This window comes from Streptomyces sp. NBC_00354, from assembly GCF_036106915.1.
Classification (GTDB): Bacteria; Actinomycetota; Actinomycetes; order Streptomycetales; family Streptomycetaceae; genus Streptomyces.
The window spans coordinates 8,398,304-8,510,204 of sequence record NZ_CP107983.1 but is presented as its reverse complement, the minus strand read 5'-3'; the positions used below and the strand labels follow the sequence as shown (position 1 = coordinate 8,510,204).

General features: G+C 70.4%; 105 protein-coding genes, 1 tRNA gene and 10 pseudogenes (2 of these 116 cut by a window edge). 47 read left to right on the top strand and 69 right to left on the bottom strand.

The annotated features are described in order from the left end of the window. A protein-coding gene (locus OHT74_RS39300; RefSeq protein ID WP_266671771.1) for a TetR/AcrR family transcriptional regulator crosses the window boundary here: on the bottom strand, positions 1–239 show its 5' portion. It extends 355 nt beyond the left edge of the window; 239 of the gene's 594 nt are visible here — the first part of the coding sequence; it begins with the start codon at positions 237–239; the stop codon falls past the left edge of the window. Positions 240–879: 640 nt separating this feature from the next. On the opposite strand from OHT74_RS39300, the gene OHT74_RS39295 reads away from it, so the two are divergent. Then, positions 880–1,305: a hypothetical protein gene (locus tag OHT74_RS39295; protein ID WP_328623021.1), complete on the top strand. Its 426-nt coding sequence runs from the start codon at positions 880–882 to the stop codon at positions 1,303–1,305. Between the two features lie 339 nt (positions 1,306–1,644). Here the strand turns inward: OHT74_RS39295 and OHT74_RS39290 are convergent, their stop codons facing one another. Then, on the bottom strand, positions 1,645–2,232 hold the full coding sequence (locus OHT74_RS39290) for a hypothetical protein (protein WP_328623020.1): 588 nt from the start codon (positions 2,230–2,232) through the stop codon (positions 1,645–1,647). Between the two features lie 208 nt (positions 2,233–2,440). On the opposite strand from OHT74_RS39290, the gene OHT74_RS39285 reads away from it, so the two are divergent. Then, positions 2,441–2,845, top strand: coding sequence for a hypothetical protein (locus tag OHT74_RS39285; RefSeq protein WP_328623019.1), 405 nt, complete (start codon positions 2,441–2,443; stop codon positions 2,843–2,845). A gap of 604 nt (positions 2,846–3,449) precedes the next feature. Here the strand turns inward: OHT74_RS39285 and OHT74_RS39280 are convergent. Beyond that, positions 3,450–4,019 (bottom strand): hypothetical protein, encoded by a 570-nt coding sequence (locus OHT74_RS39280; protein WP_328623018.1) that lies wholly within the window; start codon positions 4,017–4,019, stop codon positions 3,450–3,452. Between the two features lie 368 nt (positions 4,020–4,387). Between OHT74_RS39280 and OHT74_RS39275 the strand changes: the two genes are divergently transcribed. Further along, the gene (locus tag OHT74_RS39275) at positions 4,388–7,144 is read left to right on the top strand and encodes an IPT/TIG domain-containing protein (protein ID WP_328623017.1); all 2,757 of its coding nucleotides are present in this window, start codon (positions 4,388–4,390) and stop codon (positions 7,142–7,144) included. On the opposite strand, the gene OHT74_RS42300 is transcribed toward OHT74_RS39275, so the two are convergent. The 10 genes from OHT74_RS42300 to OHT74_RS39230 form a co-directional block, all read right to left on the bottom strand. Then, positions 7,075–7,689, bottom strand: coding sequence for a serine hydrolase (locus OHT74_RS42300; RefSeq protein ID WP_443047652.1), 615 nt, complete (start codon positions 7,687–7,689; stop codon positions 7,075–7,077). The two genes, OHT74_RS39275 and OHT74_RS42300, sit on opposite strands and share 70 nt — an antisense overlap. A gap of 379 nt (positions 7,690–8,068) precedes the next feature. Beyond that, positions 8,069–9,706, bottom strand: a complete 1,638-nt coding sequence (locus tag OHT74_RS39270) for a flavin monoamine oxidase family protein (RefSeq protein WP_328623016.1) — start codon at positions 9,704–9,706, stop codon at positions 8,069–8,071. 15 nt (positions 9,707–9,721) lie between these two features. Further along, the gene (locus OHT74_RS39265) at positions 9,722–11,254 is read right to left on the bottom strand and encodes an APC family permease (protein WP_328623015.1); all 1,533 of its coding nucleotides are present in this window, start codon (positions 11,252–11,254) and stop codon (positions 9,722–9,724) included. 431 nt (positions 11,255–11,685) lie between these two features. Then, positions 11,686–12,108, bottom strand: a complete 423-nt coding sequence (locus tag OHT74_RS39260; protein WP_328623014.1) for an alpha/beta fold hydrolase — start codon at positions 12,106–12,108, stop codon at positions 11,686–11,688. Between the two features lie 116 nt (positions 12,109–12,224). Further along, entirely contained in the window at positions 12,225–13,076 is an 852-nt protein-coding gene (locus OHT74_RS39255) for an ATP-binding cassette domain-containing protein (RefSeq protein WP_328623013.1), read from the bottom strand. Further along, complete coding sequence (locus OHT74_RS39250; protein ID WP_328623012.1) at positions 13,073–14,134, bottom strand: ABC transporter ATP-binding protein; 1,062 nt, start codon at positions 14,132–14,134, stop codon at positions 13,073–13,075. Before OHT74_RS39250 ends, OHT74_RS39255 begins: the two co-directional genes overlap by 4 nt. Next, on the bottom strand, positions 14,134–15,042 hold the full coding sequence (locus OHT74_RS39245) for an ABC transporter permease (protein WP_328623011.1): 909 nt from the start codon (positions 15,040–15,042) through the stop codon (positions 14,134–14,136). The genes OHT74_RS39250 and OHT74_RS39245 overlap by 1 nt, the downstream gene beginning before the upstream one ends. After that, positions 15,039–16,013: an ABC transporter permease gene (locus OHT74_RS39240; RefSeq protein WP_328623010.1), complete on the bottom strand. Its 975-nt coding sequence runs from the start codon at positions 16,011–16,013 to the stop codon at positions 15,039–15,041. The genes OHT74_RS39245 and OHT74_RS39240 overlap by 4 nt, the downstream gene beginning before the upstream one ends. After that, complete coding sequence (locus tag OHT74_RS39235) at positions 16,013–17,674, bottom strand: ABC transporter substrate-binding protein (RefSeq protein WP_328623009.1); 1,662 nt, start codon at positions 17,672–17,674, stop codon at positions 16,013–16,015. The genes OHT74_RS39240 and OHT74_RS39235 overlap by 1 nt, the downstream gene beginning before the upstream one ends. A gap of 48 nt (positions 17,675–17,722) precedes the next feature. Continuing rightward, positions 17,723–19,441: an amidohydrolase gene (locus tag OHT74_RS39230; protein ID WP_328623008.1), complete on the bottom strand. Its 1,719-nt coding sequence runs from the start codon at positions 19,439–19,441 to the stop codon at positions 17,723–17,725. Positions 19,442–19,569: 128 nt separating this feature from the next. Here OHT74_RS39230 and OHT74_RS39225 point away from each other — a divergent pair, with 128 nt between their 5' ends. From OHT74_RS39225 to OHT74_RS39210, 4 genes and pseudogenes are all read left to right on the top strand, one after another. Beyond that, positions 19,570–20,265: a TetR/AcrR family transcriptional regulator gene (locus tag OHT74_RS39225; RefSeq protein ID WP_266671741.1), complete on the top strand. Its 696-nt coding sequence runs from the start codon at positions 19,570–19,572 to the stop codon at positions 20,263–20,265. A 305-nt stretch (positions 20,266–20,570) separates the two neighbouring features. Then, positions 20,571–22,295 (top strand): flavin monoamine oxidase family protein, encoded by a 1,725-nt coding sequence (locus tag OHT74_RS39220; protein ID WP_328623007.1) that lies wholly within the window; start codon positions 20,571–20,573, stop codon positions 22,293–22,295. 190 nt (positions 22,296–22,485) lie between these two features. Next, a pseudogene (locus tag OHT74_RS39215) lies at positions 22,486–23,558 on the top strand (glycosyltransferase). 4 nt (positions 23,559–23,562) lie between these two features. Next, positions 23,563–24,372, top strand: coding sequence for a hypothetical protein (locus OHT74_RS39210; protein WP_328623006.1), 810 nt, complete (start codon positions 23,563–23,565; stop codon positions 24,370–24,372). 276 nt (positions 24,373–24,648) lie between these two features. Here the strand turns inward: OHT74_RS39210 and OHT74_RS39205 are convergent, their stop codons facing one another. The 4 genes and pseudogenes from OHT74_RS39205 to OHT74_RS39190 all read right to left on the bottom strand — a co-directional run bounded on the left by OHT74_RS39205 (position 24,649) and on the right by OHT74_RS39190 (position 28,592). After that, on the bottom strand, positions 24,649–25,920 hold the full coding sequence (locus tag OHT74_RS39205; RefSeq protein ID WP_328623005.1) for an IS256 family transposase: 1,272 nt from the start codon (positions 25,918–25,920) through the stop codon (positions 24,649–24,651). 186 nt (positions 25,921–26,106) lie between these two features. Beyond that, entirely contained in the window at positions 26,107–26,586 is a 480-nt protein-coding gene (locus tag OHT74_RS39200) for a hypothetical protein (protein ID WP_328623004.1), read from the bottom strand. A gap of 44 nt (positions 26,587–26,630) precedes the next feature. Then, positions 26,631–27,947 (bottom strand): annotated as a pseudogene (locus OHT74_RS39195) (DNRLRE domain-containing protein); the annotation flags it as partial. Between the two features lie 360 nt (positions 27,948–28,307). Next, positions 28,308–28,592: a hypothetical protein gene (locus tag OHT74_RS39190; protein WP_266671737.1), complete on the bottom strand. Its 285-nt coding sequence runs from the start codon at positions 28,590–28,592 to the stop codon at positions 28,308–28,310. Between the two features lie 180 nt (positions 28,593–28,772). On the opposite strand from OHT74_RS39190, the gene OHT74_RS39185 reads away from it, so the two are divergent. Then, positions 28,773–31,469: a tetratricopeptide repeat protein gene (locus OHT74_RS39185; protein ID WP_328623003.1), complete on the top strand. Its 2,697-nt coding sequence runs from the start codon at positions 28,773–28,775 to the stop codon at positions 31,467–31,469. 121 nt (positions 31,470–31,590) lie between these two features. On the opposite strand, the gene OHT74_RS39180 is transcribed toward OHT74_RS39185, so the two are convergent. Genes OHT74_RS39180 through OHT74_RS39175 form a run of 3 tightly spaced genes read right to left on the bottom strand, consistent with a single transcriptional unit; the run spans position 31,591 to position 34,797 of the window. Then, the gene (locus OHT74_RS39180) at positions 31,591–32,025 is read right to left on the bottom strand and encodes an NUDIX domain-containing protein (RefSeq protein WP_422070988.1); all 435 of its coding nucleotides are present in this window, start codon (positions 32,023–32,025) and stop codon (positions 31,591–31,593) included. Further along, positions 31,907–32,428 carry a DUF6545 domain-containing protein gene (locus tag OHT74_RS42295; protein WP_422070983.1) on the bottom strand — a complete coding sequence of 174 codons (522 nt, stop codon included), beginning with the start codon at positions 32,426–32,428 and terminating at the stop codon, positions 31,907–31,909. The genes OHT74_RS39180 and OHT74_RS42295 overlap by 119 nt, the downstream gene beginning before the upstream one ends. Before the next feature lie 35 nt (positions 32,429–32,463). Continuing rightward, positions 32,464–34,797 carry an Orn/Lys/Arg decarboxylase N-terminal domain-containing protein gene (locus OHT74_RS39175; protein ID WP_328623001.1) on the bottom strand — a complete coding sequence of 778 codons (2,334 nt, stop codon included), beginning with the start codon at positions 34,795–34,797 and terminating at the stop codon, positions 32,464–32,466. A 393-nt stretch (positions 34,798–35,190) separates the two neighbouring features. Between OHT74_RS39175 and OHT74_RS39170 the strand changes: the two genes are divergently transcribed. Beyond that, positions 35,191–35,264, top strand: a tRNA-Met gene (locus tag OHT74_RS39170). Between the two features lie 109 nt (positions 35,265–35,373). On the opposite strand, the pseudogene OHT74_RS39165 reads toward OHT74_RS39170, so the two are convergent. The 3 genes and pseudogenes from OHT74_RS39165 to OHT74_RS39155 all read right to left on the bottom strand — a co-directional run. Further along, positions 35,374–35,904, bottom strand: a pseudogene (locus OHT74_RS39165) (GNAT family N-acetyltransferase); the annotation flags it as partial. A 25-nt stretch (positions 35,905–35,929) separates the two neighbouring features. Next, positions 35,930–36,256, bottom strand: a pseudogene (locus OHT74_RS39160) (GNAT family N-acetyltransferase); the annotation flags it as partial. Between the two features lie 173 nt (positions 36,257–36,429). Then, a complete protein-coding gene (locus tag OHT74_RS39155) occupies positions 36,430–36,609 on the bottom strand; it encodes a CsbD family protein (RefSeq protein WP_266671727.1) in 180 nt (59 codons plus the stop codon). A 301-nt stretch (positions 36,610–36,910) separates the two neighbouring features. Here OHT74_RS39155 and OHT74_RS39150 point away from each other — a divergent pair, with 301 nt between their 5' ends. Next, the gene (locus OHT74_RS39150; protein ID WP_328623000.1) at positions 36,911–39,340 is read left to right on the top strand and encodes a SpoIIE family protein phosphatase; all 2,430 of its coding nucleotides are present in this window, start codon (positions 36,911–36,913) and stop codon (positions 39,338–39,340) included. 172 nt (positions 39,341–39,512) lie between these two features. After that, positions 39,513–39,875, top strand: coding sequence for an STAS domain-containing protein (locus OHT74_RS39145; RefSeq protein WP_266671723.1), 363 nt, complete (start codon positions 39,513–39,515; stop codon positions 39,873–39,875). Positions 39,876–39,899: 24 nt separating this feature from the next. Here OHT74_RS39145 and OHT74_RS39140 read toward each other — a convergent pair whose 3' ends face one another. The 3 genes from OHT74_RS39140 to OHT74_RS39130 all read right to left on the bottom strand — a co-directional run bounded on the left by OHT74_RS39140 (position 39,900) and on the right by OHT74_RS39130 (position 41,273). Further along, on the bottom strand, positions 39,900–40,385 hold the full coding sequence (locus OHT74_RS39140) for a DUF6328 family protein (protein WP_328622999.1): 486 nt from the start codon (positions 40,383–40,385) through the stop codon (positions 39,900–39,902). Between the two features lie 195 nt (positions 40,386–40,580). Further along, complete coding sequence (locus tag OHT74_RS39135) at positions 40,581–40,955, bottom strand: PRC-barrel domain containing protein (RefSeq protein ID WP_266671719.1); 375 nt, start codon at positions 40,953–40,955, stop codon at positions 40,581–40,583. A 162-nt stretch (positions 40,956–41,117) separates the two neighbouring features. Then, positions 41,118–41,273 (bottom strand): DUF6131 family protein, encoded by a 156-nt coding sequence (locus OHT74_RS39130; protein WP_266671718.1) that lies wholly within the window; start codon positions 41,271–41,273, stop codon positions 41,118–41,120. Between the two features lie 166 nt (positions 41,274–41,439). Between OHT74_RS39130 and OHT74_RS39125 the strand changes: the two genes are divergently transcribed. Next, positions 41,440–42,102, top strand: coding sequence for a DUF4230 domain-containing protein (locus OHT74_RS39125; RefSeq protein WP_328622998.1), 663 nt, complete (start codon positions 41,440–41,442; stop codon positions 42,100–42,102). A gap of 161 nt (positions 42,103–42,263) precedes the next feature. Here the strand turns inward: OHT74_RS39125 and OHT74_RS39120 are convergent, their stop codons facing one another. Further along, a complete protein-coding gene (locus OHT74_RS39120) occupies positions 42,264–42,779 on the bottom strand; it encodes an RICIN domain-containing protein (RefSeq protein ID WP_328622997.1) in 516 nt (171 codons plus the stop codon). 287 nt (positions 42,780–43,066) lie between these two features. On the opposite strand from OHT74_RS39120, the gene OHT74_RS39115 reads away from it, so the two are divergent. Further along, positions 43,067–44,107, top strand: coding sequence for a vWA domain-containing protein (locus OHT74_RS39115; RefSeq protein ID WP_328622996.1), 1,041 nt, complete (start codon positions 43,067–43,069; stop codon positions 44,105–44,107). A gap of 132 nt (positions 44,108–44,239) precedes the next feature. Here the strand turns inward: OHT74_RS39115 and OHT74_RS39110 are convergent, their stop codons facing one another. Then, positions 44,240–45,583 (bottom strand): lipase family protein, encoded by a 1,344-nt coding sequence (locus OHT74_RS39110; protein WP_328622995.1) that lies wholly within the window; start codon positions 45,581–45,583, stop codon positions 44,240–44,242. Positions 45,584–45,826: 243 nt separating this feature from the next. Between OHT74_RS39110 and OHT74_RS39105 the strand changes: the two genes are divergently transcribed. The 3 genes from OHT74_RS39105 (at position 45,827) to OHT74_RS39095 (ending at position 48,748) form a co-directional block, all read left to right on the top strand. Next, complete coding sequence (locus OHT74_RS39105; RefSeq protein WP_328622994.1) at positions 45,827–47,101, top strand: PucR family transcriptional regulator; 1,275 nt, start codon at positions 45,827–45,829, stop codon at positions 47,099–47,101. 85 nt (positions 47,102–47,186) lie between these two features. Then, positions 47,187–47,711 (top strand): VOC family protein, encoded by a 525-nt coding sequence (locus OHT74_RS39100; RefSeq protein ID WP_328622993.1) that lies wholly within the window; start codon positions 47,187–47,189, stop codon positions 47,709–47,711. 110 nt (positions 47,712–47,821) lie between these two features. After that, positions 47,822–48,748, top strand: a complete 927-nt coding sequence (locus tag OHT74_RS39095) for a phosphotransferase family protein (RefSeq protein ID WP_328622992.1) — start codon at positions 47,822–47,824, stop codon at positions 48,746–48,748. 109 nt (positions 48,749–48,857) lie between these two features. Here the strand turns inward: OHT74_RS39095 and OHT74_RS39090 are convergent, their stop codons facing one another. From OHT74_RS39090 to OHT74_RS39015, 16 genes are all read right to left on the bottom strand, one after another. Next, entirely contained in the window at positions 48,858–49,409 is a 552-nt protein-coding gene (locus OHT74_RS39090; RefSeq protein ID WP_328622991.1) for a hypothetical protein, read from the bottom strand. 281 nt (positions 49,410–49,690) lie between these two features. Beyond that, a complete protein-coding gene (locus OHT74_RS39085; RefSeq protein WP_328622990.1) occupies positions 49,691–50,095 on the bottom strand; it encodes a hypothetical protein in 405 nt (134 codons plus the stop codon). A gap of 552 nt (positions 50,096–50,647) precedes the next feature. Continuing rightward, positions 50,648–51,307 carry a hypothetical protein gene (locus OHT74_RS39080; protein WP_328623509.1) on the bottom strand — a complete coding sequence of 220 codons (660 nt, stop codon included), beginning with the start codon at positions 51,305–51,307 and terminating at the stop codon, positions 50,648–50,650. Between the two features lie 388 nt (positions 51,308–51,695). Beyond that, positions 51,696–53,921, bottom strand: a complete 2,226-nt coding sequence (locus OHT74_RS39075) for a sulfatase-like hydrolase/transferase (RefSeq protein WP_328622989.1) — start codon at positions 53,919–53,921, stop codon at positions 51,696–51,698. A gap of 76 nt (positions 53,922–53,997) precedes the next feature. Next, complete coding sequence (locus tag OHT74_RS39070; protein WP_328622988.1) at positions 53,998–55,140, bottom strand: LLM class flavin-dependent oxidoreductase; 1,143 nt, start codon at positions 55,138–55,140, stop codon at positions 53,998–54,000. An 11-nt stretch (positions 55,141–55,151) separates the two neighbouring features. Next, entirely contained in the window at positions 55,152–56,222 is a 1,071-nt protein-coding gene (locus OHT74_RS39065) for an LLM class flavin-dependent oxidoreductase (RefSeq protein WP_266671694.1), read from the bottom strand. Continuing rightward, a complete protein-coding gene (locus tag OHT74_RS39060; RefSeq protein ID WP_328622987.1) occupies positions 56,219–57,598 on the bottom strand; it encodes an NtaA/DmoA family FMN-dependent monooxygenase in 1,380 nt (459 codons plus the stop codon). The genes OHT74_RS39065 and OHT74_RS39060 overlap by 4 nt, the downstream gene beginning before the upstream one ends. A gap of 23 nt (positions 57,599–57,621) precedes the next feature. Then, positions 57,622–58,854 carry an LLM class flavin-dependent oxidoreductase gene (locus OHT74_RS39055; RefSeq protein WP_328622986.1) on the bottom strand — a complete coding sequence of 411 codons (1,233 nt, stop codon included), beginning with the start codon at positions 58,852–58,854 and terminating at the stop codon, positions 57,622–57,624. A gap of 152 nt (positions 58,855–59,006) precedes the next feature. Continuing rightward, complete coding sequence (locus tag OHT74_RS39050; protein WP_328622985.1) at positions 59,007–59,810, bottom strand: GNAT family N-acetyltransferase; 804 nt, start codon at positions 59,808–59,810, stop codon at positions 59,007–59,009. A gap of 43 nt (positions 59,811–59,853) precedes the next feature. Continuing rightward, on the bottom strand, positions 59,854–60,870 hold the full coding sequence (locus OHT74_RS39045) for a transporter substrate-binding domain-containing protein (protein WP_328622984.1): 1,017 nt from the start codon (positions 60,868–60,870) through the stop codon (positions 59,854–59,856). Positions 60,871–60,923: 53 nt separating this feature from the next. Beyond that, a complete protein-coding gene (locus OHT74_RS39040; protein WP_266671684.1) occupies positions 60,924–61,700 on the bottom strand; it encodes an amino acid ABC transporter ATP-binding protein in 777 nt (258 codons plus the stop codon). Next, positions 61,697–62,701, bottom strand: coding sequence for an amino acid ABC transporter permease (locus OHT74_RS39035; protein WP_443047649.1), 1,005 nt, complete (start codon positions 62,699–62,701; stop codon positions 61,697–61,699). The genes OHT74_RS39040 and OHT74_RS39035 overlap by 4 nt, the downstream gene beginning before the upstream one ends. Positions 62,702–62,860: 159 nt before the next feature. Beyond that, positions 62,861–63,970, bottom strand: coding sequence for an aryl-sulfate sulfotransferase (locus tag OHT74_RS39030; protein ID WP_266671680.1), 1,110 nt, complete (start codon positions 63,968–63,970; stop codon positions 62,861–62,863). Positions 63,971–63,994: 24 nt separating this feature from the next. Further along, the gene (locus OHT74_RS39025; RefSeq protein WP_328622982.1) at positions 63,995–64,990 is read right to left on the bottom strand and encodes an ABC transporter substrate-binding protein; all 996 of its coding nucleotides are present in this window, start codon (positions 64,988–64,990) and stop codon (positions 63,995–63,997) included. Between the two features lie 52 nt (positions 64,991–65,042). Continuing rightward, positions 65,043–65,759 carry an ABC transporter ATP-binding protein gene (locus OHT74_RS39020; protein WP_328622981.1) on the bottom strand — a complete coding sequence of 239 codons (717 nt, stop codon included), beginning with the start codon at positions 65,757–65,759 and terminating at the stop codon, positions 65,043–65,045. Then, the gene (locus OHT74_RS39015) at positions 65,756–66,535 is read right to left on the bottom strand and encodes an ABC transporter permease (protein WP_328622980.1); all 780 of its coding nucleotides are present in this window, start codon (positions 66,533–66,535) and stop codon (positions 65,756–65,758) included. The genes OHT74_RS39020 and OHT74_RS39015 overlap by 4 nt, the downstream gene beginning before the upstream one ends. Before the next feature lie 136 nt (positions 66,536–66,671). On the opposite strand from OHT74_RS39015, the gene OHT74_RS39010 reads away from it, so the two are divergent. Beyond that, entirely contained in the window at positions 66,672–67,241 is a 570-nt protein-coding gene (locus OHT74_RS39010) for a helix-turn-helix domain-containing protein (protein WP_328622979.1), read from the top strand. Positions 67,242–67,291: 50 nt separating this feature from the next. On the opposite strand, the gene OHT74_RS39005 is transcribed toward OHT74_RS39010, so the two are convergent. Continuing rightward, positions 67,292–67,978 carry a winged helix-turn-helix domain-containing protein gene (locus tag OHT74_RS39005; RefSeq protein ID WP_443047761.1) on the bottom strand — a complete coding sequence of 229 codons (687 nt, stop codon included), beginning with the start codon at positions 67,976–67,978 and terminating at the stop codon, positions 67,292–67,294. Between the two features lie 521 nt (positions 67,979–68,499). Here OHT74_RS39005 and OHT74_RS39000 point away from each other — a divergent pair. The 8 genes from OHT74_RS39000 to OHT74_RS38965 all read left to right on the top strand — a co-directional run bounded on the left by OHT74_RS39000 (position 68,500) and on the right by OHT74_RS38965 (position 76,469). Then, positions 68,500–69,762, top strand: coding sequence for an acyl-CoA dehydrogenase (locus tag OHT74_RS39000; protein WP_328622978.1), 1,263 nt, complete (start codon positions 68,500–68,502; stop codon positions 69,760–69,762). A 129-nt stretch (positions 69,763–69,891) separates the two neighbouring features. Next, positions 69,892–70,350: an RrF2 family transcriptional regulator gene (locus tag OHT74_RS38995; protein WP_328622977.1), complete on the top strand. Its 459-nt coding sequence runs from the start codon at positions 69,892–69,894 to the stop codon at positions 70,348–70,350. Positions 70,351–70,486: 136 nt separating this feature from the next. Then, entirely contained in the window at positions 70,487–70,585 is a 99-nt protein-coding gene (locus OHT74_RS38990) for a putative leader peptide (RefSeq protein ID WP_323139641.1), read from the top strand. Between the two features lie 256 nt (positions 70,586–70,841). After that, positions 70,842–71,951 carry an ABC transporter substrate-binding protein gene (locus OHT74_RS38985; protein ID WP_328622976.1) on the top strand — a complete coding sequence of 370 codons (1,110 nt, stop codon included), beginning with the start codon at positions 70,842–70,844 and terminating at the stop codon, positions 71,949–71,951. A gap of 34 nt (positions 71,952–71,985) precedes the next feature. Continuing rightward, positions 71,986–72,777 carry an ABC transporter ATP-binding protein gene (locus tag OHT74_RS38980; RefSeq protein WP_328622975.1) on the top strand — a complete coding sequence of 264 codons (792 nt, stop codon included), beginning with the start codon at positions 71,986–71,988 and terminating at the stop codon, positions 72,775–72,777. Then, on the top strand, positions 72,764–73,666 hold the full coding sequence (locus tag OHT74_RS38975) for an ABC transporter permease (RefSeq protein WP_328622974.1): 903 nt from the start codon (positions 72,764–72,766) through the stop codon (positions 73,664–73,666). Before OHT74_RS38980 ends, OHT74_RS38975 begins: the two co-directional genes overlap by 14 nt. Before the next feature lie 401 nt (positions 73,667–74,067). Next, positions 74,068–75,471 carry a sulfatase family protein gene (locus tag OHT74_RS38970; RefSeq protein ID WP_328622973.1) on the top strand — a complete coding sequence of 468 codons (1,404 nt, stop codon included), beginning with the start codon at positions 74,068–74,070 and terminating at the stop codon, positions 75,469–75,471. A 71-nt stretch (positions 75,472–75,542) separates the two neighbouring features. Beyond that, entirely contained in the window at positions 75,543–76,469 is a 927-nt protein-coding gene (locus OHT74_RS38965; protein WP_328622972.1) for a formylglycine-generating enzyme family protein, read from the top strand. A 93-nt stretch (positions 76,470–76,562) separates the two neighbouring features. Here OHT74_RS38965 and rpsN read toward each other — a convergent pair whose 3' ends face one another. Both rpsN and OHT74_RS38955 read right to left on the bottom strand, forming a co-directional pair. Continuing rightward, on the bottom strand, positions 76,563–76,868 hold the full coding sequence (gene rpsN / locus OHT74_RS38960) for a 30S ribosomal protein S14 (protein WP_328622971.1): 306 nt from the start codon (positions 76,866–76,868) through the stop codon (positions 76,563–76,565). After that, positions 76,868–77,020: pseudogene (locus OHT74_RS38955) on the bottom strand (bL28 family ribosomal protein); the annotation flags it as partial. The pseudogene OHT74_RS38955 and the gene rpsN, both read right to left, overlap by 1 nt. Here OHT74_RS38955 and OHT74_RS38950 point away from each other — a divergent pair. From OHT74_RS38950 to OHT74_RS38935, 4 genes and pseudogenes are all read left to right on the top strand, one after another. Next, positions 77,016–77,450, top strand: a pseudogene (locus tag OHT74_RS38950) (GTP-binding protein); the annotation flags it as partial. The pseudogenes OHT74_RS38955 and OHT74_RS38950 overlap by 5 nt on opposite strands. A gap of 34 nt (positions 77,451–77,484) precedes the next feature. Further along, positions 77,485–77,721: a 30S ribosomal protein S18 gene (rpsR, locus tag OHT74_RS38945; RefSeq protein WP_328622970.1), complete on the top strand. Its 237-nt coding sequence runs from the start codon at positions 77,485–77,487 to the stop codon at positions 77,719–77,721. Positions 77,722–77,843: 122 nt separating this feature from the next. Further along, entirely contained in the window at positions 77,844–78,014 is a 171-nt protein-coding gene (gene rpmF, locus OHT74_RS38940; protein ID WP_328622969.1) for a 50S ribosomal protein L32, read from the top strand. Positions 78,015–78,039: 25 nt separating this feature from the next. Further along, positions 78,040–79,195, top strand: a pseudogene (locus tag OHT74_RS38935) (GTP-binding protein). Between the two features lie 178 nt (positions 79,196–79,373). On the opposite strand, the gene OHT74_RS38930 reads toward OHT74_RS38935, so the two are convergent. Beyond that, positions 79,374–80,012 (bottom strand): ATP-binding cassette domain-containing protein, encoded by a 639-nt coding sequence (locus OHT74_RS38930; protein ID WP_443047648.1) that lies wholly within the window; start codon positions 80,010–80,012, stop codon positions 79,374–79,376. Between the two features lie 499 nt (positions 80,013–80,511). On the opposite strand from OHT74_RS38930, the gene OHT74_RS38925 reads away from it, so the two are divergent. The 3 genes from OHT74_RS38925 (at position 80,512) to OHT74_RS38910 (ending at position 82,778) form a co-directional block, all read left to right on the top strand. Then, positions 80,512–80,946 carry a hypothetical protein gene (locus OHT74_RS38925; RefSeq protein ID WP_266671643.1) on the top strand — a complete coding sequence of 145 codons (435 nt, stop codon included), beginning with the start codon at positions 80,512–80,514 and terminating at the stop codon, positions 80,944–80,946. Positions 80,947–81,145: 199 nt separating this feature from the next. Continuing rightward, positions 81,146–81,595 carry a YceI family protein gene (locus OHT74_RS38920; protein ID WP_328622968.1) on the top strand — a complete coding sequence of 150 codons (450 nt, stop codon included), beginning with the start codon at positions 81,146–81,148 and terminating at the stop codon, positions 81,593–81,595. A gap of 640 nt (positions 81,596–82,235) precedes the next feature. Then, a complete protein-coding gene (locus OHT74_RS38910) occupies positions 82,236–82,778 on the top strand; it encodes a phosphate-starvation-inducible PsiE family protein (protein ID WP_266671639.1) in 543 nt (180 codons plus the stop codon). Here the strand turns inward: OHT74_RS38910 and OHT74_RS38905 are convergent. From OHT74_RS38905 to OHT74_RS38865, 9 genes are all read right to left on the bottom strand, one after another. Then, positions 82,752–84,929: an FUSC family protein gene (locus OHT74_RS38905; protein ID WP_328622967.1), complete on the bottom strand. Its 2,178-nt coding sequence runs from the start codon at positions 84,927–84,929 to the stop codon at positions 82,752–82,754. The two genes, OHT74_RS38910 and OHT74_RS38905, sit on opposite strands and share 27 nt — an antisense overlap. Before the next feature lie 306 nt (positions 84,930–85,235). Then, positions 85,236–86,969 (bottom strand): FAD-dependent oxidoreductase, encoded by a 1,734-nt coding sequence (locus OHT74_RS38900; protein WP_328622966.1) that lies wholly within the window; start codon positions 86,967–86,969, stop codon positions 85,236–85,238. 106 nt (positions 86,970–87,075) lie between these two features. After that, positions 87,076–87,534: a thioredoxin gene (trxA, locus tag OHT74_RS38895; RefSeq protein WP_266671635.1), complete on the bottom strand. Its 459-nt coding sequence runs from the start codon at positions 87,532–87,534 to the stop codon at positions 87,076–87,078. After that, complete coding sequence (clpB, locus tag OHT74_RS38890) at positions 87,531–90,170, bottom strand: ATP-dependent chaperone ClpB (protein WP_328622965.1); 2,640 nt, start codon at positions 90,168–90,170, stop codon at positions 87,531–87,533. The genes trxA (OHT74_RS38895) and clpB overlap by 4 nt, the downstream gene beginning before the upstream one ends. Then, the gene (locus tag OHT74_RS38885; RefSeq protein ID WP_266671631.1) at positions 90,161–90,568 is read right to left on the bottom strand and encodes a chaperone modulator CbpM; all 408 of its coding nucleotides are present in this window, start codon (positions 90,566–90,568) and stop codon (positions 90,161–90,163) included. The genes clpB and OHT74_RS38885 overlap by 10 nt, the downstream gene beginning before the upstream one ends. After that, positions 90,565–91,518: a J domain-containing protein gene (locus OHT74_RS38880; protein WP_328622964.1), complete on the bottom strand. Its 954-nt coding sequence runs from the start codon at positions 91,516–91,518 to the stop codon at positions 90,565–90,567. Before OHT74_RS38880 ends, OHT74_RS38885 begins: the two co-directional genes overlap by 4 nt. 6 nt (positions 91,519–91,524) lie before the next feature. Next, positions 91,525–92,142 (bottom strand): nucleotide exchange factor GrpE, encoded by a 618-nt coding sequence (locus OHT74_RS38875; RefSeq protein ID WP_328622963.1) that lies wholly within the window; start codon positions 92,140–92,142, stop codon positions 91,525–91,527. A 9-nt stretch (positions 92,143–92,151) separates the two neighbouring features. Continuing rightward, positions 92,152–94,044, bottom strand: coding sequence for a molecular chaperone DnaK (gene dnaK, locus OHT74_RS38870; protein WP_328622962.1), 1,893 nt, complete (start codon positions 94,042–94,044; stop codon positions 92,152–92,154). A gap of 52 nt (positions 94,045–94,096) precedes the next feature. Next, on the bottom strand, positions 94,097–94,291 hold the full coding sequence (locus OHT74_RS38865) for a hypothetical protein (RefSeq protein ID WP_328622961.1): 195 nt from the start codon (positions 94,289–94,291) through the stop codon (positions 94,097–94,099). Between the two features lie 215 nt (positions 94,292–94,506). Here OHT74_RS38865 and OHT74_RS38860 point away from each other — a divergent pair, with 215 nt between their 5' ends. The 4 genes from OHT74_RS38860 (at position 94,507) to OHT74_RS38845 (ending at position 98,376) form a co-directional block, all read left to right on the top strand. Beyond that, positions 94,507–96,288: a PucR family transcriptional regulator gene (locus tag OHT74_RS38860; protein WP_443047647.1), complete on the top strand. Its 1,782-nt coding sequence runs from the start codon at positions 94,507–94,509 to the stop codon at positions 96,286–96,288. A gap of 299 nt (positions 96,289–96,587) precedes the next feature. Further along, positions 96,588–96,719, top strand: a complete 132-nt coding sequence (locus tag OHT74_RS38855) for a hypothetical protein (protein ID WP_328622959.1) — start codon at positions 96,588–96,590, stop codon at positions 96,717–96,719. Between the two features lie 74 nt (positions 96,720–96,793). Next, entirely contained in the window at positions 96,794–97,429 is a 636-nt protein-coding gene (locus OHT74_RS38850; protein WP_243339124.1) for a VOC family protein, read from the top strand. 117 nt (positions 97,430–97,546) lie between these two features. After that, positions 97,547–98,376 (top strand): IS5 family transposase gene (locus tag OHT74_RS38845; protein ID WP_328623482.1). Its coding sequence is split into 2 segments (ribosomal slippage): positions 97,547–97,859 and positions 97,859–98,376, totalling 831 coding nucleotides; the frame shifts between segments, so codons are not numbered across the junction. A gap of 138 nt (positions 98,377–98,514) precedes the next feature. Here OHT74_RS38845 and OHT74_RS38840 read toward each other — a convergent pair. Beyond that, on the bottom strand, positions 98,515–99,183 hold the full coding sequence (locus OHT74_RS38840; RefSeq protein ID WP_328622958.1) for an HSP18 transcriptional regulator: 669 nt from the start codon (positions 99,181–99,183) through the stop codon (positions 98,515–98,517). A gap of 129 nt (positions 99,184–99,312) precedes the next feature. On the opposite strand from OHT74_RS38840, the gene OHT74_RS38835 reads away from it, so the two are divergent. From OHT74_RS38835 to OHT74_RS38820, 4 genes and pseudogenes are all read left to right on the top strand, one after another. Beyond that, on the top strand, positions 99,313–99,747 hold the full coding sequence (locus tag OHT74_RS38835) for an Hsp20/alpha crystallin family protein (RefSeq protein ID WP_328618868.1): 435 nt from the start codon (positions 99,313–99,315) through the stop codon (positions 99,745–99,747). 98 nt (positions 99,748–99,845) lie between these two features. Beyond that, a complete protein-coding gene (locus OHT74_RS38830) occupies positions 99,846–100,241 on the top strand; it encodes a DUF2267 domain-containing protein (protein WP_328622957.1) in 396 nt (131 codons plus the stop codon). 56 nt (positions 100,242–100,297) lie between these two features. Then, complete coding sequence (locus OHT74_RS38825) at positions 100,298–100,741, top strand: DUF2267 domain-containing protein (protein WP_328622956.1); 444 nt, start codon at positions 100,298–100,300, stop codon at positions 100,739–100,741. Positions 100,742–100,885: 144 nt separating this feature from the next. Further along, a pseudogene (locus OHT74_RS38820) lies at positions 100,886–101,947 on the top strand (IS256 family transposase). 406 nt (positions 101,948–102,353) lie between these two features. Here the strand turns inward: OHT74_RS38820 and OHT74_RS38815 are convergent. After that, a complete protein-coding gene (locus OHT74_RS38815; protein ID WP_328622954.1) occupies positions 102,354–102,713 on the bottom strand; it encodes a nuclear transport factor 2 family protein in 360 nt (119 codons plus the stop codon). Positions 102,714–102,738: 25 nt separating this feature from the next. Further along, the gene (locus tag OHT74_RS38810; RefSeq protein WP_328622953.1) at positions 102,739–103,524 is read right to left on the bottom strand and encodes an SDR family oxidoreductase; all 786 of its coding nucleotides are present in this window, start codon (positions 103,522–103,524) and stop codon (positions 102,739–102,741) included. Between the two features lie 99 nt (positions 103,525–103,623). Here OHT74_RS38810 and OHT74_RS38805 point away from each other — a divergent pair, with 99 nt between their 5' ends. Beyond that, the gene (locus OHT74_RS38805; protein ID WP_266671603.1) at positions 103,624–104,139 is read left to right on the top strand and encodes a winged helix-turn-helix transcriptional regulator; all 516 of its coding nucleotides are present in this window, start codon (positions 103,624–103,626) and stop codon (positions 104,137–104,139) included. 519 nt (positions 104,140–104,658) lie between these two features. Here the strand turns inward: OHT74_RS38805 and OHT74_RS38800 are convergent. The 4 genes and pseudogenes from OHT74_RS38800 to OHT74_RS38785 form a co-directional block, all read right to left on the bottom strand. After that, positions 104,659–105,123, bottom strand: a complete 465-nt coding sequence (locus tag OHT74_RS38800; protein WP_328622952.1) for an SAM-dependent methyltransferase — start codon at positions 105,121–105,123, stop codon at positions 104,659–104,661. Between the two features lie 116 nt (positions 105,124–105,239). After that, the gene (locus tag OHT74_RS38795; RefSeq protein ID WP_328622951.1) at positions 105,240–105,668 is read right to left on the bottom strand and encodes an NUDIX hydrolase; all 429 of its coding nucleotides are present in this window, start codon (positions 105,666–105,668) and stop codon (positions 105,240–105,242) included. Further along, positions 105,661–106,212, bottom strand: a complete 552-nt coding sequence (locus tag OHT74_RS38790) for a flavoprotein (RefSeq protein ID WP_328622950.1) — start codon at positions 106,210–106,212, stop codon at positions 105,661–105,663. The genes OHT74_RS38795 and OHT74_RS38790 overlap by 8 nt, the downstream gene beginning before the upstream one ends. Positions 106,213–106,216: 4 nt before the next feature. Continuing rightward, positions 106,217–106,362 (bottom strand): annotated as a pseudogene (locus OHT74_RS38785) (helix-turn-helix domain-containing protein); the annotation flags it as partial. A gap of 270 nt (positions 106,363–106,632) precedes the next feature. On the opposite strand from OHT74_RS38785, the gene OHT74_RS38780 reads away from it, so the two are divergent. Both OHT74_RS38780 and OHT74_RS38775 read left to right on the top strand, forming a co-directional pair. Continuing rightward, positions 106,633–106,755, top strand: coding sequence for a hypothetical protein (locus OHT74_RS38780; RefSeq protein WP_328623508.1), 123 nt, complete (start codon positions 106,633–106,635; stop codon positions 106,753–106,755). Further along, positions 106,752–106,967 carry a heavy-metal-associated domain-containing protein gene (locus OHT74_RS38775; protein WP_328622949.1) on the top strand — a complete coding sequence of 72 codons (216 nt, stop codon included), beginning with the start codon at positions 106,752–106,754 and terminating at the stop codon, positions 106,965–106,967. Before OHT74_RS38780 ends, OHT74_RS38775 begins: the two co-directional genes overlap by 4 nt. A 68-nt stretch (positions 106,968–107,035) precedes the next feature. Here the strand turns inward: OHT74_RS38775 and OHT74_RS38770 are convergent, their stop codons facing one another. After that, positions 107,036–107,419, bottom strand: a complete 384-nt coding sequence (locus OHT74_RS38770; RefSeq protein WP_328622948.1) for a hypothetical protein — start codon at positions 107,417–107,419, stop codon at positions 107,036–107,038. Positions 107,420–107,760: 341 nt separating this feature from the next. On the opposite strand from OHT74_RS38770, the gene OHT74_RS38765 reads away from it, so the two are divergent. Continuing rightward, complete coding sequence (locus tag OHT74_RS38765; RefSeq protein WP_266671596.1) at positions 107,761–108,039, top strand: hypothetical protein; 279 nt, start codon at positions 107,761–107,763, stop codon at positions 108,037–108,039. A 175-nt stretch (positions 108,040–108,214) separates the two neighbouring features. On the opposite strand, the gene trxA (OHT74_RS38760) is transcribed toward OHT74_RS38765, so the two are convergent. From trxA (OHT74_RS38760) to OHT74_RS38745, 4 genes are read right to left on the bottom strand one after another with little or no spacing between them, the layout of a single operon-like run. Next, positions 108,215–108,541 (bottom strand): thioredoxin, encoded by a 327-nt coding sequence (gene trxA / locus OHT74_RS38760; protein ID WP_328622947.1) that lies wholly within the window; start codon positions 108,539–108,541, stop codon positions 108,215–108,217. Between the two features lie 27 nt (positions 108,542–108,568). Next, on the bottom strand, positions 108,569–109,534 hold the full coding sequence (trxB, locus tag OHT74_RS38755) for a thioredoxin-disulfide reductase (RefSeq protein WP_328622946.1): 966 nt from the start codon (positions 109,532–109,534) through the stop codon (positions 108,569–108,571). Between the two features lie 6 nt (positions 109,535–109,540). After that, entirely contained in the window at positions 109,541–109,960 is a 420-nt protein-coding gene (locus OHT74_RS38750; RefSeq protein WP_266671592.1) for an arsenate reductase ArsC, read from the bottom strand. 50 nt (positions 109,961–110,010) lie between these two features. Then, the gene (locus OHT74_RS38745) at positions 110,011–110,643 is read right to left on the bottom strand and encodes an arsenate reductase/protein-tyrosine-phosphatase family protein (RefSeq protein WP_328622945.1); all 633 of its coding nucleotides are present in this window, start codon (positions 110,641–110,643) and stop codon (positions 110,011–110,013) included. 73 nt (positions 110,644–110,716) lie between these two features. Between OHT74_RS38745 and OHT74_RS38740 the strand changes: the two genes are divergently transcribed. The 3 genes and pseudogenes from OHT74_RS38740 to OHT74_RS38730 all read left to right on the top strand — a co-directional run. Further along, complete coding sequence (locus OHT74_RS38740) at positions 110,717–111,031, top strand: ArsR/SmtB family transcription factor (protein ID WP_328622944.1); 315 nt, start codon at positions 110,717–110,719, stop codon at positions 111,029–111,031. Positions 111,032–111,063: 32 nt separating this feature from the next. Beyond that, positions 111,064–111,861, top strand: coding sequence for an MIP/aquaporin family protein (locus OHT74_RS38735; protein WP_328622943.1), 798 nt, complete (start codon positions 111,064–111,066; stop codon positions 111,859–111,861). Then, a pseudogene (locus OHT74_RS38730) lies at positions 111,858–111,901 on the top strand (FAD-dependent oxidoreductase) (its annotated part continues 760 nt past the right edge of the window); the annotation flags it as partial. The gene OHT74_RS38735 and the pseudogene OHT74_RS38730, both read left to right, overlap by 4 nt.

Genomic DNA, 111,901 nt, shown 5'->3' with positions numbered 1-111,901 from the left:
TCCTTGCCCGCCCGCCCAGAGGTCGCCTCCGCGATACGGATGGTCTTCTCGTCCGCAGCCAACAGCGCGATCCGGCCGCGCAGATCCTCCAGGCCTCGGACATGCGAGTAGAGGCTCGCGTCCTTCACGCCCAGCCGCCGCGCCAACTGCGACATGGTCACCTGGTCGAGCCCGACCTCGTCCGCCAGCTCGGCGCCCGCGATCGTCACACGCGCCGCCGTCAGCCCTGCCCGCGCCATGCACCCTCCCCAAACCTAGGACTCTTAGTTTTAACCTAGAGGCCCTAGGAATGCCAAATGAGAGGCGTCACGGGTGTACCCGGCTGCCCGCAGTACCGCCCCGACGTCGCCATCTGAGTGCAGGAGTGACCGGTGAGCAGCAGGGTGGGGAGTGAGCCCGGGCTTGCGCGTGATCATCCATCCGTCGGACGCCCAGGGCGGGCGCCGCGTCTCTGCGACGGCGAGATCCTCGACCGCGCCCTGGGCTCTGGGCTCTGGCTCTGGCTCTGGGCTCTGGCGCTCTTCTGAAGTTCCTGCGGCGGGCCGGCTTGGACGCGGACGATGTCAGGCTCAACGATGCGCTGCTATCGCCCTTCGGCGCCGGCGAGGAGCACCTTCCGGGGATCGAGCACGCATGTATGGCCGCCGCCAAGCCCGTGCGCACCGCACACGGGGCCGCGACGGACCGACCGCCTATCAAGATCGGCTCGTGGCGTCAAGCCACGTGTTCGAGTGGCGTGACGCCCGCTGCCCCGCAGGGTTTATTTGGAGTACGCCCTCACCGGGGAAACCCACCGGAGAACAGCAGGCCGAAGAATTTCCCCGGCCTATTCCGCGGGGCGGCTCACAAACCCTTATTCATGCCGAATGGAGAATTCCCATGTTCGAGCGTTTCCCGACCCGTCGTATCGTTCTGGCCGGAGCTTCCCTGGCACTGGTCGGCGGCGGCATCGCCCTCCCCGCGACCGCCATGGCCGCACCCACCGCCGCCCCGCAGCAGGCCGTCAGCCTCCTCCAGGACGACAGCGCCGACGGAATCGGCACCGGCGGCGACGCCAACGCCGAGAACACCACGGTCGGCGGTACCGCCACCGGCGGCAACGCCAGCAGCGGCGTCGGCAACTGCGAGGGCGGATGCGACATCAAGACCGGCAACGCCACCGGCGGCAACGCCAGCGCCGACGCCGTCAACACCGGCGACGCCACCGCCGTGGGCGGCGACGGCACCGGCACCGGCGGCCAGGTCAACAAGCAGACCATCAAGGACCAGCTCAAGGACGAACTCAAGGCCAAGCTCGGCAAGTGAGAACCGGACAACTCCCACAGCTCCCCGGGAACACGTCCTGGGGAGCCGCCCAACACAGCAAACGCCGGAGAGGCCCGCAGCCTCTCCGGCGTCCGCATGCGCTGGCGAGGCGTCAGGCCTGATCTGGGCAGGGACTCCGGGAGGGCCACGCATGCCTCGAGGGCACGCGCGCCCAGCCTTCGCCGGCACAGGACGGCAGACAGGCGACGAGCCCGCGCTGCACGCTAACCGATGAAAGACCTGGTCACGGGGCGTGAAAGCGGCGACTTCGAGTTCCCCGGCTACGGCCGGTTACGAAGGCATGCTGCGTAGGCCACGAGGGCTCCCCTCTGGGGGGGTTCACCCTTCCTCGTCCCTGACCTCCAACGCTTGTTGCGCCAGGCCGACGAACGTGATGTAGGTGCCCCGGAAATCCCGGTACGCAGCGTCGTAGTCGAGTCTCCGCTCGGGAGTGTCGTCGCCGATGAGCGCCTTCAGCAGCGGCTGCAGGCGTCGCGCCATCTGCCGCACCTGCTCCGCCGCGGCGGAAACCTCGGCAGGACCGTCGAGCCGAACCTCATGGGTTGCCTTGTTCATGTTTCCGATGGCCGGGCCGATGCCCTCATACATCCGCGTCAGGAGCCGGTCCTTGGTCTCGCGGTCACGCGCGGCGTCGACGTCGTCGATCTGCCAGGTGACCTCGTTGAATGCGTGCGCGCAGTCCATCATCTCCCGGTAGGTGGATCGACGCCGGTCGCGCTGTTCACGAAGGGCCTGCGCCGTCGTGGTTGTTCGTGCTTGGGCCAGCGCCGCGCGGGAGGTCGCCCGGGCGGTTATGTAGCTGGCTCCGAGCGCGGTCAGCGCAGTGAGAATGCCGACCCACAGTCCGCTATTCGCCATGATCGAGGAGTCTGCCACCCGGAATGCCGTTTGCGACAGCCCGCGCATCGATCAGTGACCGTGACGTCCGTCCTCTATCCGCTGCACGCTGTAGCTGATCGTTGAACATCCGTTTCGTACGTGACGGCACCAGCCGCATACCCGGAGCCTCGCACCCGGCCCCGCCCAGCCCCTGCCCGAGCCACCTCGCCGCGAGGCGCCGCGCTCACCGACGTCCCGCTCAACGCGCGACACAGGCGGAGAATGAGGAACTGTGATGACAGTCCTGGTGGTCGGCGTACCGGAAGGCGAGGAACTGGAGCGGCTGAGGTCGCGGATCCAGCGCAACCCCCACTTCCAGGTCATCTCCCACGCCCACACGCCCGACGTCGCCCTCGCGCACGCCCGGGTCCTGCTCCCCGACATCACCGTGCTCACCCTGGCCGGAGGCTTCCGCGACGACCCGGCCGCATTCGGCATCTTCCACGGCGTACGCGCCCTGGACCCGCCGAGCGGGGTCGTACTCCGCACCAGAGCCGACGCGGCCCCCGGCGACCTCGACGGCTTTACTGTCGAGGGGGCCGTCCACATCGTCCGCGCGGGCGACGAGGAAGGACTGATGCGCGCCCTGCGCACCATCGGCCTGCGCCGGGCAACCTGCGACCCGGACGAAATGCCCTGACCGTCAGCCCGCCCCTGCAGATCCGCGCGCCACTGGATGACTGGCTCTGTAGGCGGGTTTCGGGGCCAAACGTTCTTGCCGGGAAACCCACTCGAATGGCGCCGGTGCGTACGAAGACCACTCGCCAGGGTTGATCTCACCTCGGCCGCTTCTCCGCGCCCGGCTCCCACCCTCGAGTAGAGCGTGAGTCCGCCATACCCACCAGCAAACTCGGCGACATCGCCGTCGGCCGCTACAACTGCCTCCCCAAGGACACCTCCAAGGTCCCCTACAACGCACCCGAGACGATCAACTACGACAGGCTGCCCTTCGTCGCGGCATGGCTCGGCATCTTTCCGCCTGACTCGTTCGATCCCGCGTGGGATCTGGCCATCACCCGAGACGAAACCGAGCAGGTCACGGACAGTTCGGGAGGCTCGACACCAGGTTGTGCGCCGGCCTCTACACGGGCTGCGGGCAGCTCCCACCTCCACGAGGTGGGAGCTGCCCGTTCCCTCGACTGCCAGCATGCCGGACATGCAGGGGGCGTCATGCCGGGCAGCAGCAGCCGTTGCCGGGCAGGCGTTGGATAGGGGGTGGGATGTTGCAGGGGCCTGCTGTTGGTTCAGGGGCGGACCTTGCGGACGTGGTCGGCCGAGAGATGGAGCTCGTAGGGCAGGCAGCAGTCGGAGCAGAGGGTCGCGACGAGGGCTCCGCAGGCGCACAGCTGGTTCATTCCGCCGTCGGGGGTCGCTCCGCAGCAGGCGGGAGAGGCGTGCTCAAGCCGCAGGCCGCGGGCGTCGTCCGGGTTGATGACGATGTTGCCTCGCGGGCCCTGCGACACCAACGGCTTTCCGTCCACGTTCCAGTGGCCTCCGTGGCGTGGCATCACCGGCCCGGGCACCTGGGCGACGACCAAGGGTGCACCGTAGGGTTCCGTTTCGATCGCATAGCAGCCTGACGGCACGGTCGCCGGTGAGGGACCCGGCTCATCGGCGTCCCACCATGCGTAGTACGGAGCTTCGGGAACGGCGGGCAGCCTGGTCAGTGGCCCCGTCAGGGCGGCGCCGCACGTCGCGCACACGAACATCACCGCTTCGGCCTCTGCAGCCCCGTCGGTGGTGCCGGTGGGCGGGGCAGCCTGCCCGTGCTCCGGCTTGCTTCCGTCTTCTTCCTGGTCTCGCTGATCGTGCATGCGCTGACCGTACGCGGCACACGCACCGCACCGGCCACCACCTCTGCGAGGGCAGTGCACGAGTCAAGCGATCAGGTGGTGCTGCAACTTGGCGACTACGCCTACGCAACAAACGCACAGGCGTGAGCAGCCAATTCACCCGGAAAGGTCCTCGAGCGCTCACTCCGCGACTGGCTTTAGGCCAGGAGAGGGAAGTGTCGGCACGGCACCCCGCGAGCCGTGACGGGTGGCGGCTCCTTCCGATAGACACCGCCCGTGATCAACAGCTACCGCAGAACAGCTGTCGCCCGCTGCCGACGCGCGGGTGGGACCGGACTTCCGAACGAGGCTGAAGGGGGGAGCCCATGTCGATGCGACGGCCTCTCCGAATGAACCGACGAGTGATGCGCGCGGCGCGCGGCTGGCCGCGTGCGCTCCTGCTCGCACTCACCGTGACGCTCACGGCGGCCGCGCCGGCCGGAGCGGCGCTCGCCGAGCCGCGGCCCAGTACCCCGCCCTCGGCCAGTGTCCCCTCGCCTTCGGGGGGCGAGGGGACACTGGCCCGGGCGGAGGTGAAGCAGCACGTGGACGTGAGCGCGCTGCCTCGGCCCAAGCGCACCGCCGAGCCGCGGATGCGGCCCTACCTCGCCCCTCCGAAGCGGCAGGCGCCCGTAGGGCCGATGCAGCAGCCGAGCCTGCCGGTCACCACTGCGCAGCTGACTCCGAAGGGCGCGACGGCGCCGAAGGCGGCGCCTTCCTCGGCCGTGGTGGAGCGGCTGAAGGCCTTCTCCACGCTCGGGAACGGCGACAGCATCGCTCCCTCCGACACCAATCTCGCGGTCGGGCCCACCTACATCGTCCAGTTCGTGAACCGCTCCGGCCAGATCTACGACAAGGCCGGCAACGCGGTGGGCTCGCGCTTCGACCTGGGCGCCTTCTTCGGGTTCGCGACGGGCACGGGCGGGGATCCGCGGGTGCACTACGACGCGGGCTCCGGCCGGTTCTTCGCCTCGTACGAGGGGATCTTGGCCAACGGAGACGAGGTCGACGTCGCGGTCAGCGACAGCTCCGACCCCCGCGGACACTGGACCGTGTACAACATCGGAAGCAACAGTTCCAACGTTCAGCAGGACCGGCCGCTGCTCGGGTACAGCAACGACAAGGTCACGCTGAGCTGGAACAACTTCGACCTCGCAGCCGACCCCGAAGTGTTCCTGGGCGCGGTGAACGTGGTCGTCAACAAGGCGGACCTGCTGGCCGGCGGCACGATCAGCTTCACGACGTTCGCCCAGGACACCAGCCTGGACGACGCCGTCCCGGCCACCTCGCTGTCGGGGATCAACGATCAGCTCTCGATGAAGCACGAAGGCACAGACGTGCTGGTGACCACGATCACCGGTGTGCCCGGCGTCAGTGCGGTCAACCGCACCCTGAACACCATCGCCATCGGAACCGCGCCCCCACCACCGACGTGTGGCGGCGAAAGGGGATGCGCAGCTCAGCCGCCCGGGGGCGACGCCACTATCGCGACGAACGAAGACCGGATGCTCTCCGTCGCCTGGCAGAACAACCACCTGTGGGGCGTCTTCAACGTCAGCTGCACCCCTCTCGGCGACACCGCGGTCCACAACTGCCAGCGTTACATCCAGATCGCGACCGGCGGCGGCCAGAGCCTGGCGACCAACCTCAATCTCGGCCTCGTGGGCGGAGACATCTACTACGGCTCGTTGGCTCTGAACGACGAGGACGACCTGTTCTCGGGCTTCACCGCGTCCTCGACCACGATGTTCCCCACCGCCGTCGCGATCGGAGTGCCGGGCGGCAACTTCCCGGCGACCACGTTCGGCGACTTCTACGCCGCGGGCACGCAGGCCTACGCATGCCGCTGCAACGGCGACAGCCGCTGGGGCGACTACTCGGGCACCGCCCGCGACCCGAGCAACCCCAAGGACGTCTGGACGGTCCAGCAGATCGGAGCAACCGGCAACACCGGGGTCTTCGGCGGCGACTGGGGCACCGCGATGGACCGCGTCACGCTGTCCCCGCCCACCGTCACCAGCGTCACCCCGAACCACGCACCCGAACTCGCCCAGTGCGTGAACACCGTGACCGTGCGCGGCACGGAGTTCCCGACGAGCGGCACCACCGTCAGCTTCGGGTCAGTGGCCGCCACGAACGTGAGCGTGAGCGGGCCGGAGGAACTGACCGCGCAGGTGCCGCCGCAGGCACGGGGCACGGTGGACGTCACCGTGACCACCCCCAACGGCACCAGCCCGATCACCGCCGCCGACCAGTTCACCTACGATCCGGACACGACCGCACCGACCGTCTCCGCGAGCGTCTCCCCCGCACCGAACGGCGCGGGCTGGAACACCACCAGCCCGGCCACCGTCAACATCAGCGCCAGTGAGGGGGCCTGCGCCTCCGGCGTCCAGAAGATCACCTACAGTGCGACCGGTGCCCAGCCGATCGCATCCACCATCGTTTCAGGCGCCAGTGCTGCCGTCCCGATCACGGTGAACGGCGTGACCACGGTGACGTACACCGCCACCGACAACGCCGGCAACACCTCCGCGCCGCAGACGATCACCGTGCGGCTCGACACGGTGGCGCCGTCGATCACCATCGTCCGACCGGTGGCCGGAACGTACCTGTACCGCCAGGCGGTCACCGCCTCGTACTCGTGCACGGACGCCACCTCCGGAGTGGCGAGCTGCGTCGGTACGGTGCCCAACGGCAGCGCGGTCAACACCTCGACGCTCGGCTCGCACACGTTCACGGTGAATGCGAAGGACGTCGCCACGAACCCGTCCACCAAGAGCGTCACCTACACGGTGGCGTACCGGATCTGCCTGCTCTACGACCCGGCCCGGCCGGTCCGCCTGCTCGGCCAGGTCGTGCTCAGCCTGCGGATCTGTGACGCCAACGGCAACAACCTCTCCAGCTCGAACATCACGCTGACGGCCGTCCGGGTCACCGGTCCGGTCACCAGGCCGGTCACGGGCCGGTTCGCCTACAACCCCGTGTTCGCCAGCTACGGCCTCCCCGTCAGCACGAACGGGCTGCCCAACGGCAACTACAACCTCGAATTCACCATCAGCGGAGCTGACACCACCACCCACGTGGCACCCTTCACCCTGCGCTGACACCAACAACCCATCGAAGGGTGCCGGCCCGGCCCCGACCCCGGGGCCGGGCCGGCACGCGACAGGGCGAGACGTTCTGCGGCGAGCTCACCGTCTTCACCGTGAGACCGAGTTGTCGGCCCAGCGGACGAATTCCCCAGGGGTGGTTTGGACGGAGCCGTCTCCGTACTGCTTCCAGGGGGAGGAATTGGGAGTGAAGGAGCCGTCCTTCGCGTCGTATGACTTTGCGCCTTGCCGGGAACGTCCGTTGCCGGGGACAAAGCCATGCGCAGGTGCAGTGGGGTGAAGAATTCCTGTTGGAGGAAGGTCGGGAACGGCTTGCCGGTGACCCTCTCGACGACATGCGCCAGGAGGACGTAGTTGGAGTTGGAGTAGGAGAAACGCTTGCCTGGCGGATCTTCCAGCTGTGAGGCGAGGATGGCTGCGATCGCTTCCTTCTGGCCGGCCGGATCCGTCAGCTCGATGCCCTTGGCCTCCAGCAGATCCTGGTAGTCGGTGATACCGCTAGAGAAGCGGGCCTGCCTCCAGTGCGTGTCGTATCGCACCCTCCTGCCGAACAGTTCTACCGGCGTCTGGGCGCCGAGCCGGTGGGGAAGGTGCCTCCTTCACCGCCGAAGGTGACCTGGGAAGCCCGGAACTGCGCTTTGCCATCGTTGACCGCAACGCCGAACACGCGGACGTCACAGCCACTGGTTGATCACGGCGATGAGGACGGCGGCCTCGCAGCGGATCGCGGGTTTGCCGAACCGGGCGCCGTGGAGAAGCGGGTGCTGCTCCAGAAGCTGGAACAGCACCCGACCGCAGCGGTGGGCCGGCCTCGCCCAGTCGCAGGGGAACGCGGTGGACAGGCCCAGCGCCCCCAGCGCCCCCAGCGCCCCCAGCGCCCAGCACCCACACCACGGGCGCCCCCGGGCAGGTCATAGGTCAGGTCAGGGCGGCGATCACTTCCTTCGCCGCCCGCTCCCCCTCGGTCGCCCCGCCTTCCATGAAGCCCTGGAAGTCGTAGCTGCAGTGCTCGCCACCGATGTGGATCCGGCCCTGCGCGGTGCCCTCGTACTTGGCGTACTTGTGCAGGTAGCCCGTCGGCCAGTACGAGTACGCGCCGAGCGAGTACGGGTTGCGGTGCCAGGCGGACAGCTGCGCCCGACCGGTCCAGGCCGCCTTGGTGCCGGGGAAGAAGGCGTCGATCCCGGTGAGCATCCGGTCCGCGAGGGCGCGTACGTAGGCGTCGGAATCACTGGCGAAGGGGCTGCCGGGGGTGAGCGAGCCGGCCAGGCTGCCACCGCCGTACTGGAGGAGGATGCCCCCGTTGCCCGGCTGAACCTTGGTGGTGTCCCAGGTCTGCTGGACATCGGTGTCGGTGAAACAGTCACCCGCGGAAACCCCCGGCCAGGGGCCGGTGCCGCGCCAGGGGCGGCTGGTGAACTGCATGTTGAGCTTGGTGCAGTAGCCCATGCGGGCGTCCCGCAGGAGGTTCTGCATCAACGGGTCGAAGCCGGCCGCGGTGATGTCGATCCGTTGGAGGATCGGCAGCGGCAGGCACAGGATGGTGTGATCGGCCACGACCGTGCGGGTGGCGCCCGCGTCGTTGAAGGTCAGCGTCTGCGTGCCGTCGGCCGAGACGCGCACGGCAACCAGCTCGCGGCCCATGACAAGCGATCCGGCGGGCAGGGCCTGGGCCATGGCGTTCGGCAGCTGGTCGTTGCCGCCGGTGATGTGGTAGCGCTCGTTGGACAGGCCCCAGACGTTGAAGTTGCCCGGGTTGGGCTGGTAGCCCATCAGCAGGACGAGCGCCAAGGCCGACTGCTGATCGGTGTCGGCCCCGTACTCGACGTTGTACGCCACGTCGATGAAGCGGCCGAGCTGCGATCCGTGCCCGCCGGGGATCCGGGTCTCGATCCACTCGTACAGGGTCATGTTGTCGAGCGCGGTCCCAGCCGGGGTCGAGGAGTTCCAGGAGACTTCGCCGGCCGCCTGCAGGTCCCGGTGCAGCGCCTGGTAGACAGCCTTGAAGTCCTCGTCGGCCTGGGTGCGCGGATAGTAGACCCCGTTGAACCGGAGGATTTCCTCGGCGCCGTTCGGCCCGCCGCCGAGGAAGTCCTCGACGGGCAGATTGAAGCGGCGGCACAGTTCCAGGACCTTCTTGTGGCTGGTGTCGATCAGCTCGCCGCCGATCTCGGAGGTCTGCCCGTACGCCCACAGGGAGCGCTGGCTCCACATCCGGCCTCCCACACGGCTCGGATTGGCTTCGTAGAGCGTGCAGGCGACGCCGGCGTCCTTGAGGGTGAGGGCGGCGGTCAGCCCCGAGATCCCGGCTCCCACGACGGCCACGCGGGCAGCTGTGACGGGCTTCTTCTCGGGCAGGGCCTCCACAGCGTGGGCGCTCGCGGAGGCGCCCGCCGCCGAGGCGAGGGCGGCGCCGAGTCCGAGGGCGGCGGCCCGGCCGAGGAGCTGGCGGCGGGTGGAGCCGCGGACCTCGGCGACGGGCAGGCCGAGCCGGCGGGCGGCGGCGTGTTCGGCGGCGAGCCGACGGAGCTCGTGCATCAGTGGCGTACGGGCCATGGTTGTGGCTCCTCGTCAGATGTTCGCGGCGGAGGCGGTGGGGCTGTCGGTGAGCCCGTCGGTGCGTTCGGCCGCGTCCTCCAGGACGACGCGGCCGATGATCGTGTAGCGCTCGGGGGCCTTGTGCTTGAGCCACAGGCCGAGTCCGAGGCCGCCGAAGAAGACGACACCGACGATCCACGGGATCAGCGTGAAGAAGAACGAGTCGGCGGCCAGCCCGGCCGCCGTCCGCATGTTGACCAGGAGCAGGACGACCACGGCGGCCATCGCGATCCCGCCGGCCAGCGGAGCCGTGAAGGTACGGAACCAGTGCCGGTCCTCGGGGTGGTTCTTGCGGAAGTAGCCGATCACGGCGAAGGAGCACAGGGTCTGGACGATGAGGATCGCCATCGTGCCGAGGATCGCGAGCAGCGTGTACAGGTGGATGTACGGGTCCTGTCCGGTCAGCCAGAACAGTGCGACCAGGCCGGTGGCGATGGCCGTCTGCACCATGGAGGAGACGTACGGGGACCCGTGCTTGGCGTGTGTACGGCCGAGTCCCGGGTGCAGGAAGCCCTCGCGGCCGATGGCGTAGAGGTAGCGGGCGGCGCACTGGTGGAAGGCCATGCCGCAGGCGAAGGAGCCGGTGAGCAGCAGCCACTGGAAGGCGTCCACGGCCCACCCGCCGATGAAGGTCCGGGTGGGCGCGAAGAACAGGTCGAGCGGGCTGGCCGAGGCGGAGAGCTCCACCGACTCGGCCAGGCCGTTACCCGCGATGGTCATCCAGGAGACGTAGATGTAGAAGAGGCCGACGCCGATGACCGAGATCAGGGTGGCCTTGGGGATGACCCGCTTCGGGTCGCGGGACTCCTCCCCGTACATGGCGGTGGATTCGAAGCCGACCCAGGACCAGAACGCGAAGAAGAGTCCGAGTCCGGCGGAGGTGCCGGTGAAGGCGTTCTTCGGGTTCACGGGCTCGAGGGGGATCCCGTCCGGGCCGCCGCCCGCGACCAGTACGCAGGTGGCGACGGCGAACAGCACGGCGATCTCGGCGACGAGCATCACCCCCAGCGCCTTGGCGGTGAGGTTGATGTCGAAATGCGCGAGGATGGCAGTGACCGCCAGCATGGCGGCTGCGTAGACGATCCAGGGCAGGTCGATGCCGAGTTGGTCGTGGACGGTGGTCTTGGCGAAGTAGGAGAAGACTCCGACGATCGACGCCTCGAAGACGATGTAGGCGAGGACCGCGAGCATGCCGGAGGCCATGCCGGCGATCCGGCCGAGGCCGTGTGAGATGTACCCGTAGAAGGCGCCGGCCGCGGTGATCCGCTTTGCCATGGCGACGTAGCCGACGGCGAAGACGGTCAGCACGGCGGTCGCGAAAAGGTAGCCGGCGGGGGCGCCGGTCCCGTTGCCGAAGCCCACGGCGATGGGGAGGTTCCCGGTCATCGCGGTGATGGGGGCGGCGGTGGCGACGGCCATGAAGACGACGCCCACCAGGCCCACCGAATTGGCTTTGAGCCGCTGCACCTGGGGTGCGCCGCCGCCCGTGCCGGTATCCGTGCCCATAGCTCCTCGTTCCTGTTGTGAGGGCGCTCACTCTCACCCCGCGTGACGTACGCCACAATCGACAGGCGGGCCGATAATTTCCTTGCGGATACGACGAGTTGTCGAGTCGAACGGGAAGAGAGCGATCTCCGTAACCCCCCGGTGATGCAGAGGAAAAGAGTCCGGCCGCGTCCGGCACGTATCGATCACACGCGTCGTCGATGCCGACGAGGACCTCGGCTGCCACCACGGCCGGGCTGGACCCGGGGCGGTTCGATGGGGCGGCATGGGCGACGAAGCGGAGATTCAGGCGGCGGCGCGGACGCAGCTGGGGGCCATCGGTGGGAGGCGGAGCGGATCCGGGCGTCGGTGTGGTCCTGCAGCGTCGTTCTGGTGGCGCGGCGACCCCATCGGGTCATCCCTGTCTCCGACGTCACCGGCCCGGGCTCGCGCTACCGGACAAGCGCGTGCCCACGGGGGTCGGCGGTCATCTCGCGCAGGTAGCCGTCGATCGCGGCGCACGTCGCTTCCGGCTGTTCCAGCTGTGGCAGATGGCCCGCCTCGGAGATGACCTGGAGGCGGCCACGCCCGAAGGCTTCGGCGTACGCGGCGCCATAGGCGGGCGTGACGATGCGGTCGCTCTCACCCCAGAGCAGGAGCGCGGGAACGTCGACACGCCGCAGACGGCGGAGCAGCTTCGGGTCGTGCATGTAGGGGTCACCGGCGAGGACCCGCAGCGTGGCCATGTTGTCACGCTGTACGGCGACTTGCCCGGCGGGGAGCGTCTCGGGGTCACGGTAGAAGCGGGCGTCATAGGTGGCTGTCGGGATCGTTCCGGCCGTCCCATATCCTGCGGACCGGACGTACAGATGCACTCTCAGTCATGATCGCCATGCTGACGGCGAACCCGGCCCCGGCGGCACAACCTGCCCTCCGGTCAGTCAAGTTGGCGTCGTCGGTTCTCGGGGAAGGCGGCGCCGGGCGGCCGGTGTCACGAGGTCGCCGTCACGAGGTCGAGCCCGCGTCGGCGGCGGCTGATGGAGTCGGGATCCCAGCCCGGATGCGGGACGGACGCCAGCAGCAGCCGGGTGTAGGGGTGGCGGGGCTTGGTGAGGAGTTCCGCCACGGGCCGGTGCTCCATCGTCCGGCCCCGGTACATGACCAGCGCCTCGTCACAGACGTACCGGACGACCGCCAGGTCATGGCTGACGAAGACCAGGCCGATGCCGGTGTCGCGGCGGATGTCCGCGAGCAGGTTGAGCACCTGCGCCTGGACCGAGACGTCGAGGGCGGAGACGGCCTCGTCGAGCACCAGTACGGCCGGTTCGACGGCCAGCGCCCGCGCGATGGCCGCACGCTGGCGCTGCCCGCCCGACAGGTGGCGGGGCAGCGCCGCCGCCTCGCGGTCACCGAGGCCGACCTGTGCCAGCAGCTCCCTGACCCGGGCGGCCCGCGCCGTACGGTCGTGGGATCCGTGCAGCCGCAGCACCCCGTCCAGGGTCGCGCCGATGCCGATGCGGGCGTCGAGCGACAGGTACGGGTCCTGGAAGACGATCTGGACGGCCTTGGCCCGGGCCAGCCGGGCAGCCTTCCCCCGTGCGGCCCTCGCCAACGGCCGGCCCTGCACGAGGATCTCCCCCGCGTCGGGGGCCTCCAGGCCGACCAGCATCCGGGCGGTGGTGGTCTTGCCGGAACCCGACTCCCCGACGATGCCGAGCGCCCCGCCCGGCGGTAGGGAGAACGACAGGCCGTCGACCGCTACGACCTCGGTCCCCCCGGTCCGGTACGTCTTGCGCAGGCCGTTCGCCCGGAGCAGCGCCGGGATCGGCTCGGTGGTGGTCAACGGTCCTCCTCGTCCGGAGCGCCGGTGCGGGCCGGAGCCGGGATCGTCGCGGTCGTCGCCGCCGTGTCGGTGTGTGTGCCGGAGAGCTCGCCGGTGAGTTCGTCCGCGCGGTGGCAGGCGACTTCGCCCGGGCCGTGCGGCCTCAGGGGCGGCGGCGACTGGTCGCAGCGACCGGGCTCGGCGAAGCGGCAGCGCGGTGCGAAGGCGCAGCCGGGTGCGGACTCCATGAGGCCCATCGGGGCTCCGGGGATGGGGACGAGGCGGCCGTCCGGTCCCGCCGGGCCGCTCAGGGGCGGGGACGAGCCGAGCAGGCCGGCGGTGTAGGGGTGCGCCGGGGTGGCGAACAGGTCGGCCACGGGGGCCGTCTCGACGATCCGCCCCGCGTACATCACGTAGATCCGGTCGCTGGTGGCGGCCGCGAGTTCGACGTCGTGCGTGATCAGGAGCATGCCGAGGCCCCGCTCTCTCTGGAGCCGCCCGAGGATGGCCATGGTCTCGGCCTGGGTGCCGACGTCGAGTGCGGTGGTGGGTTCGTCGCACAGGAGCAGCCGGGGCTCGGTGGTGAGGGCCGCGGCGATCACGACGCGCTGGAGCATGCCTCCGGAGAGCTCGTGCGGGTACTGGTCCAGGTGCCGGGCGGGATCGGGGAGGCCGACGGCGGTGAGCAGTTCGACGGCCCGGGCGTTCGCCCGGGCCGTCGGCCAGCCCTGACCGATCCGCAGCGATTCGGTCAGGAAGTCACCGACGCGGCGTACCGGGTTGATGGCCGCCCTGGGGTCCTGGAAGATCATCGCGGCCTTGGCGGTCCGTACCTCGTGCAGGCCGGCCTCGTCGGCGCCGACGAGGTCTATGCCGTCGACCCGGACCCGGCCACGGGTCACGCACCCCGGGGGGAACAGCCCGAGGGCGGCGCGGGCGGTGACCGACTTCCCGGAGCCGGACTCGCCGACCAGGGCGACGACCTCGCCGGCTGCGACGGTCAGGGTGATGCCGTCGAGGACCGGGCGGGCCGTCGAGGGCAGCGCGATGTGCAGGTCCTCGTACTCGAGCAGTGCCATCAGGAGTCCCTCCCGGCGAGCCGGTCGCCGAGGGTCTCCCCGACGACGTTGAAGGCGACGACCACCAGGACGACCGCGACGGCCGGCACGATCGCGGACAGCGGCTGTCCCTGCAGGACGGCAGTCTGCCCCTGATTGATCATGGCACCCCAGTCGGGTGTCGGCGGCTGGACGCCCAGCCCCAGGAACGACAGGGCGGCGAGGTCGAGGAGGGCGTAGCCGAAGTTCACGGTCGACTGGGCGAGCAGGGTGGGGGCGATGTTGGGCAGCAGCGCGCGGACCGCGACGAACACTGCGGAATGCCCCTGCACCCGGTAGGCGGCGATGTAGGGCCGGGCCATCTCCTGAACCGCCAGACCCCGTACGACGCGTGCGGTGTACGGCATGTACGCGACGGCCATCGCGATGACCGGCGCCGTCATCCCCTTGCCGAAGAGGGCCACCGCGAGGATCGCCAGCAGCAGCGCGGGGAAGGCAAAGAGGATGTCGAGCACGCGCCCGAGCAGGGTGTCGATCCACCCGCCGCGCCAGGCGGTGAACAGGCCGACGGCGATGCCCGCCGCGGTGGAGAAGAGCACGACGGCGAGGGGCCCGGCGAGGCTGGACCGGGTGCCGACGATCAGCGCCGAGAAGGTGTCGTGGCCGCCCTGGTCGGTCCCCAGCCAGTGCTGGGCGCCCGGCCCCACGAGGGTGTCGCCGAGCGAGCCGAAGGTCGGGTCGTACGGGGCCAGCCAGGGGCCGAACAGGGAGAGCAGCAGGAACAGGGACAGGAGCAGCATGCAGCTCGCGTGCAGCGGACCGCCGCCGAGTCTCCGGATCCGGGTGAACGTCGCGCGGAGCATCCCGCCGGGGGGCGCGGCCGCGGCGCCTGCCGGGGTGGCCGCCGGGGGTGGGGTCCGTAGGCTCATCGCGCACTCCCCCGGGCCGCGACCCGCGGATCGATCAGCGGATGCACCAGGTCCACCAGGGCGTTGACCACGACGAACGCGCCGACGACGAGCAGCACGATGGCCTGCACGACCTGGAAGTCCATCTGGTCCACCGACTGCACCAGCAGCGAACCGACCCCGGCCATGCCGAAGGCGGTCTCCACGATCGCCGTGCTCACCAGCATCCCCGAGACCAGTAGTGCGGAGACCGTCACGATCGGGCCCAGCGCGTTGCGCAGCACGTGCCGCCTGATCACCGTCCGCCGGGGCGTTCCCCGGCCGAGTGCGACCTCGACGTGCTCACGGCGCAGTTCGTCCAGCATCGCCGACCGGGTCACCCGGGTCACCAGCGCCATGAAGGTCACCGACAGGGCCACTGCCGGGAGCACGACGTGGTGGAGCCGGTCGAGCAGGCCGGTGCCGTTGCCGATGGTCGGGAACCAGCCGAGTCGCACGCCCAGCACCGACCGGAGCAGGAGGGCGGCGACGAAGGCGGGGGCGGCGGCGCCCACCGTCACGAGCAGCATCAGGGACCGGTCGGTGCGCGTGCCACGGCGCAGCGCTCCGAGGATGCCCGCCCCGACCCCCACGGCGACGATCATCAGGGCCGATACGCCGACCAGCAGCAGGGAGGCGGGCAGGCGCGACCAGATGACCGAGCTGACGTCCTGGTGGAAGAGGTAGGAGCGGCCGAAGTCGCCGTGCAGGACGCCGTCGAGCCACTTCCCGTACCGGACCAGGAACGGCTCGTCGAAGCCGTACTGGTGCCGGATCGCGGCGAGTTCCTGCGGGCTCGGGCTGCGGCCCTTGACCAGGAAGGCGGCCGGGTCGCCGGGGACGAGGAAGAGCGAGGAGAACACCAGGAAGGAGGTGACGAGCAAGGTCGCCGCCATGGCGGCCAGCCGGCGCAGCACCCGGCCGGCCCGGGCCAGTGCCGGTGCGGGCGTCATCACTTCGCTCCGATCTCGGCGGCCCACGGGTAGTAGAGGTAGGCGATCGAGGGTTGGACGCCGGTGATCCGCTTGCCCATGAAGACGCTGACGGGCTGCGTGTACAGGGGCAGCCACGGCAGTTCGCGCAGTGCCGTCCGCTGGGCCTCGGCGTTGGCCGCGGCGTGTTCGGCGGGATCGTGGGCCGCGACGGCCTTGTCGATGGCGGCGTCGAAGGCCGGGTCGGACCAGTTGCCGTAGTTGCTGAAGGAGCCCGTCTGGAGCGAGCCGTACACGTCCAGCGGGTCGGTGATCGACGTGTACCAGAAGGTGAGGAACAGGTCGATGCCCTCGCGTGCGGCCGGGTCGGTGAAGAGGGTCGTGTACTTCTCGGCGGAGAGGGAATCGATCTGCGGCTTGAGGCCGATGGCCGTGGCGGCCTGGGCGACGGCCTGGGTGATGATCGTCGTCTGGGAGTCCAGCGGGCTGGTCGCGATCACGATCTTCTGGCCGTTCACTCCGGCCTCGGCGGCGAGCGCCTTGGCCTTCGCCGGGTCGTACGGGTACGTCGGTACGTCCTTGAGGATGCCCTCGCGTGCGGCGGCGGGGGCGTCGTTCCACAGGTTGTCGGTGGTCAGCGAATGGGCGACCTCTCCGACTCCGCCCGCTCCGGCCTTGACGATGCCCTTGCGGTCGATGGCCATGAGCAGTGCCTGGCGGACCCGGGCGTCGCCGAGGGGGCCCTTGAGGTTGCTCACCACCTCGTCGACGACCGTGGTGCTGCGCCCGAAGTAGAGCGTTCCGGCCTCGGTGGCACCCAGCTGCTTGTAGGCGTTCGGCGGGACCATCCAGCCGCCGTCGACCTCGCCGCTGCGGAAGGCGTTGACGCGGGTGGTGGGGTCGGCCAGGAAGATGAACTTGGCCCGGCCGGACTTGGCCTTGAGGTCGGCGTTCCAGTAGCCGTCGAACCGCTTGAGGCTGAGGGACTGGCCGGAGGTCCAGGACTCGAAGGAGAACGGGCCGGTGCAGTTCACGCCGGTCTGCGGATTGCCGTAGTCCTTGCCGGCCTTGGCCAGCGTGGCGGCGGATTCCACGGTGCCGGGGCCGGCGGCGAGGTACTTGTTGAACGTGGAGTCCGGCTTCGCCAGGGTGACGGTGACCTCCAGCGGACCGGTGCGCTCGACCGCCTGGACGTTGCGGAAGGGGTACGCCCACACGCTGGCGGTCGCGGGGTCGAGATTGCGGCGCAAGGAGGCGACGACGTCGTCCGCGGTGAGTTCCGTGCCGTCGTGGAAGCGCACGCCCGGGCGGATCTGGTACACCCAGGTGGTGGGCGTGGGATTGCTGTACGAGGCCGCGAGGTTCGGCGAGGTGGTCAGGTCGGGGTTCCAGCGCAGCAGGCTCTCGCAGACGTTGGCGAGGATCTGGTTGGGCGGGAAGTCGAAGGAGTGCGCGTAGTCGATGGTGGTCGGCTCGGCGTAGACGGACCAGGTGAAGGAGTCCAGGTCGCCCGAGGCGGCGGGCGTCCTGTCCGTGAGCCGGTATCCGCTGTCGGTGTCGTCGGGCCGGTGTGCGGGGCCGCCGCACGCGCTCGTGACGAACACGGCGGCCGCGGCGAGGGCGGCCGCCGCGGTGTGGCGGAGCCGTCGGGGCCGGCGCGGGCTCGGTCGGGCTGAGGGCATCTGGTGCCTCCGAGAGGGGTGAGCGGGGGGAGGAGGAGGTCCGTCGGTTCAGAGCGAGGCGGCGTAGACGAGTTCGCCGTCGAGGTAGGTCCGCAGCACCCGGGTCTCGGCGATCTCCTCGCTGGGGTGCGCGAAGGGATCCCGGTCGAGGACGACGAGGTCGGCGTACTTGCCCACCTCGACGGTGCCGGTGACCCGGTCGAGGTGGTTCACCCAGGCGCTGCCGGCGGTGTAGGCGGTCAGGGCCTGGGACAGGGTCAGGGCCTGCTCGGGGAAGAAGGGAGGGCAGGACTCGCGGGTCCCGGTCGCGTTCGGCGCCTCGTCGGGTACGGCGCGGTTGACGGCGACGTGGATGCCCCAGAGCGGGTTGGGGCTGCTGACCGACCAGTCGCTGCCCGCGACGAGGCGGGCGCCGGCGCGTTGGAGATCCCCGAACGGGTATTGGAGGGCCGCTCGTTCCGGCCCCAGGAAGGGGATGGTCAGCTCGTCCATCTGCGGTTCGTGCGCGGCCCACAGCGCCTGGATGTTCGCGGCCGCTCCGAGTCGCGCGAAGCGCCCGATGTCATCGGGGTGGACGACCTGGAGGTGGGCGAGGTGGTGCCGGTTGTCGTTGGTGCCGTTGACGGCACGCGCTGCCTCCAGCGCGTCGAGTACCTCTCGTACGGCGCGGTCGCCGAGCGCGTGGAAGTGGAGCTGGAAGCCCGAGCGGTCGAGGCGGGCGACCGCTTCGGTGAGCAGCTCCGGGTCGATGAAACTGAGCCCGGAGTTCCCGGTGGCGCAGCCGCAGCCGTCGAGGTAGGGCTCCAGCATTCCGGCGGTGAAGTTCTCGGCGATGCCGTCCTGCATGATCTTCACGGAAGTGGCGTGGAAGCGGCCCACGCGGCCGGTGCGGCGCCGCTCCTCCAGCTCGGGGATCTGCTCCAGTCCGCGCTCGCGGTCCCACCACAGCGCGCCGACGACACGCGCCCGCAGGGAACCTTCGCTCGCGGCGCGCAGGTAGACGCCGAAATTGTCGGGGTTGCCGGGGAAGGCGCCGATCATGGCGTCCTGCCAGCTGGTCACACCGAGGCTGAACAGGTGCTCCTGTGCGGCCAGCAGGCCGGCGAGCGCCTCGTCCGGCGTCGCGATGGGCACGTGCCGGGCGACCAGATCCACGGCGCCCTCCTGGAGCGTGCCCGCCGGGGTGCCGTCCGCCTCCCGCTCGATCCGGCCGTCGGCCGGATCCGGGGTGCCGCGGTCCACGCCCGCGAGCCGCAGGGCGTGGGTGTTGACCCAGGCTCCGTGACCGTCCCGATTGGTGAGCATGACCGGCCGGTCCGGGACCACCGCGTCGAGCATGCCGCGGGTGGGCGTGCCGCGGGGGAAGAGGTCCATGGACCATCCGCCGCCGCGGATCCACGCCGCATCCGGATGCTCCTTGGCGTACGCGGCCACGACGGCCAGGTAGCCCTCGATGGTGTGCTCCTCGGACAGGTCGCAGCCGAGCATCAGGACGCCGGCCACCGCGGGGTGGACGTGGGCGTCCTGGAAGCCGGGGACGAGCAGCCCGCCCGCCAGGTCCACGACCTCGGTGGACTCGTCGGCGAGCGAGCGGACGGCGGCCTCGTCGGCGACGGCGAGGATCCGGCCGCCTCCGACGGCCACGGCGGCGTCGACGGGTCCGGCACCGGCCCCGCTCCCCCCAACGCTGCCGGTGCCGGTGAAGACCCGTCCTCCCACGAAAACGGTGTCGGCCCGCTGCACGATCGGCTCCTTGCTGACGGCCATCGACGCACCCCTCCCCATCGGCGGGCGGACCCGCTCGGCTTGTTGTTGAGGAGGAGTGAACGGGAGCGCAACATTGTTGTCAACGGTGTTGCGCTGCCTCCGTTCCACATCGTTACACTGGCCGCACCATGCCGAAGTCATCCGACACATCCGCCCGGACCAAGCGCGCGGGAAGCCAGCTCACGCCCGACGCCATCATCGAGGCGAGCCTGCGCATCGCGGCTCGCGGCAGCGCGGACGCCTTCACCGTCCGACGCCTCGGCGAGGAGCTCGGCGCCGACCCCACAGCGATCTACCGGCACTTCCGCGACAAGGACGAGCTGCTGCTCTCCGTCGCCGACCGCACGCTCGGCGAGGTGGTCGACAGCATCCCCGAGGGCCTCGACTGGAAAGGGCGGCTGCGGGCGCTCGCCGACGCCTCCCTGGAGGTCGCGCTGCGCTATCCGGTGGTCGGCTCGACCATGGCCAGCCGCACCACCCGCCGGCCCAACGAGTTCCGCGTCGTCGAGCTCATCATCGGAGCCGTCAGGGAGGCCGGGCTCGACGGCGCCGAGGCGGCCGTCCACTACCGCATGGTGGGTGACTCGCTGCTCGCCTACGTGGGCCAGCGCGCCGCCTACCTGCTGTTCGACCCGGACATCCGGGAGGCCGACGAGTCTTCGTGGAGCCGGGAGTACCGGCTGGTCGACGCCGAGGGATTCCCGAACATCACCCGACTGAGCACGGAGCTGGCCGAGGTGACGGACGAGCAGATCTTCGCGGCCAGGGTCGAGGCGCTGATCACTGCCATCGAGAAGCGGGTCGAAACGCTGCGCGGCGCGTAGGCGCGTAGGCGCGTGCCCCTCAGGCCTCTCAGGGGCGGGTCGGGGTCGGGGCGCCGTTGCGCCTTTGCCCTCGCCCTGCCTTACGGTTCGCGCGCAGCCGTGGGCGCAACACTGTTGACAACCATGTTGCGCCAGCGGTTCACTCCCCTTCACCCGGAGACCGCCGGACACGGCCGCGGTCGTCACGCCCCCTGCCGCCCGTGCCGAACCCGCCTGCTCCCAGGGGCCGTTGCGCGGTTCGGTGCCTCGGCGCGGCGTGGCCCGGCACTGCACGGCCCGCAGACGAGAGGGATCACATGCGTCGCATGCGCCACCCGCACCAGGAACCTGCACACCCGCCCGCGCCACCGTCACCGTCCCCGTCCCCGTTCCCGTCACCGACCCCGTCCGCACAGCGCTCCGGCATCCCCGCCCCGCTGCGCACCGCCTTCGCCACGTACGCCGAAGCGCGCCGGCGCGGCATGCCGGTCGCCGAGGTCGCGGGCGAGGCCGCCGAGCGCGCACGCAGGAGGCGCGCCCGCAGCGCGGAGGAGGAAGCCGACCGTACGGTGAGCCGCCGGGCGGTCCTCGGCAGCGCCGCCGCACTGGCCACCGGTGCCGCCCTCCCCGGCACGCTCATGGCCCCGGGCCGGGCCGTGGCCGCCGCGGGGCCGCGCATCGTCATCGTCGGCGCCGGTCTCGCCGGACTGCGCTGCGCACACCGACTGTGGACCCAGGGAATCCCGGTCGCATCCACCGTGTACGAAGCCGACACCACCCACATCGGCGGTCGCTGCCGGTCCCTGCGCGGATTCTTCGCGGGCGGCGCGGTCCACGAACACGGCGGGGCCTTCATCAGCTCGTCCGACACGGCGATCCTGAGTCTCGCCCGGAGCCTCGGCCTCAAGAAGGAGCACGCGAACGGCGGCGCGCTGGACTCGGGCGACTACACCGCCTGGATCGACGACACCTCGTACTCCGGGATCCAGCAGCAGGACGACTGGATCGCCACCGCGTACGACGCCTTCCGGACCTCCTACGCGGCAGCGGGCACCCCGCGCTACAACAGCTCCACGCCGGAGGCGCGCCGGCTCGACCAACTGTCCTGCCTGGACTACCTCGACGAGATCGGCCTGCCCCCCGGATCCCGGCTCGGCCAGCTGATCCAGTCCCTCCAGCTCCAGTCCGGCGGCGAACCGGCCGAGGCCTCCGCACTGTCGATGATCGGCTTCCTCGGAGGCTCCGCCATCTTCGCCGGCGGCGGGTTCGACGAGAAGTACCATCTCGTCGGCGGCAACGACCAGCTCGTGAGCGGCATGGCGGCCGAACTCCCGGCCGGCACGGTCCGGCAGGGCTACGAACTCGTCGCCCTGCGCCAGAACACGGACTGCACGTACACGTGCACCTTCGACCACGCCGGCACCACGGTCTCCGTACGCGCCGACCACGTGGTGCTGGCCCTGCCGTTCAGCACCCTACGGCGGGTGGACCTCTCCCGGGCGAACCTGTCCCCCCGCAAGCTGACCGCGATCCGCGAACAGGGGATGGGCCACAACGCGAAGCTCGTCACAGAGCACTCCGCGAAGACCTGGCCGGCACTCGGCTTCAACGGGATCACCAACACCGGCCCGCTGGGCTACCAGACGGCCTGGGACGGCTCCGTCGCCCTGGGCGCGGGCGGATCACCGGCGCTCCTGGTCGCCTTCCCCGGCGGGAACACGGCCCGCACCGCCCTCACCGGCACCGTGCACGGCCCGGCGCCCGCAGCCGACGTGCAGTGGTTCCACGCCCAGCTCGAGCACCTGTACCCCGGCACCACCGCCACCCATACGGGCAGGGCGTACGAGGACCGCTGGTCGCTCAGTCCGTGGCACCTCGGCGCGTACCACTACTACAAGAAGGGCCAGTACACCTCCATCGCGGGCTACGAAGGGGTCCAGGAAGGCCGCATCCACTTCGCGGGCGAACACACCGACGTCGACGACTCCACCCTGAACGCGGCGGTCGCCTCCGGCGACCGCACCGCGACGGAGATCCGCGCCCAGATCTGACCCCGTCAACCCGGGGCCGAAAGGAACCCGCCGCCGGCCGTCCACCGGGGACGCCCAACGGGAAAGGCAAGGAGTTCCACTCCTCGCCACTCTCAACCTATAGCGCACCGGGGGGCTTGCGGCAAGACCCTGGGTGTACCGCAGAATCGGCGGCTCGAAGCCAGAACCTGCAGAAACGGGAGGTTGCGACGTGCGTGTGTTGTTGTCCGGCTGGGGATCGCGAGGGGACGTCGAACCGCTGGCGGGGCTGGCGGTCGCGTTGCGCGAACTCGGTGCGGAAGTGCGGGTGTGCGCGCCCCCCGACGAGGAGTTCGCGGCGCTGCTGGCGCGTGTCGGCGTGCCGCTGGTGCCGCTCGGCCCGACGGTGCACTCGGTGGTCGCCGGAACGAGGCCACCGACGGCACAGGACGCGTTCCGGCTCGCCCCCGAGCTGGTCGCCGCGCGGTTCGACTCGCTCACCGCGGCCGCCGAGGGCTGTGACGCTCTGCTGGCAACCGGTCTGATGCCGGCCGGCGCACGGGACGTGGCCGAGAAACTGGGCATCCGCTGCCGCCGGTGGACAACGTCCGTGACTACGTCTTGACCGACCGGCCGTGGCTGGCGGCGGACGCGACGCTGTGTCCGTCGCAGGGCATGACGGACCTCGACGTCGTGCAGACCGGGGCGTGGATCCTGCCCGACGACCGTCCGCTCCCGGAAGGGCTGGAGGCGTTCCTGGAAGCGGGGGCGCCACCGGTGTACGTGGGCTTCGGCAGCATGGCCGCGCATGCCCCGAAGGACATATCCCGGACGGCCATCGAAGCGAGCCGTGCGCAAGGCCGCCGCATACTGCTCGCCCGCGGCTGGGCGGACCTGGCCGCGATCGACGACGCCGATGACTGCTTCGTCGTCGGCGAGGTCAACCAGCAGGAGCTGTTCCGCCGGGTGGCCGTCGTCGTGCATCACGGCGGTGCGGGCACCACGACGACGGCGGCCCGTGCCGGCGTGCCCCAAGTGGTGATCCCCCGGATCGCGGACCAGCCGTACTGGGCCGCCCGGGTGGCCGCGCTGGGCATCGGCGCGGCTCACGACGGCTCGACGCCGACGGTCGACTCCCTGTCCACCGCGCTCACTACGGCCCTGACCCCCGGGATCCGGGCGCGGGCCAGGACCGTGGCCGGCACGATCGGCACCGACGGGGCAACGGTGGCCGCGAAACTGCTGTTCGACGCAGTCAGCCAGGGGCCCGGTCCGGCATTGCGTGAAGCAGACGTCATAGGGTGACGAGATGCCCGTACGCGCCGACCGGAACGCCCTGGACCTGCTCGATGCCCATCTGGAGGCTCTCGGGGACGGAGCAGACCTCCCGCTCCCACGAGGTCTGGCCAAGCCCGCCGACGGCGCATCGGAAGAGCTCGTCCGCTGGGCCCTCGACCGGCTCCGGCACATCCCCCGCGAGCCGAAGGACACGTTCGGCCTGCGCGTCGGTGGCCTGCTGAGGGAGGTCCGCACCCGCCGGTGTCCCTGGAACGCGGCGGCCTTGCGCCTGCTCGACGACGTCTACACCTTCGCGGCCACCGGTCCCCGCCGGCACGAGGACTGGGCGCACGATGTTCTGGCCGTGCTTCACCGGTCGGTCCACGACCCCCGTGGCTGGGTCAGCCTGGACTGGGACCGCCGCAACGACGCCCGGCCCCTCGGGTCCGCCTACCCGTTCGACCCACCGGCCGCATCGGATCTCCCCGGCCGTTTGTACCCCCTCGAAGCGGAGGCGGCCGTCGGCGCACTCGCCGTCATGGCCGAGGAGTGGCAGTCCGAACCCGCTCCCGTCCGCACCCGCCCGGACCGTGCCGCCGTGGTGGCGGACGCCCGGACCCTGCTCTCCAGGTTCGGCTCCATTGCCGGCTACTGGACCAACGCGACGGCCGCCGCTTCGGACCTGGCCGTGGACTTCCTCGCAGCGGGCCTCCAGGGCACCCGCTCCCACACCTTCATCACCTCGGAGTACGTCAAGGGCCTCGACTTGCTCGAGGACCTGGGACTGATCGCGGTCACCGACGACGAGGTCGGCGTCTTCTGGTCGTTCGGTGCGTACTGACCACGATCCGCCCACGCGCTGCCACCGGCACTCACCTTCGCATGCGGGTGTCGCCGGAAACGGGTTCGGGCCCGGCAGGGTATGGCCCCCGCCGGGCCCGAACTGCATCGCGACAGCCCGAGGCTAGCGCTTCCTCCGCAGGAACCGGCTCAGAGGTCCGGACTCGCGGCGCTCGTGTCTCGTGCTCCACTCGTCCCAGTAGCCGAATACCTCCCTCTCCCGGTGTTCGGCTTCGGCTCCCGGGCGTGTCAGCGATCTTGTGTAAGTCGGCTGATTTCATTGGATGCTGAGCCGGTCCTCGAAGAAGAGTGAGAACTGGTTCAGTGCCTCTTTCCAGTGTGCGGCGACGTGGTTCGCGTCGCGCGCTTTGGGGTTGATCTGTTCGCGGACCGCGAGGTAGAGAACCTTCAACGCGGCCTGCTCCGAGGGGAAGTGGCCGCGGTTGCGGGTGGCTTTGCGGAGGCGGGCGTTCATGGACTCGACCATGTTCGTGGAGTAGACCACCGTCCTTATGGCCGGCGGAAACGCCGGGTAAGGTGTGAACTCCGGCCAGGCCGACCGCCAGGTCCGCACGATCGCCGGGTAGCGTTCGCCCAGCTCAGAGGCCTCAAACACGTCAAGGGCCTGTTCGGCGGCCTGCTCGGTGGGGGCCGTGTAGATGGCCTTCAGGGACGGCACCAGTTTCGGGTGGTCCCGCACAGACGACAGCCTGAGCGAGGCTCTGGTCAGGTGGATCACGCACGTTTGGACGGTGGCCTTGGGCCAGGTCGCCGTGACCGCGTCGGGCAGGCCCTTCAACCCGTCGCAGACGACGATGCAGACGTCCTCGATGCCCCGGTTCCGCAGCTCCGACAGGACTGCCATCCAGGTGGTGGCGCCTTCGCCCTCGGCTCCGACCCACAGACCGAGGACGTCCTTGCGACCGTCCATGTCCACGCCGACGGCCAGATAGACGGGCTTCGAGGTCACTGAACCGGACCGGATCTTCACCCACAAAGCGTCGATGTAGATGATCGGCCAGACCGCATCCAGGGGCCGGTTCTGCCAGGTCACGAGCTCGTCGATCACGGCATCGGTGACCTTGCTGATCAGATCGGGACTGACCTCGACCCCGTAGATCTGCGCGAGGTGGGAGCGGATGTCCCGCACGCTCATCCCGCGGGCGTAGAGCGAGAGGATCCGGTCATTGAACCCCGCCAGCCGGCGGGCGTTCTTCGGGACCAGACGCGGTTCGAACTCGCCGTTGCGGTCCCTGGGCACCGCCAAAGTGACCGCGCCGGCATCGGTCAGGACCGTCTTGGATGACGTTCCGTTGCGCGAGTTCCCCGACCCGTGACCTGCGGAATCTCCACGCTCGTAGCCGAGATGTTCACTCATCTCGGCTTCCAGAGCACGCTCCAGAACAGCCTTGGTGACCTCCGTCAGCAGCCCGCCCTCACCCAGCAGGGCCGCCCCGGAGGCATCAGCCTTGTCCAGCAACCGCTGGACGACCTCATCGACCGTCTTGTCGCCGGCCACGGACGCGGCCGCTTCGTCTTTGTCCGCCATGACTCGTCCGATCCGCCCGGCCCAAGGGCCCGAGGCCGAGCCCCGGGCCAGGCTGTCACATCACGGACTTACACGATCTTTCTGACACGCTCCGGCTCCCTCGAGCCAGGCGACCGCCATGGACTCCACGACCGCCGCCACGCCCACCTCTTCGGAGCTCGGTGAGTGATGTGGAAGTTGAAGTAGTCATGCCTGCCCTTCTGGGAGTACTCCAGGTTCGACGACCAACTCTTGCCCTTCCTCCAGGGGGTCCAGCACGGTCGGGGCGACCGCGGTGTCGACCGGCAGCTGCAAGGTGATGTCGCCGTGCAGGTTGGCCAGCTGGAGTACGGTCTCGCCGGTCTTGGTGGTGGTGGCACCGAGGTTGCCGTCGAGGCCGTCGACGTTGCGCGTCAGTACCCCGGTGGCGGTGTCCTCGACGATCCAGCGTGGGCTGTCCGCGTCGGAGTCGTAGTGGTTGAGCTTGGACGCGGTCTGCGTCCAGGTGCCGGCGTTGTTGCTCTCGGTGGTCCAGGAACGGAACCGCTGGTTGGAGTCCAGGGCCCAGGTCTGGCGCCGGGTGCCCGCAGTCTGCTGCCGGACGAGGTCGGTGGCGTAGTACGCCAGCGTCGAGCCGGGCAGGGCGGTGGTGCGGCCGAAGGCGTCGTAGGTGTAGCCGGCGTTCACGAGCCGGTCGGCGCTGTCGTAGGTGTTGCTGGTGGTCGTGGCGCCCGTGGTGGTGCAGTCGGCGTTGGCCGCCGCCGTGGCGGTCGCGAGCGTCTTGCGGTTGGTGTTCTTGTCGAATGCTTGATGTTGTTCTCGTCGGTGGACCGCAGGCCCATGCTGGAGAACGCCCACTTGTTGTTGGCCCACTGCTGGACCAGGCTGGTGACGTCCGTGTTGACCCAGCCGTCGGGGGCCGAGGTGCAGGCCTGGTTGCCCCTGGTCTGGGTGGACGTGGCGTACTTGGTCACCATCGCCGGCTGGTTCGTCCAGCGCGAGGCGGTGGTGGGGCCATGGGCCGTCCACACCTCCCAGGGCTGTGCGGAGCAGTCGGTGTTGCCCGAATGGAAGTTCCAGAGAGACAGCTGAGCACTGGAGATGCGGGCGTCCGCGACCGGAGCGGAGTTCCAGGTGTTGAAGGAGCGGGCAGTGCGGAAGGTGCCGTCGCTGTTCTTCGTGCCCGGGTTTCCGAAGTCGAGCTCGGTGTCGTTGGACCAGTCGACGGTCTCGCCCTGCTGGACGTACGTGTCGAAGAGATTGCCGAGTGCCGAGGTCGAGGGGTCGACGGTGACGGGGTACTTCGTCTCGGGGGTCGCGAGGAACGCGGCGTCCGGGGTGACGACCAGGTCCACCCCGTCCTTGGTCTTGACGACCTTCAGGCCGACCGCCGCCCGGCGAGTGTGCTCGCCCGAGGCGGGATCGGTGCTCGCGTCCCACATCACGGGGGCGGGCATCGTGGCCGTCTGCTGCGACTTCTTGTCGGTGAAGACGACACTGCCGTCCGCCTGCTCCTCGACCTTCAGGCCCTTGGTCTTGAGCGGCAGCGTGTACGAGAAGCCCGCATCAGGCCTCGCCTTGACCTCGACGAACTGCTCGAAACCGGTACGGGTCGCCTCGGCGCCCGTGCCCAGTGTCACGAGATCGGTGGCGGGGGCCGACTGCGAAGCCTTCAGGGAGGCCGCCTTCGTGCCGGTCTTCCCGGAAAGGCGCAGGCCCCGCGGATGTGACTTCGAGGCGACGGAACCATCGGTGGCCGCGGCCAGGTCGACGTCCACGTCCCGCCACTGGTCCGTGGCCGGGTCCTTGAACCGGATCGGACCCGCCGCCACCTCCGTGGTCAGCGAGCCGTCCTTGTTCACCCAGGTCGTCGCCGTCTCCGAACGCTCCGACAGCGCCTCTACGCGGTGCCCCTACAAACGGGCGGCCACCCGGGCCGACGGGACGTCCGCCGCGGACTGCGCGGTGTTCTTGCCCTGCTGGGCAGGGCCAGCGGTCACGGGCGCGGCGACGGCGGCTTCGGCTCCGTAGAGCATCGAGAGGGACATGACGAGGGCCAGGCCGGTTGCGGTGGCGCGCAGTCCACCAGGGGCTCTGAACCGTGAAGGGGCATGCCGCATCGGCCCGCCCGGATATATCCGGTAACGCAAGATCCCCCCAGGGGACTCCGATTCGACCGCCATGCATGGTTCAGGCGGTCACCGGCATGAAATTAACCCTCACGTCAAGACTGGAAATGAGGATGAAGCGGGCCTTGACTGGACTGAGTTATTCCGGCTTTTGGAGAATTCGCGCCTCGGTCACCGACTGTTTGATCCCTTTCGGGACGGTCCGGCGGTGCGCTTCTGCTGTATCGCCGCTTGGACGGCTCACCTCGGCGACATACCAGGATGCGGCACGAGCCGGTGTCAGGGGACGAAGATGCTGCGGTTGCCGTTCGGGTGGTAGGTCTCGCCCGGGTGGATCCGCCAGTCGACCTGACCCGTGCAGTCGTAGCCGGACCAGACTTCGATGACCGAGTCGGTGTAGTTGGAGACCACGGGTGGGACGAAGTCGCCCAGCGGGAAGCAGCCGCTGGGCGAGTGGTGGGCCGCGCCGTCGATGATCAGCATGCCGTGGGCCGCGCTCGCGGAACTCGGCACGGCGAGGACCAGTGCCGATGCCGCCACGCAGGCTGCAAGTACCGTCTTCATGCGACGTAAGGTATGCGAGCGAGTACGCCGAGTCACGCAGGGCCCCGACCGTGGCCAGGAGTTCCATGAGGGGCTCCTTAGTCGCGCGCGTGGGCCGGCTGTCTCGATTCATTCCCTCCGCAGCTCACGGGCGGCTGATTCATGCCATCATCCGCTCCACATTGACTCCGGGGGGACAGGGTGTCGGTCCAGGCGCAGACCCGTCGCAAGCGGCTCCTGCTCGGGAGCGCCACGGCGCTCGCGGCCGTCGGGGGCATGACCGGGGACCTGATCTTCACCGAGCTGAAGGACGAGTGGGCGCTCGGCGCCTTCGGGGGCGCCGCCGCGGTCGTGGCCGGCCTGACCGCGTTCCTGTACCGCCACTCGGCGGACGACCTGGCCGTATCGGTACGGGCCGGGCTGGAAGAGCCCCACCAACTCCCCCCGGAAAAATTACTGGTGGGGCGGGAAGCGCTCAGCAGCAGCCTCATCGAGCGGCTCCGGGACGTGCCGGCCCCGACGAGCGGCACACTGCCCGCGAACCCGTCCGCCGGGCAGTGTGCCGTGACCGTCGTCCACGGCGCGGCCGGCACGGGGAAGACGGCCCTAGCCCTGCACGCGGCGCACCGCGTCAAGGAGCACTACCCCGACGGCCAGTTGTACGTCGACCTGAGAGGCGGCACCGCCACGCCGCGCGACAGCAGGGAGGTCCTGGAGCGATTCCTCCGCAACCTGGGGACGGCTCAGGAGGACATCCCCCGCAGCGTCGACGACCGCGCCACCCGCTTCCGCAGCCTCACGAACGCCATGCGCCTGCTGATCGTGCTCGACAACGCGCACAGCACGGAACAGATCCAGCCGCTTCTGCCCGTGGGGGCCGGCTGCTCGGCACTCGTGACGAGCAGGAGGAACCTGTCGGCGGGAAACATCACCAGGCGCCACCCGCTGAAGGTGGAACTCCCCGCCGAGGACCAGGCGTTGGAGATCCTCAGCGCCTACGCGGGCCGGGAACGCGTCGCCGCGGAACCCGCCGCGGCCCTGGACATCGTGCAGTTCTGCGACCGGCTTCCGCTGGCGCTGCGCATCGTCGGAGGGAAGATCGGCACACGGGAGGACCTGACGCTTCGACGGATGCGAGCGCGACTCGTGGACGAACAGGCGCGGCTGCAGGAGCTGGTCTTCGAGGACGACAGCCTCCACGCATGTCTCTCCCTCATCCACCGGGACCTGCCGGACAGCGCACGGCAGGCGTTCGGGCTCATGTCCTCCCTGCCCGTGGGCAGGCTGACCGACTGGCACGTCGGGCGGAGCCTGCCGAGTCCGGCGATGGCGGGAGGGGTTTGCGACGAACTCGTCGGCGTAGGGCTGATGGAGGCCCGCAGGAGCCCCGACGACGCCGAGCCCTCCTACGGCCTCCACGACCTGGTGCGCGTCTTCGCCCGTGAGCAGTACAAAAGCCTGCCCCCGGATGAGCGCCGCAGTGCGGAGCAGCGGCTGGTCGGCGCCTACCGGGAAGCGGTCGTCTACCTGGCGGCGGGCCGGGCTCCGGAACTCGGCACCGGAGCACCCGACGAGCGGCCGGGAGACCTGGAGCGCGAGACGGCCGGATCCTGGGTGGCGGCGGAGAGCGAACGCATCCAGTGGGCGATCACCCGCGCCCGTCGCCTGGGCATGGAGCCGGAGGGAGCGGAGATCGCCGAGGGCCTGACGTACTTCCTCGACGATGTGAACCTGACCCAGGACTCCGCCCGGTGGCTCTTCGACCAGGGTGCCGAGCAGCGGACCAGGGTGGTCCGGAGCCTGCGTCGCGGCCGCGCGCTGGTCGCCCTGGGGAACCAGCTGCCCGACGCGGCCCTGGAGCTGTTCCTGCCGGGCGGATCCCCGGATCCCGTCGTCACGTTGACGGCACGAGACCGGATGGTCGTCGCGCGCGCCCACGCGGCCAAGAGCGACTATCCGGCAGCCCTGGACCACATGACCAGGGCCGTGGGGGAACTGCGCGCGGAGAACGACCTGTGGCACGTCCAGGCGTCTCTGGAGAAGCTGGGCGAGTTCCAGCGGTGGCGCGGACAGCCCGAGAAGGCGGAGGAGAGCCAGCGGGAGGCACTGCGGCTGGCAGAGGGGTTCGGGGACAGGCGGGCACAGGCGCGCCTTCGGCGCACCCTGGCCGAGACGCTCGGATACCTGCGCAGGCCCGAGGAAGCCGCGCCGCTCCTGGAACAGGCGATCCGCGACTTCGGCGTCCTGAACGACAGGGTCTGGGAAGCCCGGAGCCAGTACGCGCTGGGCAAGATCTACCGGCTGCTCGCCCGCCGCCAGGACGCGCTGGAGGCGTACGAACAGGCCGAGGACATCCTGGGCCCCATGGGCGAGCGGCAGTGGATCGGCCGCATCGACAACGCGCGGATCCGCGTGTACGCCGGCATGGAACGGTTCGACGACGCCTGGTCCTCGGCGCAGGCGGCCCTCGGCTTGTTCCGGCAGCTCGGGGACGATATGTGGTACGCCCACACCCAGCGGGACGTCGGCCTGCTGCACCTGAGGCAGGGCCGCCCGGACGAGGCACTGGCACCCCTCACCGAGGCGATCGAGGTGACCCGGCGGGCCGGTGACGCGTACGCGGAGGCCATGGCCAGGCACCTGCGAGGTGTCGCCCATCGCGAACTGGGGCAGCCGGCCCGAGCGCGCAGCGACCTGGAGGCGGCACTGGCCATCTACCAGGGTGGGGCGTACGACTGGAACCGGGCGGTGGTCCTCCACGACCTGATCCGGGCACTGCGCGCCGACGGCGCGTCCGATGAGGCCGACCGCATGGAGTCTTCGGCGATCGCGACCAACCCGGCTTTCGTCCGGATGCCCGGCCGGGACGGTGCCCGGGCCATCCCGGACGAGGACTGACTGCCGCGGCCCCCGCCAGAACCGGCCCGGGCTCGTCGCCACGGCCAGATGCGTGCGTGTGCGATGTCCGCATTGAGGGATACCGCCCGCCCTGCGGCCTGACAGTGCGTGGAGCGCGCGCCTACAGGGCGAGTTCGAGGTAGGCGGCGCGCTTGTTCTCACGTGCCGCGAGAGCCTCGCGCCATATGGCGAGTGCGAAGGGCGGAATCATGCTGGGAGATATGTCTTCGGGCCGACAGAAACGGATCTCACCGATCTCCGATTCCTGGAGAGTGATGGCCTGCTGCTGCTCCGGGCTCAGCTGGGGACCGTCGAATACGTAGAAGACATGCGAGCCTTCCGCCCTGGTCACCCAAGCGATCACGAGGAGATCGCCGATCTCGAGGTCCAGACCGATTTCCTCACGGACCTCACGGCGCGCTGCCGCGGTGGGAAGCTCACCCTCCTCCAAGTGGCCGCCGGGCAGGTTCCACCGCTCCTTGTAGACCGGGTTGACGATGAGCACCCTGCCCCGCTCGTCCCTGACGATGGCAGCGGCGGATGCAGTGGCCCTCACGCGGCCGACGGGTGTGGTCATGAATGACTCCTGTAATGGCGGGAATGGCAAAATCGGGTCGCCGAGCGGACGTGTGGGAATCCTCCGGCACTGACCGCGCGATCGCGGGATCTGCTCGCGTGTACGCAGCGCAGACGTGGAGCAGCCACAACACCTCCTCGGCGAAGAAGTCCTCTCCAGCAGGGGGAAACCCTGCCGGTACGCCCGGCTCGCGGACCTGAGCCCGCGTGTTCAGGCATGCAGCCATGATCCAGTACGCCTGCGCGGCGGCCTCACGTCCTGGCCCGGGCCCGTACGCCCGCGGCGCGGGTCGACCCCGGCGTGTCGGGATGCTCGGGAGGCCTGCGCGTCCCCCTAGGGCACGTGTCGCCGAAGCCCAGTGCCTCCCCCTCTCCCGCGGCACGGGTGAGGGGGAGGTCTGCCGGCGGGTCCTGCCCGTCAGGCGTCAGGCCTCAGGCGTACGCACTCGATCCGGTAGTCGCCGTTCTCCGGGTCGATCGTGACCCCGTGGGCCTCGCTGTGGAAGCCGGGGAAGGCGCGGTCGAAGGCCTCCAGCGCGCCCAGGTAGCGCAGCAGCGGACCGTCGGGGGCGCCGACGGACTCCCCGGGCATCAGCACCGGGATACCCGGCGGCGTCACCGTGACCATCGCGGCCGCGACCCGCCCCGCGGCCTCGGCCAGCCGCAGGCGCTGCGTACCGCCCCGGATCAGCTGCTGGTAGCAACGCCGGGGCGGCGCGACGGGTTCCGGCAGCTGCTGGAAGGCCGTGTCGAGCGCAGTGATCAGATCGGCGCGGGTGAGGTGTTCATGCATCTCCTGGCACAGCCGGCCCAGGGTGGTGCCGGCGTACCGGCGCGGGAACTGCTCGACCAGACCCGGCAGGACCCGGTCGAGCGGCGCGTCCGCGTCGTACAGGGCCTTGAAGTCCATGAGGGCGTCCATCAGGGTGCCCCACTTGCCCTTGGTGATGCCCATGGAGAAGAGGACGAGCGTGGTGTAGCTGTCGGTCTTCTCCACGACGATGCCGCGGCCCGCCAGGTACGCGGTGAGGATCCGTGCGGGGATCCCCCAGGGCGAGGTCTCGCCGGTGGCCGTCACGCCGGGACAGGTCAGGGTCACCTTGACCGGGTCCAGCATGCAGTAGCCCTCGCTGAGGCCGGCGAACCCGTGCCAGTCGGCGCCGGGTTCGAGGTGCCAGCAGCCTGCCTCGCGGCTCAGCAGCGCCGGCGGGGCGTCGGCGAACGGGATGCGCTCGCCGGTGGCCGGGTCGGTGACGCTGTCGGGCTGCCACACGCCGAAGAACCAGCCGGGCCGGTCGCCCGCGGCGGCGATCCGGCGGCCGGTACGGACGACGGCCTGGCGGAAGCGGATCGCTTCGGTGATCGCCTCGTCGATCAGCCACTGGCCCTGCGCGCCGTCCATCATGGCGGTGGCCACGTCCAGGGAGGCGATCGCCGGATAGAGCGCCGAGGTGGTGCCGTGCATCATGAACGCCTCGTTGAACCGTTCGTGTTCGACGGGGGCGCGGGGAGCCGACTTGACGTGGACCATGGCGCACTGCGAGAGCGCGGCCAGCAGTTTGTGGGTGGACTGCGTGGAGAAGACGGTGGGTCGCTCGGGCCCCTCGAACGTGTCGGGGCCCACGGCCATTCCGTAGCGCCCGGCGTACAAGGGGTGGAAGCGCGCGTAGGCGAACCACGCCTCGTCGAAATGCAGGCGGGGGGTGCTGGGGGCGAAGGCCCGGGCCGCCGCGACGGTGTCGTAGCACAGGCCGTCGTACGTGGAGTTGGTGAGGACCGCGTACTGGGCTTCGGGCGACACCGCGCCCGCTGCGAGGGGGTTGCCCGCGATCCGGGCGGCGACCGCCGCCGCGTCGGTCTCGGCCGGGGGCAGCGGGCCGGCCAGGCCGTAGCCGTTGCGCGTGGGTACGAGGTAGACGGGGCGGGCACCGGAGATCACCAGGCCGTGCAGCACGGACTTGTGGCAGTTGCGGTCCACCAGCGCGATCTCGTCGGAGGTCACGCTGTAGTGCCCCACCATGCGGTCGGCCGTGGAGTCGCCGTGCAGGACGAAGTACGTACGGTCGGCGCCGAAGACGCGGGCGGCGTTGCGCTCCGCCTCACCAATCGGGCCGCTGTGCTCGAAGAGCGATCCCAGCTCGCCGACCGAGATCGACAGGTCGCTGCGGAAGAGACGCTCGCCGTAGTAGTCGAAGAAGGCGCGTCCCGCCGGGGACTTCAGGAACGCGACGCCGCCCGCGTGCGCGGGGGTGTGCCAGGAGTACTCGTGTGCGTCGTCGAAACGGCGCAGGGCCTTGAAGAACGGCGGCAGGACGTCCGTATGGTACGCGCGGGCGGCCGTGGTCACACGGCCGGCGATGAAGGCGGGCGTGTCCTCGAGGGGCCAGATGTAGCCGACCACCGCCTCGGAGACCCACAGGGGCAGGCGTTCGAGGTCCTGGTCGGACTCGTCGGCCATGAGGAGGAAGACGGGCAGGTCCTTGAAGCGGCGTGCGATGTCACGCAGTACGTCGGCGCCACCACCCTCCTCGGTGGCCCCGCGCCGACCGCGCGGAAGGTCCCATGCGACGACGGCGGCCGCGAGTCCCGCCTCCGTGTAGAGGGTGGCACGGGCGTCACCGGCGCTGGCGGCCCACCGCGTCTCCAGCCCCTTGTTCTCGATCTCCTTGGCGATCCTTCGCAGTTGCTCGGAACTCGCGCCGCCGCCCAAAGGGTCCTCCCGCAGGGCCAGCAGGACCGTGCCGTTCGCCATGACGTCCGCCTTCGTTTGATGGAGGTGGGGGTGGCGTCGTGGTGCCGCCGTGCAGACGGACCGCCAACCTGCGGCACAGTCTTCCGGCGGCCGCGGAAGATCGGCGATCTTCGACAACTGCTTCACTCGCACGAAGCACGGTGGGGCACGAAATTGCGAAGAACTACGAAATTCGCCCGTCATGGTGTTGCTCGCGCGATCGGACGAGGTGGAGCTGCTCGGCCCGTCCCCGGTGCCGGGGCAGGGAAGCCGTGCCGTGATCGCCCCGCGGCGGCCCTCGACCTGCGGCGGCGGCCGCTGCTGCCGGGGGCGCCAGAACACCCGGCCTGGCAGCTCCCCGAGAGATAACCGGTCGAACACGGCCGGGGGGTGCCGTAGAGTGGAGTTCACCGACGCGGGGTGGAGCAGCTCGGTAGCTCGCTGGGCTCATAACCCAGAGGTCGCAGGTTCAAATCCTGTCCCCGCTACTGCTCAGAAGGGCCCGGATCCTGAAATGGATCCGGGCCCTTCTGCCATGTGGGTCACGGGGCCGTCGGGCCCCTGATGCCGACTTCGGCCCCGGTCTTGCCAGATTGGCGCCGCGTAGCACCGGAGGCCCACCCTCTGCTCCGGGCTCCACTGCTGTTCGACCGTGGCCAGCAGTTCCCAGCCGAGCCGCTCGTACAAGGCTGCCGCCGCAGCATCGGATGCCACCACGTCGAGCACCGGATGCACACCGCGATCCCGTGCCTCTGCGACAGCCTGCGCCATCAGCAGTGCGCCGATCCCACGGCCGCGGGCCGACGGGGCGACGAACAGCCGGCTGACCACAGCGGTCGCATCGTGACCCACCCCTGCGCGAGCGCTCCACAGCCCGGGCGCCACGTCTCCCGCGTCACTCCGGGACAGGCCGACATGACCGGCAATGCGGCCGTTCAGTTCCGCCACCCACGAAACAATGAGCGCCGGCGGCGTGAGCCATGCGTGTGGGGCGTCAGGCCAGTTCACCGGATAGCCGTCGCGCTCATGGACCTCTGCCAACACCCGCACACAGTCACCGAGATCGCGATCAGTACGATATCGGACACTTCGGGACGCACTTTCGCCTGCCACGCTGTCGCTCTTCACCGCGGCATGGAAGCACAGCCCCGCGTCACGGCAACGGGCGTGTGAGCCATACCACTTCACCGCTGTCTTCCGTGGAAACGTGATCCCGCTCGAACCCGAGCTTCTCAAGGACACGGAACGACGGTGTGTTCCACGCGCCGACGGTCGCCCAGAGCCGTTTCCGCCCGGTCGCAACAGCGGCATCGAGCACCGCGCCGCCCGCCTCGGTGGCGTAACCGTGCCCGTGTGCGCGCTGGAACAGCTCGTACGCGATTTCAGGCTCCTCTACGGTGGTGCGGCCGATGATCAACCCGCAATAGCCGATGAAGTCGCCTTCGTCGCGCCGCTGGATGGGGAGGAAGGCGATCCCCGAGAGATGGCCTAACCGCCGCTCGGCGGCGACCCGTCCCGGTCGGTCCCCAACTCCCTCTCCAGACGCTTCCGGGCCGCTCTGAGCTACTGGCCGAGGTCCACGAGGTCGGGGAACTCGTCGAGGGCACCCTCTGCGTGGATCGCAAGCCGTACGAGCGCGGGGCGGGCGGCAGGTCAAGACCTGCCCGTGGCCTTCTTCGCCTTGTCCGAAGCCTTCGACGTCATCTCCTCGGCCTTGCCGCTCATCCGCTCGGCCGCCCCCTCCGCCTGCATGCCCTTGTCGTCCATGGCGCTGCCGGCGGTCTCCTTGATCTTGCCCTTGACCTGCTTGCCCTTTGCCTTTGCCTTGCTCACGGGGTTCTTCCTTTCCTCGAGGGGATACCGCCCGCCCACCCTGCTTCCGTGGCAGGCGTCCCGCAATCCGTGCCGGAACGCCCGACATCAGGCGCCTGGCGGTCCGGGATGCCGTGCCGAACCCCGTGCAGACGGCGCCGAGGCCGGCCTGCCTGCGGCCGGTGACCCGGGTCAGGGCGCCGCGTTGCACACCCGTACGGGCTCGTCCACCCGGGTGCTGCGAGGCCTGGCGGTTCCTCTGCGTACGCGGCGTCGGGGGCCGTGCCCGCCGCGCCGTGCACGGCCGTGCCATGCTCGAGGCATGAAGGGCGACGCCGCGGGTGAGGGCGCCGCACCCGAGGTGCTGGCGCTCGCCAAGGTGGTGGCCAGGCTGCGATCGGAAATCGTGGACCTGGAAGGCGTCGCCGCGACCACGGCCGTCGTCGAACGGGCCAAGGGCGTGCTGATGGCCCGGGCGGGGGTGTCCGCCGACACGGCCTACGAGATGCTCCTCGGCCGTGCCGGTGAGCGGGGCCGCACCCTGTTGGAGGAGTGCTGGATCGTCCTGGGGCGGATGCACTCGCAGCCGCCGCCCGGGCACGCACCCTCCGACTCGCCCACAGCCCCCGCGGCCGTCGTAGCGGGGAACGAGTCGGCCGCGCGGGCCTCCGGCGCCCCACGCCACCTCGTGGGCGGCGCCGCGCTGCGCCCGCTCCTGGCCCGCCTCGCCGACGGCCTGGCGACGGCCCGCGGGGGTGACGACGTCGCGGAGCTGCTGCGGACCGTGCTCGGCGGGAACGCCGGCGTGGATGCGGTCATGATCTACTCTCTGGCCCCCGCCGGGAGCCTGGAGCTGACCGGTCGCGCCGGCATCGACGAGGAGCTCGCCGAGCAGTGGCACCACATCCCCCCGCTCAGCGGCGTCGCCGCCTACGAGGCCATCGCCGGGCGCCGGGCCCTGTGGCTGGAAGAACCGGCCGAGGACGCCCGCCGCTACCTGCTCATCGCGGAGCCGCCGGACCGGTGGTCCTCGCGCGCCTGGCTCCCCGTACCCACCGACGGGCCCCCGACGGCCGCCATCGGCTTCCTGCGCACGAAGCCGGGCCCCTTCGCGGCCGACACCCGAGCGCTGCTGCGGCGGGCCGCCCGGTTGTGCGCGGGCCCACTGGGGGTGGCGGACCGGCCCCGCGACGCCGACGCCGAGGGGACACCGGGCGCCATCGAGGTGGCGTCCGTCCAGCGCACGCTGGACGCGCTGGCCGGACCCGCGATCCTGCTCACCCCGCTGCGCTCGGAGGCGGGCCAGGTGGAGGACTACCGCATCGACGCGGCGGCGCCCGAGTCGGTGGACGTGGCGGGGCGGCGCGGCAAGGAACTCGTGGGCCGCCGGATCCTGGAGACGTACCCGACCATAGCGGGCACCTCGCTGTGGGACGGCTACCTGGAGACCCTCACCACGGGAACCAGGTACGAGGGAGAGCCCTTCACCTATGAAGAGGTGATCGCCGGCGTCCCGCAGCGGTCCGTCTACTCGGTCCGGGCGTCCCGGCTGGGAGACCGCCTGGTCGTGTCATGGATCCGCCACGACACCGGCGAGCGCGAGGCTCGGCGGCTCGCCGACATGCAGCGGCTGGGCAACCTCGGCTGGGCGGGCTGGAGCCTGACGACGGACACCATCACCTGGTCCGATCAGGTCTACGCCATCTTCGACCGCGATCCCCTGGACGGGCCGATGACACTGGAGGAGCTGCCACAGCACCTCTTGCCCGACGACGTTCCAAGACTGGGCACGGCCGTCGAGCGGCTGCTGAGCGAGGGGGAGGCCGTCGACCAGCCGTTCCGTATCGCCACCGAGCACGGCGTGCGGCACCTGCGGATCGTCGCCGAGGCCCAGACGGATGCCGACGGCACCCCGGTCGAGGTGCACGGTTTCTTCCAGGACCTCAGCGCGCAGCGCGGCGCCGAACTCGCGCTGCTCGAGAGCGAGCGCGCCGTCCTCCTCCAGCGCGGCATGCTCCAGGCCGAACGGGCGCTCGCCGCACGTCTCCAGGAGACCCTGCTGCCGATTCCCGAGCAGTCCCTGGAACTGGCCGGCCTGTGCATCGACGTCGCCTACGTACCCGCAGACCGGGGAGTCAACGTCGGCGGCGACTGGTACAGCGCCATCGAACTACCGGATGAAAGTGCCCTGTTCGTCGTCGGGGACGTGGCCGGCCATGGTCTGCCTGCCGTCGGCACCATGGCCCAGCTGCGGTTCACCACGAAAGGCATGACGATCACGGGCTCGCCCCTGCCCGACGTCCTGCGCCGGCTCAACACGCTTCTGCTCCATACCGCTTCGGATCCGTCCGGCGGCGCCAGCGCCACCATGGTCATGGCCCGGTACCAGCCCTGGGACCGGCGCCTGATCTGGGTACGGGCGGGTCACCTGCCCCCCTTGCTGGTCCGCGGCGACCGGGCGAGCTTCCTCGAGCAGCCTCCGGGCACGCTCCTCGGCGCCACCTTCGACACCTCCTACGAACAGGCCGTCATCGACCTGATGCCCGGCGACCACCTGCTGCTCTACACCGACGGACTCGTGGAGGAACCGGGCGAGGACCTCGATGTCGGACTGGACCGGCTCGCCGCGACCACCCTGCGGCTCCTGCGGGAAGGACGGGGCGAGACCCTCGCCCGTACGCTCGCCGCGCTGTGCCCGGGCAACCGCGACGACATCTGCGTCCTGGACGTCCACGTCCCGGATGACCCGTGATCCGCCGCACCGGGCGTGGTCGCGGCCTTGCATCGCCTGCACCCGCGTGTCCCCCGTCGCTTGGGCGGCAGGCAGCGGGGTAGGCGCAATACGCCCCGAAAACCCGGACGGGAGACGCCATGACAACCTCAGCGGTTCATCTGAGCGGCCACGCAGAGAGGGTGTGCACGTGATGTCCACGGCGAGCGGAGAGCGTTTCACCGTCGAGGCGCAGTCCCTCCCCGGGGCCACGGTTCTGGTCATGGCGGGGGAACTCGACCACGACACCGCCGAGCCCCTGCGGCAGGCACTCGACGCGACGTGGCAGGACGGCGCGAGGCTGCTGGTCGACCTGAGCCGGCTGGATTTCTGTGACTCCACGGGATTGAACGTGCTGTTGCACGGCCGACTCGTGATCCGGCAAGCCGGCGGCAGCCTCGAACTGGTCGGGTTGCACCCGCCGGTCGCACGCATGTTCCACATCACGGGTGCGGACCGGCTGTTCCGGGTCCACACCGATATGGAAGCCGCGCTGGCACACCCCCGGCCCACGTAGCGCAGGAGCAGCCGGAACCGGCGGTCAGTTCTCCGCGGTGTACCGGATCCGCGCCCACAGGGGCAGCGCGAACCAGCACAGCAGGTACCAGGCCAGCACGCCTCCCACGAGCCACGGCACGAGGGCGTTGTGGGTCGCGACGCGCAGCACCAGGCAGAGGGCTGCGGTGCAGGTGGCCAGCAGCAGGACCAGGCCCGTGAAGGTCAGGCGTGCGGCCCACGCGACCGCCTCGGGCTTGATCCGCCGGCCCGAGACGATGCGGTGGAAGGCGACCGGCCCGATGAGCGCACCCGTCGCGAGCGCTCCCAGCACCACGGTCACGATGTAGATCGTCTTGTCGGTCTGCGCAAGCCCGTGGAAGGTGGGGGTGAAAACGACCGTGAGCAGGAATCCGAAGAGGATCTGCACTCCGGTCTGGGCGACGCGGATCTCCTGGATGAGCTCCTGCCACTGCCGGTCCGCCCGTTCCTCCGCGGTCTCGTCCCGGCCGGCCCCGCGGGCATCCGCCATGACGCCTCCCTGCAAACGTCCCCTCCGGCTGCGCCTACCCCGCGGCCGCCGCCTCATGCTCCGATGCGCGCGGGCCGTCACGCGCGTCATGCCCCGCCTCGGCCGGACCGCCTCGGAGGCCCCGCTCAGCCTTCTCGGCACGGCAGTGCTGGTGGGCCCGGACTCGGGGAGTCCGGGCCCACCGGCCGCAGGCGGTCAGGCGAGCGGGGCGCCGAAGGGGCCTCCGGCGCCTGTGCCGTAGTAGGTTCCCAGTTCCTCTCGGTACCGGGCGTCACCGAGGTGCTCGTCCCGGTGAAACTCGGGGGCGTCCTTGATCTGGCCCTTGGTCCGGTCGATGAATACCTTCCGCTCCTCCGGGTCGATGCTGACGACGGTGCTCGCCGGCATCAGGACCTCCTTGCCGAAGATCCAGACCCCGGTGTCCACGACCAGATAGGCGTCACCGACCTCGTCGGAGTGCTTGTCCACCTTGCCGATGCCGCCGTCGGTCGCCTCGACCTTGTAGCCGGTCAGATCGGTACCGGCCAGGTGGCCCGAGGTCGACTTGTAACTCCACACATGCTCAGTCACGCGAAAACAACTCCTCCGGTAAACAGGTGAACAGAGGACTGCAAGGAAATTCCGTGCTGCCGCCCTCCCCTTTCTCCGTTCGTCGTGCCGGGCGGTTTTCGCTCTCCGCCTGGACTTCGCCTGCCCCGCGCCTGCGACTTCATTCGCGGGGCTACCCAGCGGCTACCAGTAGTGGCGGCGGCCGCCGACCGCGTGCCCGACGGAGCCCAGGACCCACAGCACCGCGCCCACCACGAGCAAGATGACACCGATGGTCCACAGGACGGAGATTCCGGTCAGAAATCCGATGAGGAGGAGGATAAGCCCGGCAAAAAGCATGGTGGCCCCATTCTCGTGTTGGGAGTTCGGCCGAGCGGTTGAATCCACCCCGGCCCTCAGCTGGCGTCTACCCGAGAACGCCGTCGTTAGCCACGAGGGCTCGACGCGGACGTGCCGCGTGCGGGGATTTCGTGCTGGAGCCGCCTCCACGGGGTATCCGCGGAGTATGGAAACCTCTTCGGATCGGCCGGGCGGCTCGCGGCGCCCGTGGTGGGGGCGGATCGCTGCCGGCCTGGCGGTGGTCGGGGTGCTGATCGTGCTGGTGGAGCGCTTCAGCCTGGTTCCGGGCTTCGGCGGCCTCTTCGGCGAGGAGACCCGGGACCGTTCCGGTCCCGCTCTCCTCAAGTCGATCCAGGACATGGCCCGTTACGAGGCTGCCGTCGGCAACTTCCAGGTGGTCGTCGACCTGGAGAAGGACGCGGCGTTCCTGCCGGATGCCATCCGTGGAACCCGCACCCTGTACGTGGGCGCCGGCACGGTCGGCGGCTACGTCGACCTGGGCGCACTGGGCGAGCGGAACGTCACCGTGAACGGCGACCGCACCAAGGCGTCGATCCGGCTGCCCCACGCGGTGCTCGGCACGGCAGCCCTCGACCCGAACCGTTCGTACGCGGTGTCGAAGCAGCGGGGCCTGCTGGACCGGATCGGCGATCTGTTCTCCGACAACCCGGCCGGTGAGCAGGCCGTACAGAAGCTCGCCGCGCAGCACATCGACGTAGCGGCCCGTGACAGCGGGCTCGCCGGGCGCGCCGAGAAGAACACCACGTCCATGCTCGAGGGGCTGCTGCGCTCCCTGGGCTTCCGCGAAGTGACGGTCACGTACGGCTGATGCGGGGGTGGTTGGACCCGAGGAGGTCATACGGCCCGGACCGTCACCACCGCGTCAGGCGTCGGAGCTGCGCGGGATGAGGCCTTGCACCAGGCCGGTCCGGCCGGTGACGAGCATCAGCTCTCCGTTGCCGCCGGCCGGACCTGTGGCCCGTCCATCCGTCAGTCCGTCCAGACGTCCCACCACTGCTGCGACTGGAAGTTCTTCTGCCACAGTTGGATGCGGGCGCCGTTGCCGAGGACGTTCGCATCGCGGTCCATGACGATGTTCCCGCCCCCGTAGAAGCGGGCGTTGTAGGGCGCGCGGTCGCCCGACGGGTGGGACCAGCTCTGCTGCGGGCTGTTGTTGCAGTCCCAGATCTGTACCTTAGTGCCGTTGCACTGCCAGATCTGGACGACTGTGCCGTTGCCGCCGCCGTTCGCGTCCACGTCCAGGCGCTGGGTCGTGGGGCGTTTGGCGAAGTCGTTGGTGATCCGCACGGGCTGGTTCAGCAATCGCTGAGGTGCGGCGGCCGTCACGCCCTGCGGCTGTGCGGTCCAGTGGACGGGCCGAGGGGCGGCTTGGGCCGGGGCGGCATCGGCACTGAGGGCGTCGGCACCGGCGGTTCCGGTCAGGGTGGTGGCGAAGGCCACGGCGGTGACCGCGGCGACCGCGGCCGATCGGGATCTGCGGGGCATGTTCCCTCCAGGTTCCCGGGTGCAGAAGGACCGTGCGGCGGCACAACGAGAACGCACCTGGTGTGGGTGCTGGTCCGTCAGGTGCGGGAGACAGCTCAACACAGCCCGGCCCGTCCGCGTCAGAGCGCCGATCCGGCCACGGGTCCTTGGACCCTCCGAGCCGTGCTCGTCGAGGTTCGCGTCGGGCTCGTCGATCGTCGATCGTCGGTGGCGCCCGGAACCCAAGATCGATTGTCAGTGGTGGGTGGGAGGATCGAAGCATCAAGTCGGAAACAGGGGGAGCCGTCATGTCCGGAAACCAGAACTACATCAACCACGTTGCTCTCGTGCTGGATGCCAGTTCGTCCATGTCACAGCTGAGTCGCAAGGTCGTCGAAGTCGCAGACCAGCAGATTGCCTACCTGGCCCGCCGATCGCAGGAACTGGACCAGGAAACCCGCGTCACCGTGTACGTCTTCTCGGACAAGGTGGAGTGCGTCATCTACGACAAGGACGTTCTGCGCATGCCGTCCCTGAAGCAGCTGTACCGCGTCGGTGGAATGACGGCTCTGCTGGCTGCCACGCTGAAGTCACAGCGGGAGCTGGCGCAGACGGCCCAACTGTACGGCGACCACAGCTTCCTGACGTTCGTACTGACCGACGGACAGGAGAACGCGAGTCATCGCTGCCCCGACGCCCCTGCCCGGGACCCGCGTACACTGGTGCGGGCAATGGCCACGATGATCGAGACACAGGAGGACAACTGGACCCTGGCCGTCCTTGTACCGGACCAGATGGGCAAGCGCGAGGCCATGCAGTGCGGCTTCCCGAAGGACAACATCGCCATCTGGGACGCCACGAGCACGCAGGGTCTGGAAGAGGCCGGGCAGGTCATCCGGGAGGCCACCGAGAAATTCATGGTGGGCCGCGCCAAGGGCATCCGGGGATCGCGGGCGGTGTTCTCCACGGGTGCAGAAGCAGTCAACAATGACCGCATCAAGGAAGCCGGTCTCACCCCGGTGGATCTGTCGCAGTACCAGCTGATTCCCGTGGCCCGCGAAGCGGCGATCCGGGACTGGGTCATCGAGTGCGGGCACACTTACCGCACCGGCTGCGCCTACTACCAGCTGAGCAAGTCAGAAAAGATCCAGGCGCGAAAGCAGATCGCGGTGCTGGAGAAGAAGACGGATCGCGTCTACACGGGACCGGAGGCCCGAGCGCTGCTCGGCCTGCCCGACACGGAAGTGCGCGTCAAGCCGGACCACAACGACGACTTCACGATCTTCGTTCAGAGCACCAGCGTCAACCGGAAGCTGGTGTCGAACACACGGCTGCTGCTCATGACCTGACGGCCCGGTGCGTGCAGCAGGCCTCTCGCACCGACCGCTCATCGCCTGCACGATCCGACCGCCACCGCCACCGCCACGCGCCCGGGCGAGGTCCTGCCGCGCGGATTCGGCGCGGCAGGACCTCGCGCGGCGTCAGGACAGCGACACCGGCTCCTCCGGTGCCAGTGAATTTCCCGTGGGGATGCGGCCGCAGTCGGACGGGGCCGGCCTGCCCGCGAAGCGGTCACCCAGCCAGCCCAGCGCGGCAGGCGCCCAGGCCACGGACGCGCCCGTGTGGCTGAACAGCTCGTACTGGCTGTACTTGACGGCGGAGTTGCCGGTGGCGCAATACTGGCGGGCGAGCGCCCGCACGTCCCCGGAGACCATGACGCCGTCGCCCGTGCCGATTCCCGGGTGGTTGCCGAAGGTCCCTTCCAGGACGCCCGCGTTGCCCTGGGCGATGAATCCGGGGATGGCGGGGGTGGCGGCCGAGCCGAGGTTGAGCTTGTTCATCGCCCCCACGAACGCGGGGATCGAGTTGGGGTCGGCGTACTGCGACTTCGCCATCTTCTTCCAGGTCAGCCCCGGGTAGTGACCGAGGGCGTCGATGATGGAGCCGTACTCCAGCTCCTTGTACACCTCCAGGCCGTAGCCGTTGAGATAGGACTTGAGATCGATGCCGTAGGAGCGGGAGACCCCGATGACCGCCATGGGGATGACGCCCGACCACACCAATGAGCCGTCCACGTACTTCAGGTTGTGTGCCGGGTCCACGAGCAGGCCGCCCTCGGCGTAGCCGACGAGCTTGCGCTGGACGTCCGGCGCGTAGCTCGGCGCGAGCGCAGCGGCCCAGTTGGTTGCGACGGAACCGCCGGAGTAGCCCATGAGGCCGAATGCGGTGTCGGAATTCAGTCCGGTCTGGGCCGACTTGGTCGCGGCGCGGATCGAGTCCAGCGTGTTCGTCCCGTACTCCGGTCCCGCAGCGAAGTGCGCCTGCTGCCCTTCGGTGTCCGGGATGACGACGTCGTAGCCCTGCGTCAGCAGCGGCGCCAGGAAGACGGCCTCGACGTTCGGGATGATGCCGCCCAACGAGACGTTGCCGGCGATCGCACGGGACGGCCCGTCCTCCGGGCTGAGTGAATCGTAGAACGACTGGTAGGACACCGCCTTGCTCCGGTCACCCGTCGGGCTGCGCACCACCGTGGTCACGTTCGCGGCCGGGCGGCCCTGGGCGTCGGTGGTGCGGTAGAGCAGTTGGACTGCCTTCAGGGGGGTGGAGATGCCGAGGACGTGGTACTGCAGCTCGCGGGTGTTCAGCACGGTGCCCGGCGCGAACGCGGAGAGGGGCTCGCTGCCGCCATAGGCGTAGAACGGGTCGCTCGACGTGGTCGTCGCTGCTGCGGGCGCGGACGGGGCGGCGGTGGCCGCCGGCGCGGCGGTCATGGCCGCCGCGGTGGCGACAGCGAGGGCGATGAGGCGAACGGCTGCCTTGGACATGCCTTCCTCGATTCCTGGGTGGGGGCTGACGCTCCGGCACGAGGTCGCGTGCATCGGCGCGTCAGGCCGGGGCGGGCGGCCCCCGGCAGGGGGTTGCGGTGATCGATGCGGCCGGGGTCCGCCACATCTGGCCATCCACCGCCCAGTCGTGTTACCAACCAGTAGGTGATGTCCCGGAAACATCATGGGGCCGGTACGCGGCCGCGTCTCCGGGGTGGTGAACAGAGATGTGCGAGGTGGATTGTGACCGGATCCAACGCGGTGGGACGGGAATCGGGGCCGCAGTTCGGCGGAGTGCCGGTCCACAAGCGGCTTCAGGACGCCGCCGGGGCGCTGGAACGTGCGGTGATGGTCCGGCTCGTCGAGCGGCTGCCGGTCTACGGAACGCTGTCGGCGGAACACCTCGGCGGCGACATCGCCAAGCAGGTGACCCGCGGCATCCGGAGCTTCGCCGCGGTCCTGCGCACCGGCGAACTGCCGGGGCAGGCCGAAGCGGCGGCGATCCGCGAGTCCTCGGCCCGGCGCGCCGACGAAGGCGTGCCGCTGGAGGCGGTGGTCGGTGCCTATCACCTGGGTGCGGAGGAGTGCGCCGCCCAGGTCTTCTCGGCGGCCGAACCGGGTGACCTGGGCGACGTGCTGCTGGTCCAGCGCCAACTGCTCGCGTATCTGCGACTGGTGAGCTGCGAGGTCGCAGCGGGGTACGTACAGGAGCGGCAGACGGCGCTCAGTGACCAGCAGGTCGCCCTGCAGTCGCTGCTGTCCCGGCTGCTGGAGGGCGGCAGCCCGCAGGCCGCGGCCGACCGCGCGGGCATCCGTCTGCCGCCCTGCTACCTGGTGTTGAGCATCACCGTGGGACCGCACCCGGACGAGCTGGTGCCCGGCATGAACCATTCGGTCGCAGCGCGCCGCAAACTCCGGCGGCTGCGCAATGAACTGCAGCGCCAGACGAGGGGGGTCCCGCTGTCCGTGCTGTCCGGCGACGGCGGGCTGGTGCTGATCCCGTACGAGACACCGGCCGCCGACTTCGGCCGTACGGACCGGGACCGGCTCGCCCGGCTGGTCGAACAGCTCGGACGGATGTGCGGCGCCGAGGTGCTGGCTGCGGCGGCGGCCGCAGCACCGGAAGGCGTTGCCGAGGCCGCCCGGCTGGCCGGCGAGGTACGGGAGGTGGCAGAGGCGTCCGGCCGGGCGCCCGGGCTGTACCTGCTCGACGATGTGCTGCTCGAGTACCAGCTGAGCCGCCCGAGCCCGGCCAGGGACGGGCTCGCCGCGCTGCTCGACCCGCTCGATGCGCGACCGGAGCTGCTCGTCACGTTACGCGTCTTCCTCGCGTGCAGCCTTGACCGGCGCCGGGCCGCCGCCCGGCTCCAGGTCCACCCGAACACGGTCGACTACCGCCTGCGCAAGGCGACCGAGTTCACCGGACTGGACGCTGCCCGCGGCGCCGATGCGCTGACGCTGCGCGCCGCACTGGCCGCCCACGACGCCGTACGGCAGGGCAAGCCCGACGTGGGCTGACACCACCCCCGAACCAGGACGAAACCTGACCTACTCAGACCCTACTGTCGTCACGTCAGCAGGACCCGGCAGACAGGACGTACCGATGAAGCACACCGCGCCCGAGGGCTACACCAGCGTCGCACCGTGGGTCGTCACCGACGACACCGGTGCGCTGCTCGACTTCATCACCGCGGCGTTCGACGGCGAAGAGCTCGCTCGGGTACCCCTCGAGGACGGCACCATCGGACACGGCGAGATCCGCATCGGCGACACGGTCGTCCTGGCCTTCGACCGCCGGCCCGACTGGCCCGTGATGCCCGCGCTGCTGCGCATCTACGTCCCCGACGCGGACGCGGCGATGGCCGCCGCCGTGGCGAACGGGGCAACGGTCGTCACCGAGGCCATTGACAGCGCGTGGGGCGACCGGGGCGGCAGGGTGCGCGACCCGTTCGGCAACATCTGGTGGGTGACGAGCCGGGTCGAGGACATCGCACCGGACCGGGCCTGGCAGCGGATGTCCCAGCCGAAGTACGCGGAGTCGATGCGTATCGCCCAGGAAACCCTGGACGCCGAGCTCAGCGGGCGGGAGTCCGGGGTGGCCAGCGCCCCACGCCACCCGGCCCCCTGAGCCCCGCCGTATCGATGCGCAGTCGTCACACGTCGATGATCATTGACGGGGTCAACCGCGAGCCTCGGTTGACCCCATCGGCGCGATCGCCGCCTACGGCTGGAGAACTCATGACCGACTTGCGACAGGCCCACGATGCCGCTCGCGAGATCGCCTCAGCGGCATTGGGGCGCGATCCCGGCCCCATGACCACCGCTGAGAGCAGCTCCCACCACGTCTACGTCGGCTCGGACGTCGTCGTGAAGATCATCGACGCCGCCGGCCACTCACGGCTGAATCGGGAGATCGCCCTCGCGCCCCACCTGCCCGCCGGCCTCACGGCCCCTCTGCTCGACAGCGGGCTCCGCCGGCTGGGGACGCGCGACGTGCGCTACGCCTGCTACACCCGCGTGCCGGGGGCGGCTCCCGGCATGGGCATGTCCGGCATGGACGGTGTGACCGCGCGCTCCTTGGCCAAGGAGGCAGTCCAGCGGCTCGACCGACTGCACAGCTGGATACCTGCGGGCCACATCGACCAGATGCTGAGGGAACCTCTCGAGCACGGCGGGTTCACCAGCCGGGCCGCGCTCTTCGCCGAGATGGCGGATCTCGCCGCCCTGGACCGGCATGGGACCATCCCCCGCCGCCTCATCGACGGCCTGACGGCGATCGCAGAGCACGCACCGCACCAAGCGGAAGCGGTCGTCCCGGTTCACGCGGACTGCCACTGGGACAACTGGCTCGTTCATGGTCTGCGCGTGACGGCCCTGCTGGATTTCGAGTGGGCCCGCTTCGGCGAACCCGCCGACGACTGGTTCTTCCTGGCCCGGTTCAGCGGCCCGCACACGCAGACCGTTCTCGACGTCATCTCCCGGACGACGCTGACCCCCCTGGAAACCCTGCGCGCACAATGCGAGGTTCGGGAAGCGACCTACCTCGCCTCCGACCTCTGCATCGCACTCAAACACCCCGACACCTCTTCAGGGATGGCCGCGGAGCGGCTCCACGCGCTCGAAGAGCTCATCGTCGAGCGTTACTGGTGGCGCCACACGCGGTGATGCCGCCTCGCCCGCGGCAGCTCGACCGGCGTCCCGTCGCCTGCGGTGCCTCGGCGCCGGCCGGCCGACCAGGCGTCACAGGCGCGGCTCCCGCGTCGTGTGGCGGCCGTCAGCGGGTGCGTCGGGGGCCACCGCGGTACGGGCGGCGGCGGGAGACGGCTTCGGGAGCGGCCTCGGGGGACGAGAAGCCGCCGGCCACTGCCACACGTGCCGGAGCCGGCGAGGCGAGGTGGGGCGAGGCAGGGGCCGATGCTGCGGAGGGACGAGGGGGCGCCTGCTGGGCGCGGCCGAGGACGGCGGTGTGGGAGATCAAGGGTGCGCAGGCCTGGCAGATCTCGGCGAGGGTCCAGACCTGGCCGACGGCAGGGTTGTGGATGAGGACGAGCAGCGGGGCGCCGGTACAGGAGGATCTGGTGTCCTCGTGGAATCCGCATTCGGCGGCCCGGCAGGCGCACGCCGCGTTGGGGCGGGCAGTGACGAGGCGGGCGTGCGCGCGGGCGTGCTCGGCGGCGAATCGTCGCATGGCCGCCGTGTCCTTGGACCGGGGCGGCATGCGGCACGCTTCGGTGGTGCAGGTGACGGAGACGGTGTGGTCACCGTGGCCGGTCAGACGGACCGTCCAGGTCCGCCCCGGGACACAGGATCCGGGAATCGTGGTCAAAGGAGAGTTGTCCGTTCACATGAGTGCGGTGGTGTGCCCACTGTTCGACAGTCTCGCGTGCGGCGACAGTGGATTTTCACGCGGCCCCGGCGTCGGCACGGGCCCCGTACGGGTGGCCCGGTCACCCGGAGATCCGCACTTCAGATGAGGAGACCGACCGAACCCATGGGGTCTTTGTCGCACGCCGTTCGGCAGGTGTCAACGACACGCCGCCACATTCATGCCCTCCCGGTGCTCCACGGCCCACGCTGAACTGCGCGGTTGCCGGTGCGGGGCGTGGGTCAGTCCGGCCGGTGGTGGGCGCGGGCCTCGGCGGTGACCTTGAGGTCGCTCAGCCATGCTTCGAGTCCCTGACGGAGGATGGCGGTCGCGGTGGGGACGTCCGCGTCGGCCTGAGGGCCGGTGTGGGTCTCCTCGGGAGCCTGCCAGGACGGCCAGCGCTCGATGTCGGTCTGCAGCTTCCAGACCGTGCGCAGCGGTGCGTTGATGAGGATCTCGGCCCGGTGGCGGACGCGGGCGGCGGGGTCGACGCCGGCGCCGCGGCAGGTGAGGGACGTGGCGAGGCCGGGGCTGGGGGGGCCGGGGAAGGCGGCTGCGCCGGCGGGTAACGCGGCGGCGGCGAGGAGGCCGATGGCGAGCGGGATGGTGAACAGGGCGTGGCTGCGGGTGCGGTGGATGCCGGGCATGGGGTTCCCCTTTGGTGTGCGGCGGGTGGGCGTCGTGCGGAAGAGCAGGTCATCGGCGACCTGTCCCGGGTGGCGCTCAGGCAGGCCGGCCTGCGCCCCTGAAGGCACGGGCTCCCCCAGCGAAGTCGTCCGGCGCGGGGGGCGTGTCGGCCTGGCTCAGCCGTCCAGGGCGGTCAGCGGGAAGTCCGCGGATCCCCAACCGCGGGTCTCCCCCTCCGCGTCCACCTTCACCGACCACTTCCGCGTCAGGGGCACGCCTTGGCCCGGCACAGCGTGCGCCTGCTCGCTCTGGAAGCAGTGCAGGGACCCCCGTACCCGATGAGGAAGGGCTTCGTGAACGGGTTGTCCACCGGCATTTCCGTCATGCTCGCTCCACAGGTGGGACGTTGAGGGACTCTCCGGCGGCGGCTGCTCGGATTCCTGGGAGGCGGCCTCGTCGCAATCGCGGACCGCCGGCACGAGACGCCGCGGGCCGGTTTCCGGTGCTGTGCCCGGTGTGCCGGACACCGACCGGGCGACTGCATGGTGCGTCTCGCCAGTGGGGCCGGCGGACTACGGGAGGGTGAGGGTGCGGTCGGGGTGGTCGGTGTCGCGGGCCTGGAGGGTCGGGTAGAGGAGCCACTCTCCGTCGCGGAGCACCGCGACCGGGAAGGACCAGTCCTCGTGCGGCTCGGGGTCCACGATGTGGGTGGCGGCGGTGGCGACGTCGTGGATCACCAGCGAGAGGATCGCGGTCTGCCCCATGCCGACATGCCCCTGAAGGGGGTGGTCGTCAAGGGCGGCCATCGTCGTGACGTAGAAGCGGCCGTCCACCCAGTGGCCGACGTCATCGAGGAAGCTCGGCGCTTCCACCCGGATCCCGTCCACCCACAGCATCACCCGGGACCACCTGCCGTGGACGGTCACCGCCAGGTGGCGGTCGTCGGCGGTGAAGGCGGCCCGCACCCCGTACCGGGTGGAGCAGTCCCGGAAGCCACTGCAGGCGCCGGCCACCGGGCCCTCACGCAGAGCCGGCCGCTCGCCCGCGGGCGGCGTGACGGGGTCCTGCGAGCAGGTCGGCGGCTCCCGGCAGGGGCGGTCGATCCGGCGGGAGCAGCCCAGGCCCAGCGCCGCGAAGTCGCGGGGCGACAGCCGCGAGAACAGCTTGCCCAGCCGCTCGCAGTACCCGTCCTCGCCGAGCCCGCGGTCTGCTCGGCCACGTCCGCCCACCACTTCCGGACCGCGCGCCTCGGGCGAACGGCTCAGCCAGTCCTGCCACGGATCGGCTTCCCGCTCCGGCGCCCGCACTCGCGCCCATGCCCGTGCGCGTGCCCCTACCCTGTCGGGCTTCGTCTCGGCAGTCGCCCCGTTCCCTCGCCTGCGCCACAGCCGCATCGGGCACCCCCAGCGAGCGATCGTAGGCCCCGGACGCCACCACGCCCGCGATTATGTTTTCGCGCCGAGGAGATCGGGCTGACCGGCGAACAGCTCGGCAACTTCCCGCAGGCCTTCACCCATCTGTCGTTGATCAGCGCGGCGTTCAACCTCGACCGCGCTCTCGGCTGAACCCCCCGTACGCGACCAGTACCGGCCGTCGGATCTCCGCAGGGGGCGCTCCCGCTCAGCGCACGGTCACCCGGGCGAGGGCCCAGGAGGTGTGGTCGAACGCCGAGTTGGCGTTGGCGTCCTCGACGACCAGGTGCAGCAGCTTCACCCCGCGTACGTCGAGGTCCACTTGCACCGGACCGCCCGCGCCGGTCAGCTTGCCGCTGGTGAACAGCACCTTGCCGTCGCCCCGTACCGAGGCCTTCGTCGCGCCGGTGGCGGACTGCTTCGTCGAGAAGTCGTCGATGCCGACGAGCGCGGTGAAGCGGTCCGCCGCTGCGCCGAGGTGGTAGACGATCTCGGAGGGCGCGTGGACGCCGAGGCCCTTGGCGTAGGTCACTCCGCCGAACGAGATCGGCGTGCCGTCCCCGGCCGCCTGTCGCCCGTTGGACCGGTCGCGTTCCACCGGACCCCAGCCGTTGGCGGCCGACACCCATTCGAGATCGCTCAGGTAGGCGTCGGCAACCGGCACCGGCGGCACCGTGGAAACCCGTTCCGTGGCGGAGTAGCGCAGCGGCCCCGTCGGTGACTCCGCGGTGCCGTCGAAGGTCAGCGGCCACTGTGTGGCGGAGGTGGCCGTCGCGGGCGGGGTGACCCGCCAGGACGTGGTCAGCGTGGCTCCGGCGGCCAGCAGGTCCTGGCCGGTGGCGGTGGTCGCCCGGACCTGCCAGCCCGCCGGGGCGCTCAGCGCGAGGAGTGCGCGGGTCCAGGGCTTGGCCGACCCGTTGCCCAGGGTCGCGGTTGCCGTGAAGGCCTGACCGGGCACGGCAGGCCCCTGGATCTGCGCGCGGACTCCGAAGGGCCCCCGGACGTACGTGTCCACCCATGAGGAACGCATGAGGGCGACCAGGCCGGTCACCACGGACGGGTTGGCGGCGGCGACGTTGCGCTGCTCACCGGCGTCGGAGGCGAGGTCGTACAGCTCGACCTGCCACTGTGCGTCGGGCAGTGCGTGGTCCCTGACGGGCGCGAACCGCACGGCCTTCCAGTCGTCCTTGCGCACGGCCTCGGCGAGCCAGGTGGCGCGGCCGCCGTCCTCGGCGTTGGCGCGGCTGGTGACGCCGCGTTCGTCCCGGTACCAGTAGAGGTGGTTGTGGCGTGCCGCGTTCAGGCCACCGGCGAGCAGCGGGGCGGCCGACAGTCCGTCGATGTCGGCGGGTGCGGGTGCGCCGCCGAGTTCCGCCAGGGTGGGCAGTACATCGGTGAGCGGGGTGGGACGGTCGCTGGTCCCCGCCCCGATCCGGCCCGGGGACCAGGCGATCAGCGGGACGCGGATGCCGCCCTCGTAGAGGTTGCGCTTGTAGCCGCGCAGCGGGCCGTTCGCGTCGAACAGGTCCGGGTTGACCCCGCCTTCCTCGTGCGGGCCGTTGTCGCTGGTGACGAGGACGACGGTGTTCTCGGCGATGCCCAGCGCGCGCAGCCGGTCGGTGACCTTCCCCACGAGCGTGTCGAAGTAGGTGATCTGGGCGGCGTGGCCCTTGTTCTGCTGGGTCCAGGTACGGGAGGCGTACGCGCCCACGTCGGGGATGTCGCTCGGTGCGTGCGGCACGGTCGGCGTGAGGAAGAGCAGGAAGGGCTCGGCGGCGTGGTCACTGATGAAGTCCAGCGCGCGCTGCTCGATGAGTTGGGGAGCGTAGGCGCCCTGCGCGCCGCCCGCGTTGGCAGCGATCGTCTCCTTCGCGCCGTTGTGCCACAGGTACTGCGGGTAGTACTCGTGCGCGTGGCCGTGGTCGATGTATCCGTAGAACTCCTCGAAGCCGCGGGAGTTGGGGTGGCTGGGCTGGTTGCCCTCCTCCGGCCCGAAGCCCCATTTCCCGATCACCGCGGTGCGGTAGCCGCGGGCGCGCAGCACCTCGGCGAAGGTGGTGTCACCGGCCTTCAGCGCGCCGGGGGCGCCGTCGGGATTGGCCCGGACGGCGGAGTGCCCGGTGTGCAGGCCGGTCAGCAGCGAGCAGCGGGAGGGCGCGCAGACCGCCGCCGTCGAGTAGGCGTCGGTGAACCTCAGGCCCTCGGCGGCGAGCCGGTCGATCCGCGGTGTGGTGATCAGCTTCTGGCCGTACGCGCCGAGGTCGCCGTAGCCGAGGTCGTCGGCAAGGATCACCACGAGGTTCGGAGTCGCCGTACCGGCGGTCGTGGCGGCCTGGGCTGCCCGGGCCGCCGCCCGGGCCTCCGGCGCGGCGGGGAGCACGGCGAGGCCGAAGGTGGCCGCGGACCCGGCGAGGAAGTGGCGGCGGGTGGGCATCAGGGGGCTCCTTGGCTCTCGCGGGACGGAATTCGATCATGCGGAGAGCACCGGTCTGATGGCCATGCACGGGGCATTAAGAGCGTGTGACAGCTCGGCCGGCGCCGGAGCGGCGCTGCCACTCCTCGGCCAGCAGGCGGTAGGAGCGGACCCGGTCCGCGTGACCGTGCGTGATCGTGGTGATCAGCAACTCGTCCGCCCCGGTGGCCTCCTGGAGCCGCTCCAGATGGTCCGCCACGGTCTGCGCCGAGCCGACGAACTGGGTCTCCACCCGGTCGGCGACCAGCGATCGGTCCGCCTCCGTCCAGGGCAGGGCGCGCGCCTCGGCAGGGGTGGGAAAGGGGATGGCGCCCTCGGCGGTACGGATGCTGCGCACCCAGGGTGCGTATCCGGTGGCCAGTTCGCGGGCGGTCGCGTCGTCCGCGGCGACGACGACATCGGCGGACACCGTCAGGTACGGCCGGTCCAGGTCGGCGGACGGCTTGAAGGCGGCCCGGTAGCCCTCGGCCGCCTCCAGCACGGAAGCGGGACTGACGTGGTAATTGGCCGCGAACCTGAGCCCGTTGCGGCCCGCGGTCTCCGCACTGACTCCGCCGCTGCTGCCCAGGATCCACACCTGTACGTCGGCCCCCTCCCCCGGGATGGCATGCGCCTCCACTCCCTCCGGGGAGCGGTAGTCGCCCCGCAGCAGTGCGAGCAGGTCGTCGACCTGCTCGCCGTACTCCTGTGGCTGGGCGCCGGGCAGGTTCAGCAGCTTCTGCTGGAGCGCGACCCGCGGATGCCCCAGCAGGTGCGCGAAGGAGAACCGGGCCGGGATGCGCAACCCGTTCGCGGTGTACCCCTCGAACGGAGTCACCTGCGCGGCCCCGGGCTGCGGCCTGACGGCCGAGCGGCCCAGGCCCAGGTCCAGGCGGCCGGGGTGCAGCGCGTCGATCAGGCCGAACTCCTCGACCGTGGACAGCGCGGTGCGGTGCCCGAGCTGGACGGCGCCGGAGCCGAGCCGGATGGTGGAGGTCGCGGAGGCGGTCAGTGCGAGGACGACCGCCGGGGAGGTCCCGGCGACCCCCGGATTGAGGTGGTGCTCGGCGAACCAGTAGCGGGCGTAGCCGAACGCCTCCGTCTGCCGGGCGAGGTCGATGCTGTGGTGCAGGGCCTCGGCGGCGGTGGAACCGGACGAGACCGGGACGAGGTCGAGGACCCCGAGGGGGATGCCGGACATGGCCGGGCTCCTTAAAGGTCGGGCAGGGAAGGGTCGGGGAAGGAGGGGAAGGAAGGGTCGGGGATCTCGCGGCGCAACACCGGGGCGATCCGGGACTGGAAGAGTTCGAGGGAGGCACGGTGCTCCGCGGGGGTGAGCCCGCCCGGCTCCGCCTGGAGGTGCAGGGCCGTGTGGCCGAACGCCTCGTGGTAGCGGTGGACCTTCTCGATCACCTGCTGGGGGCTGCCGACCAGCGCCGAACTCCGCTCGACGAAGTCCTCCAGCGTCGGGAAGACGGGATCCACACCCTGCTGCTTGTGGAAGGCGAGGTACCGGGCGAACGCAGGCCGGTACGCCGCCACCGCCTGCTGCGAGGTGGGGGCCGCGTGGTAACCGGCCGTACCCGCGCCGACGACGGCGTTCGCCGGATCGTGCCCGTAGTGCTCCCAGCGTTCCCGGTAGTGACGGATCAGCTCGGCGTACGGGCCGATCGGGTGGGTGACGTTCGCCGAGAAGAGCGGGTCTCCGTAACGCGCCGCGAGGTCGACGGACTCCTTGCTGGTCGCGCTGCCGTGCCAGACCCGCAAGGCCGGCTGGAAGGGCCTCGGCAGCACCTCGGCGCCGGCCAGCGAGGGGCGGAAGCGCGGCTCGGCGCTCACCTTGTCCTCGCGCCAGATCCGCCGGAACAGCTCGTAGGCCTCGGCGTTGCGCTCCCACTGGTCCTCGGGGGTCACGTGGAACAGCTCGCGCTGCGCCGTGCCGTTGCCCTTGCCGATCATCAGCTCCAGGCGGCCGTCGGAGAGGTGGTCGAGCGTCGCGTAGTCCTCGTACGCCCGCACCGGGTCCAGCAGGCTCAGGGTGGTCACGGCGGTGAACAGCCGGATCCGGCGGGTCAGGGCGGCGATGTGGCTGAGCACCACGGGCGGCGAGGACGACAGGAACGGCCTCTCGTGGCGCTCGCCGACCCCGAAGCCGTCGAAGCCGAGCTCTTCCGCGAGCAGCGCGGCGCCGACCACCTCGCGGAACCGCTCGCGGGTGGGTGTCGGCGCGCCCGTCACCGGGTCCGCGGAGTCCGTGATCAGGGTGATGGCCAGGAACTTCATGCGCCCGCGGCCTGCCTGCCGGAAGGCGCCTTCGGCACGGCGAGCCCGAGGTGGTCGCGCAGTGTCGTGCCGGCGTACTCGGTGCGGAAGACCCCCCGCTCCTGCAGGAGCGGGACGACGGTGTCGGCGAAGACGTCCAGGCCGCCCGGGGTGATGTGGGGAACCAGGATGAAGCCGTCGGCCGCGTCCGCCTGCACGAGCGTGTCGATCTGCTCGGCGACGGTGGCCGCGGAGCCCACGAAGGTCTGGCCGGAGGTGGTGGCGATGACCAGCTCCCGGATCGAGAGGTTCTTGGCCTCGGCGAACGCGCGCCACTGCCGGGCGGTTTCGAGCGGGTCGCGGAACTGGCGGACGCTCGCCCGCCCGAGGGCGACGGTGTTCTCGCCGGTCTCGGGATCGATGTCGGGCAGCGGGCCGTCCGGGTCGTAGCCGGACAGGTCCCGGTTCCAGACGTGCTCCAGGTACTTGATCGCGGTCTGCCCGCTGACCTGGAGGCGGCGCACCTCGTGGGCGAGCTCGTGCGCCTCGGCGTCGGTGTCGCCGAGGACGAAGGTGGCGGCGGGCAGGATCTTCAGCTCGTCGTGGCTGCGCCCGTACGCGGCCAGCCGGCCCTTGACGTCGGCGTAGAAGGCCCGGCCCTCGTCGAGCGTCCCGTACCGGCCGAAGATCGCGTCGGCGGAGGAGGCGGCGAACTCGCGGCCCTCGTCGGAGTCGCCCGCCTGGAAGATCACCGGGCGGCCCTGCGGGCTGCGCGGCACGTTGAAGTGGCCCTCGATGTCGAAATGCTGCCCTTGGTGGGCGAAGGCCCCGGCCCGGGCCTCGCGCAGGAAGGTGCCGGATCCGGCGTCGGCGACGATCTCGCTGCCGTCCCAGGAGTCGAACAGCTCGTGCGCGGTGGCCAGGAACTCCTTTGCCCGGCTGTAGCGCTCCTCGCGGGGCAGGAATCCGCCGCGCCGGAAGTTCTCGCCGGTGAAGGCGTCCCAGGAGGTGACCACGTTCCAGGCGGCCCGGCCCTCGGACAGGTGGTCCAGCGAGGCGAACTGGCGGGCCACCTCGTAGGGCTCGTTGAAGGTGGAGTTGATCGTTCCGGTCAGCCCGAGACGCTCGGTGACGGCTGCCAGGGCGGCGAGCACCGTGAAGGTGTCGGGACGACCGACGACATCCAAATCGTATATTTTTCCGCCCTGTTCGCGCAGTCGCAGCCCCTCGGCGAGGAAGAGGAAGTCGAACTTGGCGCGTTCGGCGGTCTGCGCGAAGTGGACGAACGAGTCGAAGTCGATGTGGCTGCCGGCCGCCGGGTCGCTCCACACGGTGGTGTTGTTGACGCCCGGGAAGTGGGCCGCGAGATGGATCTGCTTGAGCGGTTTGCTACTCATGACGGGTCCTTACCGGTCCGGGATCAGGCGGCGGGGTGGGCGGCGTAGCGGCCGGCCGGGCGCTCCAGGCCCAGCAGTCCGCGCAGGGTGTCCGCCTCGTACGCGCGGCGGAAGACGCCGCGCCGCTGGAGCTCCGGTACCAGCCCGCGAGTGATCGCGGGCAGGTCGTGTGCGAGTGCGCCCGGCCGCAGCCGGAAGCCCGACAGGCCGGCCGTGCGCCAGTCCTGGAGCAGGTCCGCCAACTGCGCCGTGGTCCCGGTGAAGATCGCCGTGTCACTGCTGTACGAGGCGCCCGCGAGCGCGTCGAGGCGGCTGCGGCGCGCGTCGGCCGCCGGGGCGTCCTCGTCCAGGAACACGGTGAGGTCTGCGAAGAGGTGCAGCGGCTGCGCCGCGAGCCCGGCGGATTCCCGGGCCCGCCGGATCTCGGTGACCGCGGCGCGGGCCCCGTCGGCGTCGCGCACGGCGATGTACCCGACATCCGTGGACCGGGCGATGAGGCCGTACGCCGCGCTGCCGTCGCCGGGCGTGCCTGCGGCGCCGGCCGCGGTGGCCGCGGTGATGACCGGTTGCCCCTGCGGCGGGCGGGGGGTGATCGAGGGCCCCCTGACGCTGAAGTGACGGCCTTCGAAGTCGATGTAGTGCAGCTTGTCGCGGTCGATGAACCGGCCGGTGGCCACGTCCCGGATCTCGGCGTCGTCGTCCCAGCTGTCCCACAGCCGCCGGATCACCTCGATGTGGTCGGCGGCCTCCTCGTACGACTCCGCATCGGGGAGCGGGACCGTCCGGCGTCCGAAGTGCCGGGCTTCGTAGGCAGGTTGTGACACCTGGATGCGCAGGCCCGCACGTCCACGGCTGACGTGGTCCAGCGTGGCGATCGCCTTCGATATGTGGAAGGGCTCGGTGTGGGTGGCGGTCACGGTCGGGACCAGTCCGATGTGCCGGGTGAGCGGTGCGACGCGGGCGGCGGTGAGTACCGCGTCCAGCCGCCCGCGGACCTGGTCCGTACGCCCGTCGGGCCCGTCGGCGGAGGACGACTGGAGGGCGAGGGAGTCTTCGAAGGTGACGAAGTCGAGCAGTCCGGCTTCGGCCTCGGCTACGGCATCGGCCCAGTAGCGGGCTGTGAAGAGTTCACCGGGCCGGGCACCCGGCTCGCGCCAGGCGGCCGGGTGCCAGCCCGCGCCGTCGAGCGCGACGGCGAGGTGCAGCGATTCCGAAGATGCTGATGTGAAAACGGATGCAGGCGGGGATGAGGACACGTCGAATTGCGCCTTCCTGATCGGCCGTGCGAAAAGGAGGCCGATACGCGTCGCCGAATATGAGGACGTATGAGAGTGCGATGAGGAAGCCCGTCACCGATATCTCCTCGAGACGCTACGCCCGATAGCGGTGCCATACAATGACCTGAATATTAAGAGAAGTTGGCAGCGGTGTTGCCGGGTGCACGGACCGCAGTGAAGGACGGCCGGCGGCGCAGGGCGAAGCCGATCGACTCGTACAGTCGGATCGCCTTCGTGTTGCTCGCGGCGGTGTGGAGGAACGGGACGTCGCCGCGCTCCCGGATGCCCACGGCGACGGCACGGACCAGCTGCGTCGCCAGCCCCCGCCCCTGGTGGTCGGGATGGGTGCACACCGCGCTGATCTCGGTCCAGCCGGGCGGCCGCAGCCGCTCTCCGGCCATCGCGATCAGCCGGCCCCGGTGCCGGATGCCGAGGTACGCGCCCAGCTCGACGGTGCGGGGCAGGAAAGGGCCCGGCTTCGTGAGCTCGATCAGGCCGAGGATCTCGGGTACGTCACGGGGGCCGAGCCTGACCGCCTCGGGGGCGGGTTCGGCGCGCAGCGCGGTGTCGACCAGCTGGACGCCGGGGACCGAGCCGACGGACTCCCAGCCGTCGGGCGGGGCCAGTACGCCGCCGAGCGCGGCGATCCCGCCGTCGCCGACCAGCCGGTGCAGGTCGGCCCACGAGTCCGGGTCGGCCGGATCCGCGAGGGCGGCGAACGGCGAGACGTCCGGCGGATAGCGGGCGGCGCGGGAGGAGGCGGGGTCGGCCCCGGGCGGGGCCGCCCGCTCGGCGAAGGCGGCGTGCGCGCCGGACAGCGAGGCCCAGGCGGGGTTGTCGAGGACGTGCGGGGACACCACGGCGCCCAGGCCCGTGCTCGTACTCGTACTCGTGCTACTGCTCGTGCTCGTGCCGGGACCGGCGTTCGTGCTCATGGGGCGGGCTCTCCGTCCGTGGCATGGCCCGGGGGCCGGGGATTCAGGAGTTGGTCACCGGCAGCCCCGGCGGGTCGACCTCCGAGGTGGTGACGGCCTCGTTGGACAGGTTCCAGGCGGCGAGCAGCCGCGCGTAATGGCCGTTCTTGATCAGGTGGTTGATCGCCTCCGCCACCGGCTTGGCGAGCCCGCTGTCCTTCTTCGCGGTCGCGGCGATCAGGCCCTGGAGGGATTCGCCTGCACCGGAGAAGGAGCCCGCGTTGCGGGTGGGGGCGTTACTGCTCGCCGTCTGGGTGATGTGGTAGGCGATGGACGGGTTCGGGCCGAAGCTGAGGTCGATCTTCTTGCCGCTCAGGGCCAGGTAGGTGCTGTTGGCATCGGGGAAGTACTTGACGGTGATGTCCTTGCCCTCGGCCTGGAGCTTCTTCTGCCACTCCAGCAGGATCTTCTCCTGGTTCGTGCCCGAGCTGACCGCGACCGTCCGTCCCGCGAGATTGCGGTAGTCGCCGCCGAAGTTCCAGGGGTTGTCCTTCAGCGTCTCGAAGGCCAGGTTGTCCTGCCGGTAGGAGGCGAACTCGTACTTCTTCTTGCGCTCCTCCGTGACCGTGACGTTCGTGAAGGCCACGTCCACCTTGCCGCTGTCGATGCCGACGAACAGGTTCTCCCAGGTGGAGTTCTTCACCACCGGCTTGAGCCCGAGCGTCGCGGCCACCAGGCGGCCGAGGTCCGGTTCCGCGCCGGTCAGGGTCTTCTGGTCGGTGCCGACGTACGCCAGCGGCGGGAAGCCGGCGGGCAGCGCGCCGACCCCGATGAGGAGTTCGCCGCGCTCGCGGACCTTAGCGGGCAGCTGGGCGCGCAGGGACTCGTCCACCGGGACGGACAGCTCGGCCTGCTGGGCGGCACCGTTGGACACCGCGCCGACGGTGACCTTGCCGGAGCCCGGTCCGGTGGCTTCGGCCTCACCGCCGCACGCGGTGAGGCCGGAGGCGAGCGCCACGGTGGCGGTGGCGGCACCGAGGCCGCGGACGAATCTGGTGCGCAGGGAGCGTCGGCGTTGCATGGTGTTCCTTTTCGGTTCGGAAGGGCCGGTGGGCGGGGTGGGGCTCGGCGGGGTCAGAGCACCTTGCTCAGGAACTCCCGCGTACGGGGATGGGCGGGCCGGTCCAGCACTTGCTCGGGCGGGCCCTGTTCGACGATGCGGCCGCCGTCGAGGAAGACGATCTCGTCGGCCACCTCGCGGGCGAAGCCGATCTCGTGCGTGACGATGACCAGCGTGGTGCCGCCGGTGGCCAGGCCCTTGATCACGGACAGCACCTCGCCGACGAGTTCGGGGTCGAGCGCGGAGGTGGGTTCGTCGAAGAGGATGACTCCGGGCCGCAGCGCAAGGGCGCGGGCGATGGCCACGCGCTGCTGCTGGCCGCCCGACAGCTGTCGCGGATAGGCGCCGGTGCGGTCGCCGAGCCCGACGCGCTCCAGGAGTTCGCGCGCCAGGGCCCGGGCCTGCGGTCGCGGCAGCCTGCCGGTGGCCACCGGGGCGGCTGCGACGTTGTCCAGCACGGTCAGGTGCGGGAAGAGGTTGAAGTTCTGGAAGACGAAGCCGATGCGCCCGCGCTGGGCGAGGATCGCCCGCTCGCTCAGCTCCTTCAGCCGTCCGCCGTGCCGCGTGACGCCGATCGGCTCGCCGCCCACGCTGACATATCCGGCATCGGGCTTCTCCAGGTGGTTGATGACCCGCAGCAGGGTGGACTTGCCGGAGCCGGAGCGGCCCAGGACCGCGGTGACCGTGCCCGGCCGCAGCGTCAGGCTCACCCCGTCCAGTACCTGCTGTCGGCCGTACCACTTGTGCACGTCGTGGACCTCGATCGCGGCGGCCCGCAGGGCGGTGGTCATCGCGCCGTCTCCTTCCGGAAGCGGTCCCGGAGATCGCCCAGGCCCGTCCGGGCCCGCTGCAGGGGGGTGGGCGGTACGGTGCGCAGCGCACCTCGCGCGTAGTACCGCTCGACGTAGAACTGGACGACCGAGAGGACGCTGGTGAGGACCACGTACCAGCACGTGGCCACCAGCAGCAGCGGCACGATGTCGCCGGAGTAGGTGCTGCCGAGGCTCTGCACCGTGCCGAACAGGTCGAGCAGCGATACGTAGAAGACCAGGGATGTGGCTTTGACCAGCCCGACCAGCTGGTTGACGTAGGCGGGGACGATGGAGCGCAGCGCCTGGGGGAAGACGATCCGGGCGAACTGGTACCGCTTGGGCAGTCCCAGCGCGGCCGCCGCCTCGTGCTGGCCCTGGTCGACGGAGAGCACACCGGCCCGTACCACCTCGGCCGCGTACGCCGCTTCGCTCAGGCTCAGTCCCACGACCGCCACGACGATGTCGGTGGCCAGCCGCGATTCGTCGAAGGTGAAGAAGGCGGGCCCGAAGGGCACCCCGATGCTCAGGGTGGGGTAGAGGGCGCTGAGGTTGTAGAGGAAGAGCAGGACCACGATCAGCGGCACGGAGCGCAGCAGCCAGATGTACGTCCAGCTCACCGACCGGAGTACGGGGTTCGCGGAAAGCCGGCCGAGGGCGAGCAGGATGCCGCCCGCGAGACCCAGGACCGCGCTGTACGCGGCCACCTGGAGGGTGATGAGCAGGCCCTCCAGGATGACGGGCCGGACGAACCAGTAGGCGAACCGGTCCCATTGGTAGAAGGGATTGGTCAGCAGGCCGTGGGCGGCCTGGGAGACCAGGAGCAGCACGACGGCGGTGGCGATCCACCGCCCGGGCCGGCGGAGCGGGAGGACCCGCTCCACCGGCGCCGCCGGTCCCGGGGGCGCGGTGAGGACAAGCGATCCGGTCAAGGGCACTCCAGCAGCATTCGATGAATCGAGGAATCGAAAAGCAGCCGTCATGTCGAAGAGAAGAGGCCGCTGATGTCGTTATCTGCGGCGTAAGCTAGGCAGTTCGGAGAAGGGCTGTCAACGGCCCTGATATCGGAATCCGCGAAAGCGTGCGGCAATTTCATCCGCCGTACACACAACGCCTTCCGGCGAAATGAACCGGGCTGTCGTTCACAGCCAGGGAAGCTGGTCGGCGGAGTACCGGTAGGCGCGGAAGACGGAGTTCTGGGCGCCGGCCGAGGACTCCAGGCCCACGCCCTCGCCGAAGGACCGGAACTGCGGGACCACGAACTCCCACACCACGTCCCCGCCGGGGGTCACCTCGAAGAGTCGCCCGAAGGAGCCCTCGGCGATGAAGGTGTTGCCGTTGGGGAGCCGCTGCGCGCTGGACATGTACGGGCTGTAGAAGTTCTGCGGCGGGTTGTCCTCGTACGCCCACACCTCCTTGCCCGTGCGCGGGTCCAGCTCCAGCACCCGCGAGTACGGGACGGAAGTGGTGTCGCGGTAGGTGCCGTTGTCGAAGACCAGGATGTTCCCGCCCGCCAGCTCGTGCGGATGGTGCTGCTGCGCCAGGACGTCGGGGCCGATGTGCCACAGCACGGACCCGTCGGCGCGGTCGACGGCCACGGTGGAGGACGCGCTGCGGAAGCCCAGGACGATCGAGCCGTCGGCGCGTTCGTTGACGGTGTTGGCCATGGGCCAGTGCTCCCGGGCGAAGTGGGGGTTGAGCGGGAACTCCTCGGGGTCGAGGTGCTCGATGGCAGCCCAGCGCCACACCTCTTCCCCGTCCCAGGTCAGCTCGTACACCACGTCCCCGTAGATCACCCCGCCCGGGGCTTCGGAGCCGGGGATGCCGCCCCGGATGCGGGCGGCGTCGGCCGGGTCCAGGGGTTCGACGACGGTGACGATGAGGTTGCCGTTGCGCAGGATCGAGGCGTCGTGGTGGTGGAAGGGGTGCCGGACCTCGCGCAGGACCGTGGAGTCGGGGGCCAGTTCCTGGAGGATGCCGCCGTGGTAGACGTCCCAGATGGGGAAGAGGGTGGGGCTGCCGGTGTCCTTGGCCGCGTAGAAGAGGTTTCCGCCCGGGAGGAGCTGCGCCTGGCGGCCGGGCGGGTGCGGGGAGTTCCAGGTGTGGACGGGCCGGCCCTCGATGTCGACGAGGTGGATCTCGCCGGCGCTGGTGATGGGCGTGTAGAGGGTGTAGCCGCCGTAACTGCGGGCGGGGTCATGGGCGATCAGGCCGACGCCGCGGCGGCGCAGGGTGTTCTGGTCGACGGTCATGGGGATCTCCTGTCGGGGCGTGGCTCAGTGGACGGTGACGGCGGCCGGGTCGGCGGCCGTCAGGGGTGCGGGGTGCAGATGCCGCAGCAGCGCGACGTGGTCGGCGGAGCCCGGCAGGCTCTGGGCTGCCTTCGCCCAGCCGGCCTCCTGCTCCAACTGGGCCAGCAGCTCGGGCGAGAGGGTCGCGCCGTAGCCGTAGCGGGGCTGGAAGGCGTCCACGTAGTCGGCCTGGAGCGCGCCCTTGGACTGGGCGAGTACGGCCTTTCGCGCGCCGGCCGGGTCGGCGGCGATCTCGCGCTGGGCCTTCAGCAGTGCCCGGAGGACGGCCGTGGTCGTCTCGTCGGTCGCCTTCGGGCCCGCGACGAGCAGGGTCCGTGCGGTGTAGCCGGTGAAGGGGAGCTCGGCGTAGTGGTCGCCGAGGGTGGTGCGGGCGGCGGCGTAGAAGCTGGGGAAGGTGACCCCGGCGTCCACGTCGCCGCGGGCCAGCGCCGGAGTGACCTGGTTCGGGGCGAGGTTCACCACGGTCACATCGGCGGCCGTCAGCTGCACGGAGGCGAGCATGCGTGACAGGGCGTACTCGACGTTCGTACCCTGCGGGACTCCGACCTTGCGGCCCTTCAGCGCGGCGAGGCCGGTGATCTGCCGGTCGGTCCGGGTCAGCAGGCGCCAGTCGGAGAACCGGGACAGGTCGGCGACGATCCGCAGCTCGCGCCCGCTCAGCGCTGCGGTCACCGCGGGCAGGTCGCCCACGACGCCGAGCTGCGCCTGACCGCCGAGCACGGCGCCCAGCGCGTCGCGCCCGCTGGGCTGGGTGGTCACGGTGGCGTCGATGCCCTCGGCGGACCACAGCCCGCGCTCCTGGGCCACGTGGACGGGCGCGCCGCCGAGGAGGTCGCTTCCGGCGAGGGAGACGGCGGGGTGGCCGCCGCCCGCAGCGCCGGAGCCCCCGGCACAGGCAGAGGCGAGGGCACAGAGCAGGGCCGCCGTCAACAAGGCGGCCACTGCACGGGGTCTGGGCATGGGTGGGAGTCCTTCCGGGGACGGAGGTGGGAGCAGGGAAGAGTCGGGGGCTTCAGTCGGAGCCGAGGTGACGTGAGATCAGCGAGCGCAGGTCCGGGTCGGGCGGCCCGGCGGGCACGGTGTGGTCGGCCAGCACCCGCCCGGGGGTCCCGCCGAGGACGACGACCCGTTCGGCGAGGGCCAGCGCCTCGTCGATGTCGTGCGTGACGAACAGGACGGTGGTTCCGCGGCGCTGCCACAGCTCCCGCAGCAGGGTCTGCATCCGGGTCCGGGTCAGCGCGTCCAGGGCTCCGAACGGCTCGTCCATCAGCAGCACTTCGGGCTCGGCTGCCAGGGCGCGGGCCAGTGCGACGCGCTGCTGCATGCCGCCGGACAGCTGCGCCGGGTACTTCTCGGCGCCGTCCGCCAGCCCTACCTCGGCCAGTGCCGCGAGGGCGCGCCTGCGGCGCTCCGGACGCGGCAGGCCGAGCCGCTTGAGCGCGAATTCGACGTTGCCGCGGGCGGTGCGCCAGGGGAACAGCGCGTAGTGCTGGAAGACCACGCCCCGCTCCGGGCCCGGCCCGTCCACCGGAGCGGAGCCCGCCGTCACCCGTCCTTCGGTGGGCCGCACGAACCCGGCCACCAGATTGAGAACCGTGGACTTGCCGCACCCGCTGGGCCCCAGCAACGCCGTGAACGATCCTGCCGGAAGCTCCAGATCGGTGCGCTCCAGCACCGGGGCAGCCCCGTAGTGCACCGACAGCCCCTCCAGCCGTACCCCCAGGCTCATGAGGCGCTCCAGTGCACGAACCGGCGGCCGACCGCGGCCAGTACGAGGTCGACGGCCACGCCGAGCAGTCCGAGCACGAGCAGTCCCGCGAACATCCGGTCCACGCGCAGGAACTGGCCGTCCACTTGGAGCCGGTATGCCAACCCGCGGTCCGCGCCGCCCAGTTCCGCCGCCACCAGGGCGAGCAGCGCCACCGAGGCCCCGTACCGCAACGCGGCGAGCAGTGCGGGCGCGGCGGCGGGCAGCAGCACCTCGGTGAACCGCCGGTGCAGCGGCGCCCCCAGCGACCGGGCCGCCCGCAGATGGGACGCCGGCACCCGGGACACCCCGTCGTGTACGTATAGCCAGACGGCGAGCAGCACGGCGTACGCGATGAGCAGGCGCTTGGCGGTTTCCCCGATGCCGAACCAGGCGGTCGCGAGCGGGACCAGCGCGATGGCCGGGATCGGGCGCAGGAAGGAGATGACCGGGGTGACGGCGGCGGACAGCCGGGGCAGATAGCCGGTGGCGAAGCCCAGCGCGCTGCCCACGAGGGCGCCGAGCGCGAAGCCCTGCCCGGCGCGGGCCAGGCTGGCGCCGAGATCGGCGGCCAGGATGCCGCTGCGGGCGCTGTCCGCGAGCGCGGCCGCGGTCTCACCGGGCGTGGGCAGCAGCCCCGGGGCCACCGCACCGGACCAGGCGAGCAGGCTCCACAGCGCGAGCACGGCGCCTGCCGCGGCCAGGGCCGGGCCGAGCCGGCCGGGGCTCCGGCCGGGCGGTGAGGGGGTGGCGTGCACGGGGCGGCTCCTCGTTCGGTTCCTCGTTGATAAGTGAGGTCAATAATTGACCACGCTTATGACGAGAGTGTTGCGGCAGCACGAAACCTCGCCGGAGCCCCCGGCGCTTGATGGGTGATGAGGTACGTTCACCAGCGTGTCTCGACCTGAACCCACGCCCGAGGCGATCGAGGTCGGACGGGTGATCAGGAGCTGCCGCAAACAGCGCGGCGTCTCCATGGCCGTCCTCGCCACGCTCTCCGGCCTCTCCCAGCCGTTCCTCAGCCAGCTCGAACGCGGCCTCGCCACCCCCAGCCTCAGCTCCATCTACCGGATCGCGGAGGCGCTGGACGTCACCCCGGGAACCTTCCTGCGGCCGCCCGCCCGGCCGGGTGCGGTCAGCCACGAGAGCGATCCGCAGGTGATCCGCGTCAGCGAGGCCGCCGGGCAGATCGCCCAGGTCCTCATCCCCGGCGGGCGCAGCGCGCTGATGGAGGCCTACGAGCACCACTTCGAGCCCGGCCAGGGCGAGCGCGGCTGGTTCGAGCACCCCGGCGAGGACTTCCTCTACGTACTGGAGGGCGAGATCGTCCTCGAGGTCGAGGGCGAGGAACCGCTGACCCTGCGCGCCGGCCAGAGCGCCCACCACCGGGGCGAAGTCCCGCACCGCTGCCGCCTGACGGGCCCGGCCTCCGCCCGGACCCTGCTGGTCATCGCGAACGCCTGAGAAACCTCCGGCGGTGGCGGCGGAAGTTCCACCCCCGGCCGTCCGGGGGGCTACTGGTGGTCGGGAACGTACTTGTAGCCGACGCGGCGCACGGTGGAGATGCGGTCCCGGTAGGCGGGTCCGAGCTTGCGGCGCAACCGGGCCACGTGGACATCGACCGTACGGCCGTCGCCGATGTGCCCATAACCCCAGATGCCCGAGATGAGGGCATCACGCGTGTGGACCGTGTACGGATGGGACACGAGGTGGGCCAGGAGGTCGAACTCCAGGTAGGTGAGGTCCAGTTCGCGCCCGTCGACCTCGACCAGCCGACGTGCGCGGTCGACCCGGATCGTGCCGTCGAATTCGACGGGGTCGGGGTACGGGGCCGGTTCCGGCTCGGGAGCCGCGGGCGTCCCGGGCTCGAGGGAACGGATCTCCGGGCGTATGCCGTGCGCGTCCATCAGCGCCACCGGGTCGACGTCCGCCGGCAGGAACACGAGGTATCCGACGCGGCCGCCACGGGTCCCGTCGGCGAAGGCGCCGGGCGGACGGTCGCCGACCAGTTGGAGGCGCGGGGCCGGGGCGCGGCGGATGGCGGGTGCGGGAATTGCGGTGGTCACGATGAGCCCCTTCGGCTGCGCGGATCGAGGTACGGATGCCGGGTGTTCGGGCACGTCAGGGCATGGGGTCTCCGCGACCGCGCCGACCGGGCCGGCCGGCGCGCCGCACTCCGGGCGGACCCGTACGGCTCGCAGGGCCGGGGTCACGAAAAGCGCGGGGCACGGAGCACAGAGAGAAGCGGCAGCCGGAACACCGGCGCACGTCGAGGAAACGCCCTGCCGAAAAGCCCTAAAAGGGTCGGCACATGGCGCTGGCTACGAGACGGAAGTCAACGTGCCTGCGGCGTACGAGCAACGGCTGCGACGGGGACATGGCCACATCGTGAAGTGCGCGGCGGGCACGCGTCAATACTTCCCTACTGATTACATAGGAAACGTCTGGACCTTGCCGACAGGCATCACACCGGGCGAACCCCCCGGGCGCGCGCGCCCCCTGACAGAGGATCCGGCTGCGACCCGGCCGCACAAGCCTGCCGCCGACCTGCAACGTCTTTCATCCCGAGATCGGATTGTCCACGATCCGGTCACACACTTGCCCGGAAGACCGCTTCGGGCAAGTATCCCTATCAATCCGATGGGAAAGGTGGGGATTCGGCAACCGGCCGACGCCACCCAACAACGTTCCGGAGTAGCCGACATGACCACCGCCATCCCCCATGGCACCGCTGTCCGCCCAGTCCCCGCGCCGCACAGCGACACCGGGGCCTGCCGGTGACGCCCATGCGGACCACACCCGGCCCTGCCGGACCCCGCTCCACCGACGAGCGGCGCCGCGCGCTCCTGCGCACCGCCCGCGATGTGGCGGACGACCTCGCCGCGGACGCCATCGTGCGCGATCAGGCAAGCCGCCGACCGACGAGACGGCCCGGCTGCGCGAGGCCGGCCTGCCGGCGGCGCTCACCCCGCCCGGGCCCGGCCGCGGTGCGGACTGGCGTACCGGATGCGCCGTCATACGGGAGATCGCCGCAGCGGACAGCTCTGTCGGCGACGTACTCGCCCGCCACTACGTGCACGCCTGGAGCGGACGCTTCTACGCGAGTCACGAGCACGCGACCGCCCTCGAAGAGGAGTCGGTGCGCGAGCGGTGGCTGTGGACCGGGGCGGTACGCACGCCCGCGCCCAACGGCGACACCGAGGGACCGGCCCTCACGCTGCGGCCGCGCGCCACCGGCTACGTGCTGACCGGGCGCCGGTCCGTGGACACGGCGGTGGCCGCAGCCGACCAGATCGTGGTGGACGCCGTCTGCGCCGCGACCGGCGACGTGCTGGTCGTACGGATCCCGCCCGGCTCCCAGGGCGTGACCGTCGAACCCGCCCACGATCGCCTCGGGCAGCGGGTCGCGGGCGCGGGCGAGGTCCTCCTGGACAGGGTCACCATCACACCGGGGCAGGTGCTGGGCCGCCGGCCGCACGACGAGGAGTCGACAGCGCCGTTCACCGCGCTCGCGGAGCCGGCACTCCGGCTCGCCCTGTGCCACGTCGGCCTCGGCATCGCCGAGGGCGCCCTCACCGAAGCACGCGACCTCAGCAGGGGCGGCCGCGCGCACCGGCTGCCCGGCGAGGACCCGGACCTCTTCCTGACGTACGGGGAACTCGCCTCTGCCGCTCAGACGGCCACCGCCGTGGTCGACCGGGCGACGGAGGTGACGGCGCAGGCCCTCGCCACCGGTGCGCAGCTCGATGCCGAGGTACCCGCGGGCGTCGCCGCCCTGGTCGCCACGGCCGAGGCCGTGATGTCGAAGGCCACCCTGCACATCACCGCCCGGGTGCTGGAACTCGCCGACGCCCCCGGCCTGGACCGGTTCTGGCGCAACGCCCGCGTCCTGACGGCCCACCGCCCGGTCGCGCACCGCCTGCGCTCCATCGGCGAGCACTACCTCAACGGCTCCCACCGCGCGGTGGCGGCAGCCTTCCACTGACCCGCAGGGCGCCGCTCAGGACACGGATCCGCGCCCCGGTCCCCTCGGCTGCCGGGCGCGGCTGCCCGCCCGGCAGCCTGCGGCCACCCGCGGCCGACGCCGGCCGAATCCATGCCGGATAATGGCCCTATGCGGATCTCAGCCAGGGCGGACTACGCGGTACGTGCCGCACTGCAGCTTGCCGCGGCGCAGGATGACGGGCCGGTGAAGGCCGAAGCCATCGCCGACGCCCAGGACATCCCGCACAAGTTCCTCGAGGGCATCCTGAACGACATGCGCCGAGGCGGTCTCGTGCTCAGCCAGCGCGGCGGCAACGGCGGATACCGGCTGGCGAAGCCCGCCCAGTCCATCAGCATCGCGGATGTGATCCGCGTCGTGGACGGACCCCTCGTCTCGGTGCGCGGAGTCCGCCCACCGGACCTGTCGTACACCGGTCCCGCCGAGTCGCTGCTCCCCCTGTGGATCGCGCTCCGGGCCAACGTGCGCGAGATCCTCGACGGCGTGACACTCGCCGACGTCGCGTCAGCCGACCTGCCCTCTGGCGTATCGGCGCTGACCGATACCCCCGGGGCCTGGACCAATCCCTGACCCGGCGCCCCACCTGCACTTTCTCACATAGCGAGATCTCGACGTCCAGTATCCGGTCACCCTCTTGGGACGGGTGTCCGCCTCTGCCAAGATGCCTACCAACCAGGTGGGAAAACTAGGAATCGGGGAGGTAGCCGTGCGAACACTGCACCACGCAAGCCGGATGCTGCCGCTGACCTCCCGCCTGCACATCGACCTGGTCCGTACGTCCAGCGCCATCTGTCAGCCCTGCTGACACCCTTCGCCGGGCCTGGCTCCGCGCAGGGCGCCCCCGGGCGCCGTCCCCGTCCACTCTCCATCGGCCGGGCGGGCCCCTCTGCCGATCCCACCGACGGCGCGCCTTCGAGCGCGGGCATCCGACACCTTCCATTCCTCAGCCGGCGACCGCGATCCCGCCGCCGGCGGCCGCGAGTGGGTGCGGTGTGTGCCGATGACTTCCCGCCGCCCCTCTCCGTACCTCTTTGAACACCATCCCCTGAAAGGACACCCCCGTGTCTGCCGCAAGACCGCTCACCACCCTGCGCGCCATCGCCGTCACAGCGGCCCTTCCCCTGCTGCTCACCGCCTGCGGCTACGGCTCCGAGGCGAAGAAGGACGACGACAAGGCCGGCGCCGCGGCCACCGGCGACAAGAAGCTCTCCGCTTCCGAGGTCCGTATCGGGTACTTCCCGAACCTGACGCACGCCACCGCTCTGGTCGGCCTCCAGGAGGGCCTGATCGCCAAGGAGCTGGGCGGGACCGCGATCAAGCCGCAGTCCTTCAATGCCGGCCCGTCCGAGATCGAAGCCCTCAACGGGGGCTCTCTCGACATCGGCTTCATCGGCCCCTCGCCGTCGATCAACGGCTACGTCAAGTCCAAGAGCACCAACCTGCGGATCATCTCCGGCTCGGCCTCGGGCGGCGTCAAGCTGGTCGTGAACCCGGACAAGATCAAGACCCTGGACGACGTCAAGGGCAAGAAGATCGCCACCCCGCAGAAGGGGAACACGCAGGACGTCGCGTTCCTCAACTGGATCGCGGAGAAGGGCTGGAAGGTCGACCCGGAGTCCGGCAAGGGTGACGTCTCCGTCGTCCGTACGGACAACAAGGTGACCCCGGACGCCTTCAAGCAGGGTTCCATCGACGGCGCCTGGGTGCCCGAGCCGACCGCCTCCAAGCTCGTCGCCGACGGCGGCTCCGTCCTCCTCGACGAGACCGACCTGTGGCCCGACAAGAAGTTCGTCATCACGAACGTCATCGTGTCGCAGAAGTTCCTCAAGGAACACGCCGACGTCGTCGAGGCCGTCCTGCGCGGCACCGTCAAGACCAACGAGTGGATCAACGCCAACCCCGACAAGGCCAAGGCGTCCGCCAACGCCAAGCTGGAGGCCGACGGCGGCAAGCCGCTCGACGCAAAGGTCATCGACCCGGCGTGGAAGAGCATCCTCGTCACCGACGACCCCCTGGCCACCACGCTGAAGACCGAGTCCGACTGGGCGGTCAAGGCCAAGCTCATCGAGCAGCCCGACCTCGCCGGCATCTACGACCTGACGCTCCTGAACAAGGTCCTCAAGGCCGCGGGCAAGCCCGAGGTCTCCGACGCCGGCCTCGGCGCCAAGTAACCCCGCAATCCAGCAATCCCAGGAGGTGACGACCATGGCCACCACGCTGGCCCATCCTGCAGAGGACTCCACCGCCGTCTCGCACGCCGCGCGCATCGCGCACGTCTCGAAGTCCTTCTCCGGCCCGGCCGGATCGCAGCTCGTCCTGGACGACATCAGCCTCGATGTCGCACCCGGCGAGTTCGTCACCATCCTGGGGGCCTCGGGATGCGGCAAATCCACCCTGCTCAACCTGGTCGCGGGCCTGGACAAGCCGTCCGCGGGGTCGATCGAGACCCCCGGCGGCCGTCCGGCGCTCATGTTCCAGGAGCACGCCCTCTTCCCGTGGCTCACCGCGGGCAAGAACATCGAACTCGCCCTGCGCCTGCGCGGAGTGGCCAAAGCCGACCGTAAACTGGAGGCCGAACGCCTGCTGGAACTGGTCCGCCTCGGCGGCGCATACGGCAAGCGCGTCCACGAACTGTCCGGCGGCATGCGCCAACGCGTGGCCCTGGCCCGGGCGCTCGCCCAGGACAGCCGACTCCTGCTGATGGACGAGCCGTTCGCGGCGCTCGACGCCATCACCCGCGACATCCTGCACGGCGAACTCACCCGCATCTGGGCCGAGACGAACCTGTCCGTCCTCTTCGTCACGCACAACGTGCGCGAGGCCGTCCGCCTCGCCCAGCGCGTGGTCCTGCTCTCCTCGCGGCCCGGCCGGGTCGCCAGGGAATGGACCGTGGACATCCCGCAGCCCCGCCGCATCGAGGACGCGGACGTCGCCGAGCTGTCCGTCGAGATCACTGAACACCTGCGTGGGGAGATCCGCCGCCATGGCCAGCACTGAGACCACCCCCAAGGTCGCGCCCAACGGCAAGACCGACGACCTGGCGGGCCTGGAAGCCGGACTCGACGCCCTCGACGCCGTCCAGACCCACCGGACCCCGGTCCGGGAGGTCCTCGTCAAGAAGGCACTGCCCCCGCTCCTGGCCGTCGGCCTCGTGCTCCTCGTCTGGCAGATCCTCGTCGCGGCGAAGGTCACCGACGAGACCAAGCTCCCCCCGCTGTCCGCCGTCTGGGACAGCCTGTCCCAGATGTGGCTCAAGGGCACCCTGCTGGAAGTCGTCTGGACCAGCGTCTCCCGCGGCCTGCTCGGCTTCCTCCTCGCCCTGGCCATCGGCACCCCGCTCGGCCTGATCGTCGCCCGCGTCAAGTTCGTCCGCGCCGCGATCGGCCCGATCCTCCAGGGCCTGCAGTCCCTGCCCTCGGTCGCCTGGGTGCCCCCGGCCGTGCTCTGGTTCGGCCTCAACGACGCCATGATGTACACGGTGATCCTGCTGGGCGCCGTCCCGTCCATCGCCAACGGCCTCGTCTCCGGCATCGACCAGATCCCCCCGCTCCACCTGCGCGCCGGCCGCACCCTCGGCGCCACCGGCCTGCGCGGCGCCCGGCACATCGTCATGCCCGCCGCCCTCCCCGGCTACCTCGCCGGCCTCAAGCAGGGCTGGGCCTTCTCCTGGCGCTCTCTCATGGCCGCCGAGATCATCGCCAGCTCCCCCGACCTCGGCCTCGGCCTCGGCCAGCTCCTCGAGAACGGCCGCAACAACATCGACCTGCCCGGCGTGTTCCTCGCGATCATCCTCATCCTCGTCGTCGGCATCGCCATCGACCTGCTCATCTTCAGCCCCGTCGAGCGGTACGTCCTGCGCAGCCGCGGCCTGCTGGTCAAGAGCTGACCGGCAGGCCGCGCCCGGCACTGACCAGCCACAACACCGTCCGGCAGGCGCCGGACGGTGTTGTGCGCCGAGCAGCTCATCGACCGGGCCACTTTTCACATGCCGTACATGGACCGGCTTCACCGCCGCCCCTAACCTCATCGGCATGGCAGCTGGAAGCCCTCTCACCGCGCGCCGCCACCTCGATCTGGGCAGGCTGGCGAGCGCTCTGTGTCCGATCGCCCGGGCGCGACGGTAACCACGCGTCGCCTCTTCGCAAGGGATCCCCACCCGGCACCTCGCACCGGTCCGCCCCGAAGGGGCCGACCGGTCGATGCCTGATCCTCGTCTCTCTTCCACCCCTTCACGGCAGTTTGACCTGCCGTTCCCGTACGAGCTGCGGAACCAGGAGAAGACATCCCATGAGCGACAACAGCAGACCGCGGGTGAGCCGCCGCGGATTCCTCGCCGGCACGGCGGCCGCCGCGGCCGCGGCGGCGGTTCCGGCGATCGCCCAGGTGGCGGCCGCGCCTCCCGCCGCTGCCGCGACCCGTCCCAACATCCTGCTCATCGTCACGGACGACCAGCCCAAGCACACCGAATGGGCACTGCCGAAGACCACCGCCTGGCTGGCCGACCAGGGCGTCAAGTTCACCAACGGGCACGTCACCACCCCGCTCTGCTCGCCCTCCCGGTCGTCGGTGCTCACCGGCCGCTACGCCCACCACCACGGTGTCCGCAACAACAAGGCCTCGTACCGGCTCGACCAGAGCACCACCCTCCCCCGGTACCTGAAGCAGGCCGGCTACCGCACCGGCCTGTTCGGCAAGTGGCTCAACTCCTGGACCCTGTCCGACAACCCGCCGCACTTCGAGGATTTCGCCCTGCTCCAGCCGGGCTACGTCGACGCGCAGTGGAACGTCAACGGCACGGTCCAGACGATCAACGGCTACACCACCAACATCATCAAGAACCGCGCTCTGAACTTCCTCGACAAGGCGGCGGCCGACTCCCGGCCCTGGTTCGCATACGTCACCCCGTACGCCTCCCACGGCCCGCGCACGCCCGAGGCGAAGTACGCCGGCACGGCCGTCTCCGACTGGAGCGGCAGGCCCTCCGTCCCGGAGAACGACCGCAGCGACAAACCGGCGTACATCCGGAACGCGACCGGGACCCTGGCCGACGGGAAGCAGATCCGTGCGGAACAGCTGCGCACGCTGCTCACCGTCGACGACACGGTCCAGGCGTTCAAGAACAAGCTCCAGGCGCTCGGACAACTCGACAACACCCTGGTCATCTACATCGCCGACAACGGCTTCACCTGGGCCGACCACGGATGGACCAAGAAGTCGGTCCCCTACCGCCCGGCGCACGAGGTGCCGTTCTACCTCTCGTGGCCGGCCGGCGGCCTGAGCGCCGGGACCACCGACAGCCGCATCACCGCGAACATCGACATCGCCCCCACGGTCCTCGACGCGGCCGGCATCACACCCGCCCACTCGGTGGACGGCAGGTCCCTGCTGTCCTCGTACAGCCGCGACCACCTGCTCGTCGAGTGGTGGCAGCAGGGCACCACCGCGGACGGCCCGCCCACCTGGGCCTCGTACGTATCCCAGGACAAGCAGTACACGGAGTACTACGACCTCACCACCGACGGCAACGGCAATGTGTCCGGGACGGGGCAGGTGAAGTTCCGCGAGTACTACGACCTGGCGGGCGACCCGTACCAGCTGACGAACAAGCTGTACCAGGCCACCCCGGCGGACGAGCAGAACCTGGGCATCCCCGCCCTGGCGGCGCAACTCGCCGCCGACCGCACCGCCTAGCAGTACCAGGCCGGGTGCCCGCGGCATGACCCGCGGGCGCCCGCCCCCCAACTCACAGCGACGGAGCCGCCATGCTTTCCTGCTGCACCCCCGGACACGGCGACGCCACCCCCGTCGCGCTCTCCCTCGCTCCGCCGCCACCCGGAGCCGCAGCCCAGCGGACCGCGCGGCGGCTCATCGACCTGCCGGGCGGGCGCTTCCTCATGGGCACCGACGACCCGGACTCCTTCCCGGCCGACGGCGAAGGGCCGGTACGCGAGGTCGCCGTCGACCCGTTCCGCATCGCGCCCACGACGGTGACCAACGCCCAGTTCGCCACCTTCGTCAAAGCCACCGGCCACGTCACCGAAGCCGAACACTTCGGTTTCTCCTTCGTCTTCGGCGGCTTCCTGGCCGACGACGTCGCCGCCGTCTCCGCACCCGTGGCGGCCGTCCCCTGGTGGCGGGCCGTGCCCGGCGCGAGCTGGCGGCACCCCGAGGGCGCCGGTTCGTCCGTCACCGCGCGCCAGAACCACCCCGTCATCCACGTCTCCTGGAACGACGCGCAGGCGTACTGCACCTGGTCCGGCACCCGCCTGCCCACCGAGGCCGAATGGGAGTACGCGGCCCGCGGCGGGCACGAGCAGCGGCGCTACCCGTGGGGCGACGACCTCACCCCCGGTGGCCGGCACATGTGCAACATCTGGCAGGGCGACTTCCCCACCCGCAACACCGCGGAGGACGGGTACGAGGGCACGGCACCGGCGAAGTCCTTCCGCCCCAACGGCTTCGGGCTCTACAACGTCGTCGGCAACGTATGGGAATGGTGCGCCGACCGGTTCGCACCCGGAGCCGGCCGCGTGATGCGCGGTGGCTCCTACCTCTGCCACGACTCGTACTGCAACCGCTACCGCGTCGCTGCCCGGAGCTCCAACACGCCCGACAGCTCCACCGGCAACATTGGCTTCCGCGTGGCCGCGGACAGCGGCACGGCCGCCGGGCCGACACGTCGGTCCTGACAACACCAAGCCGATTGCGGCAGGGGACGCAACGCGAAGGCCCCGCACCTCACCGCGGACGGGGACCCACGCGTCGGCGTCGGAAGTACAGTGCTACCAGGAGGACTTGGTGACTCCGGGAAGGTAGCCGGCGTGCGCCTGTTCTCGCATGCGGACGCGGGAGAGGCCGAACTTCCGCAGATGGCCGCGGGGCCGGCCGTCGACGCCGTCCCGGTTGCGCACGCGGGTGGCGCTCGCGTTGCGGGGCTGCTTGCGCAGTTCCTGCAGCGCCGCGCGCCGTTCGGCCTCCGTCGACGACGGCCGCCGCAGGACCTCCTTCAGCTCGGCACGCCGGGCGGCGTACCGCGCGACGACCGCCTTGCGCTTCTCGTTCTGCGCGATCTTGCTCTTCTTCGCCATCAGACCTTCACCCCGCGCGCGCGGATGCGGGCCACCGCGGCCTCGATGCCGATGGTGTCGATGGTCTTGATCGCCTTCGCGCTCAGGGTCAGGCGGACATGGCGGCCTTCACTCGGCAGCCAGTAGCGCTTGGCCTGGATGTTGGGGTCGACCTTCGTCTGGCACCGCCGGCGGCCCTTCCACCCCGAACGCCTCTACGAGGCACTGGAAGACCTCTGTTGCGCGGCCGCCCGCAGCCGCGGCCGTTTCTGGCTCGCCGACCGCCCCGACACCCTGCTCGCCTGGGACGCTGCGGGTGGCGCCCTGTCCGTCGAGAACGCCGGCCCCTGGCTGGCGTCCCTGCCGGACGCCGCCTGGGAACTGGTCCCCCCGATGCGCCGGGCGGCAGCCTCGCTCGACTGGCACCCCCAGCACGGCGACTGCTGCCAGCACCTCGTCTTCACCTCCCCCGGCCTCGACCGCCACGGCTTGGAGCAACTCCTCGAGTCCTGCCTGCTCACCGACACCGAATACGCGGCGGGACCCGAGGCATGGCGCAGACTCCCGGCCGCCTTCGGCCCCCTCCTCGACCCCGTCTCCTGACCACCACCCGACAACCCACACGGAAGGAACGCACATGGCTCGCCGCCAGACCCCTCACAAGCCGCTCAAGTCCCGCCCGAACCCACTGGACGCGGCAAAGATCACGTACATCGACTACAAGGACACCGATCTCCTGCGGAAGTTCATCTCCGACCGCGGCAAGATCCGCAGCCGTCGCGTCACCCGCGTGACCGCCCAGCAGCAGCGGCAGCTCTCCACCGCGATCAAGAACGCCCGCGAGACGGCCTTGCTCCCGTACGGCAGCAGGTGAGGGTCGGCGGATTCCTGCATCGGCGAAGGTTGCCTCACCGGGCGGCCGATCGTCCGCCGACGCCCACCGCTCCCTGGGCCCCGGCCCACTCCCACAACACACCGACTCACTCAGGAGATCCCATGGCCGTCCCCAAGCGGAAGACGTCCCACAGCAACACCCGCCATCGCAGGGCCCAGTGGAAGGCGACCACGCCCCGGCTCGTCCCGATCACGGTCGACGGCTCCGTGTACCAGGTGCCGCAGCGCCTGGTGAAGGCGTACGAGCCCGGCCTGATCCGCCCCGAGGGCTGAGCGGCTCACGACGACGTACGACCGACTGCCCGTGACCGTCCTGTCCGGGTTCCTCGGCGCGGGGAAGACCACCCTGCTCAACCACGTCCTCGGCAACCGCGAGGGCCTGCGGGTCGCGGTCATCGTCACCGACATGAGCGAGGTCAACATCGACGCCGCGCTCGTCCGCGGTGGCGAAGCCGCGCTGTCGCGCACCGAGGAACGACTGGTCGAGATGACCAACGGCTGCATCTGCTGCACCCTGCGCGACTACCTCCTCGAAGAGGTGGACCGGCTCGCCCTCGAGGGCCGGTTCGACTACCTGCTCATCGAGTCCAGCGGCATCTCGGAGCCCATGCCGGTCGCCGCCACGTTTTCTCCTTCCCCCGCGACGACGGGCGCCACCCTCGGCGACCTCGCCCGCCTCGACACCATGGCCACGGTCGTGGACGCCGCGAACTTCCTGCCCGAACTCGCGGGCGGCGACGAGCTCGCCGCGCGCGGCCTCGCCCCGTACGAGGACGACGAGCGCACCGTCAGCGATCTCCTCATGGACCAGATCGAGTTCGCGGACGTCATCGTCCTCAACAAGCTCGACCTGGTCGGGGCGAACCAGGGGGCACGGCTGCGCGCAACCTTCACCCGCCTCAACCCCGAGGCCCGGATCGTTCCCGCGGTCCGGGGACAGGTGACCCTCGAACAGGTGCTGGGCACTGGACTGTTCGACATCGAGCGGGCACAGCAGGCCCCCGGCTGGGTCAAGGAACTCAACGGCGACCACGTCCCCGAGACCGAGGAATACGGCATCTCCTCAGCGGTCTTCCGCTCAGACCTTCCGTTCCACTCCGGCCGGCTGTGGACCTTCGTCACCAAGGGCCTCGACAGCGGCACCTTCGGCCACATCCTGCGCTCCAAGGGCTTCTTCCGGCTCGCCAGCCGCCCGCGTGACCGGCCTGTGGTCGCAGGCCGGCGCGGTGGCCCGTTTCGAGCCGTCGGGCGCACTCGGCCCGGACACCGCCCAAGGCCAGGAGCTGGTCTTCATCGGCACGGGTCTGCGCGCCGATGCGCTGCGGGCGGCCCTTGAGGCCTGTCTGCTCAGCCCGGGCGAAGCCGTTCCCGCCGAGGACGACTTCCCAGCCTGGGAGACGTACGGCATCGACGACGCCTGCGAGCACGAGCCGGCCGTCGACGCGGCGGCCTGAAGCCCCGGGTCGGGCGGTGGTCGCAGGCACGGCATCGTCCGGCCCGGTTCGTGTCTGGCCCGGTCCACCGCGGGGGACCGGGCCAGACTGCGTGATCAGCCGTATGGGCTCGCAAGGCGAGCTGTCCCTTCTACGGCGTTCAGCAGTGCCTTCGTGGTGGTGTGCTGCGGCTTCCCGATCAGCTGACGAGCCGGGCCCATCTTGACCATACGCCCTGCGTCGAGGACCGCGATCCGGTCGGCCAGGTTCCCGGCGGCGGTGAGTCGTGGGTGATGAACACCAGGCTGAGTTCGGCGCGTTCCCTGAGCCAGGCGAGAGCGTCGAGGATGGTGTGCCGGGTGACCGCGCCGAGACCGGAGGTCACCTCGTCGCAGATGAGGACGTGCGGCTCGGCCAGCAGGGCCCGGGCGAGAGCTGCTCGCTGGAGTTCACCCCCGGAGAGCTCGCCGGGGCGGCGCTCCGCGAGGCTCTCGGTCAGGCCGAACTCCCCGAGGGTACGAAAGACCGCGTGGCGTGGGTCCTTCGGTATGGCTCCCCGGAGCCTTACGGCGCTGCGGGCGACCTGGTCGAGAACCGGGCGGTGCTCGTCGAAGGCGGCCTTCGCATCCTGGAACACGCACTGGACGGCGGCCAGTTCGGCACGGCCGCGGGCACGCAGGCTGCGTCGCAGCGGCTCCCCGTCGAGCAGGAGCGTACCGCTGCAGAGGGAGTGCAGTCCGGCCAGGCAGCGTCCGAGGGTGGTCTTGCCGCTGCCGGAACGGCCGACGAGTGCCAGGCACTCCCCCGCCACGACCGAAACCGCGATGTCGCTCAGCACATCGGCGGTCCGTTGACGGGTACGGTGCCGCGCGGTCAGGTTCCGCGTCTCCAGGCGTACGGGCCCTCGCGCGCGCCGCCCTGCTGGTGCGGGGCCGCTCCGGCATAAGGCCGTCGAGGACCGACGAGACCGGCCCGCGGTCCACGACCCGGCCGGCTCGCATCACCCCACTGGACGGCGAGCGCCGCACCGACTGGCCGGCCGGCCGCCGGACGGATCCCCTGCCGGGAACGCGGCTGAGTAACGACACGGCCGGCGCCACTCCTGTCCTGCCGCGGCAGCGGCTGTCGGCGACGAGGGCCCGCAACTGGCACCGCCGACCTCACACCCGCCCTTGCAGCCGGCCCCGGGGCCGCGGGGCAAAGTCCCGGGGGACTGGCAGATTCACCTGCACTGACCTGGTCCGGGGCTCCAGCACCCGTGTGGGTGATCGACCCCGTTTGACATGCTTCGAAGGGATGGCAGGGTGGTACGTGGGGTCAATGTTGGGAGGCTCGGCATGGCATCCGGTTGGGCACGGTGTTCCGCAGCGCGGCAGCTTCCGCTCAGGCTCACGGTCGGCGCGTTCTTCCTGAACTCCGGGCTCTCGAAACGCGGTGCGGACGAAGCCACCGCCGAGAGACTTCACCAGTTCGCCGCCACGACCTATCCGTTCCTGGGCAAGCAAGACGCCCAGAAGTTCGTCCGGCTGCTCTCCGCCGGGGAGCTCGCCATTGCCACTACTCTGCTCCTTCCGGTGGTCCCTGCCGCTGTCGCGGGGGTTGCGCTGACCGCATTCTCCGTTGGCACCCTCGGGCTCTACCTGCGTACGCCGGGGATGCGGCAGGAAGGCAGCCTGCGCCCGACCGAGCAGGGAACCGCGCTGGCCAAGGACGTCTGGATGCTGGGCATCGGCCTCTCCCTCATCGCCGAAGGCGTGAACGAACACCGGTGACGCACCACGAGCACGTCGGCCCCAACCACTGCCGTACGCGCTCTTGACCGCCGTCGGACCCGTCCTGGTTGAAGGGCAAGTCAGGGACGCACATGGCCATGACCAAATGGTTCTTCGAGCCGGGTCATACCGCGGCGGAGTTCCGCGCCAGGCACATGACGGTCACCTACGTGCTCGGGCACCAAAGAACGTGCACGGCTTGCTGGAGGTCGATCCCGACAAGCCGGAGGAGGCGCGCGTCGAGGCGACGGTCGACGCGACGCAGGTGTTCACCGGTCAGCCCCAGAGCGACGCCCACCTCCGCAGTGCAGATTTCTTCGACGTCGAGCACCACCCGACGTGGACGTTCGTCGGATCGCGCATTCAACAGGTGAGCGGAACCGGGTTCGAGGTCACCGGAGATCTCACGGTGCGTGGCGTGGCTCGCCCCGTAACCTTCGACGTCACTTACTTGGGGCAGTGGGATACCCCTTGGTGGGAGGAGGGGCGGGACCTCGGGCCCAGGCGACGGGCCGGTTTGGCCGCCATGACGCGTATCAATCGGCATGACTTCGCGGTGAGTTGGAACGATGTGGTCGACCGCGGCGGAGTGGTCGTCAGCCCCATGGTCGATGTCACGGTCGGCGTTGAGGCCGTCCTTGTCCAGTAAAACAGCCGCCTGAGCACGACCAGCTCGGGCTGCGAGCCGACCGACCAGCGAACGGCAACACTGGATGGGGCTTGGGACCTCGCCGCCCGCGCCGAAGCTTCCCTGACCACCCCCCGCTGGGACACCGGAGCCGTCTTCGCCGCCGTCGCCGCCCTGGCCGGCCCCGACCTCCCTACCCGCATGCTGCGCCGCCCCCTCCAGATTCGCACTGTTGTTCGGTCGCGTCGAACTCACCCCCGCCGACTGAGCGCGCCGGATCCAGCCGCCGCCGGGCACGTTCGTCACGGTGACGCGTACACGGGTTGCAAAGACCCCACGGGACTCGTGCCGCAGGTGCCGTCACGGTGTCCGCCTGCCAGCGGACGCCCCTGGCGATGCGGCGGCGCAGCTCCTCCGGCAAGCGGGGGCGAAGCCGCGGGCCATCTCGGAGGGCAGGCCCGGATCGGCGGCCAGGACGAACCGCAGGTTCCTGCCGTTTGTGTCCGCGTCGGGCTGCCCCATACATCCTTGTCCTGCCGCCGGGTGATGGGCCTCGGTGATGTCGCGCCTCGCCCCTTCCCCAGGCTGCCGCCACAGGGAGGGATCCGCTTGTCCACCCGTTCGGCAACACGCCGCGCCTGCTGGCCGGGGCGCCCCTAGAATGCCGACTGTGAGACCCAAACTCCCGAAGACCGAGGGCGGAGGCCGGGTACAGGGCCTCCTGCAGCTCATCGAGGATGGCATCCACCTCGTCGTCGCGGCGCTCCTGGTACTGCTCGCGGGGCTCCTGACCGTCGGGGTCGTCCACGACGTCGTCAGGTCGATCCAGGGGCCGTACGAGGAGGAGGCGGTCGTTCTCTCCGCCCTGGACAACGGCCTTGTGCTGTTCATCGTGGCCGAGCTGCTCCACACCGTCCGCCTCACCATCAGGAACCAGACCCTCGACGCGGAGCCGTTCCTCGTCGTCGGCCTGATTGCCGGCATCCGCAAGGTGCTCATCGTGACGGCCGAGGCGGAGAGGTCCTTCCGGTGGAACGTCGAGGGGATCGAACTGCTCATCCTGGCAGGTCTGATCCTCGTGATGGCGACAGCGGCGTACGTGTGGCGTCGCTCGACGCGGCCGGGAGACTACTTCCCGCTCCAGGAGGCGCGGCGCGCTCCTCCGTCGCCGGCGCCGTCACCCACCCCGGTGGGCGAGTCCTGATCCGTCACCTTCCGCCGCCACGGCCGCCCGCGCCCGCCGCTCCTCGCGAGCGGAACCGACGTCCCGTTCCAGGGGTGTGCGGCTCACGGCCGTCGCAAAGTCCTCCAGGGCCCGCTTCTGCAGTTCCGCCCCGCACCGCACCACCGGACTCCGGTCCCCGGTAGAGCCCTCCCACGCGTGGAGCGCCTCCTCCACGCGCCGCCAGTCCGGATTCCTGCGCTCGCGTACGTCGACTGCCGCCTGCGCGGTACCCGCCTCCAAAGCCTCGGCGAACCGCTCCGCCTCGGGAACGAAACGGCTGCTGTCCGCCTGCGGGACGTGGCTCTCCATGAGCATCGCCGCCCGGCCGAATCCCTTGAGCGCCTCCTGCGCCTCCTGCGCCTCGCGCGACGTCAGACCCCTGGGGCGTACCGGTTCCTGCCTTGCCCTGTCGTAGGCCTCCTGCCAGGCGGCACGCGCCTCCCTGCTCGCCAGCAGGGCCCCGCGCATGTCGGCGTGATGCTCCCGGGTCGGTTCTGCGTAGTTGCGGAGCACCGCAGCCGCGTAGCGGCCGTTTGCTGCGAGCCAGTCCGCAAGCCGGTCCGGCAGCCGGGGCGTCTCCCATGCGGGGAACACCACGTACGCCACCATTGCCAGGGCCCCGCCGAGCAGGGTGAGCACCACCCGCTCCGGGACCGTCTGTTCCCAGGCCTGACCGCCCATGCCGAGCAGGAAGACGACGTACGCGGCGGTGAAGCACTGGGAGTAGGCGTAGCCGGTGCGGATCAGCGTGTACGACAGGCCCGCCGAGGTCACCGCCAGCGCGCCGAAGGCATGGGTGTCCGGGCCCAGGGCCCGGACCATGCCGGTGGCGAGCACGACCCCCGCCAGGGTCCCGGCGAGACGGGCCACCGCACGCGCGTACGTCCGGTGGAAGTCCGGCCGCATCACCATCACCGACGCGATGGGCGCCCAGTAGCCGTGGCCCAGGGGAAGCCGGGCGGCGATCAGGTAGCCGACTGTGGCCACCGCCGCCAGGCGGACGGCATGCCGGAACACGGTGGAGTCCAGGCGGAACTCACGGCGGACCGCCCGGACGACGATCGGGACCAGCCGGAACATCGTCGGGCGCACCAGGAGCTCGGCGCCCGCGGGGCGGGACGGCGTGGGCGTCTTCCCGCGCGCGCCGCCGCTCCCGGCGATCTCCAAGGCCTCGCCGAGCAGTTCGACGAGCCGCTCGGCGGCCTGCCGTGCGGGCCCCTCCAGCGCCTCGCGCTCCTCGTCGATGCGCAGGACGTCCGTGCTCCCGGGCGGCACCTCGGCGGGAATGCCGCGGCGGATCGCACGGGCGGCCGCATCCAGGACCTCGGCGGCCGCGTCGAGCAACTCCCGCGCGCGGTCCCGCCCGGGCCCCTCCGCCGGGGCGCCGACGTCCGGGTCGGCGAGCGCGGCGACGACCGGCCGAATGCGCTCGGCGAGTCCCCGGGGGCCGTGGAGGACGGGGGGCCGGGTGCGGGCCTGTGATGGTGTTACGGCGGCCGCGTCCCGGGCCGTCATCAACGGCTCCGGGTCGAAGGGGGCGGTCGGGTCGTGCCGCAGCCGGCGGGCGTAGTCCGCCACGGCGGCCAGGGCGTCGGCGAGCGCGTCACGATGCGCCCCCCAACGGCGGATCGGGAACAGAAAGATCAGCACGGCCTGCGCCACGCCTCCGAGCGCGATGATCACGGCGTGCTCCAGGGCTCGGCCGACGCTCGTGGGCAGGGTGACGGTCACCAGCATGCTGCCGACGGTCGTCGCTGCGACGATCCCGGCGGTGGAACCGACGGCCCACGCCATCCCCGCGGCAAAGGTCCATACGGCCAGGAGCGGGAGGAACGTGACGAGTCGCCCTGCTGCCAGGTAGCCCACGAAGGTGCTGAGCGCCAGACCCGCGCCCGCGCCGAGCGCGATCACCTTGCGGGGGCGCCAGGTGCGCTGGAAGGTGGCTCCGCCCGCGGAGTAGGCGCCGAGGGCGGCGGACGCGGCGTATGCAGGGGAGACCAGCCACAGCGCCGGCCCGATGACGATCGCCATCCCGGCGGCCGTGCGCAGCGCGAGCAGGGGCTCCAGCCGCGTCTCCTCGATCGTGAGCCCGGATCGCACGACTTCCCGGAAGGACCGCAGCCACGTCACGCCGTGAGCCTAGCCGGAACACCCTGCCGGGTCGGGTCGGCCGCGCCGCCGCCCGCTGACGGCGCCGCGCTCGGCGGGTGCGCGTTCCCGGCCGACCAACGACAGCGGGCGTCGGCCGGCCCGAAGGCCGACCTCGGGCAGCCGCACTCCCGGTACGTCGACACCCGCACCGGGAACCGTTCGCGCCGCTGTCGGTTCACTTCGAGGACTGGTCACCGTGGTCGTCTTGGAGCAAGTGACGACGTTCCTGCTCGCGCTTGGAGTAGGCGGCTGCCCGGATCGCCTCGTCGCTCTCCAAGCCGTGCGTCAGGACACCGACCGGCCTCCTACCGGCCGACGTCCCTCGGGGCCGGCGGCGACCAGGTTTCCCCTCCTTTCCCGGTGCTCGTGCACGAGGCGGATGGCCATGGCGCCTTCACCGGTCGCCGAGGCCACCCGTTTCACCGAGCCGCTCCTCACGTCCCCGGCGGCGAAGACCCCGGGAAGGGTGGTCTCCAGCAGCAACGGATCGCGGCCGAGCGAGGCCCACTGGTTCGCGTCGGCCGCCGCCTGGGCGTCGGCTCCGGTGAGGACGAAGCCCTTCTCGTCCAGGGCCAGCACGCCCCTGAGCCATTCCGTGCGCGGCCGGGCCCCGATGAACACGAACAGCGCCGCGGCTTGCAGCTCGCGGCGCTCAGCGGTTGCGTTGTCCTCCACCGTCAGCGACTCCAGCTTCTCCTCCCCACCGACGCCCTGGACTTCGGTATGGAGCGACACCTCGATCTTGGGGTGCTGTTGCACCTGGTCCACCAGATAGCGCGACATGCCCGCGTTGAGGTCGCTGCCCCGGACGAGGAGGTGGACCCTGGACGCGTGCTCGGCGAGGAACAGCGCCGCTTGCCCCGCGGAGTTCCCGCCGCCGACCACGGCGACCGGGTCCGCCCGGCAGAGGCCGGCCTCGTGGACCGTCGCCGCGTAGTAGACGCTGATGCCTTCCAGGCGGTCGATGCCGGGCACTTCGAGCCTGCGGTACCGCACGCCCGCGGCGAGCACCACGGCACCGGCCCGGGCCCGGGACCCGTCCGTGAAGGTGACGCCGTACTCATCGTCCTGCGGGGTGAGCCCGCTGGCCTCCGCCGGCACCATGAGGCGGGCACCGAACTTGTGGGCCTGGAGCACCGCACGTTCGATGAGTTCGCCCCCGGAGATGCCAGACGGGAAGCCGAGGTAGTTCTCGATGCGGGACGAGGTCGCGGCCTGGCCTCCGGTGGCCACGGCGTCGACCGTGACCGTGGTGAGGCCGTCGGAGGCACCGTACACGGCGGCGGCGAGTCCCGCGGGGCCCGCACCGACCACCATGACGTCGCACCGTCGGGTCTCGGGCGAGGGGGCCGGGGCGGGCAGCCCGATGAGCCGGGCGAGTTCGGCGTTGCTCGGATTGCGCAGTAGCCGCTCGCCCTTCCACAGGACAACCGGAGTCTCCTCGGGACGGATGGCGAACCGACGCAGCAGCGCCTCCGCCTCCTCGTCCTTCTCCAGATCCACCCAGCGGTGGGGCAGCCGGTTGCGGGCAGCGAACTCGCGCAGCCGCAGCGTGTCCCGTGAATAGCACGATCCCAGGATCCGGAAGCCGGCGCCGAGGCCGATGAGCAGGTACCTGCGGCCCAGGTAGGCGCGGAGGATCAGGTCGCCGAGGACGGGATCGCTGCCGACCAGGGCACGTTGCCGCTCCACCGGTACGGCCAGGATCTCACCGGCCTCGCGCACCACGGCGGTGTCGAAGGCCGCATGGCCCTCCAGCAGCCCGAGTTCACCCAGGAACCTGCCGGGTCCGTGGACCGCCACCGTGCGCTCGTCGGGGCCGCCGTGGTCGTGGAGCATCTCGACGGTTCCGCTGAGGATGGCCAGAAACTCCCGGAACGGCTCGCCCTCGCGGTACAGCACCTCGCCCTCGGCGGTCCTGCGGCGCTCACCGTGGACGGTCAGGTCCTGGAGCTGCTCCGGTGTCAGGCGGGGGAACGCCCCATATCGGTCCGGTGTCTCGCGGACCGCACCGTGCATGATGGTTCTCCTTCCCTGGAGTGGGACAGCTCGGCTGCGGCCCGAGGGGGGGGCGAACTCGGGGCCGCGCCTTCGTGGGGCTCCCGCGGCGGCCGATCCATCGTGTTCACCCTCCTGCAGCGCCGTGGCGGCTGGCCATCGCCTGTTCGACCCACTCACGCAGGACGTGCGCGGGTGCCGCCCCGGCCTGCCGGGCGACCGTCTCGCCCTGGTCGAGGACGAGCAGCGTGGGCACCGCCTGGACCTCGAACCGCCGGCTGAGCCGGGGGTTCCGGTCGATGTCGACCTTGACGAGCTTGATCCGTCCGGCGAGGTCGCGGGCGACCTGTTCGAGGGCGGGGCTGACCATGCGGCAGGGGCCGCACCAGGTGGCCCAGAGATCGACCACGACGGGCGTGGTGGCGTTGTCGGCGATCTCGGGGAAGTCGTCGTCGCCCGCGTCGACGATCCACGGCAGGGGCTGCTTGCAGTGGCCGCATTTGGGGCGGCCCTCTGCGGCCACGGGAATCCGGTTGCCGCGCCCGCAGTTCGGGCAGGTCACCGTCGTCGTGCGGGCGGTGTTCACGCCGCCCTCGCTTCCCGGGCCCCCTCCTGCTGGTCGTAGGAGACCACCAGCTCTCCGTGCTCGGCGTCGACGCGGACCGTCGCGCCGTCCTGGACGTCGCCGCGCAGCAGGGCGCGCCCGACGAGTGTCTCGACCTCGTGGGAGATGTAGCGGCGCAGCGGCCGGGCCCCGTACACCGGGTCGTAGCCCTGGTGGGCGATCACCTCACGGGCCCCGTCGGTCAGTTCGACGGTGATACGGCGTTCGGCGAGCCGCTGCCGCAGCTCGTCGAACTGCAGCTCCACGATCCGCTCGATCTGCCGCTCGCCGAGCGGCTTGAACAGCACGATGTCGTCGACGCGGTTGAGGAACTCCGGGCGGAAGTGCCCGCGCAGCTCGCCCATCACCAGGGCGCGGGCGTCCGGCTTGATCTCGCCCTCGGCGGTGGCTCCGTCGAGGAGGTGCTCGGAGCCGATGTTGGACGTCATGATGATCACGGTGTTGCGGAAATCGACCGTGCGGCCCTGAGCATCGGTGATGCGGCCGTCATCGAGGATCTGCAGCAGGGTGTTGAAGACATCGGTGTGCGCCTTCTCGATCTCGTCGAACAGCACGACCGAGTACGGCTTGCGGCGTACGGCCTCGGTGAGCTGGCCGCCTTCCTCGTAGCCGACGTATCCGGGCGGTGCGCCCATCAGCCGGCTGACGGTGTGCCGCTCCTGGTACTCGCTCATGTCGAGGCGGACCATGTTCTCCTCGGAGTCGAAAAGGGACCGGGCAAGGGTCTTGGCCAGCTCGGTCTTCCCGACGCCGGTGGGGCCGAGGAAGATGAACGAGCCGATGGGGCGGCGGGGGTCGCGGATGCCGGAGCGGGCGCGGATGATGGCGTCGGCGACGAGCTTGACGGCCTCGTCCTGGCCGATGACGCGCTCGCGCAGGATCTCGTCGAGGCGCAGCAGTTTCTCGCGTTCGCCCTCCTGGAGGCGGGCGACGGGAATGCCGGTCCAGGCGGCGACGATCTCGGCGATCTCCTCTTCGGTGACGACCTCGCGCAGCAGCCGGTTCTGCCCTTGTTTGGCGGCCAGTTGGTCCTCCTCCGCGGCGAGCCGGCGTTCCAGGTCCTGGAGGCGGCCGTAGCGGAGTTCGGCGGCGCGGTTGAGGTCGTAGGCGCGTTCGGCCTCCTCCGCCTCCTGGCGGACCTGTTCCAGTTCCTGGCGCAGTTCCTGCACGCGGCGGATGGCCTGCCGTTCGGCCTCCCACTGGGCGTGTTTGGAGTCGGCCTCGGCGCGCAGGTCGGCCAGTTCCCTGCGCAGCTCCCCCAGGCGGGCTTCACTGGCGGGATCGGTCTCCTTGGAGAGGGCGGCATCCTCGATCTCCAGGCGGGTGACGCGGCGGGTGATCTCGTCGAGTTCGGCGGGCATCGAGTCGATCTCGGTACGCAGCCGGGCGCACGCCTCGTCGACGAGGTCGATGGCCTTGTCGGGCAGGAACCGGTCGGTGATGTAGCGGTGGCTGAGGGTGGCCGCGGAGACCAGCGCGGTGTCCTGGATCTTCACGCCGTGGAAGACCTCCAGGCGTTCGCGCAGTCCGCGCAGGATGGAGATGGTGTCCTCCACGCTCGGCTCGTCGACCACCACCTGCTGGAAGCGGCGTTCGAGGGCGGCGTCCTTCTCGATGTGCTTGCGGTACTCGTCGAGGGTGGTCGCGCCGATCATGTGGAGTTCGCCGCGGGCGAGCATCGGCTTGAGCATGTTGCCCGCGTCCATGGCCCCTTCGGCGGCGCCCGCGCCGACGACGGTGTGCAGTTCGTCGACGAAGAGCAGGATGCGCCCCTGGGCGGCCTTGACCTCGCTGAGCACGGCCTTGAGGCGTTCCTCGAACTCACCGCGGTACTTGGCGCCGGCGACCAGGGATCCCATGTCCAGGGCGAACACGGTCTTGTCTCGGAGCCCTTCGGGCACGTCGCCGCGGACGATGCGCTGGGCGAGCCCTTCGACGATGGCGGTCTTGCCGACGCCGGGATCTCCGATGAGGACCGGGTTGTTCTTCGTCTTGCGGCTGAGGATCTGGGTGACGCGGCGGATCTCGGCGTCCCGGCCGATGACCGGGTCGAGCTTGCTGTGCCTGGCCTCGGCGACGAGATCGCGGCCGTACTTCTCCAGAGCCTCGTATGCCACTTCGGGGTTGGCGGAGGTGACGCGCTGGTTGCCGCGGACCTGGGTGAGCGCGCTCAGGAACGAGTCCCTGGTGATGCCGGCCTCCTTGAGCAGGCGCCCGGCGGCGGTTGCAGAGCCCTCCTCGACCAGGGCGAGCAGGAGGTGCTCCACGGACACGTACTCGTCCTTGAGTCGCTTGGCCTCCCGTTCAGCAGCGTCGAGCAGACGGGCGAGGCGCTGAGTGACGAAGACCTGGCCGGGTGCCGCGCCGGGGCCGGTGACCTTCGGGCGGCGGGAGAGCTCTTCGCGCACGGCCGCGCGCAGTTCCTTCGGCTCGGTGCCGGCCTGTTGCAGCAACCGCGGGATCAGGCCGTCCTCCTGATCGAGAAGTGCGAGCAGCAGGTGTTCCCCGTCGACCTCGGTCTGGCCCATGCGGACTGCCGAGGTCTGGGCTTCCTGGAGGGCTTCCTGGGACTTCTGGGTGAGACGGTTCATGTCCATGGGGGTGTTTCACTCCTCATGCCGCGGCCGCGCAGGGCTGCTTCGAGCAGGCTGATGCGGTCGAGCAGGTCGAGCACCAGGCCGATGGAGGCGTAGTTGAGGCAGAGTCCGGAGCGCAGCCGCTGGATGCGGGCGAGGACCGCCGGGGCCGTGGGGTCGAACACCAGGTGCCCCGCGGCGTCGCGCTCGGCGTCGACCAGGCCGAGGGCGACGAACCGGCGGATCAGGTCGGGGTGGAGTCCCGATCGACGGGCCACGGCGTCCAGGGAGAGTCTGGGGGCGGGCACGAGCGCGTACCGGACAGCCGTCGAGGCGGTGACGTCGGTGCCCGTACGTACTGGACGGTCGCCCATGCCCGCCCGGCCGATGCCTGCCGCTCCCGCGGGTCGGTCGTTCATCGCGTCCTCCTGGGGTCGAACGAGGAGGTGGCGGCGAGCTCCTCGAACAGTTCGCGCTCCCGGTCGCCGAGGGTGGGCGGCACCATGATGCGGATTTCGGCGTACAGGTCGCCGCTTGCGCCGCGCGGGTTCGGCATGCCCTCGCCGCGCAGCCGCAGCCTCCGGCCGCTCGACGAGCCCGCGGGCACCGTGACCTTGGCCGTGCCACCGCCGGGGGTGGGCACCGGCACGGTCGCACCCAGGGCCGCCTCCCAAGGGGCGATCGGGAGCTGGACGTGCACGTCGCGGCCGTCCAGCCGGAACCGGGGGTGGGGCTGGATACGCACGCGCAAGTACAGGTCGCCCGCGGGGGCGTCACCACGGCCCCGGCCGCCCTCGCCCGCCAGCCTGATGCGCTGCCCGTCAGTGACGCCCGGCGGGACGTCGACCCCGTACCGCCGCGGCTGCCCGGTGGGCCCGGCGAGCGCGACGGTGCGACGGCCGCCCCTGTACGCCTCCTCCACGGTGAGCGGCAGCTCGGCCTCCTGGTCGGCTCCCGGTACACCGGCGCGGGCTGCGCCTGCTCCGAAGAGCGAGCCGAACAGGTCCTCGAGGTCGACGTCCTCCGCTGCGAAGTCGTCGCCGAAGCCGGTGGTGTACCGGACGCGAGGGCCGCCCGCGCCCGCGGTCCTCCCACCGCGGAAGCCGCCGCCCGCTCCGGCCGCGACCCGTTCGTCTAAGTCCTCGGGGATCTTGCGGAAGTCCTCGCCGAAGCGGTCGTAACGGGCCCGGGTCTTCGGGTCCGACAGGACGCTGTACGCCTCGTTGAGGTCCTTGAAGCGTTCCTCCGCCTCCGGGTCCTTGTTGACGTCCGGGTGGTTCTTGCGGGCGAGCTTGCGATATGCCTGCTGGATCTCGTCCTGGCTCGCGGTCCGCGACACGCCCAGCACCTCGTAGAAGTCCCGTGCCATGACCGGTCACTCCCGTTTCGCGACCGTCACGGCGGCGGGCCTGAGCTGCCGTTCGCCGTCCCCGTAGCCCGGGCGCAGCACCTCCACGACGGTGCCCGGTTCCGCGTCGGGGTCCTGGACGACGGCGACCACCTCGTGCCGGGCCGGGTCGAAGGCGATGCCGGTCTCCGCGTGCCGCGGGTAGCCGAGCAGTTCGAGGACGTTCACCGCCTGATCGCGTACGGCCCGTACGCCCTCCACGATCGCGCCGGGGTCGGCTCCGGCGTGGGTCAGGGCGAGTTCGAGGTTGTCCAGGACGGGAAGGAAGGCGGCGGCCGTGCGGGAACGCTCGACCGTCCGCTCCCGCTCCAGTTCCCTGGCGTGACGCTTGCGGAGGTTGTCGAGGTCGGCGAGCGCGCGCCGCCAGCGGTCCTCCAGTTCCTGGATCGCGGTCGTGTACTCGTCCTCGGACGGTGCGGGGCCGCCGGCCGCGTCGGGGCCGGGTTCCTCGTCCGTGGCAGACCCCGGCCCGCCCGGCGGGCCCGGGGGCGGAAGATCCCCGCGGGGAGGGAGTACGGCGCCCTCCGGAGCCGGGTCGGCCTGGTCCGGTACGACCGGGTCGGGTTCCCTGGGGTGGATCGGCATGGCGGTTCCTCAGTCCTTGTCGAACTCGGCGTCGATGACGTCGTCACCGCCACCGCCGGTCGCGCCGCCACCGGTGGTGTCCTGGCCGGGAGCGCTCGTGGCAGCACCGCCCTGATGCGCCACCAGCCCTGCCAGCACCTGCTGGAGTTCGGAGGTCAGGGGCCGCACCCGCTCCACGCCTGCCTCCTCCTTGACCGCCGCCCGGGCATCCGACACCAGCATCTCGGCGCGTGCCTTCTCGTGCGCGGGGGCTGCGTCGCCCAGTTCGGCCAGGCGCTTCTCGACCTGGTACGCGACGGCGTCGAGCTCGTTGCGGGCATCGACGGCCTCGCGCAGCGCCTGGTCCTGGCCCCGGTTGCTCTCGGCCTCCTGGACCATGCGTTCGACCTCGCTGCGGTCCAGGTTGGAGCTTTCGCTGATGGTGATGCCCTGTTCCTTGCCGGTGTCCCGGTCGCGGGCCTTGACCTCGAGAATGCCGTTGGCGTCGACGTCGAAGGTGACCTCGATCTGCGGTTCGCCCCGCGGCGCCTGCCGGATGTCGGTGAGCTGGAACCGGCCGAGCACCCGGTTGTCCGCGGCCCGCTCGCGCTCGCCCTGGAGGACCACCACATCGACGGCCGGCTGGTTGTCCTCGGCGGTGGAGAAGGTCTCGGCGCGGCGCACCGGGATGGTGGTGTTCCGCTCGATGATCTTCGTCATCACGCCGCCGCGCGTCTCTACGCCCAGCGACAGCGGTGTGACGTCGAGCAGCAGGACGTCCTTGACCTCGCCCTTGAGCACCCCGGCCTGGATCGCGGCGCCCAGGGCCACGACCTCGTCGGGGTTGACGCTCATGTTGGGTTCCTTGCCGCCGGTCAGCCGGCGCACGAGGGCCTGCACGGCGGGGATGCGGGTGGAACCGCCGACGAGAATGACCTCGTCGATGTCGCTCTCGCTGACCTTGGCGTCGGTCATGGCCTGCTGGACCGGTCCCAGGCACCGCTCCACCAGGTCGCCCGTGATCTGCTCGAACGTGGACCGCATGATCGAGTCGGTGAGGTGCTTGGGGCCCGAGGCGTCAGCGGTGACGAACGGCAGGCTGACCTGCGTCTGCGTCACCGAACTCAGCTCGGTCTTGGCCTTCTCCGCCGCCTCGAACAAGCGTTGCAGCGCCTGCGGGTCCTTGCGCAGATCGATGCCGTTCTCCTTCTGGAAGTCGTCCGCGAGGTAATCCACCAGGCGCCGGTCGAAGTCGTCACCGCCCAGGTGACTGTCGCCGGCGGTGGACCGCACCTCCACTACGCCGTCGCCGACGTCAAGGATGCTCACGTCGAAGGTGCCGCCGCCCAGGTCGAAGACGAGGACGGTCTCGTGCTGCTTCTTGTCCATGCCGTACGCGAGGGCCGCCGCGGTCGGCTCGTTGATGATCCGCAGCACCTCCAGCCCCGCGATCCGTCCGGCATCCTTGGTTGCGGTCCGCTGAGCGTCGTTGAAGTAGGCCGGCACCGTGATGACCGCCTCCGTAACCCGCTCCCCCAGCTGCTTGGAGGCGTCGTCGGCGAGTTTGCGCAGCACCTGGGCGCTGATCTCCTCAGGCGCATACAGCTTGTCGCGGACCTTGAAGCGGGCCGCCCCGCCGTCGCCCTCGACGACGTCGTACGCCACCGCCCTGGCCTCCTCGGAGATCTCGTCGAAGTGCCGGCCGATGAACCGCTTGGCCGAGTAGATGGTGCCCTTGGGGTTGAGGATCGCCTGGCGCCGGGCCAGCTGGCCCACCAGGCGCTCGCCGGTATCGGTGAAGGCCACCACGGACGGTGTCGTACGGTTGCCCTCGCTGTTGGGCACGACGGACGGCTCGCCGCTCTCCCACACGGCGATCACCGAGTTCGTAGTGCCCAGGTCGATGCCCACTGCCTTGGCCATGAGGAACTCCTCCCGGTGCGGCGGCATGCGCCGACACTGCGGATCCGATCGTTCAGGTAGGGGCGGGACGTCCGCCGGCGCCGGTGGTCGGCAGCCCGCCGAGCAGCCGTACGGCCTCGTCGGCGACCGCTTCGTCCACGACGACGTCGTACCGGCTGGGCTGCATCGAGCGGACGGAGGCGAAGTCCCGGCGGCCGCCCAGCAGGGCGTACAGCAGCAGGCCGAAGTCCTTCCTGCCGGTGCACACGGCGGCCCCCGGCACGCCCCAGACTCGCTTAACCGAGCAGCTCTACGCCTGCCCCCGGCAGGTCAAAAAACAACGGAGCCCGTCGCCCCGCGAGCACGAGACGAAGACTCCGGACATCTCGGGTAAGTTGGTCGGAGGGGCGTATCAGGAAGGGTCGCCGTCGGCTGCTGGGCCCGGAACGTGTACCGCCGGCTCGGGGAGAACGGAGTGATCCCATGGCCGGCAGCCGGGCGCACAACCTGCACCGCCGCCCCTCCGACCGGGAGGACCGCCTTCCGCGGGGCAGCCCCGTGCGGCACTCCACGGCCCCGCGGAGAGGGCGACGCCCACCCGTACCAACCCCAGCCGACGATGCCCTCCACGAACTGATGGTGCTCTCCTGGGCCCTGTTGGATACCCGGGACGAAGGCGAGATCCTGCGCCTGGCCATGGACCACCTAGCCGCCGCAGGGCCGTACAGCGCCGAGGCCGGATACCTCAGGGTGGACGGCGACCTGGTCCCCATCCCAAGGGACGGGCAGATCCATGCCTTGGCCGTGGACCGGAGGGTGCGGGAGCTGGCCGGGCAAGACGGCCCTGTGACCGTACCCGGCCGGCCCTGGGGCCGAGCCCTTGGGCTCCGCGGACCTGAGGGACTCCACGGCTACCTCGTGGTGACGTCCCGCTCCCAGCCCACCGAGGCCGAGCGATCCCTGCTCGCCACGCTCGTCCGGCACACCGCTGCTGCTCTGTCAGTCGCCTTCATACACCGCCGCCAACGCGAGGACGGGCTGGAGCTGCACCGGCTGAGGGAGGAACGGACAGCCCTCCAGCGGCAGCTGATCTCCGTCGTAGCTGAGCTGGGGTACCAGCGGGCCGTTCACGCGCTCATGGCCGACGTCGCTGCCTCGGGCGGCGGCGAGGAAGCCATCACCCGCGCACTGCACGGGCTCACTGGGCTCCCCGCGCTGGTCGAGGACCGCTTCGGTCGTCTGAGGTCCTGGACCGGCCCCAACCGCCCCGACCCCTATCCGGAACCGGACCCCGTGCGCCAGGACGAAATGCTGCACGCCGTCGCCCGTCAGGCCGGGCCGGTGCGGATAAAGGACCGGCTGATCACCCTGGTCCGCCCGCACGGCGAGATCCTCGGCGTTCTCGCCCTGGTCGATGCCCGGGGCGAGACGGACGAGCACACCTTGCTCGCGCTGGAACACGCCGCCACGTCGCTCGCCTTGGAGCTGGCGCACCTGCGCAACCTGGCCGAAGTGGAGCTGAGGCTGCACGGCGAGCTGGTCGACGACCTCCTCGCGGGGACGGACGAGGCGAGCGCCTACGCCCGGTCCGAGGCGGTCGGGCACGACCTGCACCGCAGCCACTACGTCGTCGTGGTGCAGTGGTCGAACCGGACCGCGGACGATTCCTTCGCGCAGACCGTGGGCCGGGCGGCTTCTGCCGTGGGCATGCGCTCGCTGCTGGCCCGACGTTCCGACCACGTGGTCCTGGTCGCCGACGACAGGCCGGACGCCCGGGCCCTGTACGAGGCGCTCGCCCGGGAGACCGGGACACGGTCCGGGACGATCGGCGTGAGCGCTTCTTGCGACTCCCTGGACGACATCCCCCACCGCTACCAGGAGGCGCAGCGCGCCCTGGAAGTGCGCCGCCACTCCCGCGAGCGCTACGGCACGACGTTCTTCGACGAGCTCGGCCTCTACCGCATCCTGGGACCTGGCAACGATTACCGGGAACTGGAGACGTTCGTCCACGAGTGGCTCGGGCAGCTCATCGACTACGACTCCCGGCACCACGCGGCCATGGTGGAGACCCTGTCCCGGTACTTCGACTGCGGCGGCAACTACGACGAGACCGCCGAATGCCTCGCGATCCACCGCAGCACGCTGCGCTATCGGCTCCAGCGCATCCGCGACATCAGCGGCAACGACCTCGCGAACGTCGAGGACCGGCTTAACCTCCAGGTGGCGACCCGAGTGTGGAAGATCGTGCTGGGCAGACCCCACTGACGCACCGCTAGAACTGCTGTGCGAGCGATGTCAGCGGCAGCTGGTCGGGCTGCCCTGTTACGGGAGTGTCCAATCAACTCGGGTGTAGCTCTTGCGCAGGGACTCTGGCCAAGTCCTGAGCTGGGATGCTGTTGGTTGGGCTGCGGTGGATCGTGGTGGTCGTCTCCTACGGTCGGGGGAGCTGCCTCGGCCTCGCGATGGTGGCAAAGCCGTTGACGCCAAGAACTTGATCTCGGTCCTCTAGAGCCTGCCTCTTGGAAGTGCGGTGCGCATGGTGCTGCATGCCGGATCGAAATCCTGTGGCAGCAGCGCTCGCCCCGCAGCGGCTGATCGAGCGGGTCGTGGGCCTCGACGAGGCGGCAGCGCTGCTGCCTGGCTTCGACCGGGCCTCCCCCGCCGGGATGATGATGATCGATCCGCTCCGCGGCTGAATCCACGGCGGACGCGGCCGGGGCGGCGGGCGTGGCGTCCTGATTTGTACGGGTTGTCGGGTGATGATGGCACAGTGCGACTTGATCACGTGTCCTACGCGGTGGCCCGCGACAGCTTCGTCTCGACCGTCCAGTGGATCGGATCGGCCCTCGGCGCCGGGTTCGTCGACGGGGGCGTGCACCCACGATTCGGCACCCGCAATTTTATTCTCCCGCTGAGCGGCGGCACCTACGTAGAGGTCGTCACCACACTCGACCACCCCGCCGCCGACCGTGCACCCTTCGGCCAGGCGGTCGCGCGCCGCGCCGCCGAGGGCGGCGGCTGGCTCGGTTGGGTGGTCTCCGTCGACGACATCGCCCCGGTCGAGGCCCGCCTCGGCCGCACCTCGGCCGAGGGCCACCGTGTCCGCCCCGACGGGTTCGACCTGAGGTGGAAGCAGATCGGCCTGCTGGAACTGCTGGAGGACCCGCAACTGCCCTACTTCCTTCAGTGGTCGGTCCCCATCGAGGAGCGCCCGAGCGCCGACCCGCGCACCTCCACCACCATCCACGGGGTCTCCATCGCCGGCGACGCCGCCTCCATCGCCGAATTCCTCGGCGAACCGGCCGACCACCCCCTCGACCAGATCGACGTCACCTGGGTCGAGGATGAGGAACCGGGCCTGGTCTCGGTCGAGTTCGCCACCGCCCACGGCCCGGTCACGATCTGACCAGGGCCCGACCACCCCGCGGGAGCAGCCGGCTGGGGTCTCCTGGCTAGCGCGTGCCTCTTTGATGGGTTGGTCAGTTGATCGGATGTGTCTGCCCGATGAGTGATCACTGATGCGATGTGGGGTCGGATCGAGCCGTTGATGCCGGCCGATCCGGTCCGTGGACGGCGGTGGGCTGATCACCGCCGAACGCTCGAGGCCATCGCGGGGAAGTACCGCACCAACTCGCCCTGGCGGGACCTGCCCGACGAGCTCGGCCCGTTCCAGACCGCCCACAAACGGCTGATCGGATGGGCCGTCGACGGAACCTGGCAGAGCATCCTGACCGCCGCGCCGGCGGCCGCGGACGCCGGTGACGACATCGGCTGGACCGTCTCGGTCGACTCCACCGTCGTCCGGGCCCACCAGCATTCCGCCGGAGCACGCAAAAAGGGGCCGAAGGCCGCAGCGAGCCCGCCGACCACGCCCTCGGACGCTCACGCGGCGGCCTGAGCACCAAGGCCCACCTGGCCGCCGACGAGCTTGCACGGCCCCTGGCCCTGACCGTCACCGCGGGCCACACCGGCGACGCACCCGCCTTCGAAGCGGCCATGGCCCGCATCCGCGTGCCACGAAGCGGGCCCGGCAGGCCCCGAACCCGGCCGTTGGCCGTGCTTGCGGACCGGGCCTACTCCTCCCGTGCCATCCGGTCCCACCTGCGACGACGCGGGATCCGCGCGGTCATCCCGCAGCCGTCCGACCAGATCGGCCACCGCCTGCGGCGAGGACGCCGAGGCGGCCGCCCGCCCGGCTTCGACGCCGAGATCTACAAGCAGCGGAACAGCGTCGGACGCTGCATCAACCGCCTCAAGCAGTGGCGCGGCCTGGCCACCCGATGCGACAAACTCGCCATCGCCTACCAGGCAGCACTCCACCTCGCCGCCATCCTCATCTGGGCACGACGCTGACCAAAGAGACAGAACCTGGGTGACCAGCCTGGCGAGGGCGACGACCGCGGACGTCTGGTCGCCGATGGTGAATCCCTCCTGGGACCGACGGGTGGGGTGCGGGGCTCGTGGGTGAGCGCATTGGTCGGGGTTTGCGGGTCACGTGCTGCGCTGGTTGCGGGTGTCCTGGCGGAGCTGCTCGGTGCGCTGAGTCAGGGCGTCGATGCGTTCGGCGAGGTCTGCGTCCTGGGGCCGCAGGTGAGGGCGGGTGTCGGCCAGGGGGCGGATGAGGTGGGCGGCGTCGTTGTCGGCGAGGGCCAGGTTCAGGTCGTTGATGGTGGCTTCGGCCCCCTGCGGCAGGTCGGTGAGGGCGGTGATCTGGCCGGCGAGTCGGCGCAGGTCGGCTGCGTTGTCGCGGGCCCAGGCGGTCACGATGCGGTCGGCGGCGCGCATGTCACGGGTGGCCTGGACGCGCTGCTCACCGGTGCTTCCGGCGGTGCCGGGGCGCTGGCGCAGGTAGCGGCGTTCTGCGGCCTGCCGGCTTGCGACTCCGAGGGGGCCTGCGAGGTCGGCCCAGCTCGCGCCCTGGCTGCGGGCGGTTTCGATCAGGCCGCTCTCCCAGTCGGCGAGCTGCTCGCGGACCTCGCGCAGCATCAGCAGTGCGGCCAGAGCCGGGTGCGGGCCAGAGTCCGCCGCGGGCGCCGCTGCGGCCTTCGGCGTTCCTGCGGAGAGTCGCCGCGCGTCCTTAACGGCCTGGTTGATGGCCTCCAGCGCCGCGGCGGCGGCAAGGAAGGGGACTGGTGCGGTCGGCTCTGCGGCCTCATTCATGGCGTTCTCCGTGGCTCTGTCATCCTCCAGATGACTGCTTGCTTGTCATCGTTTCGATGACATGTTACAACGGGAGCACGTTGAAGCGCATTGGCAGTTCCTGCCTGAACCAACTGGAGGTGTTTCGCGATGTTGATGCGCACCGACCCGTTCCGCGAGATGGACCGGATCGTCCAGCAGCTGTCGGGTACATCGGGGACCTGGTCGAAGCCGTCCGTGATGTCGATGGACGCCTACCGCGAGGGCGACGTCTATGTGATCGCCTTCGACCTCCCCGGAGTGAGCACCGAGGCGATCGACATCGACGTCGAGCGGAACATGCTGACCGTCAAGGCCGAGCGCCGACCCGCAGAGAAGTCCGACGGCGTACAGATGGAGCTCTCCGAGCGGCCCCTGGGTGTCTTCTCCCGCCAGGTCATGCTGGCCGACACCCTCGACACCGAGCACATCGAGGCCGACTACGACGCGGGTGTCCTGACCCTGCGGATCCCGATCGCCGAGCGCGCCAAGCCGCGGAAGATCGCCATCGGTGGCGAGTCCGGCCGCAAGCAGATCTCCGGCTGAACAGGCCGGCACCAGCGGCGGAGGACGGGGAACCGATCCCCTCCGGCACCCCGTCCTCCGCGCCCCCTTGCACCCTCCCCCTCCCCGGAGGTGACGTGATGCCGATGCGCCGGGAGGCGTTCCTGGCCCACGTCCAGGAACGCGGCGAGTATCAGACTCGGGAGGAGGCCGAACGGGCGGCCCGCGTCGTCCTGGCCCTGCTGGGCGCGCACCTGGTCGGCACCGTGCGGGCCGAGCTCGCAGCCCGGCTCCCCGAGACGTACGCCCTGATCCTCCTCAACCCCCTGCAGGCCGCGGAACCGCTCTCTCCCGAACGCTTCGTCCGTGCGACCGCGGCCTGGATCGAAGGCGCCACCGAGAAGACGGCCCTGTGGGACATCGGCGCGGTCCTCTCCACCGTGGCCGCCGCAGCGGGCGACGTCCTCACTCATGAGGCCCTGCTCCAACTCCCACCCGGCTACGACCTCCTCTTCGGTCACCCCCAGCCCACCTGACCGCCCGCCGCCGTCCGTAACCCGAACCCCTGGAAGAGAAAGGCAACCGCAGCACCATGTACGACCAGCCTCGAGCGAACCCGTCCCTTGCGGCCATGACGTTCGACCAGATGCTGGAACGCGTGCGCAACGAGGGCGCCTACCCGACGCGCGAACGCGCCAGAGAATCCGTCCACACCGTCCTCGCCGCCCTCGGCCGCCAGGTCACCGGCGACGAACGCGTCGACCTCGCACAGCGCCTGCCCGTCGAGGCCGCCCTCACCCTGACCGCCCAGATCCCCGACACCGAACAGCTCACCGGCTGGGGCTTCATCAAAGACCTGGCCTCCCGCACCGGCGCCACCCCGGCCACCGCCCGCTGGGACACCGGCGCCGTCCTCGCCGTCGTCTCACGCCTCGCCGGACCCGACCTCCTCGTCCGGATCCTCCACCAGCTTCCCGATGGCTACGTCCTCCTCTTCGGCCAAGCAGAACTCCGCCAGCCCCAGCCCGCCACCTGATCCGATCTCGCTGACGCGCACGTGCTGATCCCGAACTACAGGGCCGGCCCGGGAGCATGTCTGAAAGATCGCGTAAATCCGTGACATGACAGCCTGGCCAGGGGCTCGGCCTCGGGCCCGTGGGTCAGGCGGATCGGACGAGTCATGGCAGAGAAGACAGAACCGGTCGCCTCGCCTGCCGGGGACGCGTGGGTCGACGAGGTGGTCGAGCGGCTGCTCGACAGCGCTGATGCCTCCGGGGCGGCCCTGCTCGGTGAGGGCGGGCTGCTGACGGAGATCACCCGGGCCGTGCTGGAGCGGGCCCTGGAAGCCGAGATGAGCGAACACCTCGGCTATGAACGTGGAGATCCCGCTGGCCACGGGTCGGGAAACTCCCGCAACGGGACCTCACCGAAGACGGTCCTCACAGACGCCGGCGCGGTCGCGCTGGCGTCTGTGACCGCAACGGCGACTTCGAAGCACGTCTGGTCCCGAAGACGGCACGCCGGCTCGCCGGGCTCAACGACCGGATCCGTCGTCTCCAAGCCGGTCTACCTGGCCGTCGGCGTGGACATGGACGGCCGCAAGGATGTTCTGGGCCTGTGGGTCGGCGCCGAGGGCGAGGGCGCGACCACGTGGATGGCAGTGCTGTCCGAGCTGCGGAACCGGGGCATCGAGGACGTCTGCATCGTCGTCTGCGACGGGTTGAACGGCCTGCCCGACGCGGTCACCGCGACCTGCCCCAAGGCCACCGTCCAAACCTGCGTGATCCACCTGACCAGAGCCTCGCCCCGGCTCTCCTCGGTGCGGGACCACCCCAGGCTGACGCCGGCCCTGAAGACGATCTACACGGCCCCGACGGAGCAGGCCGCTGAACAGGCCCTCGATGCGTTTGCCGCCTCCGACCTGGGCGAACGCTACCCGGCGATCGTCCGAACCTGGCGGTCGGCCTGGTCGGAGTTCACCCCCTACCTGGCGTTGCCGCCAGCCATAAGGAAGGTGGTCTACTCCACGAACATGGTCGAACCGATCAACTCGAGGCTCCGCAAGGCCACCCGCAACCGCGGTCGTTTCCCCTCGGAGCAGGCCGCGTTGAAGGTGCTCTACCTTGCGGTCCGCGAGCAGATCAACCCCAAAGCGCGCGACGCGAACCACGTCCCCGCACACTGGAAAGAGGCGCTGAACCAGTTCTCACTGTTCTTCGAGGATCGGCTCAGCATCCAATGACACCAACCGACTTACACAAAGTCGCCGGCTCTGGATCACATTCGGTGGTAGCTGAGAGTGATGGCGGGCGTCGATGATGAAATCGCAGATCCGCACGATGGGACGGGTGCTCTGTATCGTCGACAAGCCTGCGAGTCCGTCACTGGCGCGAGCACGATCTTCTCGGCCTGCTCGCGCACTGTCGCGCCGACTGCTCATCAAACACCCGGGTCGGAAGGTTGATCGCACTGTCGGCAGCCAGCGCTCACCCTCTGCCACTCTCAGCTACCACCGAATATGAGACAGAGTCAAGTCGCTGACACGCCCCGCCCCGGTGGTCGAGTGGCTGGGCACGACGGCGTGGAAGAGCGGTTCGGGGCGAGCGGGGCCTCTCGCATCAGGCGGCAACGGGTGACGTGGGAGGGACTCAGGGTTCGATGACGAGACGTTCGATGAGGTCGTCGCGGAGTGTGAACTGGTAGCGCAGATCGATCGTCCCGCCGGGGAAGTTGCCCTCGAGGTGGTGGGTGGCGATGTAGTGGGTCGCGTCGGTCTGCTGGGCGTCGGTGAGGTGGATGGTGTAGGTGAACTCGGTGGTGGATCGGTCGAGCCACTCCCCGATCGCCTGGGTGCCCGCGTAGGTGTTGCCGTCGTCGATCACGGTGGCTTCGCGGGTGAAGGCGGTGATTGCGGTGGCGGTGTCGTGGGTGCGGTGCGCTGTCAGGTAGCGGGGGATCACCTCGGGCAGGGTGTCCGGGGTGCTGGTTCGGGGCTGGTTGTCGTGCATGACGGTCCTTGGGGCGGGGGCGGGTTCAGACGGTGGGGGTGGTGCCGCCGTCGATGACGTGTTCGGCGCCGACGATGGCCGAAGCGCGGTCGGAGACCAGGAAGGCGACGAGCTCGGCGACTTCCTCAGGTCGGTTGGGACGGCCCAGCGGGATGCCGCCCAGGGAGTCCATGAGCCGGCCCAGCGCCGCTTCCTGGGTGATGTCTGCGTCGTGGGCGATCCGGGCGACGAGGTTGTCGGCGGCCGAGGTCTGCACGAAGCCGGGCGAGACGGTGTTGACGCGGACGCCGTGCGGGGCGACCTCGTTGGCCAGGCCCTTGCTGTAGGTGGTCAGGGCCGCCTTGGCGGCGGCGTAGGCCAGGGTGCCGTTCCACAGTGGCATGCGGCGCTGGATCGAGGTGACGTGCACGATCGCACCCTTGCCCTTGGTGATCATGTGCGGGAGGAGCGCGCGGTCCAGGCGGACGGCGGCCAGCAGGTTCGTGTTCAGCTCCCTGGCCCAGTCGTCCTCGCCGAGCGCCGCGAACCCTCCGGCCGGCGCCTCGGACCCGCCGAGGGTGTTGACCAGGATGTCGACGCCTCCCACGCGGGCGTCCACCTCGGCGGCTACGCGGGCTGCGCCCTGGGCGGTGGACAGGTCGGCGGTGATGAACGCCTTCTCCTCGACGTCGTCGGGGCGGCTGCGGGCGGTGACCAGTACGGTTGCGCCGGCCTGGGTGAGACGTCGGGCGATGGCGGCTCCGGTGCCCTTGGTGCCGCCGGTGACCAGAGCGCGTCGGCCTTCGAGGGATTCGCTGATGGATGTGGTCACGGTGTGCTCCGTTCCCGGATGCGGGCGCAGACGGCACTGCTCCCGTCACTACTGCTAAAATAGAAGCTACTAACTTCTACTTTAGCAGTAACCGAGGGGATGGTCGCCGTGGCAAGCCGGATCAGGCTGGAGGACCGGGAGTGCCCGCTGTCCACGACGGTGGAACACGTGGGCGAGTGGTGGACGCTGCTGATCCTCCACGACGCCTTCGACGGCTACACACGCTTCGACCAGTTCCAGGAGAGCCTGGGCATATCCTCCAGCATGCTCACCACCCGGCTGAAAACCCTCGTCGCGGACGGGCTGCTGGAGCGCCGGCCCTACCAGGCCAACCCCGTACGTCACGAGTACGTCCTCACCGAACTCGGGCAGTCCCTGCGCCCGGTGATCGTCGCCCTGGCCGCATGGGGCAACTCCCGCCTCACACCGGCCGAACGCAGCATGATCCTCATCGACGCCCACAACGGCGAGGAAGTCGAACCCGTCGTCGTCGACGCCAAGACCGGCCGCCGACTCGACGACAGCGGGACCTACGTCTTCACCGCAGGCCCCGCAGCCAGCGACGCCATGCGCCACCGTTACGCGACGCGACCGACCACCCCCGCGGAGGCGTAGGGCTGTCCCGCGCAGGCACCGAACGGGCTTGAGCAGGGCCGGGACGCAGAGGTCGAACCCGATCGACCAGGCAACACCGGCTCGCCACCAAGATCATGCATGCCAACCACCCCGAGCCGTAGAAAACCAGATCGAGTGAGGCGAGGAGCAACACCGGTCGTTCCCAAGAATCGGCACGAGCAGCGTGTGCGGAACCGCTGCTCCCGCCAGGTCCACGTCAGGCGGGTCACGCCGCTGAGCGACACCACGGCGGACCCGCCCGGGGACGCCGTTGCGATGCGGTACCCGGTCTGCCCCGGGGCGGTGGCGGCAAGGTAGGCGTTGGCCCCGGCCAGTAATACGCCCACGGGTCCGGTGACGTCCAGCGCCTCGACGCCGTCATAGAGCGTGACCAGCACCGTGCGGGGCCTCATACATCAACCATGCCCACCCTCGAAGATGCTTGCAATGGCAGACATCCCTCCATGTGCGACAACACCGCCAAGGGCTGGGCGGCTCCTCATCTCGTCCTTGCTGCGATCAGCTCCAGTAGTCGGAGAGCATCTCCGACGGCCGGCTCGGCTCCCGGACCTCGCCTCGCGGCCCCATCGCCTGGAAGTACGGCGCGACGTCGTAGACCGGAGTGCCGTCGATCGCGTCGAGATCGGCTACGTGGAGGTCCAGGCCGTCGACCTTCACCAGGCGGGGAAACGACTGCGCGAGCTGGTTCGGTCGGCGGTGGTTACGGTGCACGAACGTGCCGGTCGGCGGCCACGCTGGGTTGTTGCGGGGGCTCCGGGCGTGAACGGCGACATCGGCGGGCGATGCCTTGTGGAAGTGCCAGACGACGAGCAAGTTCGAGAACTCTTCCAGGCCTTGCACGACCTCGACGGGGAAGTCCGGCTTCAGACGGATGATCGCCTGCCCTCCCCAGTGGTCGTCTGTGGGCTTGCCCCGTCCTGCGACCACGGTTCCGATCGGCGTGATCTCCAGCGACTGGCTCATGCGCTCCCCCTCGTACCTCGTCGTGACCGGATCAATCCTTCTCCGGGCCAGAGGCCACCGTACAAATCGAGCGCCACGGCATCGGGATCTGGCAGCAGCGCCGCCCGCACGACGCCTCACCCGATCACGGCGTCCAAGTACCGCTGCACCGGCTCGAAGAGCCCGGACGGGATGTACCTCGGCAGCTCTGCATGGGATACCCAAGCGACTTCGGCAATCTCAGCCGGGGCCGCGGCGCGCGCCGAGCCGGCCACAACATCGCAGGCGGCGTACGACATCAGGCGCCCGGTAGCCGGGTGGACCCGCTCGCCCAGCGCCTCGATCACGGACACATCCAGGCCTGTCTCCTCCTTGGTCTCCCGTACCGCTGCGTCCTCCCACGCTTCCCCGGGTTCGACCTTGCCCGCCGGGAACTGCCACGAGAGGTTCCCCTCCGCCACGCGACGCCGCACCAACAAGACGCGATCCTCGTGGACCACGACGGCGGCGGCAACCCGTGGCCGAGGACCGTCCGGCCCGCTGCGTGGCGGACCGTCCTCAGGCATCCTGGTTCCGCATGTGCGGTTCCAGCAGTTGGATCGCTTCCTCCCAGTGGAAGCGATCGGCGCCGCCGCCTGCCTTTGGACGGTGAGGCTCGTAGCTGCCGAGCGATACCCCCATCTCGCGGAGTTCGGCGAGGCTACGTCGATACGCAGGATGGGCGGCAAGAGCCGTATTCACGTACGGAAGGGCGGCGGTGGGGATCCCCATGCCCGCGGCCTCGCAGAGGATGCCCAGGGCAAGGTTGTCGGCGAAGCCGGCAGCCCACTTGTTGACCGTATTGAACGTCGCCGGCGCCACGGCGATGGCGTCTGCGGGCGGAAACGACCGAGCATCGCTCGGCGAGCGCCACGCCGAGCGAATCGGGAACCCGGTCTGGGCCTCGACCGCGTGGGTGTCGAGGAACGGCAGGCCCTGCGGCGTGGCCACCACACCGACCTCCCAGCTGCGTTCCTGTGCTGCGGTGAGTAGCTTGCCGACATCGCCGGCAACCCCGGCACCGCAAACGACGACATACAGAAACGGCTTGGACCGCTGCGGCTCGGTCACACAGGACTCCCAGTCGGCGGCTGAAGTGATGGAACTCTGGCAGCGTACGACGGCGGTCCCAAGCCGCCATGTCGGCGACCAGATCCCGGGCGGCGCGGCATACTCATGGGCGGCGCAGGCCTCTGCGATGCGCAGCGCCTGGCCTCCTTCCATTCTTTCAACGGTCAGCGACGGGAGTGAGGTTGATGCGCTCTGCGTTGACGAACGGATCGTTCCAGTGGGCCTCCTTCTGCTACGGCCATCCGTTCGCCAAGGAGGTCTTGATAACTGGTTCCCTGCCCGTTGCTGCCCAGGTGGATCTGCGCCGTCAGCCCGTGGAAGACGGCTGGAGCGCGTGGAAGCGGCCCTGCGTGTGGAACTGGATCGGCAGGCTCTGGTACGCAAGCGCCGTTCCTTGGGCGGTCGTACGGAGCGGGGTACATGGGTGCGCATCGAGCGGCGGGGGTTTCCTGCGGCATGGGCATGTACGCCGGCCAGATCACCTTCCAGCAGCCCGCCGTCCAGGGCCCCCAGACCACCGCCACCCAGGAGACGACCTTGTGACCACCTGCATGGAATTCGCCGTCACCGGCATGCACTGCAACAGCTGCGGCCTGCTCATCGACGATGAGATCGAAGAACTCCCCGGCGTCACCTCCAGCACCACCGACGTCCGCAAGGAGCGCACGGTGGTCGAACTGACCGGCCCCATCCCTGCGGAACGGATCGTCGCGGCCATTGCGGAAGCCTGCTACTCCGGCACCCATCTGGCCTGACCCCCATGGCCGTGGTGTCCCGGCCGTCCGCTCCGGGACACCACAGTCCGCTGCCGCACAGGAAGAGGTCACCTTCCGTTGCCCAAAGTCAGCTGGCGGCGATGGAAATCGAAGTGCTGGGTGGGGTACTGGTAGATGTCGGCGAGGGTCATGAAGTCCTTGAAGAACGGATCCCACCGGACCGGGTAGTGCATGCCGCGGGCCAGGCCGGGCTCGGTCTCCGCTTCGAGGTGCCGGTGCAGAGAGGCGATGACACGGTCGATGGCGGCACCCATCCGGCGGGGACCATAGACCTTGGCCGCGCCGCAGGGGCCCGCGTAGTTGATCAAGTCGAACGGAACCGTGGCCGCGTTCAACAGCCGGGCGAACACCTTGCTCACCGGGCGGGGCAGTCGCCCGAAGACGCGTGCCAGGACGAGCAGTGCCCGGACGAGCGTGTAACCGAAGAGCATGTGCCACAGCAGCTGCTTGTTGGTCCAGGGGTGCCGTCGGTTGCCTTGGCGAGGTCTGCCGCGGAGGCCGCGTCGATCAAGCTGTGGAAGGTCAGCCGGGCGCGCTCGTACTTGTCGTGGATGGCTTGGCGGTCCATCGGGTGGGTGTCCGTCATAGTCTGCCGGCTTTCGGTCGACACTCCGAATTCCGTCGGGGCTTGTGATGATGCCCCCTGCCACGCTCCGGGACCAGTCGCTGGGACACGGGTGGCGCGGCGCATTGCCGGGCAGGCCGTATGACGGCTCCGTGCCTACGCTTGAGGTGGGGCGCCGGTCTGGGTGATCAGCAGGAGGCGACACCGATGGGACGACGCCATCATTTTCACGTCGAGTACGTGGGGCACTCGGTCAGTGCCACCGTCGAGACCGGCCGCACAGTCGTGGTGGAGGTTCTGGTCGACGGCAAGGAGACCGGTCACGGCACGACGCACGACGACCACCCCGTGACCGTGCACGTCGAGCTGCCCACAGATCCGCCGACCCCGGTGTCCGTACGGGTGACGCCCGCTCCCGGCGTACCGCGCTGCATTCTGGAGGTCCCGGAAGCCGAGGATCACGTCATGTCACCCCGCCCGTTCTGACGGAGCAGGCCGGCGAGCCTGGCCAATGAACGGGTTGGCCGTCCTGCTCGGGCCGTTGGCGCTCTCCCCGTCAACAGCCACAGCCGGACCGGGCGACCTTCCGCGCGAACAACGGGTCCACCGCACCGCGCGCCGTGGCGGTGCAGAGGACCCGATCCCGTGCCCGGTCGGAAGGTCAGGCGCGGAGGTACGCGCCAAGTTCCCGCTCGAGAGCGGCCCTGGGCTTGGCGCCGACGATGGTCTTGGCAACCCGGCCACCGACGTAGACGTTCATAGTCGGGATGGACATGACGCCGTACGCGGCAGCCGTCTCCGGGTTCTCGTCGATATTGAGCTTGACGATCTCGATCTTCTCGCCGTGCGCGGCGGCGATGGCCTCCAGCGACGGAGTCAACTGGCGGCAGGGGCCGCACCAGGCGGCCCAGAAGTCGACGAGCACGGGCTTGTCACTCTGTAGGACGTCCTCGATGAAGGATGCGTCGGTCACGCTCTTGAGGGCCATGATGCGGCCTCCTGTCATGGGTGGTGGTTACTGCGACACGTCGGCGAGGGCGGCGAGGTACCGCTCTGCATCGAGGGCGGCAGCGCAGCCGGTGCCGGCGGCCGTGATGGCCTGGCGGTAGGTGTGGTCGACGACGTCGCCCGCGGCGAACACACCGGGAAGGCTGGTGCGCGTGGACGGAGACTGGACCTTGAGGTGGCCCTCGGCGTCCAGGTCGAGCTGCTCGGTGAACAGCTCGGTGCGCGGGTCGTGGCCGATCGCGATGAACAGGCCGGTGACGTCGAGGGGTTGGCTCTCTTCGGTGATCACGTTGCGGACCGTGAGGCCGGAGAGCTTGCCGTCCTTGTCTTCCAGCTCGGTGATCTCACTGTCGAAGAGGAAGGAAATCTTGCCGTCCGAGAACGCGCGGTTCTGCATGACCTGGGAGGCCCGCAGGGTCGAGCGGCGGTGGACAATGGTGACCGAGCGGGCGAAGCGGGTGAGGAAGGTGGCTTCCTCCATCGCGGTGTCGCCGCCGCCGACCACGACGATGTCGCGGTCACGGAAGAAGAAGCCGTCGCAGGTCGCGCACCAGGACACGCCCCGCCCGGAGAGCTCCTCCTCCTTGGGCAGGTTCAACTTCCGGTAGCCGGAGCCGGTCGCGATGATCACGGCCTTCGCGCGGTGGACCGTGCCCTCCGAGTCGGTGACGGTCTTGATGTCGCCGGTCAGATCCACGGAGACGATGTCGTCGTCGATCATCTCGGCGCCGAACCGCTCGGCCTGGGCTCGCATGTTCTCCATCAGCACAGGCCCGTCAACGCCCTCTGGGAAGCCCGGGAAGTTCTCGACCTCGGTGGTCGTCGTCAGCGAGCCGCCGACGAAGATCGCGCCGCCGAAGACGAGGGGCCGGAGGTTCGCGCGCGCCGTGTAGAGGGCTGCGGTGTATCCGGCGGGGCCGGAGCCGATGACGATGACGTTGCGTATGCCGTCGGCGGCGTTCGAGTCGGTCACGTCGGTTCAGGCCTTCGGCTTGGCATCGATCTCGGCGATCAGGCCCTCGATGAGGCCCTTGATCTCGTCGCGGATGGGGCGGACGGCCTCGACGCCCTGGCCGGCCGGGTCCTCGAGCTGCCAGTCGAGGTAGGTCTTGCCGGGGAAGTAGGGGCAGGCGTCGCCGCAGCCCATGGTGATGATGTAGTCGGACGCCTGGGCGGCATCGGGGGTGAGGACCTTGGGCTTCTGGTCCGAGATGTCGATGCCCAGCTCGGCCATGGCAGCCACGGCGGAGGGGTTGATCCGGTCACCGGGGACGGAGCCTGCGGAGCGCACCTCGACGCGGTCTCCGGCGAGGTGGCGCAGGAAGCCGGCCGCCATCTGCGATCGGCCGGCGTTGTGGATGCAGACGAACAGCACGGACGCGACGGGAGTGGAGGACATCGTTCTTCCTTGGGGAGAAGTCAACTGCGGGGTTGGAACAAGCGGGTGTGTCAGACGCCGAGCTGGGCGAGCAGCTCGGTGATGTGGGCGTGGATCTCGTCACGGATCTCGCGGACGACGGCGATCGGAGCGCCCTCAGGGTCCGGCACTGGCCAGTCGAGGTAGCGGCGGCCGGGGACGATCGGACAGGCATCGCCGCAACCCATCGTGATCACGATGTCGGCGGCCTGGACGACCTCATCGGTCAGAGGCTTGGAGTAGGCGGCGCTGACGTCTGCGCCGACCTCGGTGAGTGCTTGAACGACGTGGGGATCTACCGCGGTGGCGGGTTCGGTGCCCGCGGAGGAAACCCGTACGTCGCTGCCCGCCCGGTGCGTGAGGAGTGCGGCGGCCATCTGGGAGCGGCCCGCGTTGTGGCTGCACACGAACAGCACCCTGGGGTGGTCGGTACCCGGCGCTGCCTGGATCTTGGCGAGTGCCTCCAAGCGCTCGGCCGTCAGGCGTTCGGCGAGCACGACCAGGTGTGTGTGGACCTGGGCGTCGGCTGCCAGAAGCGCGTAGGAGTCGGCGAGGAGTCGCTGCACGGTCTCCGGGGCGAACCTGCCTTCGTGGCGCGCGGCGAGGCGCGCCACTCCGGCGAAAAGCCGCTGATCAGGCAGTGCGGGGTGCGGGGGCGAAGACATGAGAACCCTCCACGGGCTCCAAGAGGTCAGCCCGGGCTGGTATCAGGACCGGGTGATGTGACAGTATCAGTCCATGATGACGTCAGTCGACACTGAACTGATCCGGGTACTGGCCGACCCGCTCAGGCTCCAGATCGTGACCCTCCTCGCCAAGGAGACGCTCTGTACCACCCATCTCGTCGAGGAGACGGGTGCCAAGCAGACGAACCTCTCGAACCATCTGAAGGTCCTACGCGAGGCGGGGGTTGTGGATACGGAGCCATGCGGGAGGTACACCTACTACCGCCTGCGCCCGGAAGTCATCGAAGCCCTCGCCGGTCAGTTCGCCGACCTCGCTCAGACCGCGCGCGCCACCGCCGAAGCGAACCTCAAGCGGTCCTGCCCATAGCGCTTTTTGCCTCACCTGCCCGAGGAGAACCGTTGTCCGTCACCGAGCCCGTCGCCGCCGCCCCCGCAGCGGCGTCCGGCATAGCCGCCGACGCGCCCCAACCCGCGCCCGGCGCGACCCCGCCCCAGACCCCGTTGATCGCCCGCGCCGCCGCCGAGCTCGTCGGCACCGCGGCGCTCGTTGCGGTGGTGGTCGGCTCCGGCATCCAGGCCACCGAGCTCAGCCAGGACGTGGGCCTGCAACTGCTGGCGAACTCCCTGGCCACCGTCTTCGGCCTCGGCGTACTGATCGCCCTCCTCGGCCCGGTGTCCGGCGCCCACTTCAACCCGGCCGTCACCCTGGCCGATTGGTGGACCGCCCGTCGCGGGGGTGCCGGTGTCACCGCTCGCGAGCTGGCTGTATACGTGCCCTCGCAGATCGTCGGCGCGATCGCGGGCGCCATCCTTGCGGACGCGATGTTCGGCGAACCGCTGGTCAAGTGGTCCACCCACGACCGCTCCGCCGGGAACCTCCTCCTCGGCGAGGTCGTCGCCACGGCCGGCCTGATCCTGCTGATCTTCGGCCTGGCCCGCACCGACCGCCTGCGCTTCGCACCCGTCGCCGTCGCCTCGTACATCGGCGCCGCCTACTGGTTCACCTCCTCCACCTCCTTCGCCAACCCGGCGGTCACGATCGGCCGCGCGTTCACCGACACCTTCGCGGGCATCGCCCCCGCCTCCGTCCCGGGTTTCATCGGAGCCCAGCTGGCCGGTGTCATCGTCGGCCTGGCCCTGGTGGCGGCCATCTTCATGCGCGGCAAGACTGCGACCGCCGGAGCCTCCGCGGCATGACGCAGCGCACGGACGTGGTGGTGATCGGCGGCGGCCACGC

Bases quoted from the DNA above. Each gene is read 5' to 3' on its own strand.
- OHT74_RS39205 (WP_328623005.1), bottom strand. From the start codon at position 25,920: ATGGCGGACAAAGACGAAGCGGCCGCGTCCGTGGCCGGCGACAAGACG.
- OHT74_RS39250 (WP_328623012.1), bottom strand. From the start codon at position 14,134: ATGGCACTGCTCGAGTACGAGGACCTGCACATCGCGCTGCCCTCGACG.
- OHT74_RS39110 (WP_328622995.1), bottom strand. From the start codon at position 45,583: ATGTCCAAGGCAGCCGTTCGCCTCATCGCCCTCGCTGTCGCCACCGCG.
- OHT74_RS38835 (WP_328618868.1), top strand. From the start codon at position 99,313: ATGTTGATGCGCACCGACCCGTTCCGCGAGATGGACCGGATCGTCCAG.
- OHT74_RS39145 (WP_266671723.1), top strand. From the start codon at position 39,513: ATGTCCACGGCGAGCGGAGAGCGTTTCACCGTCGAGGCGCAGTCCCTC.
- OHT74_RS39070 (WP_328622988.1), bottom strand. From the start codon at position 55,140: ATGTCCGGCATCCCCCTCGGGGTCCTCGACCTCGTCCCGGTCTCGTCC.
- OHT74_RS38925 (WP_266671643.1), top strand. From the start codon at position 80,512: ATGGCATCCGGTTGGGCACGGTGTTCCGCAGCGCGGCAGCTTCCGCTC.
- rpsR (WP_328622970.1), top strand. From the start codon at position 77,485: ATGGCTCGCCGCCAGACCCCTCACAAGCCGCTCAAGTCCCGCCCGAAC.
- OHT74_RS39150 (WP_328623000.1), top strand. From the start codon at position 36,911: ATGAAGGGCGACGCCGCGGGTGAGGGCGCCGCACCCGAGGTGCTGGCG.
- OHT74_RS39065 (WP_266671694.1), bottom strand. From the start codon at position 56,222: ATGAAGTTCCTGGCCATCACCCTGATCACGGACTCCGCGGACCCGGTG.
- OHT74_RS39020 (WP_328622981.1), bottom strand. From the start codon at position 65,759: ATGAGCCTGGGGGTACGGCTGGAGGGGCTGTCGGTGCACTACGGGGCT.
- OHT74_RS39025 (WP_328622982.1), bottom strand. From the start codon at position 64,990: ATGCCCAGACCCCGTGCAGTGGCCGCCTTGTTGACGGCGGCCCTGCTC.
- OHT74_RS38825 (WP_328622956.1), top strand. From the start codon at position 100,298: ATGTACGACCAGCCTCGAGCGAACCCGTCCCTTGCGGCCATGACGTTC.
- OHT74_RS39240 (WP_328623010.1), bottom strand. From the start codon at position 16,013: ATGACGCCCGCACCGGCACTGGCCCGGGCCGGCCGGGTGCTGCGCCGG.
- OHT74_RS38965 (WP_328622972.1), top strand. From the start codon at position 75,543: ATGCTTTCCTGCTGCACCCCCGGACACGGCGACGCCACCCCCGTCGCG.
- OHT74_RS39140 (WP_328622999.1), bottom strand. From the start codon at position 40,385: ATGGCGGATGCCCGCGGGGCCGGCCGGGACGAGACCGCGGAGGAACGG.
- OHT74_RS39040 (WP_266671684.1), bottom strand. From the start codon at position 61,700: ATGACCACCGCCCTGCGGGCCGCCGCGATCGAGGTCCACGACGTGCAC.
- OHT74_RS39210 (WP_328623006.1), top strand. From the start codon at position 23,563: ATGCCCGTACGCGCCGACCGGAACGCCCTGGACCTGCTCGATGCCCAT.
- OHT74_RS38780 (WP_328623508.1), top strand. From the start codon at position 106,633: ATGGGTGCGCATCGAGCGGCGGGGGTTTCCTGCGGCATGGGCATGTAC.
- OHT74_RS39175 (WP_328623001.1), bottom strand. From the start codon at position 34,797: ATGGCGAACGGCACGGTCCTGCTGGCCCTGCGGGAGGACCCTTTGGGC.
- OHT74_RS38980 (WP_328622975.1), top strand. From the start codon at position 71,986: ATGGCCACCACGCTGGCCCATCCTGCAGAGGACTCCACCGCCGTCTCG.
- OHT74_RS39095 (WP_328622992.1), top strand. From the start codon at position 47,822: ATGACCGACTTGCGACAGGCCCACGATGCCGCTCGCGAGATCGCCTCA.
- OHT74_RS39280 (WP_328623018.1), bottom strand. From the start codon at position 4,019: ATGCACGATCAGCGAGACCAGGAAGAAGACGGAAGCAAGCCGGAGCAC.
- OHT74_RS38910 (WP_266671639.1), top strand. From the start codon at position 82,236: ATGCCGACTGTGAGACCCAAACTCCCGAAGACCGAGGGCGGAGGCCGG.
- OHT74_RS39235 (WP_328623009.1), bottom strand. From the start codon at position 17,674: ATGCCCTCAGCCCGACCGAGCCCGCGCCGGCCCCGACGGCTCCGCCAC.
- OHT74_RS38830 (WP_328622957.1), top strand. From the start codon at position 99,846: ATGCCGATGCGCCGGGAGGCGTTCCTGGCCCACGTCCAGGAACGCGGC.
- OHT74_RS39285 (WP_328623019.1), top strand. From the start codon at position 2,441: ATGACAGTCCTGGTGGTCGGCGTACCGGAAGGCGAGGAACTGGAGCGG.
- OHT74_RS38875 (WP_328622963.1), bottom strand. From the start codon at position 92,142: ATGCCGATCCACCCCAGGGAACCCGACCCGGTCGTACCGGACCAGGCC.
- OHT74_RS39075 (WP_328622989.1), bottom strand. From the start codon at position 53,921: ATGCCCACCCGCCGCCACTTCCTCGCCGGGTCCGCGGCCACCTTCGGC.
- OHT74_RS38750 (WP_266671592.1), bottom strand. From the start codon at position 109,960: ATGTCCTCCACTCCCGTCGCGTCCGTGCTGTTCGTCTGCATCCACAAC.
- OHT74_RS39225 (WP_266671741.1), top strand. From the start codon at position 19,570: ATGCCGAAGTCATCCGACACATCCGCCCGGACCAAGCGCGCGGGAAGC.
- OHT74_RS39290 (WP_328623020.1), bottom strand. From the start codon at position 2,232: ATGCGCGGGCTGTCGCAAACGGCATTCCGGGTGGCAGACTCCTCGATC.
- OHT74_RS39120 (WP_328622997.1), bottom strand. From the start codon at position 42,779: ATGCCCCGCAGATCCCGATCGGCCGCGGTCGCCGCGGTCACCGCCGTG.
- OHT74_RS38900 (WP_328622966.1), bottom strand. From the start codon at position 86,969: ATGCACGGTGCGGTCCGCGAGACACCGGACCGATATGGGGCGTTCCCC.
- OHT74_RS38795 (WP_328622951.1), bottom strand. From the start codon at position 105,668: ATGCCTGAGGACGGTCCGCCACGCAGCGGGCCGGACGGTCCTCGGCCA.
- clpB (WP_328622965.1), bottom strand. From the start codon at position 90,170: ATGGACATGAACCGTCTCACCCAGAAGTCCCAGGAAGCCCTCCAGGAA.
- OHT74_RS39000 (WP_328622978.1), top strand. From the start codon at position 68,500: ATGGCACCGCTGTCCGCCCAGTCCCCGCGCCGCACAGCGACACCGGGG.
- OHT74_RS39220 (WP_328623007.1), top strand. From the start codon at position 20,571: ATGCGCCACCCGCACCAGGAACCTGCACACCCGCCCGCGCCACCGTCA.
- OHT74_RS39100 (WP_328622993.1), top strand. From the start codon at position 47,187: ATGAAGCACACCGCGCCCGAGGGCTACACCAGCGTCGCACCGTGGGTC.
- OHT74_RS38995 (WP_328622977.1), top strand. From the start codon at position 69,892: ATGCGGATCTCAGCCAGGGCGGACTACGCGGTACGTGCCGCACTGCAG.
- OHT74_RS39265 (WP_328623015.1), bottom strand. From the start codon at position 11,254: ATGGGCACGGATACCGGCACGGGCGGCGGCGCACCCCAGGTGCAGCGG.
- OHT74_RS39230 (WP_328623008.1), bottom strand. From the start codon at position 19,441: ATGGCCGTCAGCAAGGAGCCGATCGTGCAGCGGGCCGACACCGTTTTC.
- OHT74_RS38805 (WP_266671603.1), top strand. From the start codon at position 103,624: ATGGTCGCCGTGGCAAGCCGGATCAGGCTGGAGGACCGGGAGTGCCCG.
- OHT74_RS39045 (WP_328622984.1), bottom strand. From the start codon at position 60,870: ATGCAACGCCGACGCTCCCTGCGCACCAGATTCGTCCGCGGCCTCGGT.
- OHT74_RS39085 (WP_328622990.1), bottom strand. From the start codon at position 50,095: ATGCCCGGCATCCACCGCACCCGCAGCCACGCCCTGTTCACCATCCCG.
- OHT74_RS39125 (WP_328622998.1), top strand. From the start codon at position 41,440: ATGGAAACCTCTTCGGATCGGCCGGGCGGCTCGCGGCGCCCGTGGTGG.
- rpmF (WP_328622969.1), top strand. From the start codon at position 77,844: ATGGCCGTCCCCAAGCGGAAGACGTCCCACAGCAACACCCGCCATCGC.
- OHT74_RS39295 (WP_328623021.1), top strand. From the start codon at position 880: ATGTTCGAGCGTTTCCCGACCCGTCGTATCGTTCTGGCCGGAGCTTCC.
- OHT74_RS38740 (WP_328622944.1), top strand. From the start codon at position 110,717: ATGATGACGTCAGTCGACACTGAACTGATCCGGGTACTGGCCGACCCG.
- OHT74_RS39035 (WP_443047649.1), bottom strand. From the start codon at position 62,701: ATGACGGCTGCTTTTCGATTCCTCGATTCATCGAATGCTGCTGGAGTG.
- OHT74_RS38765 (WP_266671596.1), top strand. From the start codon at position 107,761: ATGGGACGACGCCATCATTTTCACGTCGAGTACGTGGGGCACTCGGTC.
- trxA (WP_328622947.1), bottom strand. From the start codon at position 108,541: ATGGCCCTCAAGAGCGTGACCGACGCATCCTTCATCGAGGACGTCCTA.
- OHT74_RS38975 (WP_328622974.1), top strand. From the start codon at position 72,764: ATGGCCAGCACTGAGACCACCCCCAAGGTCGCGCCCAACGGCAAGACC.
- OHT74_RS38815 (WP_328622954.1), bottom strand. From the start codon at position 102,713: ATGCACGACAACCAGCCCCGAACCAGCACCCCGGACACCCTGCCCGAG.
- OHT74_RS39060 (WP_328622987.1), bottom strand. From the start codon at position 57,598: ATGAGTAGCAAACCGCTCAAGCAGATCCATCTCGCGGCCCACTTCCCG.
- OHT74_RS39245 (WP_328623011.1), bottom strand. From the start codon at position 15,042: ATGAGCCTACGGACCCCACCCCCGGCGGCCACCCCGGCAGGCGCCGCG.
- OHT74_RS38745 (WP_328622945.1), bottom strand. From the start codon at position 110,643: ATGTCTTCGCCCCCGCACCCCGCACTGCCTGATCAGCGGCTTTTCGCC.
- OHT74_RS38770 (WP_328622948.1), bottom strand. From the start codon at position 107,419: ATGCTCTTCGGTTACACGCTCGTCCGGGCACTGCTCGTCCTGGCACGC.
- OHT74_RS39115 (WP_328622996.1), top strand. From the start codon at position 43,067: ATGTCCGGAAACCAGAACTACATCAACCACGTTGCTCTCGTGCTGGAT.
- OHT74_RS38970 (WP_328622973.1), top strand. From the start codon at position 74,068: ATGAGCGACAACAGCAGACCGCGGGTGAGCCGCCGCGGATTCCTCGCC.
- OHT74_RS39050 (WP_328622985.1), bottom strand. From the start codon at position 59,810: ATGAGCACGAACGCCGGTCCCGGCACGAGCACGAGCAGTAGCACGAGT.
- OHT74_RS39270 (WP_328623016.1), bottom strand. From the start codon at position 9,706: ATGGCCCGTACGCCACTGATGCACGAGCTCCGTCGGCTCGCCGCCGAA.
- OHT74_RS38860 (WP_443047647.1), top strand. From the start codon at position 94,507: ATGGCCGGCAGCCGGGCGCACAACCTGCACCGCCGCCCCTCCGACCGG.
- rpsN (WP_328622971.1), bottom strand. From the start codon at position 76,868: ATGGCGAAGAAGAGCAAGATCGCGCAGAACGAGAAGCGCAAGGCGGTC.
- OHT74_RS38885 (WP_266671631.1), bottom strand. From the start codon at position 90,568: ATGAACGACCGACCCGCGGGAGCGGCAGGCATCGGCCGGGCGGGCATG.
- OHT74_RS39030 (WP_266671680.1), bottom strand. From the start codon at position 63,970: ATGACCGTCGACCAGAACACCCTGCGCCGCCGCGGCGTCGGCCTGATC.
- dnaK (WP_328622962.1), bottom strand. From the start codon at position 94,044: ATGGCCAAGGCAGTGGGCATCGACCTGGGCACTACGAACTCGGTGATC.
- OHT74_RS38880 (WP_328622964.1), bottom strand. From the start codon at position 91,518: ATGGCACGGGACTTCTACGAGGTGCTGGGCGTGTCGCGGACCGCGAGC.
- OHT74_RS38840 (WP_328622958.1), bottom strand. From the start codon at position 99,183: ATGAATGAGGCCGCAGAGCCGACCGCACCAGTCCCCTTCCTTGCCGCC.
- OHT74_RS39190 (WP_266671737.1), bottom strand. From the start codon at position 28,592: ATGAAGACGGTACTTGCAGCCTGCGTGGCGGCATCGGCACTGGTCCTC.
- OHT74_RS39275 (WP_328623017.1), top strand. From the start codon at position 4,388: ATGAACCGACGAGTGATGCGCGCGGCGCGCGGCTGGCCGCGTGCGCTC.
- OHT74_RS38800 (WP_328622952.1), bottom strand. From the start codon at position 105,123: ATGAGCCAGTCGCTGGAGATCACGCCGATCGGAACCGTGGTCGCAGGA.
- OHT74_RS39130 (WP_266671718.1), bottom strand. From the start codon at position 41,273: ATGCTTTTTGCCGGGCTTATCCTCCTCCTCATCGGATTTCTGACCGGA.